The organism is Streptomyces sp. NPDC002701, assembly GCF_042889045.1.
Classification (GTDB): Bacteria; Actinomycetota; Actinomycetes; order Streptomycetales; family Streptomycetaceae; genus Streptomyces.
Genome location: NZ_JBIAQL010000011.1, coordinates 1 through 111319, shown reverse-complemented (window position 1 = coordinate 111319; position 111319 = coordinate 1). Strand labels below are relative to the sequence as shown.

Here is a 111319-nt window from a genome sequence, read left to right as displayed (position 1 = left end):
GTTCTTCGCGAAGAGCAGGTCGACGCCCGGGCCCGCGTCGAGAAGCACCGTCTCGTCGTTGACCTCCTTCACCGTCGCGTACATGCCACCGATCGTGCGGACGCCGGAGCCGGGCTGCATGTCGTTGCGCATCTGCGCAGCCGCTTGCTGCTTCTTCTTGGCCGACCGGGTCATCAGGAACATGGCCCCGATGAGCACGATGAACGGGAGGAGGGTCACGAGACTCACGGGTCGGAACTTCCTTCATTCGACCGCGATGGTGAGCGGCCTGATGGATGGGGGTGTGTACGTCGCCGACAAGGGCGGCATCGGCGGAGTCTAAGCGAGTCCGCCGTCAAGGAACAACGCTCAGCATGGCACCGGGGTTCCTGACCTCGCGAGCCCCCTCGCCGTCACGCCCCGAACAGGTCCTGTTGTCCGTTTCCACCGGTTGCCGACCGGGGTGGCGTGAGGCCGAGATGCGCCCACGCCGCCGGGGTCGCCACGCGTCCGCGGGGTGTACGGGCCAGCAGTCCCTCCCGTACGAGGAAGGGCTCGGCCACCTCCTCGACGGTCTCCCGCTCCTCCCCCACGGCCACGGCGAGCGTGGAGAGGCCGACGGGCCCGCCGCCGAAGAGCTTGAGCAGGGCTTCGAGGACGCCCCGGTCGAGGCGGTCGAGGCCGCGGCTGTCCACCTCGTACACGGCGAGGGCGGCCCTGGCGATGTCCTGCGTGATGACGCCGTCGGCCTTGACCTGGGCGTAGTCCCTGACACGGCGCAGCAGGCGGTTGGCGATACGGGGCGTGCCGCGGGAGCGGCCGGCGATCTCGGCGGCTCCCTCCGCGTCGATCTCCACGTCGAGCAGATGTGCGGAGCGGTGGATGACCCGCTCCAGTTCGGCGGGCTCGTAGAACTCCATGTGCGCGGTGAAGCCGAAGCGGTCGCGCAGCGGGGGCGGCAGCAGACCCGCGCGGGTGGTGGCGCCGACCAGTGTGAAGGGCGGCAGTTCGAGGGGGATGGCGGTGGCGCCGGGCCCCTTGCCGACGATCACGTCGACGCGGAAGTCCTCCATCGCCATGTAGAGCATCTCCTCGGCGGGCCGCGACATGCGGTGGATCTCGTCGAGGAAGAGGACCTCGCCCTCCTGGAGGGAGGAGAGGATCGCCGCGAGGTCGCCGGCGTGCTGGATGGCGGGGCCGCTGGTGATACGGATCGGGGCCTCCATCTCGGCGGCGATGATCATCGAGAGGGTGGTCTTGCCCAGGCCCGGCGCCCCGGAGAGCAGCACGTGGTCGGCGGTGGCACCCCGCGCGCGGGCGGCGCGCAGGACGAGGTCGAGCTGCTCGCGGACCTTCTCCTGACCGATGAACTCGCCGAGGTCCTTGGGGCGCAGGGCCGCCTCGACTGCCTGCTCCTCGCGGTCGGTGGACGCGCCGACGAGCCGCTCGGCGCCGCCGTCGTCGCTCGTGTCGTCCCAGTTCATTCGGTGTGCCTCGCGGGGTAGTGGGTCAGAATCAGGTTTTCACTGGAGGCCGCCCCGTCGGGGGCTCGCCCCGTCAAGGGGCGTGCCCCCTCAGGGGCGCGGGGAACTGCGCGACCAGCCACGACGCACCCGCAGACTCATCGGCGCACCCCTGGCAGGACTCAGCGCGCCCGGTTGAGCGTCTGCAGAGCCGCCTTCAGCAGGGGCCCGACCTGCGGAGCCGGACCGGCGGCCTCGGCCTGCGGCGTGACGGCGGCGACCGCCTCGTCGGCCTCCCGGGTCGCATACCCCAGCCCGATCAGCGCGGCGTGCAACTGCTCGCGCCACCCGGCGGCGACGGCCCTGCCGATGGCCGGCCCACCGGTGCCGAGCGGCTCCCCGAGCCGGTCCTTCAGCTCCAGGAGCAGCTTCTGTGCCCCCTTCTTGCCGATGCCGGCGACCGCGGTCAGGGCCTTCTCGTCGCCGGTGGACACCGCGCGGCGCAGCGCGTCGGGGCTGTGCACGGCGAGCATGGCCTGCGCCAGCCGCGGACCCACGCCGCTCGCGGTCTGCAGCAGCTCGAAGGTCTGGCGTTCGTCGTCGTCCGCGAAGCCGTACAGCGTCAGCGAGTCCTCCCGGACGACCAGGGAGGTGGCGAGCCGGGCCTCCTTGCCCATGCGCAGACCGGAGAGCGTGTCGGGCGTGCACTGGACGGCGATGCCGACACCGCCCACCTCGACCACCGCGGAGTCGGGGGCGAGGGCGGCGACCGGGCCGCTGACGAAGGCGATCATCGGGTGACCTTCCGGCTGGAGACCTGGGCCTGGCGGTGCGCGGCCTGTGCCTGCTGGAGGCGGTTCAGGGCCGGGGCGCGCCAGATGTGGCAGATGGCGAGGGCGAGGGCGTCGGCGGCGTCGGCGGGCCTGGGGGGCGCGTCGAGTCTGAGCAGCCGGGTGACCATGGCACCGACCTGGGCCTTGTCGGCGCGGCCGCTGCCGGTGACGGCGGCCTTGACCTCGCTGGGGGTGTGCAGGGCGACGGGGATGCCGCGCCGGGCGGCGCAGAGCATGGCGACGGCGCTGGCCTGGGCGGTGCCCATCACCGTACGGACGTTGTGCTGGCTGAACACCCGCTCGACGGCGACGAATTCGGGCCGGTGCTCGTCGAGCCACTGCTCGATGCCCCGCTCGACGGCGACGAGCCGCTGCCCCAACTCCTCGTCCGCGGACGTGCGGACGACACCGACGGCGACCATCGTGAGCGGCCGGCCCGCCACTCCTTCGACGACACCGACACCGCACCGGGTCAGCCCGGGGTCAACGCCCAGTACCCGCACCGGCCCTCCTTCGGTCTCCGCGGTGTTCGCGGCCAGCACTGGGAGTTCCCCCAGTTCGTGCAGGTTATCGGGTGCCACCGACAACGCGCTCCGGCGACTCCCCGACAGAGCGACGGGCCGACGGGGCGTGTCCCGTCGGCCCGTCGGCCCGTGCGATGTGCGGCTCGCGGCGGCGCTACGCGTCGACCTTCTCCATGACCTCGTCGCTGACGTCGAAGTTGGCGAAGACGTTCTGCACGTCGTCGCTGTCCTCCAGGGCGTCGATGAGCTTGAAGATCTTCTTGGCGCCCTCCTCGTCGAGCTCGACCTGCATGGTCGGGACGAAGTTGGCGTCGGCGGAGTCGTAGTCGATGCCGGCCTCCTGGAGCGCGGTGCGCACCGCGACCAGGTCGGTGGCCTCGGAGAGGACCTCGAAGGACTCACCGAGGTCGTTGACCTCCTCGGCGCCCGCGTCGAGCACGGCACCGAGGACGTCGTCCTCGGACAGCTCGCCCTTGGGGACGATGACGACGCCCTTGCGGTGGAAGAGGTACGAGACGGAGCCCGGGTCGGCCATGTTGCCGCCGTTGCGGGTCATGGCGACGCGGACGTCCGAGGCGGCGCGGTTGCGGTTGTCGGTGAGGCACTCGATGAGCACCGCGACGCCGCTCGGGCCGTACCCCTCGTACATGATCGTCTCGTAGTCGGCGCCACCGGCTTCGAGACCGCCGCCGCGCTTGATCGCGGAGTCGATGTTCTTGTTCGGAACCGAGGACTTCTTGGCCTTCTGCACGGCGTCGAACAGCGTCGGGTTGCCGTCCAGGTCGACGCCGCCCATGCGCGCCGCGACCTCGATGTTCTTGATCAGCTTCGCGAAGAGCTTGCCGCGCTTGGCGTCGATCACGGCCTTCTTGTGCTTCGTCGTAGCCCATTTAGAGTGGCCGGACATCTGCCTGTCTCCTTCGCGTAACCCATCCCGTACGAACCGCCCCGGACTTCACGACCCGGGGACCCCCAGATCCTACAAGGATCCCGCCGTCCGGTCCGCGCGGACCATGTCGACAAACAGGGCGTGCACGCGGTGGTCGCCGGTCAGTTCCGGGTGGAACGACGTGGCGAGCGCGTTGCCCTGGCGTACGGCGACGATGTGGCCGCCGTGCTCCGCCAGCACCTCCACCTCGGCACCCACCGACTCGACCCAGGGGGCGCGGATGAAGAGGCCCTCCACGGCATCGCCCCCGACACCCTTGACGTCGACCTGCGCCTCGAAGGATTCGTTCTGCCGTCCGAAGGCGTTGCGGCGCACGATCATGTCGATGCCGCCGATGGTCTCCTGGCCCGAGCGCGGGTCGAGGATCTTGTCGGCGAGCATGATCATGCCCGCGCAGGTGCCGTAGACGGGCAGGCCGGCCCGCACGCGCGCGCGAAGGGGTGCCATCAGGCCGAAGAGGACGGCCAGTTTGGAGATGGTGGTGGACTCGCCGCCTGGGACGACCAGGCCGTCGACCTCCGCGAGTTCCCCGGGGCGTCGCACCGGTCTGGCCACGGCGTCGGCGGCGGCCAGGGCGACGAGGTGCTCCCGTACGTCGCCCTGGAGGGCCAGGACTCCTATGACTGGTGTGTTCATCGGTGGCTACCAGCCGCGGTTGGCGTAGCGCTCGGCCTCGGGGAGGGTGTCGCAGTTGATGCCGACCATGGCCTCGCCCAGGTTGCGGGACGCGTCCGCGATGATCTTCGGGTCGTCGTAGAAGGTGGTGGCCTTGACGATGGCGGCGGCGCGCTTGGCCGGGTCGCCTGACTTGAAGATGCCGGAGCCGACGAAGACGCCCTCGGCGCCGAGCTGGCGCATCAGGGCGGCGTCGGCGGGGGTGGCCACACCGCCGGCGGAGAAGAGGACGACCGGGAGCTTGCCGAGCTCGGCGACCTCCTTGACGATCTCGTACGGGGCGCGCAGTTCCTTGGCGGCGGCGTACAGCTCGTTGTTGTCGTAGCCGCGCAGCCGGGCGATCTCGTTCTTGATCTGGCGCAGGTGGCGCACGGCCTCGACGACGTTGCCGGTGCCGGCCTCGCCCTTGGAGCGGATCATGGCGGCGCCCTCGGCCATCCGGCGCAGGGCCTCGCCCAGGTTGGTGGCACCGCAGACGAAGGGGGTCGTGAAGGCCCACTTGTCGGAGTGGTTGACCTCGTCGGCGGGGGTGAGGACCTCGGACTCGTCGATGTAGTCGACGCCGAGGGACTGCAGGACCTGGGCCTCGACGAAGTGTCCGATGCGCGACTTGGCCATCACGGGGATGGAGACGGCCTCGATGATGCCCTCGATCATGTCCGGGTCGGACATGCGCGCCACGCCGCCGTCCTTGCGGATGTCGGCCGGGACCCGCTCCAGGGCCATGACGGCGACGGCGCCCGCGTCCTCGGCGATCTTCGCCTGCTCGGGCGTGACGACGTCCATGATCACGCCGCCCTTGAGCTGTTCGGCCATGCCGCGCTTCACGCGCGCGGTGCCGGTGGCGGGGGTGTCGGCGGGCTGGGCGGGGTGCGGGAGCGTGCTGGACACGGGTTGACCTCACTCGGTGGAAGAGGGTTTCTGCAGACACCGAGGTAACGCCCGGGGACCAGGCCACAGCAAGGGCCAATGGACACGCGGTGGCTCATTTTCGCGACCGCCACGCACGTTCTCCCTGGTCAGGCCCCTGTCGGACCGGTCGCTCCGCCTCCCCCACACGGGCGCCGTACGGGCGCCGTACCAGGTGGCCTACGTCCCGGGGCGGTCCGCCAGTGCCGTCGGCGGCTCGTCGTCCATCTCGAAGGCGAGGGGGAACGGCGCGTGTCCGGCGAGCCGGAACCAGCGCACCGTGCGGTGGCGGCGCAGCGCGCGGGCGGCCCGTACGGCGTCGTTGTGGAAGCGGCGGGCCATCGGTACGCGGCGGACGGCCTGGGCCAGCTCGCGCGCCGCGTCCTCGCCGCCCGGGGCCGCCTGGACGGCCGCCACCTGCTCGGTCTCTCCGAAGACGGCCCGCAGCGCCTGACTGAGGTCGCTCTCGGCGACCTCCCGGTGGTCCTCCTCGGCCTGCCGGGCCGCGTGAGCCGCCTCGTAGAGCACCATCGACGCGGCCGGGTCGAGCACTCCGGAGGTGGCGAGTTCCTGTGCCACCGAGGCGCGCCGCAGCAGCTGTGCGTCGAGCGCCGCGCGCGCGGCGTCGATCCGCGCGTGCAGGCGGTCGAGCCGGCCGGCGGTCCAGCTCAGGTAGAGGCCGATCGCCACGAGGGCGACCACGATCCAGATCAGTGTGGAGGTCACGGGCGCACACGCTACCGGTGCGGCGGTCGGCGTTCGGTGGTGTGTGCCGGGTGCGGGCCGGTGGGGGCCGGTCGCGCAGTTCCCCGCGCCCCTGAAGGACGGGGCTTCGCCCCGGACCTTCAGGACCGCGGGGTGAAAAGCACGGCGCAGCCGGCTTTTCAGGGGCGCGGGGAAGTGCGCGACCAGCCCCCACGCACCCGCAGTCGAACCCCGCGCCCCCGGAGGGTCAGTCGCGGGCCAGGCCGAAGCGGGCCAGCAGACCCCCCGGCTCCGCCGGGTCGTCGGCGGCCGCCACCGCCGCCGCGCCGTCCGTGACCGTCTCGTACACCGACAGGATGTCCGCGCCGACCGTCGACCAGTCGAAGCGCCGCACGTGCGCGCTGCCCCGCTCCCGCAGTTCCGTGCGGCGCGCCGGATCGCCGAGGAGCCGTACCGCCGCGGAGGCCAGCGCGTCCGCGTCCTCGTTGGCGAACAGTTCGCCCGCCGCGCCCTGGTCGAGGACCTGGGCGAACGCGTCGAGGTCGGAGGCGAGCACCGGCGCCCCCGCCGACAGGGCCTCGACCAGGATGATCCCGAAGCTCTCGCCGCCGGTGTTGGGCGCGACGTACACGTCGACACTGCGCAGGAACCGCGCCTTGTCCTCGTCGCTGATCATGCCGAGGAACTCGACGCGCGGCCGCAGCTCGGCCGGCAGCTTCTCCACGGCCTCCTTCTCGTCGCCGCGCCCGGCGACCAGGAGCCGGGTGTCCGGCCGCTCGGCGAGGATCCTCGGCAGGGCCTTCATGAGGACCGGCAGTCCCTTGCGGGGCTCGTCGATACGGCCCACGAAGCCGATCGTGCCGCCCTGCCACCTCGGCTCGGGTTCGGCCTTGGCGAAGAAGTCGACGTCGACGCCGTTCGGGATGACCACGGCGTCACCACCGAGGTGCTCGACGAGCGTGCGCCGCGCGTACTCGCTGACCGCGATCCGCGCGCTGATCTTCTCCAGAGCGGGCTGCAGGATCGGGTACGCGGCGATCATCGCCCGGGACCGGGGGTTCGAGGTGTGGAAGGTGGCGACGATCGGCCCCTGCGCCGCCCAGCAGGCCAGCAGGCCGACGGAGGGCGTGCCCGGCTCGTGGATGTGGATCACGTCGAACGTGCCGTCGTGCAGCCAGCGGCGCACCCGCGCGGCCGACAGGAACCCGAAGTTGAGGCGCGCGACGGAGCCGTTGTACCGCACCGGTACGGCGCGGCCCGCCGAGACGACGTACGGCGGGAGCGGGGTCTCGTCGTCGGCCGGGGCCAGGACGGACACGTGGTGCCCGAGCGCGATGAGGTGCTCCGCGAGGTCGCGGATGTGGAACTGGACTCCCCCGGGAACGTCCCAGGAGTACGGGCAGACGATGCCGATCCTCACGACCGCTCCCCGGGCAGGACCGGTTCGTCCCGCGCTCCGGACGCCGGCTCCCCGCCGGGTGCCCCCGCGGCGCGCTCCGTGCCGGCCGATGCCGTGCGGGGTGCCTCCGCGCCCGGCCCCGGCCCGGGCTCCAGGTCAGCGAGCCACAGTCGTTGCAGCATGTGCCAGTCCTCCGGATGGTCGGCGATCCCCGTGGCGAAGGCATCGGCCAGCGCCTGCGTCATGACAGACGTCTTCTCGGCCCGGGTACCTGACTCGGGGACGTCGACGGGCGGATGGATCCGGCCCCGCATCACGGGCGTCTCGTCGTACCACAGTGTCACCGGCAGCAGCACCGCGCCTGTCTGCTGGGCGAGCAGCGCCGGGCCCGGGGGCATCCGGGTCGTGTCCCCGAAGAAGGTGACCTCGACCCCGGTGGCGGACAGGTCGCGCTCGGCGACCAGGCAGACCAGTCCGCCGCCGCGCAGCCGCCGGGCCAGCGTGCCGAACGCGGCGCCTCCGGTGTGCGGCACCACCTCCATGCCGAGTCCCTCGCGGTACGCCACGAACCGGTCGAACAGCTTCTCGGGCTTGAGGCGCTCGGCGACCGTCGTGAACGGGATGCCCAGCGCGGTGGTGGCCCAGGCGCCCGCGAGGTCCCAGTTCCCCAGGTGCGGCAGCGCGGCGACGACCCCCCTGCCCGACGCGAGCGCCTCGCGCAAGTGCTCCTGGCCTTCCGGTTCGAAGCCGTTCCTGATGCGCTCCTCGCTCCAGACGGGCAGCCGGAAGGACTCCATCCAGTAGCGCAGGTACGAGCGCATACCCGCGCGGGAGAGCTCCGTGAGCTGCTCCGGGGTCGCGTCGGGCAGCACGCGCGCGTAGTTCGCCTCCAGCCGCCGTACGCCCTTGCCGCGGCGCTTCCAGGCGATGTCGGCGATGGTCCGGCCGAGGCGCACCGCCACGGGCTCGGGGAGTCTCTTCACGGCTCCCCAGCCCGCCGCGTACGCCGCGTACGTCAGCCGGTCCCGCAGACCGCTCACGAGGTCGCCCCGCTGTTCCGCGAGGTGTTCCCGGACGTGTTCCCCGGTGTGTTCCCCGTCGTGTGCTCCGGCGGGACGGCCACTGCCGCGTCGGCCTCGGCGGACTCCCTGCGCACGGTGACGACGCGCTGGACCAGCGTGACGACACTGCCGACGGCGACGATCCACAGCGCGACGGGCAGCAGCACGTCGATGCCGGGCACACCGAAGGTCTTGTGGAAGCCCGCCAGACCGGCCGCGACCAGCGAGATCACCAGACGTTCGGCGCGCTCGACGAGGCCGTTGACGGCGACGGGCAGACCGATCGACTCGCCGCGCGCCTTGGTGTAGGACACCACCTGGCCGCTGGCCAGGCAGAAGATCGAGACGGCGCACAGGATGTTGTTGTCACCGCCGCCCGCGTACCAGAGGGCGAAGCCGCCGAAGATCGCGCTGTCGGCGACCCGGTCGAGCGTCGAGTCGAGGAAGGCGCCCCAGCGGCTGGAGCGGCCCAGCTGGCGCGCCATGTTGCCGTCGACCATGTCCGAGAACACGAAGAGGGTGATGACGATCGTGCCCCAGAAGAGCTCTCCTCGGGGGAAGAAGACCAGCGCGCCCGCCACCACTCCGGCCGTGCCGAGAATGGTGACCGTGTCGGGGCTCACCCCCCGGCGGATGAGAAACGCGGCGAACGGTGTGAGGACACGCGTGAAGAATGCACGCGCGTACTTGTTCAGCATGGCCTTCCCGAGGGTCGGTGGTGGCCGGGCGGCCCTTGCTGGCCACCGGCTGGCCCATCGTAGTCACGCGTGCGCGTGTGCGACGGCCGGGCACCCGCCCCCCGGGTCACGTCCTGGTGACATCCGGGCGACGGCACGATCGCGTCCGGTGTATGGACGCACCGTGACCCGAGTGCGAAGCTCGATGGCACCGCGGGCGTCATCGGAGCCGCCATACGCGGATCCGCAGACCCGCGCCCACAGTGACCTCACCGTGTACGGGAGGCAAGTCCATGGGCGACAAGGCGAACGCACACCCCGGAGCCGCCGGCAGGGCTACGGCGGCCGACCACCCCGCGTCCGTACGGAATGTGGTGCTGGTCGGCCACAGCGGATCGGGCAAGACGACCCTGGTGGAGGCTCTCGCGTTGACGGCGGGAGCGGTGAACAGGGCGGGCCGCGTGGAGGACGGCGGCACGATATCCGACTACGACGAGATCGAGCACCGGCAGCAGCGCTCGGTGCAGCTCTCCCTCGTACCGGTCGAATGGGACGGGTACAAGATCAATGTGCTGGACACTCCCGGATACGCCGATTTCGTCGGCGAGCTGAGGGCCGGTCTGCGGGCGGCGGACGCGGCCCTCTTCGTCGTCTCGGCCTCGGACGGCGTCGACGGCTCGACGCGCGTGGTGTGGGAGGAGTGCGCGGCGGTCGGCATGCCCCGGGCCATCGTGGTGACGCACCTGGAGTCGGCCCGGGCCGACTTCGACGAGATGACCCGGATCTGCGCGCGGGCCTTCGGCGCGGACGACCCCGACGCCGTACTGCCGCTGTACCTGCCGCTGCACGGCCCGCAGGGGCCCGACGGACACGCGGCGGTGACGGGGCTGATCGGACTGCTCTCGCAGCGGCTGTTCGACTACGCCTCCGGGGAGCGCAAGGAGTCCGAGCCGGGTCCGGAGCAGCTGCCGCTCATCGAGACGGCCCGCAACCGGCTCATCGAGGGGATCATCTCGGAGAGCGAGGACGAGACCCTCATGGACCGCTATCTCAGCGGCGAGGAGATCGACTTCGCGACGCTCGTGCAGGACCTGGAGCGGGCCGTCGCGCGCGGGGTCTTCCATCCGGTGCTGGCCGCCGCGCCCGCCGCCGAGGGCGCCCGGCAGGGACTGGGCACGGTGGAACTCCTCGAACTGATCACGGGCGGCTTCCCGACCCCGCTGGAGCGTGCGGCCCCGGCGGTCACCACCCCGGACGGCCGGGCCCGCGAGGTGAAGGCGTGCGATCCGGACGGGCCGCTGGTCGCCGAGGTCGTGAAGACCGCCTCCGACCCGTACGTCGGCCGGGTCTCGATGGTGCGGGTGTTCTCCGGGACGCTGCGCCCCGACGAGACGGTGCACGTCTCCGGGCACGGGCTCGCGGACCGCGGCCACGAGGGCCGCTCCCTCCACGAGGCGGACGAACGCATCGGCGCCCTCTCGGCTCCCTTCGGCAAGCAGCAGCGCGTCCTGACGCACGCGATCGCCGGTGACCTGGCCTGCGTCGCCAAGCTGAGCCGCGCCGAGACCGGCGACACGCTCTCCGCCAAGCACGACCCGCTCCTCATGGAGCCGTGGCAGATGCCCGACCCGCTGCTGCCGCTCGCCATCCAGGCGCACAGCAAGGCCGACGAGGACAAGCTCTCGCAGGGGCTGGGCCGGCTGGTCGCGGAGGACCCGACGATGCGCCTGGAGCAGAACCAGGACACCCACCAGGTCGTCCTGTGGTGCCTGGGCGAGGCCCACGCGGACGTCGCCCTGGACCGGCTGCGCAGCCGGTACGGCGTCCAGGTCGACGTCGTACCGCACAAGGTGTCCCTGCGGGAGACGTTCGCGGCGAAGTCGACGGGGCGCGGACGCCATGTGAAGCAGTCCGGCGGACACGGTCAGTACGCCATCTGCGAGATCGAGGTGGAACCGCTGCCCGGCGGCTCAGGCATCGAGTTCGTCGACAAGGTGGTCGGCGGGGCGGTGCCCCGGCAGTTCATCCCCTCCGTGGAGAAGGGGGTGCGGGCCCAGGCCGCCCGGGGGGTCGCCGCGGGCTATCCGCTCATCGACGTGCGGATCACGCTGCTGGACGGCAAGGCGCACTCCGTGGACTCCTCGGACGCGGCGTTCCAGACCGCCGGCGGGCTCGCCCTGCGGGAGGCCGCGGCGGACGCGCGGATCCATCTCCTGGAGCCGGTCGCCGAGGTGACGGTCCTGGTGGGCGACGAGTACGTGGGGCCGGTGATGAGCGATCTGTCGGGCCGGCGCGGGCGGGTCGTCGGCACCGAGCAGTCGGCCGGCGGCCGGACCCTCGTACGGGCGGAGGTGCCCGAGATCGAGATCGGGCGGTACGCGGTCGATCTGCGGTCCCTCTCGCACGGCACCGCCCGTTTCAGCCGCGCCTACGCCCGGCACGAGCCGATGCCACCGCAGTTGACCGACAGGATCCGCGAACAGGCGCAGGGCATTTCCTAGTTGGTTCCTCTTCCGGCCGGCGGACGGCGGTGGACGTCCGCCGACGGATGCCCCCTCCTGGCGATACCCTGGGCACCTGATCAAGACGATGACCTGATCAACAGGTGTGCGGGGCACGGAAGTCGGGAATGCCGCAGAGCGGGGCACGGCGGCGATGGGGGCGGCAATGGCGGACGAGGGATTCGATTTCAGGCCCGGGGCGCAGGTTCCGCTCTCGGGTTCCGCGGGACAGACGGCGGCGACGTTCGCGCTGGCCTCCGCGGCCTACCGGGACAGCCCGGTCGACGTGATCCTCGACGCCAACAGCGAATGGCACCAGTCGAAGGTCTCGCCGGGCCGCAGCTGGGCGTCGATCTTCAAGCCGAACCTGGGCGAGGCGTTCGCCCGGGCCGTGCAGCTGCGGATGCTGGGCGGCGGCCGCAGTCCGCTGATCCAGTCCTTCGGCACGGAGCCGCAGGTCGTCGTCGAGCACTGCCTCGCGGCGAACCGCATCCGCAAGGAGCGGGACAGCTGGCTCACGGCCGTGATGGTGCTGACCGGGCTGATCTTCCTGCCCGGCCTGCTCGTCTGGCTGCTGGTCTTCACGATCCGCAGGTCGGTCGCCAAGTCCGAGGACAAGCGGGCCGGCGCCCTCGCCACCACGATCCTGGTCGGGGTGGGCGCGCTGGCCGTCCTCTTCCTGGTCAAGATGCCGTTCACCGGTTTCTGGGCCTGGTATGCGCGCGCCGCGATCGTCGCGCCCGTCCTCGGCTGGGTCTGGGCGAAGCAGATCTGCGAGCGCACCGCCCATGACCTGCGGGAGCGCTGGAGCAGCCTGCTGGCCGGCGGCGGCATCGGCGCCAAGATCCCGGAGGCGGTGCCCGGCAGTCCCGGCGAGACGGCGGCCGAGCGGCTGCGCCAGGGCCTGGCCAGGCTCAGCGCCGAGCAGCAGTCGAACTCGGTCTTCTACGCGGGCCCCAAGGGCATACTCGGCATGGGCACGCGCTGGGGCAGCTGGCAGCTCGCCGAGGAGCTGGTGCCGGCCGATCCCACCAAGGAGATCCATCCGTTCCGCAGCTGGGACGTCATCCGGTCGATCCACGACCAGCTGCGCATGCTGGAGCGCGGTCCGCTCAACACCGGCGGCTTCCCGGCACCCTCGATAAGGCACTGGGTGGTCACACCGATCGGCGAGAACGCCGGGTCGGTGTCCCGTCCGGGCGGCACCGACGTGGATGCATACCAGGTCAAGCCGCACAAAATACAGGAGATCTGCAACAAGCAGCAGTTCGGCAGCGGTGACCGGCACTACCTCGGGGTGCAGTGGACGCTCTGGGACGGCCAGCTGGTCATCACCATGCTGATCACCGTGACCGTGCTGCACGAGACGCTGCGCATCGAGGTCACCGGCCATGCCCTGGGGCCCGTGCACTCCCTCTTCACCAGCGGGCCCGCCGCCAAGACGAAGACGGTCCCGAAGACCGTGCGGTTCTGGGAGACCAAGACGCAGAAGCTGCCGCTGGTCGACGCCGACGAGGTCGTACGGCTCGCGGTGCGCGCGCCCTTCACCTGGTACCCGCCGATCCTGGACTACCTCGGCGGCAAGCTGACCCTCCCGGAGCCGTTCGGCCTGCGGCACGCCTGGGCGTCCAAGCCCTGGCGGCACCGCTTCATGGCCGACGACGCCCTGCGCGCCGCGACCCCCGTGCTGCGTGTGGTGCACGCGGCCGCGATCCGCGTGCTGAAGGACAACGGCGTCGACACCGAGAAGTTCGGCAACCGCTCGTCGAACCTCAGCACGGCCGTCCAGGACGTCGCCCCCAGGAAGGCGGACCTCTACGACGCGTAGGTGTCCGTGCCGCGCGGACGTCCGCGCGGCACGGCCGCCGTGGTGTCCGGAACGCGGCGGACGCTCAGGACGCCGGCCATGCCTCGGCGAGCATCTTCCGGGTGTCCGCGAGGAGTTGCGGCAGCACCCGGGTGTGCCCGACCACCGGCATGAAGTTCGTGTCGCCGCCCCAGCGGGGCACGATGTGCTGGTGGAGGTGGGCGGCGATACCGGCGCCGGCGACCGCGCCCTGGTTCATGCCGATGTTGAAGCCCTGCGCGCCGGACGCGGTCCGCAGCGCCGTCATCGCCTGCTTGGTCAGCTCACCTAGTTCGAGGGTCTCCGGGTCGGTCAGACCGGTGTAGTCCGCGACGTGCCGGTAGGGCACGACCATCAGGTGCCCGCCGTTGTACGGGTACAGGTTGAGCACCGCGTAGACCTGCTCGCCGCGCTTGATGACGAGACCGTCCTCGTCGGATTTCGCCGGGATCGAGCAGAAGGGGCAGCCGTCGTCGGCCCCGGGACCGGTGGGCTTGTTCTCACCCTGGATGTACGCCATCCGGTGGGGCGTCCACAGGCGCTGGAACGCGTCCTGTGTGCCGACTCCGATCTGCTGCTCCGGCTCACTCGTCATGCCATGCAGCATATTGCTTCGCCCGTTCGCGGCGTGTCGGCGGGTACCGCGCGCGAGGGCTCCCGGCCAAGCTGAGGCGATGGACGACGACAGCCGCACGGCCCGCTGGGAGCGCCGCACCGAGATGCCGCTCGCCGTCACCTCGGTGCTCTTCCTCGCCGCGTACGCGGTCCGGGTCCTTTACCACGGGCTGCCGGAGCCGTGGCGGGACGTGTGCCTGGCGGTGACCCTCGGGGCCTGGACGGTGTTCGGGGCCGACTACGCCGTGCGGTGGCGGCTGAGCGGCCGGGGCGCCCGCTTCGTACGGACGCACTGGCTGGACACGGTCGTCCTGCTGCTGCCGCTCCTGCGTCCCCTGCGCGTCGTGAAGTTCCAGGAGGCCGTGCGGCGCCGGCACGGCAGGCCGCGGCTCGCGCTGCACGCCCGCGTGATCACGTACGCCGGCCTGTCGGTGGCCCTGCTCGGCTTCGCGGGTGCGCTCGCCGTCTACCAGCAGGAGCACGCGGCACCGGGCGCGACGATCCGTACCTTCGGCGACGCGGTGTGGTGGACCTGCGCGACGCTGGCGACCGTGGGGTACGGGGACGTGGCTCCCGTGACGGCGGCGGGGCGGCTGATCGCGGTGGCCCTGATGGCGGGCGGGCTCGCCCTGCTGGGGGCGGTGACGGGGTCGTTCTCGTCGTGGCTGCTCCAGGTCTTCGCGGACGAGGAGAGCGATGGGGGCGCCGGCCGGGGCGAACGGGAGAGGCCCCCGGGAGGCTGAGCCTCCCGGGGCCCGCGGGCAGGTGGGGAGCTGTCGGATCAGACCTGCGTCCGCTCCTCGACGACCTTCGCGATCTTCGCGATGGCCTCGTCGAGCGGGATGCCGTTCTCCTGGGAGCCGTCGCGGTAGCGGAAGGAGACGGCGCCGGCCGCCATGTCCTCGTCGCCGGCGATGACCATGAAGGGCACCTTCTGCTTCTGCGCGTTGCGGATCTTCTTCTGCATGCGGTCGGAGGACGAGTCGACCTCGACCCGCAGCCCCTTCTTCTTCGCCTCGGCGGCGAACGTCTGCAGATACTCCACGTGCGCGTCGCCGATCGGGATGCCGACCGCCTGGACGGGCGCCAGCCACGCCGGGAACGCGCCTGCGTAGTGCTCGAGGAGGACCGCGAAGAACCGCTCGATCGAGCCGAAGAGGGCACGGTGGATCATGACCGGCCGCTGCTTGGAGCCGTCGGGCCCGGTGTACTCCAGGTCGAAGCGCTCCGGCAGGTTGAAGTCGAGCTGCACGGTCGACATCTGCCAGGTCCGGCCGATCGCGTCCTTGGTCTGGACGGAGATCTTCGGGCCGTAGAAGGCGGCGCCGCCCGGGTCGGGGACGAGCGGGAGGCCCTGCTTCTCGGCCACCTGCCGCAGTGTCTCGGTGGCCTCCTCCCACACCTCGTCCGAGCCGACGAACTTCTCCGGGTCCTTGGTGGACAGTTCCAGGTAGAAGTCGGTCAGGCCGTAGTCACGCAGCAGGTTCAGGACGAAGGTGAGCGTCTTGTCGAGCTCCTCCGCCATCTGCTCCTTGGTGCAGTAGATGTGCGCGTCGTCCTGCGTGAAGCCGCGGGCGCGGGTCAGGCCGTGCACGACACCCGACTTCTCGTACCGGTACACGGTCCCGAACTCGAAGAGGCGCAGCGGCAGTTCGCGGTAGGACCGGCCGCGCGCGTCGAAGATCAGGTTGTGCATCGGGCAGTTCATGGGCTTGAGGTAGTAGTCCACGCCCTCGTCGAGCTGCATGGGCGGGTACATGCCGTCGGCGTACCAGTCCAGGTGGCCCGAGGTCTCGAAGAGCTTCCCCTTCGTGGCGTGCGGGGTGTAGACGAACTCGTAGCCCTCCTCCTCGTGCCGGCGGCGCGAGTAGTCCTCCATGACCCGGCGGACGACGCCGCCCTTGGGGTGGAAGACGGCGAGGCCGGAGCCGATCTGTTCGGGGATCGAGAAGAGGTCCAGTTCGCTGCCGAGCTTGCGGTGGTCGCGCTTCTCGGCCTCGGCGAGGAAGTCGAGGTGCGCCTTCAGCTCGTCCTTGGAGGGCCAGGCGGTGCCGTAGATGCGCTGGAGCATCGGGTTCTTCTCGCTGCCCCGCCAGTACGCGGCGGCGTTGCGCATCAGCTTGAACGCGGGGACGTTGCGGGTGGTGGGCAGGTGGGGACCGCGGCAGAGGTCCTTCCAGCACAGGTCGCCGGTCTTGGCGTCGAGGTTGTCGTAGATGGTGAGCTCGCCGGCGCCCACCTCGACGTCCGCGCCGTCGTCACTCGAAGCGGACCCCTTGAGGCCGATCAGCTCCAGCTTGTAGGGCTCGTCGGCGAGCTCCTCGCGGGCGGCCTCGTCGGTGACCACGCGGCGGGAGAAGCGCTGGCCGCGCTTCTGGATCTCCTGCATCTTCTTCTCGACGGCCTTGAGGTCCTCGGGCGTGAAGGGCCTGGCCACGTCGAAGTCGTAGTAGAAGCCGTCCTTGACCGGCGGGCCGATGCCCAGCTTGGCCTCGGGGAACAGTTCCTGCACGGCCTGCGCCATGACGTGCGCGGTGGAGTGGCGCAGGATGTTGAGGCCGTCCTCGGAGGAGATCTCGACGGGCTCGACCTCCTCGCCGTCCTTCACCTCGTACGCGAGGTCCTTCAGCTCGCCGGCCACGCGGGCCGCGACGACGGTGCGCTCGCCGGGGAAGAGTTCGGCCGCCGTAGTGCCCGTCGTCACCACGCGCTCTTCCCGCTCGGAATCGCGTTGGATGATCACACGGACGTCTGACACCGGACTCTCCTGACTGAAGGGGGGTAACACTCACGGCATCGCACTGCCATGCCTGCGGCGATCCTACCGAGCGCCGGGCACCCCTCGCGAAACAGCCGGTCTCAGTCCCCGCTGCACGCCTCCTCGAAGAAGTCGAGGTTCTCCTGCAGGGACTTCATCAGCCGGTCCCGCTCCGCCTCGTCGACCTGCACGGGCGCCACTCCGGACGCCCCGGTCAGCCGCCGGAATCCGCCGCGGCTCTCCAGCCGCCCGTGCACCCGCACCGGCAGTCCGACCAGATGGGCGTGCCCGGCGATGCGGTACGCCTCCTCGTCGAGGGTCATCCGCACGTGCGGCACCTCGGCCCCGGCGATCACCCGCAGCCGTACGGTGCCGTCGCCGCGCGGCCCGGACCTGCGCATCCGCACCACCGCTCCGGTGACGCGCACCGGCACGGACGGTTCCTCGCGCAGGTAGCGGGCCGCCGCCTCGCGGAGCGCGGGCAGGTCACCGGGTGAGAACTCGACGGGTTCCGCGGGCGTCGCACACCCCTCGGGGACCCCGGCCGCCGGCGCCCACTCGACGGCGATCCGGGCTCCTTCCGTCCCCCGGACCAGCGCCACGAGTGCTTCCGTGAGCTCATGGCTCACGCCTGCCTCGACCGCTCCGTCGAAGGCGTCCATGCCGCCGGTCGCGCGCTGGTAGTCGATCGCCTCACGGGCCGCGTACAGCGCCTGGTGGAGCCGGACGGCGAGCGGCCGGCCGGTGGCGACCGGCACGAAGGCGGTGAGCTGACGGCCTCCCGGGGCGGCTCCGACGAGGACGTTCTCCAGGGACGCGGCGGCGGCCCTGCGGTGGCGCGCGCCGTAGTAGCCGGCGCTCGCGCGGGCGGCGAGGGCGCCCGCGAGCAGCGTCTGCCGCGCCGCCGTGCGCAGCTGCTCCTCGACGGTCCACGGCGATGTGCCGACGGGGCCCGTCGGCACATCGCGCCACCAGCGGATCTCGTCGCTGGGCACGGCGAGACCGACCAGCACGTCACGGGCGGCGGGCGAGCCGCTGCGGAACAGCGCGACGAGGGCCTCCCCGAGGAGGTCCTCGCTGTCGGGGAACGCCCGGCTCTCCGGCACGAGCAGGCTGGTGCCGGCGCCGCCGGGCCCGGGCGGGGTCCAGCGGCCGTACCGTCCGGGCGCTCCGCCGCGACGCTGCCAGCCGTGCCGGTGGAGGAGCGCGCCGAGAACGGCCGGGTCCACCTGGTCGGGGCGCGGCGGCCGGTCCCACAGGTCGGGCGGCTCGACGGGGTGGGGCCTGACGGGGCGCAGTGGCTCGTCGATGGGGCGGTGCGTCACGGTCTGCCTCCCGTACCGACCCGCGTCATCATGTCGCAGAGCGCCCGGTCGTCGAAGATGCGCGAGGTCGGTATGCGCACGGTGGTCCTGCGCCGGCCGGTGATCCGGTGTCCGGCGAGGTTGATCCAGTAGCAGCAGTGCCGCAGGTCGAGGCCGTCGTGGCCGGCACGCAGCCAGTCGTCCTGTGACCTCGGCACGAGCATCACGACCAGTATTTTGTGCACCGAGACCGGGGACCGGGCCAGCTTCTCCAGGTGGGCGTTGTCGAGCGTGAAGGAGAAGGCGGTGCCCGAGGGGTTCGGCGGGATCTGGTACGTGCACTTGAGCTGCACCTTGATGGTGACTTCGTCGTCGACCGTGTGCCCGGGGGCGCTGTGGCTGACGTGCCAGTCGATGCCGTTGTCCGGAAAGGGCTGGGACAGGGAGCAGCCCGAGGCGGCCGCCACCGCGTGCAGATAACCGACCTGCAGTGTCTCCATGCATGCCGTGGTGGCCAGTGAGCCGCGATGGGGTGCCGTCCGTCGGGGCAGCAGCCCGCCCTGCTCGGGCTGCGCGAGCGCCATGTCCAACAGCCTTCCGAATCCGGTGAGTTCCCGCGACGGGTCGCTGATCTGCGAGGACCCGTATCTCTGTTGTCTCCTTCCGGCGTACGGCGCAAACAGCCCGGGTATCACAAAAAGGGCAGGGGACGGCGCGTCAACTGCCGAAGGTGAACGAGGAGTTGTGTGCGTATGACGTGCTGGTACGAGGGCCCTCTGACCGCGTTCGACACCGAGACGACCGGTGTCGACGTGGAGACCGACCGGATCGTGTCCGCCGCCGTCGTCGTCCAGGACGCTCCCGGCAGCCGCCCGCGCGTGCGCCGCTGGCTGGTGAATCCGGGAGTGCCGGTGCCCGAGGGCGCCACGGCGGTGCACGGGCTGACGGACGAACACCTGCGGCACAACGGCCGCTGGCCGTCGCCGGTGATGGACGAGATAGTCAGGGAGCTGGCCGAGCAGAGCGCGGCGGGACGGCCGCTCGTGGTGATGAACGCGCCCTTCGATCTGACGCTCCTGGACCGGGAGTTGCGCAGGCACCGGGCGTCCTCGCTGGACCACTGGTTCGAGGCCGTGCCGCTGCGCGTCCTGGACCCGCGGGTCCTGGACAAACACCTGGACCGCTACCGCAAGGGCCGCCGGACGCTCACGGATCTGTGCGCGCACTACGAGGTGGAGCTGCAGGAGGCCCACGACGCGGCGGCCGACGCGCTGGCGTCCCTGGAGGTCGTACGGGCGGTCGGGCGCCGTTTCGCGGTCAGGCTGGCGCGGCTCTCACCGGCCGAACTGCACACGCTGCAGGCCCTGTGGCACGCGGCGCAGGCCCGCGGCCTGCAGGCGTGGTTCGCCCGCAGCGGCGTCGAGGAGGCGGTCGATCCGGCCTGGCCGCTGCGGCCCGAGTTCCGGGCGGCGGCCTGAGCGGCACCCCGCGGAGGCCCCGCGGAGCAGGACGAGGCCATGCAAAAAGCCGGTCCGTCTGTGACGGACCGGCCTTTCCCGGTGGGCGATACTGGGTTCGAACCAGTGACCTCTTCGGTGTGAACGAAGCGCTCTCCCACTGAGCTAATCGCCCGGGAACGCACCGAACAATACAGGTCTCCGTGCGTTTCCTTCAAACCGCTTCACGGTGCCGCTTCACGGTTGCCCGCTTCCGGTCCCCCGAAGGTGCGCCGCCAGCCCGCGCCGCCCGGCCCGCATCATGAGCGCGTGGTTGGCGCGGAAGACGGGCCGTCCCGGCACGGCGAGCCGTCGCAGCAGGGGCTTGGTCACGTGGACCTCCTGGTCGTAGCGGGCGCGGGTACCGGCCCCCTCGGCGACGAGGGTCCATCGCGCCCAGCCGTCCACGTCACCGGTCATGGCGATCTCCAGGATCCCGGCCGCCCGGTCGCGGCGTACTTCCCGGGCGGTGAAGACCAGGTCGTAGGGCAGCACCGAGCGGATGCGGATCACCCCGCTGAGGTCGTCGACGGCCGTCACCTCGCGGACCTGCGGCCACCAGCGCGGATAGCTCTCGGCGTCGGCCAGCGCCCCGTAGACGACGTCGGGCGGCGCGGCGAGGCTCCACAGGCTGAGGAAGCGGTAGTGCGTCCAGTCCATACGCTTCATGATCCGAGTCTGCCCGCCCGCGGGAAACCCATGGCCCGGCGGGCGGACGGGCGGACATGAGTACGTCCTGAGTATCCGCGCTCATGTCCTGCGGGGTGACGCGGACCACAATCCGGGGTATGACGAACATTCCGCCACCGGCCGAGGAGCTGCGGATCCTCGACCACGAGCTGTGGCAACTGGACGCCCGCAGGGCCCAGTTGCTGGCCCGCCGGGTCTGGCTGCTCGATGTGCTCCGGTCGGCCGGGCCGCAGGCGGCCCCGGCCCGGGCCCAGGTCCCCGCGAGCCGGCCGTCCCCCGCGCCGCGCTCCCGCCGGCCGGAAGCCTCGGCCCCCGGCGTGCAGAACGCGCTGCTCGTCCTCGGCGGCGTCCTGCTGACCGTCGCGGCGATCGCGTTCACCCTGGTCAGCTGGGGGGACATGGGCATCGCCGGGCGGGCGACCGTCCTCGGCGCGGTCACCGCCGCCGCACTCGGCGCGCCCGTGCCGCTCCTGAAGCGCGGACTGCGCTCGACGGCGGAGTCGGTGGCGGGCCTCGGCCTCGCGCTGACGGTGCTCGACGCCTATGCCCTGCACGAGGTCGCCCTCCCCACGGTGGACGGCACCGGTTACGCGGCGGCCGCGTCGGCCCTTCTGGCCGCTCTGTGGACGGCGTACGGCCTCGGTCTCGGCGGCCTGCGTCTGCCGCTCCCGACGGCCGTGGCGGCGGCGCAGCTCCCGCTGCTCCTGTGGGTGGTGGCGGCCGGCGGAGGCGAGTACACGATCACGGCGGCGATGCTGGTGACGGCCGCGTTCGACACGGCCGTGGCCCTCAGGGTGTCCGTGCCGTCCGCACGGACCGTCGCCGTCGTCGGCGCGTACGGGGCGGGCGCCGCGGGCACCCTGGCGGCCGGTCTCCTCGTCTGGGACGCCACCGGTCCGAGCGCCGCCGCCCGTGCGGCGGCGCTCCTCGCCCTCGCCGCGGCGATCGCGCTGGGGGCCGCGCTGCGTGCCCCCGACGCGCGGGCCGCGCTCACTCTGGCGGCGGCCGGCGGTCTGATCGCCGTCGCCGCGGCGGGTGGTGTACTGCGCCCGGCCCTGCCCGGCGTGTGGACGGTCCCGGCCTGCCTGGCCTGCGGTATCGCACTGCTCGCGGTACGCGGCACCCGGCTGCCCCCGACCCTGCGCCGTGGCCTGTGCTGGTCCTCCGCGACGGTGCAGGCGCTGGCCGTGACCTGGAGCCTGCCCGCACTCGTACTGGCCCTGTTCGGCCCGGCCGGCTGGACCGCCCGCGTGTGGACGGGTGTGCCCTCGGACGCCCGCGACGCGGTGGCGGTCTCCGCACCCTGGCCGCCCGGCATGGAGTCGGCCCCGCTGGTGCTGATGGCGGTGGCGGTCGTCCTGGCCCTGGCGTTCCGCGGCGGCCCGCACCACTCCCTCGCTCTGAGCGCGGCGCTCGCCCTGGCCTGGGCGACGTCCCTCGTCGTGCCGGCGACCCTGCAACTCCCCTACTGGGCAGCACTGCTGTGGCACGGCGCGACCACGGTGGCCGCACTGACGGCAGCGGCGTACGCCCCCTCGGCGGGCAACCGCCTCACGACGGATGACCGCGTCTCGACGGGTGAGCGCCCCTCGACCGACGCCCGCCCCGCCTTCCTCCCCCTGACCGCGCTCGGTCTGTCCCTGCTCGGCTCGCTGCACCTGGCGGCCCTCTCCCTGGCGGCCGAAGCCGCCACCCTCAGCGTCCTGGCGAGCCTGACGGTCCTCTTCACGGCGGCCGCCGCCCGGTGGAAGCAGGAACTGTCCGGGGCGGTCTCGGCGGCCCCCGCCCTGGCGTACGCCACCGCGCTCGCGTGTGCCACGGGAGCGTCCCTCGACTGGCGGCCGCACCACACGGCCCTGCTGGTCCTGGTGGTGCCGGCCGCGGCCGCACTGCTGGCACCGAGGCTCGGCGACGCCACGCTGAAGGTGTCCGTCGAGATCACGGGAGCCGTGGCCGGCCTGCTGGCGATCGATCTGGCGTTCGCCGAGCCGCCCACGCTCGCCCTCGTCCTGGCCCTGTGCGGCGTGATCGCGGCGGGCACGGCCGTACGGGAGGACCGCAGGCGGGTCGGTTACGCGGCCGCCGCGCTGTTCGTGCTGGCCGCCTGGGTCCGGCTGGGCGCCTGGGAGGTCGGCTCCCCCGAGGCGTACACGCTGCCGGTGACCGTGCCCGCGCTGCTCGTCGGGTACCTCCGCAGGAGCCGTGACCCGGAGGCTTCGTCCTGGCTCGCGTACGGGCCCGGCCTCTCGGTGACCCTCGTACCGGGCCTCCTGGCGGTGTGGGGCGACGCGAACTGGCCGCGCCCCCTGCTCCTCGGCGCCGCGGCACTGGCCGTCACCCTCGCGGGCGTCCGGCACCGGCTGCGGGCCCCGCTGGTCCTGGGCGGCGGCACGCTGCTCGCGGTCGCACTCCACGAACTGGCCCCGTACCTCGCCCAGGCCATGGGCGCGGTCCCCCGCTGGGCCCCTCCGGCCCTGGCGGGCCTGCTCCTCCTGTCCCTGGGCGCCACCTACGAACAACGCCTACAGGACGCCCGCCGCCTCCGGGACACCCTGAACAAGATGCACTGACCCCGCGCCCCTCGGGGGCGCGGGGAACTGCGCGACAAGCCACAACGAACCCGCAGCCGCCCCACGCCCCAACCCTCCCACCCCCAACCGCGTCCCCCACCGGCGTCACGCCATCTTGTCGCCGATCAGGGCCAAATTCTGAATCGCCGCCAACCCGTACAACGCGGTCGTGTTGGTGGACACCCAGGCCGCCTCACTGCCCGCCACCAACCCCACCGGCCCCTCCACCTTCTTCGTGGACCAGTCCGTGGACTCCTTGTAGTCCCACGTGTCGGCACTGTTGTAGAACTGCCGCCACGCCCGCGCGGCCAGCGCGTCGTCGCCCAGGGCGACCGCCGCGTACGCGTCCTGCCGCGCGTGCCCCTGGAACAGCAGCAGGGACCCGAAGTCGGACCCGTAACGAGCCTTCTGCTCGGCCTTGGTCGCGTTGTAGTACCGGCAGTAGTTCAGCCACGCCTCCTTGAACGCCGGCATGTCGACCTGGTCGATCAGCTCGGCGTTCAGCTCCACCAGACCGAACATCGCCGACAGATGCGAGACCCCCACCACCGGGCTCGCCGCGACGGCGAACCTCCCGGTGTCCAGGTCGTACAGCGCACTGCCCTGGACGAACCCGTTCGGCTGCGCGGCGATGGTCTCCATCGTCGACAGCACCCGCGCCTTCGCCTTCTCCCACTTGGGTCCCCGCCGCTCCCACTCGGTGAGCCACGCGGACACGAGCCCGCTCCAGTCGGTGCCGAACCCGATCGAGAGCGCGTTGCGGTCCGGTTCGTACGGCTCGGTGCGGATCTTGCGGATCGGGTCGAGCACGAGGAACGTCTCGTCGGAGTCGACGTTGGCGTGCATGAGGTCCCCGACGCGTTCGTCGCCCGTGAGGAAGTAGTAGTACCGCCGGTACGTGGTGTTGGCGATGCGCTGCTGCTTGGCGCTGTCGGCATAGTGCTGGACTCCGTGCCGGGTCCCGAGGCCCGCCCACTTCCCCAGGTGGTAGACGTCGACCTCCCCGGTGTGCCGGGTCATGGCCTCCGCGAAGCGGAAGATGTCGGCGCGCCCCGACCGCATGTAGGCGAACCAGAGCCACAGGTCGGGCGACAGCTCGGAGTTGTCCCAGGCGTAGCCGCCGACGTCGTAGCACCACTGGTGCCGGCTCGGGTCGTACGTGTGCATGATGTCGCCGTAGTCCCAGAAGCCGTACCAACGGCGCATCTCCACCTGGTCCTTGTAGTAGGTGAAGAGGAAGTCGAGGTGGTCCTCGATCTTCGCCCTGGCGGCGGTGGACCGGTCCGGTTCGGAGAACAGCCGGCCGAAGACCCCCGCCTCGATCAGCTGCTTCGGCGGCGCGGCGAGCTGCGCGGGCGTGCGGACGGCGGCCACCTGCCTGGCCATCGCCTCGGCGCTCGGCGTCGACTCGTGGGCCCAGAAGACGAGTTCGCTGGTGCGGGCGATGCCGTAGGGCGTACCGAAGCCGGGTTCGTAGTCCTCGTAGGTGATGTTGAGGCCCTCCAGCTGTTCGGGGTAGGTGTCCTGGCCCATGCCGTCGTGGTAGAAGCGCAGGTCCATGGGTTGCGACTCGGGCGACCAGAGCCACAGGGTGACCTCGGCCTCGTCGGTCTGCGCGTCGCGGATGTCGAGCTGGGCGGGGAACTTCTCCCAGAAGTCCCGCAGTCCGAAGGCCAGCCCGCCGCTCGCGCCGCCGACGTAACCGAAGCCGCTCGCGCGTCGGCCACCGCCCGCACCGATCCAGCCGTGTCCCTTCTTCGTCCGCTTGCGGACCGTGAACCCGTCGGCGGAGAGCTGGGAGAGGGTGTAGTCGCCCCATTCGGGGATGTACTGCAGCCGGGTGGTCACCCGCTGGTCCCAGGTCGAGGGGTCGGGCAGCTTCCGCCCTTCGAACTGTGCCGTCCGCACGGCCGCGCCCGGGTCCCGGCGCAGACCGGTGATCCCCTTCACGGCTTCGCGCAGCAGACCGGTGCCCTCGCCGCCGATGCGGATGTGCCGGTCGTACGCGGCGTCGCGCATCGGCACCGTGAAGCGGACGCCGATGCCGCGGATGAAGTCACCACTGGCTCTGCCCGGTTCCTGGGTGCCGTCGAAGGTGATCGTGTGCACCATGCGGAAGGACTCGGCGCCCGCGTAGAAGTAGAGGCGGACCGAGAAGGGCAGCCAACTCCGGCTGCCCTTGCGGTGCTTGCCGTCGATGCGGACGACGGCGCGGACCGGCCCGTCCTGCTCGACCCCGGTCCGCGCGACGACGCTCTCGAAGCGCTCGTACTTCTCGGCGCCCTGGTCACCGTCCTCGATCTCGGGCTGGCGCAGCAGGACGAGCCGGCCGTCCCGGGCGATCTCCGTCGAGCCGCGCAGCACGGACTTCACGAGGGTGGAGCCGCTCCTGCCGATCTGCGCGGTGATGACACCGGTCGACACCGTGATGGAGCCGCCGCGCTGGTCGACGGTGACCTTCTTCGCGGGCGCGGCGGGCGTCCCGGTGCCGAGCGTGAGCTTCCCGCTGCCCGCTCCCGGCCCGACCGCGTGGGCGGTCCACTTCAGGGAGCCGTCCGGCCAGTAGCCGATCGGCCAGGACTGGACGGGCACGTCCTTGCCGTCGGCGTCGGTCAGCGCGAACGTCTGGTCCTTGTCGTACGCGCCCTTCGGCCACGGCACGCCCACGGTCGAGCCGGGCGTCTCGCCGAGGCCGCCGTCCTCCAGCCAGTCCAGGGTCACCGGGTCCGCGTCCGCCGCCGCGGCTCTCGGCGCGGCCTGCGCGTCCTGGGCGCCCAGGGCCCAGCTGAACTGGGATGCGGCTCCGGCGACGGCGGCGGCCTTGAGGAGGGATCTGCGAGGGATGGGGGACATGACTTTCCTTTCCTTGCGGAGTGGTCAGGGGCATGGCTCTCAGGGGCACTAATGTCAGGCGCATGACATAGGGCTGGACGGCTCGGGGGCGCCGTCCGTGGCCGGTGGCCGCCGGTCAGCGGCGTCGGCCGCGTTCCTCCACGGCGAGGGCCGCCGCCGCGACGGCCCCCAGGACGGGGACCGCCAGCGGCGGCACGAACCAGGCGGAGACGGCCACCACGGCCAGTCCGCCGACGAGCAGGAACGACCCCGCGGGGTCGAGGACGGTACGGCGTCCGGCGGCGCCGAGCAGGATCCGCCAGGAGGCGCCGGGCTCCCAGACCGCGGCCGCGCGCAGCCCGGCGACGGCCAGCCCGAGCAGCGCGAACAGGCCCACGGCCCCGACGGCCGGCCCGCCCGGGATCCCCGCGCGTACGGCCTGGACGTCCACCCACACCGCGAGGGCCGCGGCCCATCCGGCGAGTCCCGCGACCCATCCGCCGCGCACGGCCAGCCGGAAGTCCGCGGTGAACTCCCGCCAGCCGCCGCCCACATGGACCGTACGCCGCCGCAGGTGCCGCGACCCGGCGGCGAACGCGGCGGGATAGGTGACCACGGGCAGCGAGGCCACCGCGATCCACACCCCGGTGAGCAGACACTCGGCGAACAGTGCGAACCGCTCGGCGAAGGCGGACTCCCGCCCGGCGGCAACGGCCGTACGGGCTTTCGTGCGCGTCTGGGTCATGACCGGCTCAGCCCTTCAGACCGGAGGTCGCCATACCGTCGATCAGGTAGCGCTGGAAGGCGAGGAAGAACGCCAGCACGGGCAGCAGCGCCACCAGCGACATGGCGATCATGCCGCCGTAGTTGGCGACGCCCTCCTGGTCGCGGAACATCATCATGCCGAGGGAGACGGTGTACTTCCCGGGCTCGTTGAGGTAGATCAGCGGGCCCATGAAGTCGTTCCAGGCGTTGATGAACGTGAAGATGGCGCTGGTGATGAGGGCCGGCCGGCACAGCGGCAGCACGATCGACCAGTAGATCCGCAGATGACCGCAGCCGTCGAGCCGTGCCGCCTCGTCCAGTTCCTTCGGCAGGTTCCGCATGAACTGCACCATGAGGAAGACGAAGAACGCCTCGGTGGCCAGGTACTTGCCGATCAGCAGCGGCACGTACGTGTTGATCAGTTCCATCTTCTGGAACATCACGTACTGCGGGATGAGCAGCACGTGGTACGGCAGCAGCAGCGTGCCGATCATCAGCGAGAACATCAGGTTGCGCCCGGCGAACCGGATACGGGCGAACGCGTAGGCCGTCAGCGAGCAGGAGACGAGGATGCCGACGACGGAGCCGAGCGCGTAGAAGAGGGAGTTCTCGAAGAACGTGGCGATCGAGATGTCCGCGATGCCATCGGCCAGCCCCCTGAAGTTCTGGAGGATCGGGCTGGTCGGGAAGAGTTCGAGACTGCCGATGATCTCCCGGCTGGGTTTGAACGAGGCGCCGAGGACCCAGACGACGGGATAGAGGACCACCGCGAGGACGAGCAGGGCGCCGAGATGCCAGGCGAGCGACCCGGTGCCACCGCGTCCGCGGGCGGTGGGGGTCGTGGTGGTGCTCATCGGGCGGCCTCCTCGTAGTGCACCCATCGCCTCTGGGACCAGAAGAGGACCGCCGTCACCAGCGCCACGGCGAGCAGCAGCATCCAGGCCATCGCGGAGGCGAAGCCCATCTGCGCCTCCTTGAAGCCCTTCTGGTACAGGTAGCAGGTGTAGACGAGCGTGGAGTCGGCCGGCCCGCAGCTGGTGTTGGAGACGACGTACGCGGATCCGAAGATCTGGAACGAGTGGATGGTCTCCAGCAGCACGTTGAAGAAGACCACCGGGGAAATCATCGGCAGGGTGATGCTCCAGAACCGTCTGAACGGCCCCGCGCCGTCGACCTCGGCCGCCTCGTACAGTTCCCTGGGCACCTGCTTCAGCCCGGCCAGGAAGATGACCATCGGGGCGCCGAACTGCCAGACGGTCAGCGCCACCAGGCTGTAGAGCACCCAGTCCGGGTTTCCGACCCAGCCGCCGACGTCGAACCCGAGGAACGACTGTGTACGGTCCACGACGGCGTCGTCGGAGAACAGGGCCCGCCACACGAAGCCGACGGAGACGCTCGCGCCGATCAGTGACGGGGCGTAGAACGCGGCCCGGTAGAACGCCTGCCCGCGCCGGCTCTGCGCCAGCAGCAGGGCGACCCCCAGCGCGAGCAGCAGTTTCAGCGGGGTGCCGATGACGACGTACTTGGCCGTCACCTCCACCGACTTCTGCCACCGCGGATCGTCGAGCATCCGGGTGAAGTTGTCGAAGCCGATCCACTTCGGGGAGTTGAAGAGGTTGTAGTCGGTGAACGCGAAATAGAGCGACGCGGCCATCGGCCCCGCGGTCAGCAGCAGGAAGCCGGCGATCCACGGCGACATGAAGAGGTAGCCGGCGAGATTCTCCCGGCGGCCCCGCCGCCGTGCGGCGGCGGGGGGACCGGGACGCTGCTCCGCGGCATCCGGCGGAGAGTCCTTGACGAGCGTCGTCACGGCTGTTCCCATCAGGCGGCGAGGGCGGTCTTCGCCTCGGAGAAGAACTGCTTGACCGCGTCGGCGACCTTGGTCTTGCCCGTCGACATGTCACCGGCGATGCGCAGGAACGCGGCTTCCACGGTGTCGGCGCCCGCCGGGTGCGGGGTGATGGTCCCGAGCAGTCCGGCCTTGGCGACGTCCTCCTCGTACTTCGCGATCGCCTGGTTGGGGGCGTCGGCCGGCTTGTACGCGTCGAACTGCTCGGTGGTGGCGAGGATGCCGCGGTCGTAACCCATGATCTTGCCGACCTCGGGGTCGTGCACCATGAAGGAGATGAACTGGGCGACCTCCTTGGGGTGCTTGGTCCGTGCCGAGCCGCTCAGCATCAGCGAGCCGAGGTACTGGCCGGTCTCCTTGCCGTCGGTCGTCGGGATCGGCGCCAGCCCGTAGGTGCTGTCGCCCTCCGTGGTGTAGCGCACGGTGAAGTTGTCCCAGGTGAACTCGGAGGCTCCGTCACCCGAGGCCAGCGCCGACTTCGGTTTGAGCTGCTCGACCTTCTTCGGGTCGGTGACGATGCCGGCCTTCACGCGGTTGTAGCCGTCCTGCCACCACTCCGTCAGGTCGGCCTCGTCGAAGCCGAGTCCGTCCTCGGTGAAGAACGCCTTGCCGTTCTGCCGGAGATACAGGTCGTAGAGGTACATGATCCCGAAGTAGCCGGTGTCGCCCGCGACCTTCTGGGTGTCATGGATCTTCTTCAGCGCGGCGAAGTACTCGTCCCAGGTCCAGCCCTGCTCCGGCTTCACGCCGGCCGCCGCGAAGACCTTCTCGTCGATGACGAGCGACATGGTGTTGGAGCCGACGGGTACACCGAGCAGCTTTCCGTCGACCTCGCCGACCTTCTCGACGCCGGCGCGGAAGTTCTCGAGGTTCAGATTTCCCGCGTCCACTTGCGACTTGAGGTCGAGCAGAACGCTTCTCTTGTCGTACTTCCGCAGAAAGGCGACGGCGTTCTGGAATACGTCCGGTGGATTTCCGCCCGCGGCCTGGGTCTGGAACTTCTCCCAAAAGGCCACGTAATCCTGGAAGTCCGTCTTGACCTTGATCTTCGGGTACTTCTTCTCGAACAGCGCGATGGACTGGTTGATGCGCTTGGCGCGTTCCTCCGCACCCCACCAGGCGAAGCGGATCTCGACGGTTCCGTCGCCCGATCCGCCGCCGTCACCCCCGCATCCCGCGGTCGCGGCCAGCCCCACCGTCGTGAGCGACGCCCCGACCGCCTTGAGGACCGTCCGCCTCTCGACACTCCCGTTCATCCCCACAGTCGGGCCTCCTCGCGACGTCACCGTCCGCTGCCATGAATCGTTTCAAGTAAGCGCTTGCTGGCACAAGGTACGGAGGCCCTCAGCGGCCGTCAATGATTCGCACAGGAATTGATGTGAACGGGGTCGCTCGCGCGACGGCGTGAACTGGGGCGAATTGACAACGGAGTTGCACGGGGGTGCAGGTGGGAAGGGGTGGGTCGGGGGGTCGAACGGGATATTTGCCGGGGGGAGTTGGGGAGGGGGGAGGGCTGAAAGGAGGGGGCGGGGGTGAGTGCGGGGGTGGCGACCAGCGGGGGACGCGGGCGGCGACGGGACGCGGCCGCGATGGGCGGGTTGACGGTCGGCGACGGGCGGGCTGTCGCCGACGGGCGGGCACGCGGCGGGGGCCGGCGGGCACGCGGCCGGGAGCCAGCGGTCCGGCGGGGCAGCGGGCCGGCGACCGGCCACGGGCGGACACGCGGCCGAGGGCTGGCGGGACGGCGGATGGGCGGGCCAGCGGGCGGGTTAGGCGCCGGGCGGGCCGGTGACCGGGGACGGACGGACACGCGGCCGAGGCTGGCAGGACGGCGGAGGGTGGGCCAGCGGGCGGGTTAGGCGCCGGGCGGGCCGATGGTCGGCGACGGGCGGGCACGCGTGCCGGAGGGCCGGTGGGCTGGGCGTTCCGGCAGGACCGCGGGTGGACGGGCCAGTGGGCAGGCGAGACGGCGAGCGGGTGCGCGGCCGGGGGCCGGCGGTCCGGCAGGACGGCGGATGGGCAGAACAGCGAGCAGGCGAGACGGCAAGCGTGCACGCGGCCTGGACGGGCGGTCCGGCAGGCCGGTGGACCGGCGGCGGACGGGCCAGCAGGCAGGCGGGGCGCTCCTGGCAGTCCGGCTGGTGGGGCTGGGGGCGGAGCGCGGGGTTCAGGTGGGTCGTGGGCTGCAGGCAGAGTCACGAGGCACCGGGCTGCCCGCCAGAGCGGCAGCGCGACGGCGGCCACCAACCGGCACATGCCAACGAACCGGCGGACCCACTCATCCAGGGGCGCAGGGAACTGCGCACCCAGCCCACAACAACCGTCACAAACGAACGGCCTCACACCCCCACTCACCTGGGGGCGCGGGGAACTGCGCACCCAGCCCATGACGGCCGTCACAAACGAACGACCGGACACCCCCAGCCACCTATGGGCGCGGGGAACTGCGCGACCAGCCAGCACCGCCCGGCACACGCAAACAAACCCGCACACCCACGCACCCAGGGGCGCGGGGAACTGCGCACCCAGCCCATGACGGCCGTCACATGAGGACCGACCTCCAGAACGACAGAACAGGCGGTTGGTTCCACGGGAACCGTGGAACCAACCGCCTGCCGGCAAAGCAACGTGGGCGATACTGGGATCGAACCAGTGACCTCTTCGGTGTGAACGAAGCGCTCTCCCGCTGAGCTAATCGCCCGGGCGCACAAAGTAGATTACCCCATGTCAGGGCATGCTTCCGACCCGCCCCGACCCACCCAAGGACACCCGGAGCGCCCCTACTCCTTGATGTTCCACGGCATCTCGATGCCGAACTTCCAGACGTACACCCCGACCAGCACGGCGATGATCACCAGCCCGACGGTCGTCAGGATGATGTTGCGGCGCCGGACCTTCGGGTCGAGCGCCCGCTGTGTCGCCTCGGTGACTTTGCGTTTCGTCCAGCGGAGCACGAGCTGCGCCCAGACGAACTCGGTCGCCCAGATCGCCATACCGCCGAAGATCACCAGCCAGCCCGGTCCGGGCAGCGGCAGCATGATCACGCCGGCCACGACAACCGCGAGGCCCACGATGAACACGCCCACCTGCCAGCTGAGGTGCAGTACGCGGCGTGCCTTGATGAATTGCGGCGCACGGGATCCGAGCGCCTGCTCGCTCTTCGTCTCGTCGGTCGCCACGGCGACCTCCCGCGCTCGGTCACTCCCCGTATTCATACGGCCAAACCCTACCGGACGGAATCCGGTCACCGGAATGGTCGTAAGACGCGAACGGGGACTCGGCCGGATGAGGTACCTAAAGACACGCAAAACACTCAGAGGGGTTTACAACGACACCGTAGGTGGCATGTCGATTTCGCCGACGTGCGAATCCCCGAGCGCACACTGAGCGAAAGGCCCTGGCGCTTATGAACACCACGGTCAGCTGCGAGCTGCACCTGCGCCTCGTTGTGTCGAGCGAGTCCTCACTGCCTGTTCCCGCAGGACTGCGGTATGACACGGCCGATCCCTACGCCGTGCACGCCACCTTCCACACCGGAGCCGAGGAGACTGTCGAGTGGGTGTTCGCCCGCGACCTTCTCGCCGAGGGCCTGCACCGGCCCACCGGTACCGGCGACGTCCGAGTCTGGCCGTCCCGCAGTCACGGTCAGGGCGTCGTGTGCATCGCCCTGAGCTCTCCGGAGGGCGAAGCCCTGCTCGAGGCCCCGGCGCGGGCCCTGGAGTCCTTCCTCAAGCGAACCGACGCCGCCGTGCCCCCCGGCACGGAACACCGGCACTTCGATCTCGATACGGAGCTCTCACACATCCTGGCCGAAAGCTAGGACGGGACTCCGCACCAAGCCGCCCGGCGCCGTCCACTCGGGGAGACGGCTCGGGCTCAGACAACTGCATAGGGAGCACACGGGCGCCGTCCCCGCCGGCCAGGTGGGGGCGGCGCCCGTGCGTGTGCCTCCGGCGGTTTGGGGTGGGAGTGGGTGCGCCGTTCCCCGCGCCCCTCGGTAGGCGGGGGTGACCATCGTCGGCAGGTGACCATCGTTGTCCGCCGAGCGCGCCGTTCCCCGCGCCCCTGGGTGAGCGAGGGTGACCCTCGGCCGCACGTGACCGTCGTCGACCGCTGAGCGCGCCGTTCCCCGCGCCCCTGCGCGGCGGGAGGGGCCTGGGCGGATCCGGACGGTCCGGCGTGGAGCCGCTAGCATCGGCCTGCATCGGCGGGCGTCCGCCCGACCCCCAGGCCAGGGAGCGAAACGTGCTGATCACCCACGACACCCGGTGCGCCCTAGACACCGTGGTCGATCTGGTGAACACCGCACCGGAGGACGACACCACGGACGGACTCGCGAACCTTGCGGCGCTGCTCGACTTCGTACGAAGGCACGACATGAGCGATGTCGGGACCTTGTCCGAACTGGATCTCTCGGCGGTGCGAAGGATCCGAGGGCGGTTCGCCGCGGTCTTCGCGGCGCCCGACGCCCGGACCGCCGCAGCGCTCATCAACGAGCTGGTCGCCGCCGCGGGCACCACGCCGCGCCTCACGAACCACGACGGTTACGACTGGCACGTGCACTACTTCGCGCCCGGCGCGTCCGTCGCCGACCACCTCGCCGCGGACTGCGGCATGGCGCTGGCCTTCTTCGTGGTGGCCGGGGAGGAGGAGCGGCTGCGCCGCTGTGAGGCACCGGACTGCCGACGCGCCTTCGTCGACCTCTCCCGCAACCGCTCCCGTCGCTACTGCGACAGCCGCACCTGCGGAAACCGCCTCCACGTGGCGGCGTACCGGGCACGGCGCAAGGAAGCGGCGGGCTGACGGAGTCCTCGGCGGGTGGCGCCAGGGACTCCGCGTACGGCTCAGAGCAGCAGCAGATCGTGCAGCGAAGCCATGAGCAGCAGACAGCCGATCACCGCAAGGAAGATCATCAGCGGTGGCTGGGAAAGCGCGAAGAGACAACCCCGCCGCTCCTCGGGAGGAGCCGCGTTGTCGCTCTGGGTTGTATCCAGCATTACGCGGCGATGATGACCCAGCCGGGACTCCCGACGCGATCAACACGCCCGGATTGTGGGGGAGTTAGCCGGAATCCGTGACACAGCGTTCCAACATCTGGGATACACCGGCCCGCTGGGAGGGCGCCCGTCCTCGTCCGGCGCGGCGACCGGCCTCGGAAAGATCCTCAGGAAGATGAGGCGTGCCGCTGTTTCCTCATATTCCGTGCTTCTTGAGGATCGCCTCGATGTCGCTGAAGTCGTCCGCCGGACCCGCCTTGCGGGGCTTGGCCTCGGAGCGGCCCGCCGGGCGTGCGGCGGCCGGGCCCAGCGAGGGCGCCGAAGCCGCCGGGGCCACCGCCTCGCGCTGCGCGGCCCGGGCCGCCCTGCGCTCCTTGCGGGTCCCGCCCGTACGCCGCTCCACGGCGCGCGTGGTCATGAACAGCAGCCAGGCCGCCCCCAGCACGCCGAAGCCGGCCCAGGCGGTCGGGCTGAAGGCGGTCTCCGCCACCCATTCGACGGCCCCGGTCAGCACCAGGCCGAGCGGCACCAGCGCGTACGCCGCCAGGCGGGCCGCCGCGAGGAACCGCTTGCGGTACGCGGTGACCGCGGCGATGCCCAGCCCCGCCGCGGCGACGGCGGAACAGACGGTCTCGGCAATCATCCGGTCCTCCAGGCGGGGCGAGCGGGGTCGGGCAGGGGCACTTCGTCCCTTCCATCCTGCACCGCTCCCCGCCCGATATGCCATGGTCCGGGGAGACCTCAGGGACATATCCGGGTCGGGTCCTCCTGAGGTGCCGGTCCCACCCGGTCGCCCCGAGGTCCCGGTTGGGCCGCGAGGGCCCCGGCTGGGAGACTGGTCCCATGAGCGACTCCTCCCCCGTCCGCCCCGCCGTCCCCGTCCTGGACGTCTGGTGCGAACTGCAGTGCCCGGACTGCCGAAGCGCCCTCGACGACCTGCGCGCACTGCGCGCCCGCTACGGCGACCGGCTGGAACTGCGGCTGCGGCACTTCCCGCTCGAGAAGCACCGGCACGCGTTCGCCGCCGCGCAGGCCGCCGAGGAGGCCGCGGAACAGGGCACGGCGTGGCCGTACGTCGAGGCGGTGCTGGAGCGCGTACCGGAGCTGGACCGCGAGGGTGAGGCGCTCCTCCTCGACGTGGCCCGCGAACTCGGCCTCGACGTGGAGGAGTTCGACACGGCGCTCATCGACGGCCGGCACATCCTGATCGTCGACGCCGACCAGGCCGAGGGCAAGGCGATCGGCGTGACCGGCACACCGACGTACGTCATCGACGGTGAGCGCCTCGACGGCGGCAAGAGTCAGGAAGGGCTGCGCGAGCGCGTGGAGGAGATCGTGGACCGGCTGCTGGCCGCGCAGGAAGCCTGACGACACCCACGAGGTCCCCTCCCCCGGCGGCAGGCGGTCGCCGGGGCCGGTCCGGCCCCCACAGCGGGCTTCGCAGCGCGGACCTCGAAGCGGGCCCGCCGCGTCCGGCGGCAGGCCCGCGCGGCAGGTCGTCCGCTCCTACAGCAGGTCCTTGTAGAGGTGGTACGTGATCGTCTCGTAGCCGAGTGACTCGTACAGCCGCTCGGCCGGGGCGTTGCCGGCGAAGACGTTCAGGCGGACACCGGGGCGGCCTGCGGCGGCCGCCCGCGCCTCCGCGAACAGCATCAGCGAACGGCCGTGTCCCCTGCCCCGGAAGCTCTCGCCGGACTCGACCTTGTGGACGAAGGCCCAGCCGTCGCGGGTCCCCAGCCACAGCATGCCCACCGGTGTCCCCTCGTGCTCCAGGACACTGAACTCCGTACCCTCGCCGGCGGATCCGTCCGGCAGCGACGTGATGTGGTCCCGCTCGGACTTGGCGCGGGCCTCGGCCTCGGGCACCCCCCGGGCGATCCACTGCTGGGCGTAGTCCTCCTTGGACCGCGCCGCCCACGCCTGGAACTCGTCCTGCGTCATCGGCCGCGCCCGGCTGCCGGCGGGCAGTCCGGGCGCGGTGTCGCCGAGCCGCTTCTGCATGGTGCGGTTGCGCACCACGTAGCCGAGGGCCGTCGTCAGGCGCAGGGCCGCCGCCGCGTCGGCGGGTACCGACACCTCGATCCGCCGGCAGCCCCAGCCGCGTGCCACCTCCTCCGCGGCGAGCGCGGCCACGGTGCCCCGGCCACGCCCGCGGTCCGGCTCCTCGATGCCGAGGTCACGGATCCGGGCGACGGACGTCCCGAAGTCGGGGTGGGTGGCGAGGTGGACGACGCCCACGGGGCGGCTGTTCACGCACACCGTGTAGTGGCGTGACAGCGCCCCGTCAGAGGCGCGCTGAAGCGGCTCGGTCGGCCGCAGTGTGGTGGTCATCAGGGGTGTTGTACCCGCCCGGACGGGTTCGCGCCATCCGGTCCGGCCGACGGCCCGACGCGTGCGGTGCGACGGGCGGGCCCGGCCCCGCACGAGCCGTCTCAGGGATCGAGGTCGTCGCCCGCCCGCTCGTCGAAGATCCGCATGGCCTTCGCCGTCACCGGGCCCGGCGCCCCGGCGAGTTCACGGCCGTCGACGCGGTGCACGGCCTGTACGTCACGCAGCGTCGAGGTCAGGAAGACCTCCTCGGCGCGTTCCAGGACGTCGAACGGGAGGTCGGTCTCCCTGGCGCCGGTCCACTCGACGGTGAGGGCACGCGTGATGCCCGCGAGGCACCCGGAGGCGACGGGCGGGGTGTGGATCTCACCGTCCAGGACGACGAAGACGTTGGAGCCCGTGCCCTCGCAGAGCCGCCCGACGGTGTTGGCGAACAGGGCCTCGGATCCGCCCCGTTCGCGCGCGCGGGCGAGGGCGACGACGTTCTCGGCGTACGACGTGGTCTTGAGGCCCGTCAGCGCGCCGCGCTCGTTGCGGGTCCACGGCAGGGTGATCACGGCGGTGGAGTCGGGGCGGCGGCCGGTCTCCCCCAGTGCCACGAGCAGGGTCGGCCCGTGTTCCCCGCGGTCCGAGCCGAGCGGTCCCAGGCCACCGGTGTACGTGATGCGCAGGCGGCCGAGCGGCATCGGGTCGGCCGCCAGGACGGCCGCGCACGCCTCGCGCACCTCGTCGCGGTCGGGCTCGGGCAGTCCGAGACCGGCGGCCGAGCGCGCCAGCCGGTCCAGATGACGGGTGAGCGCGAACGGACGGCCGGAGACCGCCTTCACGGTCTCGAAGACGCCGTCGCCCACGGTCAGCCCGTGGTCGAGGACGGAGACACGGGCCGACCCGCTGTCCTGCAGTCCGCCGTCGAGCCAGATCTTCACTGAACCTCACCTCATGAGAACGTGCCGGGTTCCCGGCCGGACGTGCTGTCCCGGCCTGTCGTGTTCTCCCGGCCGGGGGTCCCGGGAGCGTCCGCCGGGGTCCCCCCACCCGTGTCGTACGCCCCTGGGTACTCCCCCGACGCTACAGCGAGCAGCCGGGCCGCCTTCAGCTCGGTCTCCTCCCACTCGCGCAGGGGGTCCGACCCCCAGGTGATGCCCGCGCCGGAGCCGAAGCGCAGCACTCCCTCGGTCCGATCGGACCAGAAGGTGCGGATGCCGACGGCGAGCTCTCCGGTGCCGCGGTCGGCGTCGACCCAGCCGATGCCGCCGCAGTACGGTCCCCGGGGCGCGGTCTCCAGGGCGTCGATGATCCGCAGGGCCCTGGACTTGGGGGCGCCGGTGACGGAGCCGGGCGGGAAGGTCGCGCCGAGCAGCTCCGGCCAGCCCACGCCGTGGCGCAGTTCACCGCGGACGGTGGAGACGAGGTGGACGAGACCCGGGTGCTTCTCGACGACGCACAGGTCGGGCACGGTCACGGTGCCGGTGGCGCACACCCGGCCCAGGTCGTTGCGCACCAGGTCCACGATCATCACGTTCTCGGCGTGGTCCTTGTCGAGCAGGTCGGCCTCGGTGCGTCCGGTGCCCTTGATCGGACCCGACTCGACGGTACGGCCGTCGCGGCGCAGGAAGAGCTCCGGGGAGGCGGTGGCGATCTCCACCCCGTGACCGGGCAGGCGAATCGTTCCGGCATAGGGGGCCGGGTTGCCGCGGGCCAGCAGGGCGGTCAGCGCGTCCACGTCGGCGTCGGGGGCGAGGGGCGCCGACAGGACGCGGCAGAGGTTCGCCTGGTACACCTCGCCGGCCGCGATGTGCTCACGTATCCGGCGGACACCCGCCAGGTACCCGGCGCGGTCGAGCGAGGACGTCCAGTCGCCGGCCGAGGGACCCCGCCACGCCCCCGGCACCGGCGCGGGGACGGTTTCGGGCCGTACGTCCGCGAAACGGGCGCAGACCACCCGCCCCTCGAAGTCGGCACTGACGGCCCAGAAGCCCCGGGAGTCCAGGGCCGCGGGGTCGTCGGTGACGTCGCGGAGGCCGGTCGCGACGAGACCGCCGAAGCGGGCGAGAGCTGGGAGGTCCTGCACGGTGATGAGTCTATGGTGGGTGACCTGCGGGTGCCCCGACCGTGTCCTGGAGCGGGCGTAACGCAGCACGCTGCGCAAACGCGTTTTTGTGCTGGCCCCGGTATCCGCTAGAGTTCAACACGTCGCCGGGTCGTGAGAGCGGGCCGGAAACGACAAGCGGACGTAGCTCAGTTGGTAGAGCGCAACCTTGCCAAGGTTGAGGTCGCCAGTTCGAACCTGGTCGTCCGCTCGCAGGAAGTGGGGATCGTCCCGACCCCCGCGCTCCTGGTGGAGTGGCCGAGAGGCGAGGCAACGGCCTGCAAAGCCGTCTACACGGGTTCAAATCCCGTCTCCACCTCCAAGGACGATTAGCTCAGCGGGAGAGCGCTTCCCTGACACGGAAGAGGTCACTGGTTCAATCCCAGTATCGTCCACTGGATCCGCCGGTACGATCGGCACGGTCCTGTCCCGCGCGATTAGCTCAGCGGGAGAGCGCTTCCCTGACACGGAAGAGGTCACTGGTTCAATCCCAGTATCGCGCACGCAGTACGCACCACCGGTGCCGTCAGGTACGCACCACCAGCAGGTCCACCCGCGCGATTAGCTCAGCGGGAGAGCGCTTCCCTGACACGGAAGAGGTCACTGGTTCAATCCCAGTATCGCGCACCAGCCGAAGCCCCCGGCCGTCTCGTACGGTCGGGGGCTTCGTCGTTCCTCGGGACCGTGCGGTCAGGAGGAGAAGAGCATGTGGCCGAAGCCCTTCTGACGCTGGTGACCGTAGTGACCGCCGTGACCACCGTGACCACCGTGACCGCCGTGACCACCGTGCTGCGGAGCGCCCCAGGCGGGTGCGGGTGCGGACGGGTATGCCTGCGGGCCGCCCGGGGGCGGCGGGGCGGGCTGCGACCACTGGCTCTCGAGCCGGGTCAGGGACTCCAGTTCGCCGTAGTCGAGGAAGATCCCGCGGCAACCACTGCACTGCTCGATCTGGACACCGTTGCGGTTGTACGTGTGCATCGGTGCGTGGCACTTCGGACACTGCATGCTCGGCTCAACTCCTCGCCCGTCGGTACTGCTTCCACCAGGACAGACTCTGCCCCGCTTCCGTCGGTTGCACCCTACGTCGCGCATCTTCCCGCCAACTCGGGCGCATGAGCGGCCATTCGGTCACACGCGTCGATCACGGACACCTCGACCTCGTCCAACGGGCGCTCCTGCGCGACCGACTTGGCGATCGCCAGGGCCGCGGTCTGCGCGGTGAGGGCGCGGGCGGGCACGTCCAGGGCCGGCCACGGGTCGCTGTCCGCGGGGACGGCCGGACCGCCGGCCCCGCGGTACGCGGTGAGGAAGCGGGTCCACTCCTCGGGCGCCAGGAGACCGCAGGCGAACCAGGCCGCGGGCCGGGCCAGGTCCCAGGCGGGGCTCCCCCGGCCCAGGTCGTCGATGTCGATGAGCAGCCAGTCACCGGCCGCCGCCCGTACCAGCTGGCCCAGGTGGAAGTCGCCGTGGCACAGCGTCCGGGTGCCCGGCATCGGCGCCTCGTCCCGCGCCCAGGCGGGCAGGACGGACCAGGCGCGCAGGACCGGCCCGGCCGCCGGGTGGGGGCCTGCCGCCCGCAGACGTGCGACGGCGCGGGCCGCCTTCGCCGGACCGCGCATGGACGGCAGGCCGGGCGGGAGGACGGAGTCCGGCGTGCGGTGGAGCCGGGCGAGGAGGGTCGCCGCCGCCTCCCAGGGAGCGGCGTCGGGGTCGTCACGGTCCACGGGGGTGCCGTAGGGCCAGTAGGTGACCGGCCGGGCGGCCGCTTCGACGGCTCCGGCCGCCTCCGGCGGCCCGAGCGGGGGCAGGAGGACGCCGTCGAGTGCGGGGTGCGCGGCGACGGCCAGGCGCGCCGCGAGGTGCGCGGGGTCGGTGCCGGCCGCGTGTGCCTTCGCCACCGTGCGGCCGTGCCGGACGACGGTCCCGTCGGGCCGGTCGGCCAGGACGGTGGTGTCGGTACCGCAGACGCAGGCGTCGGGCGCCGCCGGATGAGCGGCGGTCCGCACCTTGGCGCGCAGGGCGGGCAGCACGTCGGCGGTCACTCGGGTCCCCCTCGGGTCGTACGTATCCGTCCGGGGCGGGCCCGGCGGTCTCCCGGAGCGTACGCACACAGAGCAATGCGGGCGCAGCTCCCCAGCTGCGCCCGCATCTCTTGCCGTCCGCCGCACCCCCGTCCCCACGGGGTTTCATGGCCGGATGTCCCCGCCCGGACCGCTCTTCCGGGCCTGGGGCGCCGCTCAGCGCCCCAGCATCACGCCCACGGACGACGCCTGTGTGACCACTGCTTCCCAGCCGCCGAAGACGACCACGAGCAGGGTGGCCAGAGGGAGGACCATGGCCGTCGCCACCAGGGGGTGGCGTCGGCCGGACCGGCTGGGGCCGAACGCGGCGGTGTACGCCTTGCGTCCCTGCGTGCGGATCATGGTCCGCGGTGCCGTGTCCGCCATGGTCCCTCTCCTGACCGTTCTGTTGGAAAGCTTCTGTCCGTCTTGCAGCGGCGGGTGCCTGACCTCGGGGGACGAGTGCTGCACCCGCCGCTTGACAACAAATCTAGGCGTGAGGGGCCTGCGGGTCGTCATGCCCTCGTACCTATTGCCGGGCCTCCCGGAGGATGAGCGGTGACCTGCGGAGTACTCCCCTGGGTGGAGAAGAGGTCCTAGGTCTCAGGGGTTTCCCGGAGGGGACGTCCGGTCTGTTCCGAGCTGTCCTCCCTCGGGACCGGTTGCTCGACGAGCGCGAGCACCCTGGTGGCCATGAAGCGGGCCGTGCGGACGACTGATCCACTTCGGGTGACTTCGCTCACTTCGACCACTCCTCTGCGGACCGCCGTCTCCACCCTGCGACCCGCCCGACTGGCCACCACCTCGTACGTACGGGTCGTGTCCCCCGCGTCCACCACTATCTCCACGCGATCACCCTTCACGGGCCCAATCCCCCTTCTGCGACGGAAGGTTGAGGATCCGCGCAGCTCGACGCCCCGGGAGTCCCCCGTCCCCTGACCACCTTTCAAGTTTCCCACCCGGCACTGACAATCGGTCGGTCCGCGAGGGCGCGGCCTCTGCGCGCGCCCGGCCGCGGAAACGTAAGCTGTGGCTCGTCAAACGGACCGGGCAGCGGGGATGGACATGGCGATGATGCGCCTGAGGCGCGAGGACCCGCGTGTCGTCGGCTCGTTCAGGCTTCACCGACGGCTCGGCGCGGGCGGGATGGGCGTGGTCTATCTGGGCTCGGACCGGCGTGGCCAGCGGGTCGCGCTGAAGGTGATCCGGCCCGACCTCGCGGAGGACCAGGAGTTCAGGTCGCGCTTCGCGCGCGAGGTGTCGGCCGCGCGCCGGATCCGCGGCGGGTGCACCGCGCGGCTCGTCGCCGCGGACCTGGAAGCCGAACGGCCCTGGTTCGCGACGCAGTACGTTCCCGGCCCCTCGCTGCACGACAAGGTCACCGAGGAGGGTCCGCTCTTCGCGTCCGAGGTCGCGTCCGTCGGCGCCGCGCTCTCCGAGGGGCTCGTCGCCGTGCACGAGGCCGGGGTCGTCCACCGCGACCTGAAGCCGTCGAACATCCTGCTGTCCCCCAAGGGGCCGCGCATCATCGACTTCGGCATCGCCTGGGCGACGGGCGCCAGCACGCTCACGCACGTCGGAACGGCCGTGGGGTCGCCCGGCTTCCTGGCGCCGGAGCAGGTACGGGGCGCCGCCGTCACCCCGGCCACGGACGTGTTCGCGCTGGGCGCCACGCTGGCGTACGCCGCGACGCAGGACTCGCCCTTCGGACACGGCAGTTCCGAGGTGATGCTCTACCGGGTGGTGCACGAGGAGCCGCAGCTGCACGGCGTGCCCGACGCGCTGGCCCCGCTCGTGCGCGCCTGTCTGGCGAAGGATCCCGAGGAGCGTCCCAGCACGCTGCAGTTGTCGTTGCGGCTCAAGGAGATCGCGGCGCGGGAGGCGCACGGACTGGGTGACCCCCGGCCGCCCGCTCCCCGTGCGGCGGAGGCCGACCGGCCCACCGGGCGGATGGCCGACGGCTCCGCGGACCAGCGCACCCAGCGGCGTACGCAGGGCACTCCCCCGCCGCGCGGCAACGGCCCCTCGTCGCGCTCCGGGGCGCGCCCGGCCCCCTCGCGGGGTGGCTCGGCGCGCTCCGGCACCGGCAGCCGGACCGGGCAGACCACCGGCCGGACCGGGCAGTCCACCGGCCGCAACGGTCAGCCGGGCAGCCGGACCGGGCAGTCCGGCAGCCGGACCGGTCCGCCGCGCGGCGGGAACGGACGGCAGGGGCCGCGGACCACCGGGACCGGGCGGCGGCCGGCCAACCCCCGGCTGCTCAGGCAGCGGCTCTTCGTGTTCGTCGTGGTGACGCTGCTGGTGGCGCTGGCCATCGCGGCGGCGCAGGGGTGTCAGGGGCCTGCCCAAGGGCTTGAGCGTGTGGGCTCCGCCCGGGGGGTTGAGGGTGTGAGCTCGCCCGGGGCTGTGTGGCAGGAGCCGCCGTCTTCGCGGAGCGGGATCCAGCGGGGCGGGATGCCGCGGGGCGGGGAGCAGTAGAGACGCCGGGGGCGCCGGTCAGTCGTCTGCGGGTACGTCGGGGCTGGTCGCGCAGTTCCCCGCGCCCCTTTCGGGGCGCACGTTCGTCAGCGCTGCGGACCGCGCCCCTTTCGGGGCGCTGGTCGTCAGGTCTGGGGGCGGCCCGTTGCCACCGCGTAGAACGCGACCGCCGCGGCGGCTCCCACGTTCAGTGAGTCGACGCCGTGGGCCATCGGGATGCGGACCCATTCGTCGGCGGCCACCAGGGCCCGGGTGGACAGGCCGTCGCCCTCCGCGCCGAGCATCAGCGCGACGCGTTCCATCCGGTGCGGGGCCATCTCGTCGAGGGTCTTGGCCTTCTCGTCCGGGGTGAGCGCGAGGAGGCCGAAGCCCGCCTCGCGGACCGACTCCAGGCTTCTGGGCCAGGAGTCCAGGCGGGCGTACGGAACCGCGAAGACCGCGCCCATGGAGACCTTCACCGAACGGCGGTACAGGGGGTCCGCACAGTCCGGGGAGAGCAGCACCGCGTCCATGCCGAGGGCCGCCGCGGAGCGGAAGATCGCACCGATGTTGGTGTGGTCGTTGACCGACTCCATGACGACGACCCGGCGGGCCGTCCGCAGCAGTTCGTCGGGGGTCGGCAGCGGTTTGCGCTGCATGGAGGCGAGCGCACCGCGGTGCACGTGGTACCCGGTGACCTGTTCGGCGAGGTCCGGGCTGACCGCGTACACGGGTGCCGGGAGTTCGTCGATGACGTCGCGCATGACGTCCACCCACTTGGCGGAGAGCAGCATCGAGCGCATCTCGTAACCGGCGTCCTTGGCCCGCCGGATGACCTTCTCTCCCTCGGCGATGAACAGGCCCTCGGCGGGTTCGCGCCTGCGGCGCAGCTCGACGTCGGTCAGGCCCGTGTAGTCGCGCAGGCGCGGGTCGGCTGGGTCCTCGACGGTGATGAGATCGGCCACGGATCGATACTGCCTTGTCCTGGGTGCGGTGCCAACGGCTGGGAACAGGTTGGGTTACCCCGGGTTACCGGCGTTACCGGTATCGGGTCACGGGGATGTCGGGTTGCCGGTCACTCGGTCGTCTCGAACGAGCCGTCCGTGCCCACGGCCACGACCTCCCCGATGACGATGACCGCCGGGGGCCGCACCTCCTCGGCGCGCACGGTCGCGGCGACCGTCGCCAGGGTCGCGTCGACACGGCGCTGCGCCGCGGTCGTGCCTTCCTGGACGAGTGCCACGGGCGTGTTGGCCGCCTTGCCGTTGTCCATGAGCGTACGGGCGATGGCGCCGATCTTGTCCACGCCCATCAGGACGACCAGGGTGCCGCGGAGCTTGGCGAGCGCCGCCCAGTCGACGAGCGAGCGTTCGTCGTCGGGAGCCACATGGCCGCTCACGACGGTGAACTCGTGGGCCACCCCGCGGTGCGTGACCGGGATGCCGGCCGCGCCGGGGACCGAGATGGAGCTGGAGATGCCCGGGACGACCGTGCAGGAGATGCCCGCCTCGGCCAGCGCCTGGGCCTCCTCCATGCCGCGGCCGAAGACGAAGGGGTCGCCGCCCTTCAGACGGACCACCGACTTGCCCTGCTGGGCGTGCTCGATGAGCGCGTTGTTGATGGCCTCCTGGGCCATGAAGCGTCCGTACGGGATCTTCGCCGCGTCGATCACCTCGACGTGCGGCGGGAGTTCGGCGAGCAGGTCGCGGGGGCCGAGGCGGTCGGCGATGACCACGTCCGCCTCGGCGAGGAGACGGCGGCCGCGGACCGTGATCAGGTCCGGGTCGCCGGGGCCGCCGCCGACCAGTGCGACACCGGGTGTGCGGGTGCGGAAGTGGGGGGCCACGAGGGTGCCGTCGCGGAGCCCTTCGACCACCGCGTCGCGGACGGCCGCGGTGTGGCGGGGGTCGCGGCCCTCGGGGTCCGAGGTCAGGACGGCCACCGTGACGCCCTCGCTGTGCCCGGTCGCCGGGGTCCAGGCGGTGGCCGCGTCCGCGTCGTCCGCGCGGACGCACCACACCCGGTGCGCCTCCGCCTCGGCGGAGGCAGCGGTGTTCGCCGCGGCGTCGGAGGTGGCGATGAGGACGTACCAGGCTTCCGCGAGGTCGCCCGGCTCGTACGAGCGCCTCGTCCAGCTCAGTTCGCCCGCGTCCGCCATGGCCTCGACCGAGGGGGTGGCGGCCGGGGACACGAGGTGGATGTCCGCGCCCGCCGCGATGAGGGCAGGGAGGCGGCGCTGGGCGACCTGGCCCCCGCCGAGGACCACCACGCGGCGGCCGGAGAGGCGGAGACCTACGGGGTAGGCGGGGTGTGCGGCCATGGAGGTACGGCTCCTCATGCGGGTGATACGGGGCGTGCGGGGGCGCGCTGCTGCGCTGGAGCGGGCCTGACGTGCGGATTTCGGGGTGCGGGGTGGTGGCGGGCCGGGGTGCTGGGAAGTTCTTTCCCCGAGCCCGCACCTTCCCGAAACCGGGGCCGCGCCCCGGCCCCCCGAAGGTGCGGGTCCGTCGTCTACTTCTCGGTCACGCCCGCCGAGTCGAACGTGGCGACCTCGTGCATCGCACGTGCCGCGCTCTGGACCACCGGGAGGGCCAGCAGGGCGCCGGTGCCCTCGCCGAGCCGGAGGTCCAGGTCGACCAGGGGACGCAGGCCCAGTTTGTTCAGGGCGGCGACGTGGCCGGGCTCGGCGCTGCGATGGCCCGCGATGCAGGCCGCGAGGACCTCCGGGGCGATCGCCCGGGCCACCAGCGCGGCGGCGCCGGCGCTGACGCCGTCCAGGATGACCGGCGTGCGCAGGGAGGCGCCGCCGAGGAGGAGGCCCACCATGGCGGCGTGCTCCAGCCCGCCGACGGCCGCCAGCACGCCGATCGGGTCGGCCGGGTCCGGCTGGTGGAGTTCCAGGGCCCGGCGTACCACCTCGGTCTTGCGGGCCAGGGTCTCGTCGTTGATGCCGGTGCCGCGGCCCGTGACCTCGGCCGGGTCGCTGCCGGTGAAGACGGAGATCAGGGCGGCCGACGCGGTGGTGTTGGCGATGCCCATCTCCCCCGTGATCAGGGCCTTGTTCCCGGCCGCCACCAGGTCGCGGGCGGTCTCGATCCCCACCTCGACGGCCGCCCTGACCTCCTCGCGGGTCAGCGCGGGGCCGGTCGTCATGTCGGCCGTGCCCGCCCGGACCTTGCGGGGCAGCAGACCCGGGGTCGCGGGCAGGTCGGAGGCCACGCCCACGTCGACGACGCAGACCTCTGCGCCGACCTGGGTGGCGAAGGCGTTGCAGACCGCGCCGCCGCCGAGGATGTTGGCCACCATCTGGCCGGTGACCTCCTGCGGCCACGGCGTGACGCCCTGGGCGTGCACACCGTGGTCGCCCGCGAAGATCGCGACGGCTGCCGGTTCCGGGATCGGCGGCGGGCACATCCGGGAGAGGCCGGAGAGCTGCGCGGAGATGATCTCCAGCATGCCGAGGGCCCCGGCGGGCTTGGTCATGCGCTTCTGGCGCTCCCACGCCTCACCGAGCGCCTTGGCGTCCAGCGGACGGATGTTGGTGATGGTCTCGGCGAGCAGGTCGTGCGGCTCCTCACCCGGCAGGGCCCGGCGGCCGTACGTCTCCTCGTGGACGACCCAGGACAGCGGGCGGCGCTTGGACCAGCCCGCCTGCAGCAGCTCGGGCTCCTGCGGGAACTCGTCGACGTATCCGACGCAGAGATAGGCGACGACCTCCAGGTGCTCGGGCAGGCCGAGTTCGCGGACCATCTCCCGCTCGTCGAAGAAGCTGACCCAGCCCACGCCCAGGCCCTCGGCGCGCGCCGCGAGCCAGAGGTTCTCGACGGCGAGCGCGGAGGAGTAGGGGGCCATCTGCGGCTGGGTGTGGCGGCCCAGGGTGTGCCGACCGCCCCGGGTCGGGTCGGCGGTGACGACGATGTTCACCGGGGTGTCGAGGATGGCCTCGATCTTCAGTTCCTTGAACTGCTTCGCGCGGCCCTTGGGGAGCGACTTGGCGTACGCCTCGCGCTGGCGCGCGGCCAGTTCGTGCATCGAGCGCCGGGTCTCGGCCGAGCGGATGACGACGAAGTCCCAGGGCTGCGAGTGACCGACGGACGGCGCGGTGTGGGCCGCCTCCAGAACGCGCAGCAGCACGTCGTGCGGGATGGGGTCGCTGCGGAAGCCGTTGCGGATGTCGCGGCGTTCACGCATCACGCGCAGCACGGCCTCCCGCTCCGCGTCGTCGTAGCCGGGCGCGGCCGGGCCGGTGGACTCTCGTGTCTCCGCCACGGCGGCCGTGCTCTCTTCCTGCCCTGCGGCCGTGGTGCTACGGCTGTCCAGGTCCTCCGCCCGCTGTGCGACCAGAGGTTCCGGGCTCTCGTCCTCGGCGTCGTCCTCGACGGGTGCCTGCGACACGGGGGTCACCCCGGCCTCGGGGGCCGGCTCGGGCTCCCTGGGGGCGGGGAGCACGAGGACGGGCGGCTCCTCGGGCGCCACGCCGGACGCGTCGGCGGTCACGATGCCGGGCGCGATACCGGGTGCCGGTTCGGCGGCGGGCTGCTCGGCGGGCGGCGCGGACGCCGGGTCCACCGTCTCCGCGGCGGCCGGCTCGGGCTGCTCGTCCGGCTCCGCCCGCTCGTCGGGGAGAGGGGGCACCGCCATGCCGTGCGGCGGGGTGGGGGCGAGGTGCGGTGTGCCCGGGACCGTGCCCTCGACCGGTACGAACTGGCCGACGGGCGGCTCGGCCGCCGAGGGCTCTTCCTGGAGCGGCAGGTCCTGGAGGGGCGCGTCCGGCGACGGCTCGCCGTGGAGGGGCAGGTCCTGGAGCGGAGGCGCCTCGCCGTGGGACTCGTCCCCGAAGGCGTGCTCGGCGTGCACCGCGGGTGCCTCGGTCTGTCCGGCCGTGACGGGCGTCGCCGCCTGGGACCCGTCGTGGTCCCCCACGCTCTGTACTTCGCCCTCCGCGGGGGCGGCGGGCTCCGCGAGCAGCGGGGCCTCCGCGGCCTCCTGGAGCTGGCCGGCCTCCTCGACGACGGGCTCGGCCTCCACCGGATGCGGCTGCGGGTGGGGCTCCTGGACCCCTGTGTGCTGTCCTGGTCCGGCGACGAACGGGGCGCCCGTCTCCTGGACCTGCGGCTCCGCCGGGTACGCGGGCTGCGGGTCCGGCACCGGGAAACCGGGCTGCGAGGCGTCGTCGGCCCGCGGGACCTGGAATGCGTCGGGCGCGTGCTGCCCCGCCTCGTCCGCCGGATGGGCGAACCGGACGCCGGCGGGTGCGGCCGGGAACGGGGTGGGCTGCGGAACGTGCGCGAACTCCGGGGCCGCCTGGGCGAACTCGGCGCCCCGGCCGTCGTCCGGGGCCTGCGGGAAGAGCGAACCGTCGGCGAGCTGAGGGGCCTGAGCATAGTCCTGCACCAGTACCGCTGCCGGAACCTGGACACCTTCCGGAGCCTGATCACCTTCCAGGGCCTGAACACCTTCCGGGCCCTGGACCGCGTCCGGCACGTGCACCGCGTCCGGTACGTGGACAGCGTCCGGTACGTGGACAGCGTCCGCGGCCTGGTCGGCGGCCCCGCCCGGCGGCTGCTCGGGGTCCTGGACGGCGTCCGGCCGCGAAGGACCGTACGCGTCCTCCGGGGTCTGCACGGCCTCCGGAGCCTGGCCCGCCGTCTCGGCCGCGTCCACGACGGGCTGTCCGTGCGCGGCGTCGGGGAACCCGGCGAACCGGTCGGCGCCCGGGACGTCCTGCGGCTGCGGCTGCGGGACCCCGCCCGGCTGCTCCGTCATGGGCACCGCCGCCGGCGTCTCGGCGGACTCGTGTGCGGCGGCGGGGGCGTCCTCGCCTTCAGGGCCCCCGGCGAACGAACCGTCGCCCGCGTCGGGCGTCTGTGCGAGCGGCGCGGCTTCGGCGGCCGCCTGACCGCCCGCGTGCGCTTCCGCGCCCTCCGGGAAGACCGTTTCTGCACTCACGCCCCCGGAGGCGACCTGTGCCACCGGTGGTGCGACCTCCACCTGGGCCTGGGCAGGGGCTCCCCAGGGCACGGCACCCTGCAGCGCGATCTCGTCGCGCGGCACGTCGAGGTACTCGGGACCGGACGTGGGCGGACCGGCCTGCCGTCCCGGGGACGGGGCGGCCGGTGCTCCCGCCGGCCCCCGGTCGGCCAGCGAACGCACCGGGCTGCCCGCGCCGTCCGGGGTCGGCGGACCGAGGTGCAGCGGGCGACGGGCGACGGGCGGCTGCGGCGCGGGCGAGGACATCCGGACGGCGCTGAGGTCGACCGAACCGCTGTCGCGGCCCGACGTCTCGTGCGGACCGGGCTCGTGGACGGCCTCGACGACCGGCGCCGGGGCCGGCGGGGCCACTTCGTTGCCCCACGCCCCCTGGGCGCCCGGCAGCAGCAGCAGGTCTTCGTCTTCGGCGGTGGACTCGGAGAGGTAGGTGTACGCGCCGGGGGCGGGGACGCCCGGCTGCTCCACCATGCCTGCGTTCTCCGGCAGTCCCTCGCCCGGGACCTGGCCGGTGTCGGTCATGCGTACCCCTCGCCCATCGGTTTAGTGCTCCTACGACCTGCTCGTCCGGGCGGCGCACCGACCGCCCGTCATGAGAACGAGCACACGGGCCGGGCGGCACGAACGGCCGGTCGACAAAGCCATTAACTGGCATTGTCGCGGTCGGCCCGCCGCCGCGACAGGGTGATCCGTCACGGCCCGCTGTGGACTGCGCCACTTTGCGCGTCCTCCGGTTCTGCCGTACCACACGCACCTCAAAATGGGTGTGTTTTGCGGGCATTGACCGGCGGAATACCGGACAACCCGATTGCGGTACAACGGTCGGCCAGCCTACCGCGCGCGGTACGACTACAGGATCACAGGGCGCTGCCGGGCCGTGACCCGCCGGCGGCGGCCGTCGCACCTCAGCGGGACGATTCGCGCCGTTCCCGTTCTCCCGAGAGCAGGAAGGCGACGCTCCGTTCCTTCTCCGTCCAGGTGCGGGAGTCCAGCTCGACGGACTGCAGGAGGGCGCACTCGACCCGGTAGCCGTGCTCCGTCAGGTTCCTGCCGATGAGTTCGGCGGCGTCGCGGGTCGCGGCGTGCGTGACGATCCGCTCGGGGCGCCGGTCGGCCACGGCGGAGACGACCGCGGCGCCGCCGCCCCCGACGCGTACGACGTCGGGTTCGGGGAGGTTCTCCAGGATGTACGGCGCGCTGCCGTGCGTGATCTGGAGCTGGACGCCGAAGCGGCGGGCGGTGGCCGTCGTGCGGGCGCAGGCGTCCGGGTCGCGGTCGACGGCGATGACGGCGGCGCCGCAGCGCGCGGCCTCCGTGGCGAAGGCGCCGCTGCCGGACCCGATGTCCCAGACGAGGTCGCCGATCCGCGGACCCAGGCGGGCGAGTTGGGCGGCGCGCAGCACCTCGGTCTCGCCCTCGCCGAGCTCGTCGCCGTACACGTCGTCGGGGAGCGCCCAGCCGCGCGGGCCGGTGCCCGGGTCGCGGCCGGCGATCCAGCCGCCGTCCTCGGAGGACGTGACGGGGCCGCCCATGACGATGACGACGTTCGGGTCGCGCCAGGTGTGGTCGGCGACCTTGTCGGAGGTGAGGACCGAGACCCGCTCGCGTTCGGTGCCGAGTTCCTCGCAGATGACGAAGGTGCGGTGGACCCCGTCGAGGAGCAGACCCAGTTCGGCGGGGCCGGCGCCGGGTGAGGTGAGGACGGCGACCTTGGTGTGGGCCCGGCACACGTTCACCGCGCGTCGCAGGGTGCGCCGGTGTGCGACGACCACCTGTGCGTCGTCCCAGGGCATCCCGGCGCGGGCGAAGGCGGCGGCCACGGACGAGACGGCGGGGACGACCTCGACCTCCAGGCCGAACTCGGGGGCGCGCAGGGTGCGTACGACGCCGAAGAAGGCGGGGTCGCCGTCGGCGAGGACGACGGCCGTGCCGCGGTGGGCGGCGACGCGGCGGGCCGCGAGGGCGACGCTGCCGAGCCGGATGCGCTCGGCGTCCGGGGGCACCTCGGGGAGGAGCAGATGGTGTCCCGCGCCTGCCACCAGTGTGGCGGCGCCGAGAGCCGAGCGCGCCGCGTCGGTCAGCGGCGAGCCGTCCCAGCCGATCACCGTGACCCGGTCGGCCATCGTTGTCAGTCTCCTGGAGTCGTCGCAGGTCGTCAGGTGGGCGTGCGGCCGCCGGACAGGCGTGCGGAGCCCCGTGAGCGTACCCCGTGACGTCCGGGAGTGCGGGCGGGGGTCGGTGCCCCCTTGCGGTTCAGTTCCAGTCGGAGTATGAGGTGAAGCCGCCGGTGTCGGCGAGCTGCTCGGCGATGCCCTCGATGTCCTCGGTGAGCAGGCCCCACACGATGAAGTCGGTGCGCAGGTCTTCCCAGCGCCCGTCCTCCGTGCGGGTGCGCGCTATACAGGCACCGCGCAGGACGCCCTCGCTGATGCAGCCGATCTTCTGCGCGACCTGCTGGGCGGCGGTGTTGTCCGCCGCGGTGCGCAGTTCGAGACGCTCGAACTTCTGGTCGTTGAACAGCCATTGGGCGGTGGCGAGCGACGCCTCGGAGGCGTAGCCCTCGCCGCGCGCCCAGGGGGCGATGATGTACGAGAGCTCCGTGGAGCGGACATGCCAATCCGTGTTGCCCAGCTGGATGACGCCGACCAGGCGCTGGGTGAGGAACTCTATGACGGCGAGGTCGAGTCCGCGGCCCGAGGTGCGCGTCGAGGGCGCATGCCGGTCGATCCAGGCGCGGGCGGCGGACTCGGTGAAGGGCTGCGGTACGGAGGTCCAGGCGGCGACCTGCTCGTCGTTCATCATTTCGGTGAAGGCAGGAATGTCGTCGTCCTCGAGAGGGCGCAGCACCAACCGCTCCGTGTTCAGGGAGATGTCAGGGAAGGTGTTCGTCATGCGCCGCTCCGTAACCATCAGGGACCGTCGGGCCAGCTGAACTGCCCAGCATGCAGCATGAGGGCCCCGAACTGCACCACGGAGCCGGCTCCTTGTCGATGAGTCGACACCGTGACACAGCGGGAACGGCGTCGGCCGGAAGTGCCGGGCCCGAGGCCGGACGGCGTCAGCCGGAAGCGACCGGCAGCACCGATCCCTTGTACGTGTCCTGGATGAACGTCCGCACCTGGTCGGAGGTCAGGAGCTCGGCGAGCTTGCGCACCCGCGGGTCGTCCTCGTCGCCCCTTCTCACGGCGAGGAGGTTCGCGTACGGGTTGTTCTTCGCGGACTCCAGCAGGACGGCGTCGTCGGCGGGGCTGAGGCCCGCGTCCTGGGCGTAGTTGTTGTTGATGACCGCGACGGCCACGTCGTCCAGGGAGCGCGGCAGCTGCGCCGGTTCGAGCTCCTTGAACCTGAGGTTCTTCGGGTTCCTCGTGATGTCCGCCGGGGACGCGGTCGTGCCCGCGCCGTCCTTGAGCGTGATGACGCCCTCGGAGGCAAGCAGCTTCAGGGCGCGGCCCTCGTTGGTGGTGTCGTTGGGCACCGCGACGGTGGCCCCGTCGGGGAGGTCGGCGACGTCCTGGACCTTCTTGGAGTACACGCCCATGGGCGGCAGGTACACGTCCACGACCGGGACCAGGTCGGTGCCCTTGGACTCGTTGAAGTCGTCCAGGTAGGGCTCGTTCTGGTAGAGGTTCGCGTCGAGCGAGCCCTCCTGGAGCGCGGTGTTCGGCAGGACGTAGTCCGTGAACTCCTTGATCTCCAGGTCGAGCCCGTTCTTCGCGGCGAGGTCCTTCTCGATGTACGAGAGGACCTCGCCGGCCGGGACCGCGGTGGCGCCGACGATCAGCGCGCCGCCGTCACCTCCGCCGCCGGAGCCCTCGTCCTGCGCGCCGCAGGCGGTCAGGGCGAGGCCGAGGGCCAGTGCGGCGACGGCCGCGGAGGTGACGGGCTTACGCATCGTCGGTCTTCCTCAAGGTGTCGGAGCGGAGGGACGGCGGCGTCAGAACGACGCGATGACGGAACCGGCGTACTTGTCCTCGATGAACTTCTTGACCTCGGGGGAGGTCAGGAGCTTCGCGAGCTTCTTGACGCGCGGGTCGTCCTCGTTGCCCTCCTTGACGGCGAGGAAGTTGCCGTAGGGGTTGTTGTCCGCGGACTCCAGGACGAGGGCGTCGTCGGCGGGCTTGAGGTCGGACTCGATGGCGTAGTTGCCGTTGATCACCGCGGCGTCGACGTCGTCCAGGGAACGCGGGGTCTGGGCTGCCTCCAGCTCCTTGAACTTGAGGTTCTTCGGGTTCTTCGCGATGTCCTTCGGGGTCGCGTCGTTGCCCGCGCCGTCCTTCAGCTCGATGATCCCGTTGGCGTCGAGGAGCTTGAGCGCCCGTGCCTCGTTGACCGTGTCGTTCGGGACGGCGACCGTCGCGCCGCTCTTCAGCTCGTCGGCCTTCTCGATCTTGTTGGAGTAGAGGCCGAGGGGCTCCAGGTGCACCGTGACGACGGGCGCGATGTGGGTGCCGTTCTTCTTGTTGAAGTCGTCGAGGTACGGCTGGTTCTGGAAGTAGTTGGCGCCGACCGAGCCGTCCTCGGTCGCGGTGTTCGGCAGGACGTAGTCCGTGAACTCCTTGACCTGGAGGTCGAGTCCCGCGTCCTTGGCCAGGTTGTCCTTCACATAGGTGAGGATCTCGGCGTGGGGAACGGGGCTGGCGGCGACGATCAGCGGGCCGCCCGCGTCGGAGCCGGACCCGGAGTCCTTGTCCGAGCCGCAGGCCGTGAGGCCCAGGGTGAGGGCTCCGGTGGCGAGGACAGCAGTGGTGATCTTGGCGGTGTTACGCACGAAAAGTGCCTTTCCTGATGGGCTGGGCGACCCCGCGAAGGGTGGTGCGGGGACATCTGCGGGAGAGGTGGCCGTACGGGAGCGGCGCCCGGCTTGCCTAGGCGACCTTGCTGACGTCGGCCGGGGCGGCTTCGGCGGGGGAGTCCCCGGCAGCGGCGCCGTCGGACGCCCGGGAGCCGGAGTGCGCCGGGGCGCCGGTCTTCAGCAGCCTGAGCCGCGGGGCGGACCCCGACCCGCCGCCGCGCCGGTGCAGCCCCCGCGCGGCGTGGTCGCCGGCGAACTGGATGAGGGAGATGACCACGGCGAGGATGCCCACGGTGATCCACATCAGTTCGGTCTCGAAGCGCTGGTAGCCGTAGCGGATGGCGATGTCGCCGAGGCCGCCCGCGCCGACGGTGCCGGCCATCGCGGAGTAGCCGATGAGGGCGACGATCGTCGTGGTGGTGCTGGAGATCAGCGACGGGAGCGACTCGGGGACGAGCACCCGGCGGACGACCGTCCAGGTGTTGCCGCCCATCGCCTGCACGGCCTCGACGAGACCGCCGTCCACCTCGCGGACGGCCGTCTCGACCAGACGGGCGAAGAACGGGATCGCGCCGATCGCGAGCGGCACGATGGCGGCCTCACGGCCGATGGTGGTGCCGGTGATGGACCGGGTGAAGCCCATCAGCGCGACCATCAGGATGATGAACGGCATCGAGCGGGCGATGTTCACGACCTGCCCGATGACCTTGTTCAGCACGGTGTTCTGCAGCAGGCCGCCGCGGTCGGTGAGGACCAGCAGGATGCCCAGCGGCAGGCCGCCGACGACGGCGATGACCGTCGACCAGCCGACCATGTAGAGGGTGTCCCAACACGCCTGCTCCAGCAGCGGCTGCATCTCGGACCAGGTCACTTGGCACCTTCCTTCACCAGCAGGGACGCCTCGGCCGCCGCTCCGACGAGTTCGAGCTGCAGGCCCTGCTCGCGCAGGAAGCCGATAGGCACCACGTTGTCCTCGTAGCCCCCGGGCAGTTCGATGCGCATGCGGCCGACCTGCCTGCCCCCGACGGTGTCCATCGCGGCGCCGAGGATCGAGATGTCGATGTTGTACGTGCGGGATAGCTGCGAGATGACCGGCCGGCCCGCCGCGTCGCCGTGGAAGGTGATGTCGATGACCGTGCGGTCGTCGGCGAAGGCGTCGCCGCTCACCGGGAAGAGCGCGGCGGCCAGCTCGGAGCCGGGGGTGGCGAGCAGCTCGCTGACGGTGCCGGACTCGACGATCCGCCCGTTCTCCATGAGCGCGGCCGAGTCGCAGATGGTCTTGACGACGTCCATCTCGTGCGTGATGAGCAGGACGGTCAGGCCCAGCCGGCGGTTCAGGTCGCGCAGCAGGTGGAGGATCGAACGGGTCGTCTCGGGGTCCAGGGCGCTGGTCGCCTCGTCGGAGAGGAGCACCTTCGGATCTCCCGCCAGGGCACGGGCGATGCCGACGCGCTGCTTCTGGCCGCCGGAGAGCTGGGCGGGGTATGCCTTGGCCTTGTCGGTGAGACCGACCAGGTCGAGCAGTTCCAGCGCCCTGCTCGAACGCTCCCTGCCCGACTTCCCGAGGATCTCCAGCGGCAGTTCGACGTTCTCCTGGACCGTCCGCGAGGACAGCAGGTTGAAGTGCTGGAAGACCATGCCGATGCGGCTGCGCGCCTTCCGCAGCTCCTTGCCGGCACGCGGGCCGCGCCCGGCGAGGGCCGTGAGGTCCTGTCCGGCGACGGTCACGGTGCCGGCGGTGGGGCGCTCGAGGAGGTTCACGCAGCGGATGAGGGAGGACTTGCCGGCGCCGGACTGACCGATGACGCCGTACACCTCGCCTTCGCGGACGTGCAGATCGACGCCGTCCAGGGCGGTGACCTCACGGCCGCGTGAGCGGTAGACCTTGGTCAGGTCTGTTGTCGTGATCACTGGGGTTTCCGTCACTGTCGAGTGCGGGCGTGGGTGTGCGCCGGGCACGGGTGCATTCGGTCGAACGCGGCACGGTCGTTCACGCGGTGGCGTCGAGGGCCGGGCTTCGGCGAAACGGCGTGCGCGGGGCAGGCTCAGTCGCGTACGAACGGGGCGTACGGGCAGACGTGAGCGGACTCGCTTCGGGGCGCGAGGCAGGGGGTGGTGCGGGGGCCCTCTAGAAGGCGCACATTCGACACATACAGCGAGCACCGGGCGTCATGGTCGCCTCGGTCGCAAGGGTGCGGCTGCTCGTCGTGGTCATGAGGAAAGTAAAGCAGACGCGTACGCGGGACCGGGAACCGCTGTCCGCATGCCGGACAGCGGTGGACTGCGGTCAGCTCCTGACGGAGATCTCCACTCCCCCGTCGGCGACCAGCGCGGACACGGCCGACAGGTCCTCCACCACCACGTCCGCGGTCAGCTCGGCGGCCCGGTGGGTTGTGGTCAATGCCACGGTGGTCATGCCGGCCGCGCGACCTGCCTGCAGACCCGCGGGAGCGTCCTCGAAGACGACACAGCGGGCCGGGTCCACGCCGAGCCGCCGGGCCGCGAGCAGGAACGGCTCGGGGTCGGGTTTGCCGCGGGTGATGTCGTCGGCGGCGACCAGGTTCTTGGGGCGGATGCCGACCTCGCCCAGCCGGGCCTCGGCCAGCCGGCGGGTGGCGGAGGTGACGACGGCCCAGCGGTCGGCGGGCAGCGAGTCGAGCAGTGCCCGCGTCCCCGGCAGCAGGTGCACACCGCCCGCGACGTCCGCCACCTCCAGCTGCTCGATGCGTACGACGGCTTCCGGCACCCTGGCGGCGGGCAGCAGGTCGGCGGCTATCTCGGCGGCCGGGCGGCCGTGCAGCTCGACCCGGGCGAACTCCTCGGCGGTGATCCCGTACTCCCCGGCCCACCTGCTCCAGCACCGGTGCACCGACTCGAGGGACGAGACGAGCGTTCCGTCGTTGTCGAACAGCAGGGCTTCGGCTCGGATCTTCATGCCCTCGACCCTACGGGGCACTCCGGGGGCGAGGACGCCGGGCCTTTTGGCCCGTAATAGGGTCACGGCATGCTTGTTGCCCTGACGGTCGCGACCGCCGTCGCCGCGCTCGCGCTCGCCGCCTGGTGCGGCTGGGCCGCCTACCGGGACCAGCCGACCAAGGACTGGCACTTCATCGGTATGGCCGTGGTGACCCTGCTCGCCCTCGTCCAGCTCGTGGTCGGTGTGGTCCAGCTGGCCCGCGGCGAGAAGCCGGCGCAGGGCACGACGATCTTCGTGTCGTACCTCGTCGGCTCCTTCGCGTGCGTCCCGGCGGCGGGCTTCATGTCGCTGGCGGAGCGCACCCGCTGGGGTTCGATCACGGTCGCGGCGGGCGGTGTGGTGCTCGCGGTGCTGCAGGTACGGCTCTATGACATCTGGAGGGGCTGAGATGGCGGAGCCCGCTCAGGAACCGGTGCGGGAGCCCGTGCGGGAGCCCGCGTCCCCCGGCGGCCGGACACGGCTCGTCGCCGGTCCGGGCATGCTGCTGGTCTGGCTGTACGGCGTGATGGTCGTCGGCGCCGTGTCGCGCTCGGCCGTACAGATCGCCACCGAGTTCGACAAGGCGCCGCTCGCCTACTCGCTGTCGGCCGTGGCCGGCCTCGTGTACGGCTTCATCACCTACTCGCTCGTGCGGGGCGGCGAGCGGGCCCGCAGGGCGGCACTGGTGTGCTGCGCCGCCGAACTCGCGGGCGTCCTGACCGTCGGCACCTGGACCCTGGCCGACCCCGCCGCCTTCCCCGACGCCACGGTCTGGTCGGACTACGGAATGGGCTACCTGTTCATCCCGGTCCTGCTCCCGATCACAGCAATGTCCTGGCTCCGCACCCCCAGAACACCAGCCCTTTAGAGCCACAGCCCTGAGAACCGCAGTCCCGAGGGCCGCAATCTTTTAGGGGCGCGGGGAACGGCGCAATCTTTCAAGGGGCGCGAGGAACTGCGCGACCAGCCACAACGCGCCCCACAGACACCCACGCCACCCAGCGGAGCGCTACGCGCTGGCCACGAACGCCCCCGCCCGCACATCCTTGGCGAGCGTCACCAGACTGAGCCGCTCGTCCACCCGCTCCGTGGACACGGCCTCGTACCCGTGCTTCCGGTACAGCCGCAGATTGTGCTCACTGCGGTGCCCGGTGAAGAGCTGGAAGCTCTTCGCGCCGGCGTCCGCCGCGAGCCGCGACTCGATGGCGTCGAGAAGCCGCCCGCCCAGCCCGTGCCGCTGCATCCGCGGATGGACGATCAGTTTGTCGATACGGGCCGTGCCATCCGCCCCCACGGCACCCCGCACGGAGGCCACCACCTCGTTCCGGAGCCGGGCCACCAGGACCGTGCCCTCGGCCAGCTCCGCCTTGAGGGAGTCCAGCGGCTGGGTGAGCGGTTCGATGCTGTAGTCGCCGTACAGCTCGGCCTCGCTCTGGTAGCAGAGGAACTGCAGTTTGAGGATCTGTTCGGCGTCCTGTTCGGTCGCCGCCGAGATGGTCACGCTCATGCCCATGTGTGCATGCCTCCCGCTCACCTGTTCCGCCGGTTGTCCCTCACTCCTATCCCCGTGGTTCAGGCGCCGCAACCTCCGACGTCAGCATTCGGCGCAGACATCCCAGGCATCTGGAACGTTCCGGACCGAGACTTCCCTGTGAGATACCCAACTCCCGCGCGATCTCCCGGTAGGTGAGGTCCTGCGGGGACAGCAGAGCGGCCATGAGGCGCGGGCAGCGGCCCGGCAGCCGTCGTACGGCGGAGTGCAGGGCCCGGCGGCGGGCGGCACCGAGCGCGAGTTGTTCGGGGTCCGATCGGCTCTCGTCGGCGGGCTCGGACGCGTACGGCCGTTCGAAGCGCGCTGTCCGCCCGGCGCGCCGGGCCTCGAAGCGGACGGCTCCGCGCAGCCAGGCGGCGGGATCCGCGGGTGGCCCGTCCGTGCCGAGGCGCTCCAGGAGGCGCAGCCAGACGGCCTGCTCCAGGTCGCCGGACTCGGTTCCGGTGGCATATGCCTCGGCCGATGCCTCGGCGGCGAGCAGGGGGCGCAAGGTGTCAACCATCTCGTGGGTCATATGCGCCACGACGCGACCGCCCCGGCACGGGGTTGCCCGGGCGGCCGTCCGTCACCCCAACCGGGGTCGGCGGCACCGCTGTTGACGCGCGGTGCGCGGGCCGGTTCAGCCGTTGAGGAAGTCCTCACGGGCCAGGACGCCGGTGTCCGGGTTGTCGGTGAAGACCCCGTCGATACCGGTCGCGAAGTACGCCTTGAAGGCACCGAAGACGTCACCGTAGGCGTCCGCGTCGGTGCCCTTGCGGAAGTTCGCGGGCAGGAAGGGGTTCTCGTTGCGCATCGTGTACGGGTGCAGGATCAGGCCCACGGCGTGCGCGTCCCGGACCAGGGTGGTCGGCGTGGTGAGGTTGCCGCTCGCGTCCTGCGGGATGACGAGGTCGAGGGTCGGCCCGATGCCCTGCGCGTACGAGGCGATCCACTTCAGGCCGGCGGGCTTGACCAGGTCGGCGACCGTACGCGGGTCGCCCGTCTCCACGAAGTCCCAGGGGCGGGTGTTCGCGGCGGACAGGAGCACCACGAGCGGGTTGTCCACCAGCTTGTTCAGGCGCTGGACGCTGGTCGGCTCGAAGGACTGGAGGATGACGGGCGAGTTCTTCTTGTCCAGGCCGTGCCGGCGCAGCACCTTGGCGACCCGCTCCTCCAGGCCGAGGCCCAGCTTGCGGAAGTAGGTGGGGTGCTTGAGCTCGGGGTAGATCCAGACCTGCCTGCCGCGCTTCCTGCTCTGCTCGTCCCGCCAGCGCAGCACCTCCTCGAAGGTGGGGATCTCCCAGCGGCCGTCGTAGAGCGTGTTGTGCGGGCGGTTGGCCGGGATGCGCTCCTTGGCGCGGAGGGTCTTCAGCTCGGCGAGCGTGAAGTCCTCGGTGAACCATCCGGTGGTGGAGACCCCGTCGAGCAGCTTGGTCTTCTTGCGGTCGGCGAACTCGGCGTGCGCGGCGACGTCCGTCGTCCCGCCGATCTCGGGCTCGTGGCGGCACACGAGATGGCCGTCCTTGGTGGGCACCAGGTCGCCCGCCTCGACGACGTGCGCGCCCATGTCGAGGGCCAGCTGGTACGCGCCGAGCGTGTGCTCGGGGCGGTAGCCGCTGGCTCCGCGGTGCCCGACGATGGTCGGCCTGGGCAGGCTCCGGTAGTCGCCGCTTCCGTGCTTCTCGCCGGCTCTCGCCGTGGCCGGCAGTCCGAGGACCGCTCCGCCTGCGCCGAGCACCGCGGCTCCGAGCAGCGCGCGCCGGCCCGGGGTGGTCCCCGCCCGGCCCTCGTCGGGCCCTTGCGTCTCCTGCGTGCCGTGCGTGCTCATGAGCGCTCCTCCGCATACTGCCCTGCACCTGTCAAAGCGGGACTGATCGTAGGTGCGCCCGGGTGACGGGTGGGAGAGCTTGGACGGAACACGTGGGTGACGGTGGATGTCCGGCGGGTGGGCCGCTCCGGGACAGGTAGGGAAGTTTGCTGCTCTCCCGGGGGGAACTAGGCCCAAGAGGGCTAACACGTGCGGATTTCGTCACATCGTCCCGTGCGGTGACGGCCGCGTCACAGGGCGCCACCGCAGGTGAACGAGGGTCAACACTGCGTATCCACTCGGTGAACCCGATGTGCGAGATCCCGGCACCCGCGAGTATCGTCCTCACCTGCACAGACTCATAACTCACCCCTTGACACCGGAGGGCCCGTTGTCCCGCTTCGCGCTCATCAAGGCAGTGCTCGGACCGATCATGCGCCTGATGTTCCGCCCACGGGTGGAGGGTGCGGAGCACATCCCGGGCACGGGCCCGGTCATCCTCGCCGGCAACCATCTCACGTTCATCGACTCGATGATCATGCCGCTGTTCTGCGACCGTCAGGTCTTCTTCATCGGCAAGGACGAGTACGTCACCGGCAAGGGCTTCAAGGGACGGCTGATGGCCTGGTTCTTCACCGGCTGCGGCATGATCCCGGTCGACCGGGACGGCGGACGTGGCGGGGTCGCCGCGCTGATGACCGGGCGCCGGGTGCTGGAGGAGGGCAAGGTCTTCAGCATCTACCCCGAGGGCACCCGCTCCCCCGACGGCCGGCTGTACCGCGGCCGCACCGGTATCGCCCGGCTGGCGATGATGACGGGCGCGCCCGTCGTGCCGTTCGCCATCATCGGCACGGACAAGATCCAGCCCGGCGGCGCGGGTTTCCCCCGCCCCGGGAAGGTCACCGTGCGTTTCGGCGAGGCGATGGAGTTCTCGCGGTACGAGGGCATGGACCGTGACCGGTATGTGCTGCGGGCCGTGACGGACTCGGTGATGGCCGAGGTCATGCGGTTGTCCGGGCAGGAGTATGTGGACATGTACGCCACAAAGGCCAAGGAAGCGGCTTAGCTCTGCTGGTTTGGCGGGGCCGGAGCGGGGTTGTTTTTGGGTGCGGGTTCGTGGGGGCTGAGCGCGCCGTTCCCCGCGCCCCTGGAGACCTTCGGTCCCTGAGCGCCTGCGGGTTTGGCTTGCGGTGCGGGTCCGTCCGGGCTGGGCGCGCAGTTCCTCGCGCCCCCGGGAGACCTGCGGTCCCTGCGGGCCTGCGGCCCTGAAGGTCTGCGGGATTGGTTTCGCGTGCCGGTCCGTCCGGGCTGGGCGCGCCGTACCCCGCACCCCTGAGGGGCGGGGGGTGGGCGTCGTGGGTTCCGTGCGGGTGCCTTGGGGCTTGGCGCGCAGTTCCCCGCGCCCTTGAGGGGCGCGGGGCTACGGGTTCTCGGGAGTGGTTTCCAGGGTTTGGTGTCGTAGGAGTAGCCAGGCTGCGGCGGACGCTGTCAGGAGGACCGTCGCGCCCAGGCCCGCCGCCAGGGCGATGCCGTCGACGAAGGCCGTGCGGGCCGCGTCCAGGAGTGGCTCGGGGGTGGGCAGGGACGACGATGCCTCGACGGCTCCGCCCAGGGACTCGTGGGCCGCGTCGGCCACCTCCGGGGGCGTACCGGCCGGTGCCGTGAAGCCCGCGTAGACGCCCGTGACGATCGAGCCGAGCAGGGCGATCCCGAGGGCCGCCCCCAGCTCGTAGGCCGTCTCGGAGACCGCTGACGCGGCGCCCGCCTGTTCCTTGGGCACGCTGGAGAGGATCACGTCGGCGGTCACGGTGAAGGAGAAGCCCGCACCGACGCCGACGACCAGCAGGGCCGCGCCGAGGAGCGGGTAGCCGGTGGACTGGCTCAGCGCCGTCAGTGCGCCGAGGGCGATCCCGATCGCGGCGAGACCGCCCGCCACGACGGCCCGCACCGAGTACCGGCGCGCGAACGTTCCGGCGACCAGGCCGGCCGCCACCGCACCGGCCGCGGCCGGCAGTTCGGCGAGTCCGGCCTCCAACGGTCCTCGCCCCTGGACGAGTTGCAGGTACTGGGAGAGGAAGAAGACCACGCCCGACAGACCGAGGATGGTCAGCAGGTCGGCCAGCACCGCTCCGGAGAAGCCGCGGTTGCGGAACAGCCGCATGTTCAGCAGCGGGACGGGGAGCGTGAGCTGACGGCGTACGAAGCCGTACAGTGCGGCCGCGCCCAGCAGTGCCGCCGCGGCCGCCGTCAGGTTCGGGCCGTGCGTGGCCGCCTCCTTGATTCCGTACACGATGCCGATCATGCCGACCAGGGAGAGCACGACACTGGCGAGGTCCCAGGGACCGGGCTCGGGGTCACGGGACTCAGGCAGCAGCTTGGCGCCGACCAGGACGAGGACCGCCATCACGGGCAGGTTGATCAGGAAGACGGAACCCCACCAGAAGTGCTCCAGCAGGAACCCGCCGACGACGGGACCGACCGCCGTACCGGCCGAGGCGGTGGCACCCCAGATGCCGATGGCGAGGCTGCGTTCGCGCGGGTCGTGGAAGAGGTTGCGGATCAGCGCGAGGGTGGCGGGCATCAGCGTGGCACCCGCGACACCGAGCAGCGCCCGCGCCACGATCATCAGTTCGGGCGTGCTCGCGTAGGCGTTGAGCACGGAAGTGAGTCCGAACGCGACCGAGCCGATCAGCAGCAGCTTCTTGCGGCCGACGCGGTCACCGAGGCTGCCCATGGAGACCAGCAGGCCGGCGATGACGAACGAGTAGACGTCACCGATCCACAGGAGCTGGGTGCCGGACGGCTGCAGGTCCTCGCTGATGTAGGGGGTCGCGAGACCGAGGACGGTCGCGTCGACGGCCACCAGCAGCACGGCGAGGACGAGCACGGAGAGCGCGAGCCAACGGCCCGGTCGCTTCTCCGTCTCCGCCGCGAACGCCGGCCGCACCGTGCTGGTCATGATTCCTCTCTCCGTAGTGCGCCGCCGAGCAGCAGCTCGACGATCATGTACCGGAAGTCCTTCGCCGCCACCCGGCCCTCGCTCACGGCCCATGCCCCGGAGGCACAGAGCCCGTAGAGGGCCTCGGTGAGCCAGGCCGGCGTCAGGTCGATACGGAACTCGCCGCTCTCCTGGCCCCGCCGGAACAGCGCGGCGACGCGGGCGTCGATCCGGGCCCAGCCGGCGTTCTGCTCCGCACCCTCGAACAGCTGGTTCTCGGTGTAGAGGAAGGCGAGCAGCCCGGCGGCGCTCTCGAACTCGCGCACCAGACGGCGTACGGCCTCCTGGGCGGTGCCGTCGTCCGGGCGGGCCGCGTCCAGCGCGGCCTCGCACTCCTGGATGCCGAGCTCTTCGAGCGCCCGCACGAGGACATCGCGTCCGGCGAACTGCCGGTGCAGGGTCGCCCTGCTGATCCCGGCCGCCCTGGCGACCTCGTCCATGGTCGCGGTGGACTTCCGCGTCAGCAGGGCGGCGGCACTGCGCAGCACATGTTCACGATCGACAGCCATGAGGCAATCATAACCCAAGTGAGACATTGACGTCTCACACGGAACGCGTGAAGCTCACGGTCCCGGGAGTCTTCAGTGCCAGAGCGGCTGTCGGGGCGCCGGCAGCCGCCAGCCCCCGGGAGCCGTCAGTGCCAGGGGAGTTGTCCGCGCTTCACCCAGTACGCAGCCGGCTCCTCGGCCAGGGTGTCCAGCCGAGCGGCCTGCTCGTCGTCCAGGTCGATCACCGCCGCATGCAGGTTCGACGCGAGCTGGTCGGTGGTGGCCGCGCCGGACAGGACGACGCCCGCCCAGGGCCGGCGCAGGACGAAGGCGAGAGCGACCGCGTCGGCGCCGAGGCCCGCCTCCTCGGCGACGGCGCGTACGGCGGCCGGCGCGTGCGGGCCGGCGAGACGGCCGTTGGCCATGCCCTCCTTGATGATCACGGTGAGTCCGGCGTCGTGCGCCTCGGCGAGCGCGAGCCCGGCGGAGGTGTCCAGGACGTTGTACGTGGCCTGGACTGTCCGGAAGAGGGGCTCCGAGTCGACGGTCACGGCGAGCGCGGCACGGATCGCGTCGGCCTGGGCGGGACCGCTGGTCGAGAAGCCGACGGCCGTGCCGCGAGCCGCCGCCTCCGCCAGGGCGGCGTGCAGTTCCCTGTCGGTCAGGGCCGGGCTCTCGGGCGTCACCGAGTGGATCTGGTACAGGTCGAGCCGGTCACCGAGGAGCGCGGCGCTCTCGGCGCGCTGCCTCTCGTACGTGGCGAGGCCGTGGTCCTTGATCTCGTGCGCCTCGGCGTCGGTGCGCCAGTCGGCCGTGTAGGTGTAGCCCCACTTGCTGCCGACGACGATGTCGTCGATCTCGGGCCGGGCGCTCAGCCAGCCGGCGAGGAACTCCTCCGAGCGGCCGTACGAACGGGCGGCGTCGAAGTAGCGCACGCCCTGGGCGTAGGCGGCGTCGAGGAGTTCGTGGGTGCGGGCGCGCAGTGCCTCGACGCTGCGGTCCGCTCCGAGGTCGCGGTCGCGGCCGAGGTTGATGTAGCCGGGGCGGCCGATCGCGGCGAGGCCCAGGCCGAGGTGGCGGGTGGGGGTGGTGGCTGTCGCCAGTCGGGCGAAGGGCATCGCGGGTTCCGTTTCGGTCGGCTCCGGTGCGGCTGTCGGACCAACGTAACCCGATGATCGGCGGGAGCGCGGCCCGCGTGGTGCCGGTGCCGGTGCGGCTGCGGGTGCGTTGTGGCTTGTCGCGCAGTTCCCCGCGCCCCTGAAGGCGAAAAACCGGGGCGCATCCCCGCTTTTCAGGGGCGCGGGGAACTGCGCGAGCAACCACGACGCACCCGCAGCACACGACCGGCCGCTCCCAACCCTCCCTAGTCCGCGTTCTTCGCCGTCGCCCACGCGTGCTGCCTCGCCACGTCCGACTTCACCTCGGCGAGTTGTACGGCGACCGCGCTCGGCGCGGTACCCCCGCGGCCGTCGCGGGACGCGAGCGCGCCGGGCACGTTCAGCACGGACCGCACCTCGGGCGTGAGGTGGGCGGAGATTTTCGCGAACTGCTCGTCGGTGAGCCCGTCGAGCTCGACCCCGTCGGCCTCGGCCGCCTTCACGCACTCGCCCGCGACCTCGTGCGCGACCCGGAACGGCACCCCCTGCTTGACCAGCCACTCGGCGATGTCGGTGGCGAGCGAGAAGCCGGCCGGGGCCAGCTCCTCCATGCGCTCGCGGTGGACCGTCAGCGTGGCCATCATCCCGGTGAAGGCCGGCAGCAGGACCTCCAGCTGGTCGCAGGAGTCGAAGACCGGCTCCTTGTCCTCCTGGAGGTCGCGGTTGTAGGCGAGGGGCAGCGCCTTGAGCGTCGCCAGCAGACCGGTGAGGTTGCCGATCAGCCGTCCGCTCTTGCCGCGTGCCAGCTCCGCGATGTCCGGGTTCTTCTTCTGCGGCATGATCGACGAGCCGGTGGAGAAGGCGTCGTGGAGGGTGACGAAGGAGAACTCCTTCGTGTTCCAGATGATGACCTCCTCCGCGATCCGCGAGAGGTTGACGCCGATCATCGCGGTGATGAAGGCGAACTCGGCCGCGAAGTCACGGGAGGCCGTGCCGTCGATCGAGTTGCCGACGCTGCCGTGCTCGAAGCCGAGGTCCTTGGCGACCGACTCCGGGTCGAGGCCGAGGCTGCTGCCGGCGAGCGCGCCGGAGCCGTACGGCGACACGGCGGTCCGCTCGTCCCACTGCCGCAGGCGTTCGGCGTCCCGGGACAGGGACTGCGCGTGGGCCAGCACATGGTGGGCGAAGAGCACGGGCTGGGCGTGCTGGAGGTGGGTGCGGCCGGGCATCGCGACGTCCGGGTGCGCCTCGGCCAGGCCGATCAGCGCGTCCTGGAGTTCGGCGAGCAGGCCGCCGATGATCCGGGCGTGGTCGCGCAGGTACATCCGGAAGAGCGTGGCGACCTGGTCGTTGCGTGACCGGCCCGCGCGCAGTTTGCCGCCGAGGTCCGGGCCGAGCTGTTCCAGCAAGCCGCGCTCCAGGGCGGTGTGGACGTCCTCGTCGGCGACGGTGCCGACGAAGGAGCCGTCAGCGACGGCGGCCTCCAGCCGGTCGAGGCCCGCGAGCATACGGTCCAGCTCGTCGTCGTCGAGGAGGTGCGCCTTGTGCAGCACGCGCGCGTGGGCCCGCGATCCGGCGATGTCGTAGGGCGCCAGCCGCCAGTCGAAGTGGACGGACGCGGACAGCTTCGCCAGGGCCTCGGCGGGACCGTCGGCGAACCGGCCGCCCCAGAGCCGTACGTCACCGCTGTTGCTGCTCACTGGCTGCACTCCTCAGAACTGGTGGAAAGAGGGCGCCCCCGAAGGGGCGCGGGAAACTGCACGGTCCGCTCACGACGGCCCACCCGGGGCCGCCTGCCGAAGCTCGGCGCAGCACACTCACCGCTATGCATGATTATGCAAACCTTCGCATGATTCGTCAATCCAGAAGGTCCCGGCAACGAAATCCCACGTCCGTTGAACACGAGAAACCGCTTACCCGTATTCCATCCCGAACGCCGGCGCCGCGTCTGTACACCCACTCCTGACCCAAGTGAGGCACCCCCATGTCCAGGGCTCTTCCGAAGTACAACAAACGCCGCGTGGCGATCATCGGCGGCGCTGCGGCCGTGGCGTTGTCCGGGGCGGTGATCGCGGGCTCCGCCCTCGCCGGGGAGACGTCCGGCGGCAACGACGGCGGAGCGGCCGGGGCGGCCGCCTCGCCCGGCACGATCAGCTGCCCGGCGGTGGAAGGCAGCCTGCCCGCGATCCCCGCCTCCGCCCAGGCCGAGGTCACCAGCAACCTCGCCCAGCTCGACACCCAGATCGCCGAGGCCAACAAGCGACTCGTCGACACCGTCGGCCAGGGCGGCCCCAACTTCGTACAGAACGCCATCCTCGGCCCCCTGGAGGACAAGCGCGTCGCCGCACTCAACCGCATCGAGACCGCCATCGGCCGCGCCGCCGAAAAGCCCGAGGGCCTCGAAGCCCTCGCCCCCTGCACGCTCGACGCCGACGGCGCGGCCGAAGGGGGCGGCGAGGCAGGCGCGGAGCCGACCGGCGAGGCCACGGAGGGGGCCGGCGGTAACGCGGGCGACGCCGGGGACACCGGTAACGGGGCGGACGCCGGCGGAGAGGACGCGGGCGCCGTCGGCACGATCAGCTGCCCGGCGGTGGAGGGCAGCCTGCCCGCGATCCCCGCCTCCGCCCAGGCCGAGGTCACCAGCAACCTCGCCCAACTGGACACCCAGATCGCCGAGGCCAACAAGCGACTCGTCGACACCGTCGGCCAGGGCGGCCCCAACTTCGTACAGAACGCCATCCTCGGCCCCCTGGAGGACAAGCGCGTCGCCGCACTCAACCGCATCGAGACCGCCATCGGCCGCGCCGCCGAAAAGCCCGAGGGCCTCGAAGCCCTCGCCCCCTGCACGCTGAACAAGTAGCCCACTCCCCCCACGGGCGCCCCGCGCGCCGGCCGGGGCGAAACCCGGGACCCGTGCGCCAACCCGGCCACGGGTCCCGGCCCAAGGGTCTCCGCCCATGGCGCGGGGAGCGCAAATCCTTAGACAGGCGAAAGACTTGCGGCGATAATCGCTGACCATGGGAAAGACGTATGAGCGCATAGACGGCCGCCTGCGTACGTTCATCGAGGCGCAGCCCCTCTTCTTCACCGCGACCGCCCCCCTGTCGGGCGACGGCACGGTCAACCTCTCCCCCAAGGGACTGACCGGTTCCTTCGTCGTCCTCGACGATCTCACCGTCGCCTACCTGGACTTTGCAGGCAGCAACGCCGAGACCATCGCGCACCTGCGGGAGAACGGGCGGATCACCCTGATGTGGTGCGCCTTCCAGGGCCCGCCGAACATCGTCCGTGTCCACGGCCGGGGTGAACCGGTCTTCCGCGACGACCCGCGCTTCGGGGAACTCCTCGCCCGTTTCCCGGACATCGACCCGGTACCGCACGGCCTGCGGGCGATCATCGTGGTGCCGGCCGAACTCGTCCGCGACACCTGCGGCTACGCGGTGCCGTTCATGTCGTACGACGAGGACCGCGACCTGCACGCGAAGCGCTTCGCGCGCGAGGACGACGTCTCGCTGAACGCGTACTTCGAGAAGAAGGAGCATGTGCGGAGCAGCCTGGACGGCCTACCCGGGCTGCCGTTGCCGCTGCCGCCCCGTAGCGTCTGAGCATGCGCCCCGGAGCCGCCGTCCTCGCGTCCGTGTCCCTCCTCCTCCTGGCCGCCGGCCCGGCGCCCGCCGGCCGGTCCCCGCTGCCCGAGCGGATGGCCGACACGGGCGGCGGCACCCAGCTCCTCACCGCGCGGGCCGCCCGCACCTCCTCGACGACCGGCACGGTCACCTGGTGGAACCGCCGTGACGGGCGATGGCTGAAGGCAGGTTCCGCACCCGCGCGCTTCGGCGCCGGAGGGCTCGTCGAGGGCGGCTCCCGCGAGCAGGGCACGAACACCACGCCCACCGGTCTGTTCGACCTGCCGTACGCGTTCGGGATCGAACGGGCGCCCGCGGGGACGACCGTGCCGTACCGACCGGTGCGGCCGACCTCCTGGTGGTGCCAGGACAACGACTCCCGCTCCTACAACCGGTGGGTCGACCCCCGCCCGGCCGACTGCCGCGCCGCCGAGTCCGAGCACCTGATCACGTACGGGACGCAGTACGCGTACGCCCTCGTCATCGGTTTCAACTACGAGCGGCCGGTACGGAAGCGCGGTGCGGGGATCTTCCTGCACGTCGACGGGCCTGGTGCGACGGCCGGTTGCGTGTCCGTGCCCAGGGACGCGATGCGGCGCATCCTCGACTGGGCCGAGCCCGGCCGCACTCCGCACATCGCCATCGGGACGGACGGCGGGCCCACCGCCCTCACCCGGTACTGACCTGCGGGCGGCCCCGCCGGGGCGGTCCGCGCGGTCGCCGGTTACCGCGGGTCTCAGCAGTTCACGGCTTCCCCGGCGGCCCGTTGAACACACGGCCGCCCAGGGACGTACCAGTGGGCCGAGGGGTCACTCCCCTTCCCAGCGTCCCCACGGAGGAACCGTGAGCACCATCGCCGGCGGTCGCGCCGCGCGGCGCCAGACGATGCGCCGTATCCGCCCTCGCCGCTCCCCCGCGATCCTGTTGCTGATCGCCGTCTGGGCGGGCGCGGCGGGAGTCGTCTGGCTGTGGTGGAGCAACACGCCGGCCATCGCGGACGACAAGGGCCGCATCCTCAACGCGGGCCGCATCACCGGTCTGCTCGCCGGCTACCTGATGGCCCTGGTGGTCCTGCAGATGGCCCGGGTACCCGCGCTGGAGCGCCGGGTCGGCTCGGACCGGGTCGCCCGCTGGCACGCCATGAGCGGCCGCTACATGCTCTGTCTCACCCTCGCCCACATCGGACTGACGATGTACGGCTACGCCCTCCAGGCGAACACCGGGGTCGTCCAGCAGACCGTCGACTCCGTCAAGACCCTGCCCGACATGGGCAAGGCGGCGATCGGCACGGGCCTGCTGCTGTTCATCGGGCTGATCTCGGTGGGCGGGCTGCGCAGGAGGATCCCGTACGACACCTGGTACCACATCCACCTGCTCACGTACGTCGCCGTGTACCTGTCGTTCTGGCACCAGCTGTCCACGGGCAACGACTTCGCCGTGGAGCCGGCCGCGACGACGGCCTGGTACGCGCTGTACGGGACGGTCACCGCGCTGGTGCTCTGGTACCGGGTGATCACGCCGGTCCGGCTGAACCTGCGCCACCGGATGCGGGTCGAGGAGGTCGTCGAAGAGGCGCCCGGCATCGTCTCCGTGCTGATCAGCGGGAAGCGGCTGCACCGTATCGGTGCCGAGCCCGGCCAGTTCTTCCGCTGGCGGTTCATGGCGCCGGGCATGCGGCTCAGCTCGCACCCGTACTCCCTGTCGGCCGCGCCGCGCCCGGGTCTGCTGCGGATCACCGTGAAGGCGCTGGGCGACCACAGCACCGCGCTGAAGGGGCTGAAGCGGGGCACGCGGGTGTGGGCCGAGGGCCCGTACGGGGCGCTGACCGCCTCCCGGCGCAGCCGCGGCAAGGTGCTGCTGATGGCCGGCGGCGTGGGCATCACCCCGATGCGGGCGCTGTTCGAGACGCTGCCCGCGGAGCGCGGCGACCTCACCCTGCTGTACCGGGCCAACAGCACCCAGGACCTGGCGCTGTGGGACGAGTTGTCGGCCATCGCCGACGAGCGCGGCGCCCGGCTGATGTACGCGGTGAACAGCCCCGACGGGGAGCGTCCCGACATCAACCCGGACACGCTGCGCCAGAAACTGCCCGACATCGACGAGCACGACGTCTTCCTGTGCGGACCGCCCGGCTTCGCCGAGGGCGCGTACACCGCACTGCGCGGCGCCGGCGTGCCCGCCCGCCGCATCCACCACGAGTCCTTCGAGCTGTGAGGAACGGGAGTCCGGACCGATGAAGAAGAGTCATCCCCTGCGCCGCATCGTGCTGGCCGGTGCCGCCACGGTGTCCGGGATCGTCCTGCTGCTGTCGCTGAAGCCCTCGTCGGACCCGGCGGCGGCGTCCGCCGACGGCGCGCCACAGGGGCAGCAGTCCGTCGCCCCTCAGGGGCCGGGAGGCGCGCAGGCCGCCGCAGGCGCGCAGGCCCAGATGCTCACCGGTGACGTCGTCAAGACCGAATACGGCAACGTCCAGGTACAGATCACCGTGGCGGGCGGGAAGATCACGTCGGCCGCCGCCCTGCAGTCCCCGACCGGCGGGCGCAGCACCGAGGTCAGCACCGACGCGGTGCCCAAGCTGAACAGGGCGGCGGTCACGGTCGGCAGCGCCGACATCGACGCCGTCTCCGGCGCCACCTACACCAGCGGCGGCTACAAAAAGTCGCTGCAGTCGGCCCTCGACAAGGCGGGCGCGGCGGGCGGCGGCTCGGCGGAGGCGGGCGGCACCGGCGGCGGGACGGGCGGCAGCGGCTCGGGCGACGCGAGCGGGTCGGGGGCGGGCGCCGCCCAGGCGAAGACCGTCACCGGCAAGGCCGTCACGACCGAGTACGGGCCCGTGCAGGTACGGGTCACCGTGAGCGGCGGGAAGGTCACCAAGGCGGAGGCGGTGCAGCAGCCCAAGGGCGGTCGCAGCGACCAGATCAACGGTGACGCGGTGCCGAAGCTGAACGCGGCGGCGGTCGCGGCGGGCAGCGCCGACATCGACGCCGTCTCCGGCGCCACCTACACCAGCGGCGGCTACAAGGAGTCCCTGCAGTCGGCCCTGGACCAGGCCGGTGGCTGAACCCCCCGAGCCGGCCGAACCCACTGAACCCGCCGCGTCCGCCGAGGCGCTGCCGGCGGTGCGGCACGCGGAGGAGGTGATGGGCACGGTCTTCTCCTTCGACGTACGCGGTGGGGAACCCGAGGCGGTGCGCACCGCGTTGGCGGAGGCCGTCGCGCAACTCCACGTGGTGGACCGCGTGTTCAGCACCTACCGGGAGGACAGCCAGATCACCCGGCTGGCGCGCGGCCTGCTGACCGTGGACGAGTGCGACCCGGAGGTCGCCGAGGTGCTCGAACTGTGCGCCGAGGCCGAGCGGTCGAGCGACGGCTGGTTCAGTGCGACGTACGCGGGTGCCTTCGACCCGACCGGCATCGTGAAGGGCTGGTCCGTCGAACGCGCCGCCCGGCGGCTCGTCGCGGCGGGCGTGTCCGGGGTGAGCGTGAACGGCGGCGGCGACGTGCAGATGTACGGCGTACCGGGGCCGCACCGGCCCTGGCGGGTCGGCGTGGCCGACCCGTTGCGCCCGGGTTCGCTGGCCGCCGTGGTCTCCGCGGCGGGGGTCGACCGGCTGGCCGTGGCCACGTCGGGCTCCGCCGAGCGCGGCACGCACATCATGGATCCCCGCACGGGTCACTCCGCGGTCACCGACCTGGTCGCGGTGACCGTGGTCGGGCCCCGCATCCTGTGGGCGGACGCCTGGGCGACGGCGGCCTTCGCGATGGGGTCCCGGCAGGCCCTGGCCTGGCTGGAGTCCCTCCCGGACACGGAGGCGCTGCTCATCACGGCGGGGGACGAGGTCCGCTGCACGGGGGGTCTGGCCGACCGGCTGGGCTGAGCGGGTGCCCTTCGCGGGGCGGCCCGTGGTCGACTGCGCGACCAGCCCCCACCGGCCCGCGCCCGGGGACGGACCCCGCGCGCCCCCTCAGTGGTGGCTCTGGGCCAGCCGCAGCAGGTGGTCCGCCAGTGCCTGGCCCCCGGAGGGATCCCGGCTGATCAGCATCAGCGTGTCGTCCCCGGCGATGGTCCCCAGCACATCCCGCAGCTCCGCCTGGTCGATGGCGGACGCGAGGAACTGCGCGGCCCCCGGCGGGGTACGCAGGACCACCAGGTTCGCGGACGCCTCCGCGGAGATCAGCAGCTCCGCGGAGAGCCGCCGCATCCGCTCCTCCTTCGCCGACTCCCCCAGCGGAGCGCGCGGCGTCCGGAAACCCCCCTCGCTCGGCACCGCGTAGATCAGGTCGCCGTCGTTGTTGCGGATCTTCACCGCGTTCAGCTCGTCCAGGTCCCGGGAGAGCGTCGCCTGGGTGACGTTCAGCCCGTCGTCGGCGAGGAGCTTCGCCAACTGGCTCTGTGAGCGGACCGGCTGCCGGTTGAGGATGTCCACGATCCGGCGGTGGCGTGCGGTGCGGGTCTGTGGAACGGCGGGTCCCGCGTGGTCGTGATCCTGCGCCTGACTCATCGTCGTCTCATTTCCCGGTCATTCCCCGGTTCGTCCGTCCCCGTCGGTCACCGCGTCGAGAACGCCGCGGAAGGCCCGGAGAAACGTGTCCACCTCGTCCTCGGCGATGTTCAGCGGCGGCATCAGCCGTACGACATCGGGGGCGGGCGCGTTCACCAGGAGGCCGGCGTCCTGAGCCGCCTGTTGCACGCGGGGCGCGAGTGGCTCGGTGAGCACGATACCCAGGAGGAGGCCCGCGCCCCGGACATGGTCGACCAGCGGGTGACCGAGGGACTCGATGCCGTCGCGGAGCTTCTCGCCGGACCGCTTCACGTTCTCCAGCAGGCCCTCGGCCTCGATCGTGTCGAGGACGGCGAGGCCCGCGGCACAGGCGACCGGGTTGCCGCCGAACGTGGTGCCGTGGTGCCCGGGCTGCAGGAACTGCGCCGCGCGCCCGAAGGCGACGGTCGCGCCCAGCGGCAGTCCGCCGCCGAGGCCCTTGGCGAGCGTGACGACGTCGGGCAGGACTCCCTCGTGCGCCTGGTACTCGAACCAGTGCCCGGTCCGCCCCACCCCGGTCTGCACCTCGTCCAGGACGAGGAGGCTGCCGGTGGCGGCTGTGATGGCCCGGGCCGCCTTGAGGTAGCCGGGGGGCGGCACGACCACGCCGTTCTCCCCCTGGATCGGCTCGATGACGACGAGCGCGGTGTCCTCGGTGACGGCCGCCGCCAGCGCCTGCGGGTCCCCGTACGGTACGTGGGTGACGTCGCCCGGCAGGGGCAGGAACGGGTCCCGCTTGCCGGGCTGGCCGGTGAGGGCCAGCGCGCCCATGGTGCGGCCGTGGAAGCCGCCGTCGGTCGCGACCATGTGCGGCCGGCCGGTCAGGCGGCCGATCTTGAAGGCGCCCTCGTTGGCCTCGGCCCCCGAGTTGCAGAAGTAGACGCGGCCGTCCCGCCCGAAGAGCTGGAGGAGCCGCTCGGCGAGCGCGACGGGCGGCTCGGCGACGAACAGGTTGGACACGTGGCCGAGGGAGGCGATCTGCCGGCTCACGGCCTCGACGATCGCCGGGTGGGCGTGGCCGAGGGCGTTCACCGCGATCCCGCCGACGAAGTCGAGGTACTGCGTGCCGTCGGCGTCCCAGAGCTTCGTGCCGGCGCCGCGGACGAGGGGCAGCCGGGGGGTGCCGTAGTTGTCCATCAGCGCGCCCTGCCAGCGCCGGGTGAGTTCTTCGTTGGCGGTCATGCGTCCCCCTCCGCATCGGGCACGACCATCGTGCCGATGCCCTCGTCGGTGAAGATCTCCAGCAGGATCGAGTGCTGGACCCGGCCGTCGATCACGCGGGCGGTGTTCACCCCGTTGCGCACGGCGTACAGACAGCCCTGCATCTTCGGCACCATGCCGCTGGCCAGCTCGGGCAGCAGTTTCTCCAGCTCCCTGGCGGTGAGCCGGCTGATGACCTCGTCGGAGTGGGGCCAGTCCTCGTAGAGGCCCTCGACGTCGGTGAGGACCATCAGTGTCTCGGCACCCAGCGCCGCAGCGAGTGCCGCAGCCGCCGTATCAGCATTGACGTTGTAGACATGTCCGTCGTCCTGGCTACGGGCGATCGAGGAGACGACCGGGATCCGGCCGTCGGCGAGCAGTGCCTCGATCGCGCCCGTGTCGATCGCGGTGATCTCGCCCACCCGGCCGATGTCGACGAGTTCCCCGTCGATCTGCGGCTGGTGCTTGACGGCGGTGATGGTGTGCGCGTCCTCGCCGGTGAGTCCCACCGCGAGCGGACCGTGCTGGTTGAGCAGCCCGACGAGTTCACGCTGGACCTGTCCGGCGAGCACCATGCGTACGACGTCCATGGCGTCCTCGGTGGTGACCCGCAGACCCGCCTTGAACTCGCTGACGATGCCGTGCCGGTCCAGGGCCGCGCTGATCTGCGGGCCGCCGCCGTGCACGACGACGGGTTTGAGGCCGGCCTGGCGCAGGAACACGACGTCCTGCGCGAACGCGGCCTTCAGGTCCTCGTCGACCATGGCGTTGCCGCCGAACTTGATGACGACCGTCTTTCCGTTGTGCCGGGTCAGCCAGGGCAGCGCCTCGATGAGGATCTGGGCCTTGGGCAGTGCGGTGTGCTTGCGCGTGGTGCTCGTGGTGCTCATGACGAATAGGCACTGTTCTCGTGTACGTAGTCCGCGGTGAGGTCGTTGGTCCAGATCGTGGCGGTCTCCTCGCCGGCGGCGAGGTCGGCGACGATGTGGACCTCCCGGTAGCGCATGTCGACCGTGTCGCGGTCCTCGCCGACGGAGCCGTTCTTGCAGACCCAGACGCCGTTGATGGCGACGTTGAGCCGGTCGGGCTCGAAGGCGGCGGACGTCGTGCCGATGGCGGAGAGCACCCGGCCCCAGTTGGGGTCCTCACCGTGGATGGCGCACTTCAGGAGGTTGTTGCGGGCGATGGAACGGCCGACCTCGACGGCGTCGTCCTCGCTCGCCGCGTTCACCACCTCGACCTTGATGTCCTTCCCGGCTCCCTCGGCGTCCCGGATCAGCTGCTGGCCGAGGTCGTCGCAGACGGACCGTACGGCCTCGGCGAACTCCGCGTACTCCGGGGTGATCCCCGAGGCGCCGGACGCGAGCAGCAGCACGGTGTCGTTCGTCGACATGCAGCCGTCGGAGTCGACCCGGTCGAAGGTGACCTTCGTGGCCGCCCGCAGCGCCCTGTCCAGTTCGTCGCTGTCGACGTCGGCGTCCGTGGTGAGGACGACCAGCATGGTGGCGAGGCCGGGGGCGAGCATGCCCGCGCCCTTGGCCATGCCTCCGACGGTCCAGCCGTTCCGCTGCGCGACCGAGGTCTTGTGGACGCTGTCGGTGGTCTTGATGGCGATGGCGGCCTTCTCGCCGCCGTGCTCGGACAGGGCCGCCGCGGCCTGCTCGACGCCCGGCAGGAGCTTGTCCATCGGGAGCAGGATGCCGATGAGTCCGGTGGAGGCGACGGCGACGTCACCCGCGTTGCGGCCGAGCACCTCCGCCACCTTCTCGGCGGTGGCGTGGGTGTCCTGGAAGCCCTTGGGTCCCGTACAGGCGTTGGCGCCACCGGAGTTGAGGATGACGGCGGAGAGCCGGCCGCCCTTGAGGACCTGCTCGGACCAGAGCACGGGCGCGGCCTTGACGCGGTTGGAGGTGAAGACGCCCGCGGCGGCGAGGCGGGGCCCGTCGTTGACCACGAGGGCCAGGTCCGGGTTGCCGTTCTCCTTGATCCCGGCGGCGATGCCGGCCGCCGTGAACCCCTGTGCTGCCGTGACACTCACGGTGCGACTCCGATCGTGGAAAGCCCGGTGCCCTCGTCGAGCCCGAGGGCGATGTTCATGCTCTGGACGGCACCGCCGGCGGTGCCCTTGGTGAGGTTGTCGATGGCGCTGATCGCGATGATGCGCCCCGCGGCCCCGTCGTACGCGACCTGCACCTGAACGGCGTTGGAACCGTGGACGGACGCGGTCGCCGGCCACTGCCCCTCGGGCAGCAGGTGCACGAACGGCTCGTCGGCGTACGCCTTCTCGTAGGCGGCCCGCACGGACTCCGCGGTGGTGCCCGGCTTCGCCCTGGCGCTGCAGGTGGCGAGGATGCCGCGGGACATCGGGGCGAGGGTCGGGGTGAAGGAGACGGTGACGGGCCCGCCCGCGACCGCGCCGAGGTTCTGGATCATCTCGGGGGTGTGCCGGTGCCCGCCGCCGACACCGTACGGGGACATGGACCCCATGACCTCGCTGCCGAGCAGGTGGGGTTTGAGGGCCTTGCCGGCGCCGGACGTCCCGGACGCGGCGACGACGACGGCCTCGTTCTCGGCGAGGCCGGCCGTGTAGGCGGGGACGAGCGCCAGCGTGACGGCGGTCGGATAGCAGCCGGGCACCGCGATGCGCCTGGACCCCTCCAGCGCGGCGCGCGCACCCGGCAGTTCGGGGAGGCCGTAGGGCCAGGTCCCGGCGTGCGCGGAGCCGTAGAAGCGCTCCCAGTCGGCCGGGTCCTTGAGGCGGAAGTCGGCGCCCATGTCGACGACGAGGACGTCCGGTCCGAGCCGTTCCGCGACGGCGGCGGACTGCCCGTGGGGCAGCGCGAGGAAGACGACGTCGTGTCCCGCGAGGATCTCGGGCGTGGTCTCCTCCAGCACGCGGTCGGCCAGCGGCAGCAGATGCGGCTGCAGGGCGCCGAGCCGCTGCCCGGCGTTGGAGTTGCCGGTCAGGGCGCCGATCTCGACCTCGGGGTGCGCCAGGAGCAGACGCAGCAGTTCCCCGCCCGCGTATCCGCTCGCTCCGGCCACTGCCGCACGTACCGCCATGGGACCCTCCTCTTGGATGGCATGACTATACGTTTCATTGCACGTTTATGCAATCTTCCGCGATTGCCGAGGAGGGGATCGCGCGGCAGTCGGTCGCTCGTCCTGTCTCTACCCGCACCGCCCGCGGGTTCATGCGGTGGACGCGGCAGGACCGGCCGGAAACGGGCGGGGCCCGGTGTACTGCTGACCGGACAGGGCCGCCGGGTGGTCCGCGCCGTCCGCGCGGCCCGGACCCGTTCCGGGGTCCGGGCCGCACGTCCGGTCATCCCTTCTTGATGCGCAGGAACGTCACCGAGTTCGCCGGGAAGGTGTACGTGAACTTCTTCGCGACCGCGGAGAACGTGGACGTGACCGGCGCGACGGCCGTGTCCGTCTCGGTGTTCACGGCGTCGGGAGCGGCCGCGAGCGTGGTCACCTCGGCCCTCGGCCGCACCTTCGCGCCGCCGAGGTCGATCGCCGTGCGGGCCTCCGCCGCCTGGGCGTTGACCACCTTGACGATCAGGTCGCCGGTCCGCGCGTCCTCGGTGACGACCTGCCGGAACGGCTCGGCCGGCTTGTCGTCGGTGAAGCTGCCCCACTCCTGGCCGTCGAGGAAGAGGGTGACCTGCCGGCCGCGCACCTTGATGTCGATGTCGTAGGCACGGCCCGTCTCGATGGACCCGGCCTTGGAGAGCAGTGTCGACTTGCCGCCGTCCACGGCCTGCTCGACGGCGGACTGGGTGTTGTTCCAGCCGCCCAGGTTCCACCAGTAGTAGTTGCCGGTGTCCTTGACGCCGAAGGCGACGAGGAAGCCCTCCTTGCCGGCCTTCTTGGTGGCCTTCACGTGCAGGTCGTAGTCGTGCCAGGCCGGGTCGCCCGCGGAGACCATGGTGTTCTCGGCGGCCTCGTCGCTCTGTACGTACTGCCCGTCCTGGACGCTCCAGCTGCCGCCGCCCGTGTGGGTCCACCGCGAGGCGTCACCGGAGAAGTCGTCGGCGAACAGGGGCGTGCCGTCCGCGCCGGTCACCCGCACGTCGTCGTAGGCGGCGCCGGTCGCCCAGGTCGACAGGCCGACCGCGCCCGCGATGGGGCCGCTCACCGACGGGGTGGCGGTCGCGCTCGACGGGACCACCCGGTCGCCGACGTTGCGCATGAAGAGCTTCTGGACCTCGTAGTTGGCGGAGTTCCAGGACGCGTGGTTGTTGAACCAGATCAGGTCGGGGCGCCACTGCACGTAGTCCTCGTTGGCGAGCAGCGGAGCGTACGAGGCGAGCTTCACGATGTCCGCGTTGCGTTCGAGACCGGTCATGAACGCGGCTTCGGAGAGGGCGTTCCGGAAGGTGTTGCCCTGCGAGGCGTACTCGCCCAGGAAGACCTTCGGGCCGTTCCTGTCGTACGAGTCGTAGCGGTCGTTGTTCTGCAGGAACCACTGCGGGCTGTTGTAGTAGTGCTCGTCGACCATGTCGACGTCCGCTTCGCGGTTGAGCCTCCAGGCCGTGTCGAACGTCGCACCGGCGTCGTCGGGGCCGGAGTTGGAGATGACGGTGACGTCCGGGTGCTTCGCCCCGATCGCCGTGCGGAACCGCTTGAAGCGCTCCAGGAACTCGTTCGGCAGGTTCTCCTCGTTGCCGACCGCGAGGTGGGTGAGGCGGAAGGGCTTCGGGTGGCCCATCCTCGCCCGCTTCGCGCCCCACTCGCTGGTCACCGGTCCGTTGGCGAACTCGATGAGGTCGAGGGTGTCCTGGATGTGGCGCTTCAGGAGCGCGTCGTCGTCGACGGCCTGGTTCTGGCCGCAGCCGGTGACGAGGGCGGGCACCACGGGCAGCGGCATGGCGCCGATGTCCTCGGAGAACTGGAAGTACTCGTAGTAGCCGAGGCCGTAACTCTGGTTGTAGCCCCAGAAGTTGGCGTTCGTCGCACGCTGCTCGACGGGGCCGATGGTGTCCTTCCACTGGTACGCCCGGCGCCGCTCCCAGCCGGACGCCTCGTCGTACCCCTCCATGCTGCCGGTGTTGACCAGGCAGCCGCCCGGGAAGCGGACGAACGCCGGATCCAGGGCCGCGATCCTCCGCGCGAGGTCCGTGCGCAGGCCGTGGCCCTTGTACGTGTCGCGCGGGATGAGCGAGATCATGTCGAGCGCGGCCGGGCCGTCCGCGGCCACCGTGAGCCGGCCCCCGGCGCTGGTGCGGGTGGCGGTGAGGCGTGCCGTGTACTTGGTCCAGCCGCCGCGGGCGGTGACGCGACGGGCCTCGGCCAGTGCGCCGTCGGCGTCCCGCAGGGTCACCGTGAGGGCGGACGCCCCCTCGGCGCGGGCCCACACCGAGAAGTCGTAGACCTTGCCCCTCTCCACCGCGATCCCGGTGTTGTAGCCGGAATTGGTGACGGACGAGCCGCCGTCCAGAGCCAGATAGGTGCGGTTGCGGGCGTTCAGCCGGCCGGCGTCGTCCACGGTCCGCGCGGTGCCGGTGGCGGCCCAGGAGGTAAGGGGTGTGTACGAGGCGTGGTCGGCCTGCGTGTACTCGAAGGACCGGTTCTGCACGAGTTCCGCGTACAGGCCGCCGTCCGCGGCCCGGTTGATGTCCTCGAAGAAGACGCCGTACATCGTGTCGTCGATCCTCGCGCCCGCGGTCTTCGGGTCGACGGTGATCGCGTAGTCGGTCGCCGCGTCCTCGGCGACGGCGGGCGCGGGGGCGGCGGGGGCGGCGGTCACCGGGGCCGGGACCAGGAAGGAGGCGGCCAGCAGCGTGGCGGCCGTGAGGGACAGTCTCCAGCGGGTGCGGGTGCGGGCATGTGACATGGATCCTCCGCGGCTCCGAGAGGCGGACAGCATGTTCGAGATATCGCACGCTGATCAGTACGTCGAACGGCAAGATAGGGAGGAGGCAGAAGCGCGTCAATGGGCTGGACAGGAGAGGCCGCGGTGACGGAGGGGATGGCCGGATTGCGGCCGGTGGAGGATGTCCTGGCCTATCTCGCGGGGCGCTGGCGCGTGCGGCGCTCGGTACGGGACCTCGCGAGCGGGGACACCGGGACCTTCAGCGGGACGACGATGTTCGAGCGGCTGGAGGGCGACGGCCGCGGCCCCTCGGACGGGCTGCTCCACCACGAGTCCGGCACCTTCGAGTGGCGGGGCGTGGCCCGGCCCGCCGAGCGCACCCTGCGGTTCCTGCCGGGCGACGGCCCCGGACGGGCCGACGTCCGGTTCGCCGACGGCCGCCCCTTCCACGACCTGGACCTGACCTCCGGGCGGTACGTCGCCGACCATCCGTGCGCGGCGGACGTCTACCGGGGCGAGTTCACCGTGTACTCCTCGGACCGCTGGCGGACGGTGTGGCGGGTCGGCGGCCCCGCCAAGGACCTGCTCCTCACGACGGACTACACGCGCACCTGACCGCGGTGGTCACCTGACCGCGGTGGTCACGGGCCTAGATCCACTCGTACCGGGCGTCGAACCGCAGGTTCCAGCGGCCGCCCCAGCCGATGAGGGTGGCCGTCGACAGCGGACGGACGTCGAAGTTCCAGTACGTCGAGGGGTGCGACCGCAGGGCGTGGACCAGGGCGGCGCGTACCACCGCGGGTTCCGCCACGGCGACGATCCGGCCGCCGTCGTCGGCGGGGCGGGTGTCGAGCCAGCCGCCCACGCGCCGGATGAACTCCGCCAGCGGCTCCCCGCCGTGGGCCGCGGAGTACGGGTCGGCGAGCCAGGCGTCCACGGCCTCGGGCTCACGGGCCATCGCCTCGCCGAGGGTCAGACCCCGCCAGCGGCCCATGTCGCAGTCCCGCAGAGCCGGCTGGACCAGCGGCGCGAGCCCCAGTCCGTCACCGGTGGCCCGGCTGCGCGGCGTGGGCGAGCAGTACCGCAGCTCGGCCGCCGCCAGCGGGACCAGGGCGTGGGCGACGCGCTGCACCTCGCCCCAGCCCGCCTGGTCGAGCGGCCGGTCGTCGTCGAAGCGCTCGGCGAGCAACGAAGAACCACGGGCGGCGGCGACCAGCGTGACCCGAACATGCATGCGGCGATCGTGGGCGCCGGAGCTGCGCAGGTCAAGAGCCGATCGGCAGCGCTCACCGAATACTCACGGGACGGTCCGGCCGGGACGGTCAGGATGCCGTGGCCGCACCGGTTTCGACGCATGCCGTACGCAGTCTGCGTACCCCCTCGGTGATCTCCGCGGTGCCCGCGACCGCCGCGAAGCTGAGCCGCAGGTGCGCCGCCGGTGGCTCCGCGCTGAAGTAGGGGCGGCCCGGGGTGACGGCCACACCCGCACGCAGGGCGGCGGAGAGGAGGGCCGGCTCGTCCGTGCCGTCGGGCAGGCGCACCCACAGCTGATAGCCGCCGGAGGGGACGTGGGACAGGGCCAGTTCGGGCAGGCTCAGCCGCAGCGCGGCGGCCATCGCCTCACGCCGGCCGCGCAGTTCGGCGGAGAGGGCGCGCAGATGACGCGGCCAGGCGGGCGAGCCCACGAGTTCCAGGGCGGCCTCCTGGAGCGGCCGCGGCACGAAGAAGGTGTCGACGACCTGGATCGCCCGCAGCCGTTCCAGGACGGGCCCGCGGGCGGCCAGCGCGCTCACCCGGAAGCTCGGCGAGGTCGCCTTGGTCAGCGAGCAGACGTGCACGACGACTCCGTCGGGGTCCTCGGCGAGCAGCGGCCGCGGCAGCGGTCCCGCGTCCTCGTGCACGAGCTTGCGTACGAAGTCGTCCTCGACGACGAACGCGCCCGCCTCCCGGGCGATCCGCAGCACCTCGCCCCGGCGCTCCGGGGCCAGCACCGCGCCGGTCGGGTTCTGGAACAGCGGCTGGCAGACGAAGACCCGGGCCCCGGTGGCCCGGAAGGCGTCGGCGAGCAGCGCCGGGCGCACCCCGTCCCGGTCCACGGGCACGGGCACGGGCCGCAGTCCGGCCGCGCGGGCGATCGCCAGCATGCCGGGGTACGTGGGCGACTCGACGAGGACCGGGGCGCCGGGCGGGGCGAGGGCGCGCAGCGCGGTGGTCAGCCCGGACTGACCGCCGGCCGTGATCAGTACCTCGGCGGCGGTGATGGCGCCGCCGATGCCCCGCGCGAACCACTCGCGCAGCTCGGGGAGTCCGTCCATCGGCGGGCGGCCCCAGGCGCCCGGTCGGCGGCCCGCGCGGGAGAGCGCCGCGGCCATGGCCCGTTCCGGCTGGAGCGAGGGGTGCAGATAGCCGCCGTTGAACTCGATGACGCCCGGCGGCGGGGCGGCCAGCGAGACGAGTACGCCCGAGGCGTCCACCGTGCGGGGGACGAGTTCGGACGCGGCGTCCGCGCTGAGCGCGACCTCCTGCCAGGAGGTGTCGCCGACGGCGGGCCCGGCGTCGCGCGGCCCGGCCCGGAAGGCGCCCGCCCCGGGCCGGGTGACCACCAGCCCCTCGGCGGAGAGCTGGGCCAGCGCCCGGGACACGGTCACCGGGCTCACCCGGAACCGCTCGACGAGCGCCCGGCTGGACGGCAGCTTTCCACCCGGAGAGTAGCGGTCAAGCTCGTCCCGCAGCCTGCCGGCCAGATCACCCACACTGGTACGCTCATGCATGAGAGCAGAGAATAGCGCTACTGCGCGTACGTCGATAGCGGTGCCCGCCAGGGTGACCTCGCCGCGAGATGGGTCCCTAAGGCGGCTGCCGGCCCTCGGCGAGGGCTTCGCCCAGCCGGGCCCCCGGGGCGGGACCCTGCTCGCCGCGCTCGGCGTCGTCGCCTTCTCCCTCACCTTTCCCGCCACCGCGTGGGGCCTGGAGGGCTTCGGCCCCTGGTCCCTGGTGGCGGTCCGCAGCGTCCTGGCCGCGGTCGTCGCGGGCGGCTGTCTGCTGGCCCTGCGCGTGCCGCCCCCCGGCCGGCGGCACTGGACGGGACTCGCCGTCGTCGCCGCCGGAGTGGTGCTCGGCTTCCCGATGCTCACCACCCTCGCCCTGGAGACGTCGACCACCGCGCACGCCGCGGTCGTCGTCGGACTGCTGCCCCTGACGACCGCCCTGTTCTCGGCCCTGCGCGTCGGCACCCGCCCCTCCCGCACCTTCTGGGTGGCGGCGTGCGCGGGCGCCGCCGTGGTGATCGCGTTCACCGTGCAGCAGAGCGGCGGCGCCCTGAGCAGCGCGGACGCCTACCTCTTCGGAGCGCTGCTGGTGTGTGCGGCGGGCTACACGGAGGGCGGCCGGCTGGCCCGGGTGATGCCGGGCTGGCAGGTCATCGGCTGGGCGCTGGTCCTGTGTCTGCCGCTCACCGTGCCCGTGGCCGCCCTCGCCCTGTCGTACGAGCCCGTGGAGCTGACCGCGCACAGTGTGACCGGACTGCTGTGGGTCGCGGTCGGCTCGCAGTTCGCCGGCCTGGTCGTCTGGTACCGCGGCATGGCCGCCATCGGCATCCCGAAGGCCAGCCAGCTGCAGCTGGCGCAACCGCTGCTCACCCTGGTGTGGTCGGTGCTGCTGCTGGGCGAGCGGCTGACCGTGGCGGCCCCGCTGACGGCCGCCGCCGTACTCGTCTGCATCACCGTCACCCAACGGGCCCGGAGCTGACCGGCGGGGACGGACCGGTCCCAACGCACGCCACCCGCCGTAGACTTGTCGTCACGAATCGCTACTCCCGTGCGGAACGAGGAGGCCCTACCGATGCAGGCAACCGTAGGCGACCATCTGCTGGTGCACGGCAGGGTCGTCGGGCAGCACGACCGGGTCGCGGAAGTCATCGAGGTGCTCGGACAGCGGGGAAGCCCTCCCTACCGGGTCCGCTTCGAGGACGGCCACGAGACCCTGATGTCGCCCGGACCCGACTGTGTGGTCCAGCACCGTCAGGACGGCCCCCGATAGGTCAGCGGGCGGACTCCGCCGGCTGCTGGTAGTGGTCGGCGACCACCCTCGCCATGGCCCCGATCCGGTCGGCGGCCACTTCCTTGGCCGAGAAGAACACATGCCCGAGCACCTCCGGATGGTTCTTGGCGAGGGTGAGGTGCTTCGACAGCTCCGCCGGGTCCTGCCAGGCCGCGGGCTGCGCCGGGTCGCCGGCCTTGTAGAGCGCCTCGCCCACGTACAGACCGGTGCCGCTGCCGCTCGCGACCGCGGCCCACCAGGGGACGAGCTTGGCGTAGTCGGCGGCGGCGAAGCCGATGTTCCAGTACAGCTGCGGGCAGATGTAGTCGATCCAGTTCTCCCGGACCCACTTGCGGGTGTCCGCGTGCAGGTCGTCGTACGTCTGGACGCCACCCCGGGTGTCCGAGCCCAGCGGGTCGGTCGCCGCGTTGCGCCACACCCCGAAGGGGCTGATCCCGAACTTCGCGCCGGGCCGGACCTGCTTGATGCGGGCGGCCGTCTCCCGCACCAGCCGGTCGATGTTGTCGCGCCGCCACGCCGCCCGGTCGGGGAACTGCCCGCCGTGCGCGGCGTACGCGGCGTCGTCGTCGAACGCCTGCCCCGCGACCGGGTACGGGTAGAAGTAGTCGTCCCAGTGCACGGCGTCGACGGCGTACTTCTGCACCGCGTCGAGCATCGCGTCCTGGACGAACGCGCGGACGTCGGGCAGCCCGGGGTTGTAGTAGAGCTTCCCGCCGTAGGGCACGATCCAGTCGGGATGGGTGCGGGCCGGGTGCGAGGCGACGAGCCTCGACGGGTCGGTGTGGTTGGCGACGCGGTACGGGTTGAACCAGGCGTGCAGTTCCAGCCCGCGCGCGTGCGCCTCCTCCACGGCGGTGCCGAGCGGGTCCCAGCCGGGGTCCTTGCCCTGCGTCCCCGTCAGGTACTGCGCCCAGGGTTCGTGGGGCGAGGGCCACAGGGCGTCGGCCGTGGGCCGCACCTGGAAGATCACGGCGTTCAGCCGGCGCTCCACCGCCGTGTCGAGGTGGGCGAGCAGTTCGGCGCGCTGCCGGTCCGCGGTCAGGCCGGGCTTCGAGGGCCAGTCGCGGTTCGCCACGGTCGCCAGCCACATACCGCGCAGCGCGCCGGCGGGCGCCCGGCGCCGGCCGGGGCCGCTCCCCCTCGCGGCACCGCCTCCGCCGCCCGTGGACGTCTGCGCCGCCACCGCCAGTCCCGCCGTGACGAGTCCCGACAGTCCGGCCGCCGCGGCCGCCGCGAATCCCCGTCGTGACATACGCCCCATGTCACACACCCTTCACTCAGTGGGTCCGCCCGGTCACGGACCGTTCACCCCGCACAGCATGCCCGACCCGGCCCGTCGATCGGGGACAGATCCGGAGTAACGTGCGTGGCGCGGCGGAGCCGGCCACCGGACACCCGCCCGCCCCGTGACAGTGAGAGTGAAAGGGACGATGTGACCGACATCGAACGCGTCGGAGTGGTGGGCTGCGGCCAGATGGGAGCGGGCATCGCCGAGGTGTGCGCCCGCGCCGGTCTGGATGTGAAGGTCGCCGAGACCACTGGTGAGGCGTTGGAGATTGGCCGGACCCGGCTCTACAACTCGCTCTCCAAGGCCGCCGAGCGCGGCAAGATCTCCGAGGAGGAGCGGGACGCCACGCAGGAGCGGCTCTCCTTCACGACCGATCTCGGCGAGTTCTCCGACCGCGACCTGGTGATCGAGGCGGTCGTCGAGAACGAGCAGGTGAAGACGGAGATCTTCCAGGTGCTCGACCAGGTGGTGCTCCGGCAGGACGCGATCCTCGCCTCGAACACCTCCTCCATCCCGCTGGTCAAGCTCGCCGTCGCCACCTCCCGCCCCGACCAGGTCATCGGCATCCACTTCTTCAACCCGGCGCCGGTGCAGAAGCTCGTCGAGCTGATCCCGGCCCTCACCACGTCCGAGGGCACCATCAGCCGGGCGCAGTCCCTGGTCGAGAAGATCCTCGGCAAGCACGCGATCCGCGCGCAGGACCGGTCGGGCTTCGTGGTCAACGCGCTGCTGATCCCGTACCTCCTCTCCGCGATCCGGATGTTCGAGTCCGGCATGGCGAGCCGCGAGGACATCGACAACGGCATGGAGCTCGGGTGCGCCCACCCGATGGGGCCGCTCAAGCTGTCCGACCTGATCGGGCTCGACACGGTCGCGTCGGTCGCGTACTCGATGTACGAGGAGTACAAGGAGCCGCTGTACGCCGCTCCGCCGCTGCTCCAGCGGATGGTCGACGCGGGCCGGCTGGGACGGAAGTCGGGGTCGGGCTTCTACACGTACGCGTAGGCTTCGCCGTTCTTCGCGCGGCGTCCGGTGGTGCGCCGGCCGCGGCCGCGTCGTGACCGGTCGCGCGGTTCCCCCCGCGCCCCTGACAGGGCACTTCCGTACGGGCCCGGCTCTCTTTCGAGGGCCGGGCCCGCCGCGTTCACACGACGTGTGCGGCGCGGGCCCGCATATGCCCCTCGCACACGCTCCCCACGCCACCACCAGCGGGGTTGACTTTGCGTGTGCATGAAAGGGATGTACGACTACGGAAAGGAGCGGACACGTGACCGCCGACCCCGAGCGTCCCGTGGTCCATGGAGAAGTCGCGGAGTTACGCCGTCGCCTCGACGTGGCGCATGCCACCGTCGAGGGCGGGATGACTCTGCTCAGTCATCGCGCCGAACAGACCGCCAAGGAGCTCAATGACCTGAGCACTCGGGTCATCGCTCTCGAACACACCCGCTGGCCGCTGCGCGCGGTCGCGGTCGTCACGGCAGTGGGCGCGCTGGCCGTGGCGGTCTGGCAGGCTCTGGGCCGTTAGGCCCATGGACGCGGTGGGGGGATCAGGGCAAGGCGTCCTGCCCGAGCCTCAGATGATGCATGAGGAGCAGCGCGGCTGCCATGTTGGCGGCCGGGACCTCACCGCGGGCGACCATGTCGGGGACGAGCTTGAGATGAACCCATTCCCGACGGTCCGACTCGAAGTCGTCCACGGGATGCCCGATGTAGGCGCCCTGGTCGGCCCAGTAGACGTGGTGCCGGGCGTCGGTGAGCCCGTTCGAGGGCTCGACGCTCATCAGATGGCGCAGGGGTCCCGGCCGCCAGCCGGTCTCTTCCTCCAGTTCGCGGGCCGCCGCGACGGCGATGTCCTCGCCGTCCTCGACGACGCCCGCGGGAAGCTCCCATCCCCAGCTGTCGGTGATGAAGCGGTGCCTCCACAGGAGGAGCACCTCGTTCGCCTCGTTCACGACAGTGGCCACGGCGACGGGCCGCAGCCTGATCAGGAAGTGGTCGAGATGCCGGCCGTCCGGTAACGCGACATCCGCGAGATTGACGCTGAACCAGCGGTTTGCGTACACAATTTGTTCGTTCTGTTTCGTCCACTGCACTTTTCTGCCACCTTCCGCCGAGTAGATGGCAATATCGCAGCAGGAGCGTCCGCTCAGCAGGAGCACGGCGGACCGCTCGCGGCGCACACGCAGCGCGGCGGTAGGCGCGGGTCACCCGCCCCGGAGGGCTCGCGGACCCCCGGAAGCGGTCGGGACGGCGTCGCGCGAGGCACTCCGGCCCTTCGCCCGGGAGTTCCCCACGCGCTCGTTCTTTCCTGCGGCCGGTCAGGTCCTAGAGCGGTACGCGCAGCGCTCCGTCGATGAGTTCGGCGGCCTCGGAGGTGCCCGCGCACCCGCTCGCCACCAGGTGTTCGCGCACCGCCCGCAGTCTGTCGCGCAGCCGCTGGGACTCCATCCCCCGCGCCCGTTCCGCCATCTCGACCGCGGAGACCACCGCTCTGTCCGCGTTCCCCTGACGCAGTTCGATATGGCTGAGCATGGCGAGCCGGTGCACCCTGCCCCGGTCGTGCGCCGGGTTGTCCACGGCCGCCGCCGCGTGCTCCCGCGCGGCGGCCAGGTCACCGAGGCTCAACAGCGCCTCCGCCACCTGCACGTTGACCAGGCCCGGCTGGACATAGCCGGTCTCGTCCGGTTCGTGTCCCCGCCGGATGCGGTCGGCGGCCTGCTCGGCACGCCGGATGCAGGACAGCGCGCTGCTGCCGTCGCCGAGGTGCGCGTACGCCTTGGCCTGCATCGCGGAGAGGTCCGACGCGAGCGCCGGAGTGATGTGGCGCCCCGCGGCGCGCAGCGCGGCCTCGGCGAAGGCCACGGCCTGCCGGTGCTCCCGCATGAACAGCGCCTGGTTGACCAGCAGCGCGATGACATAGGCGCCGAGTCCCCGGTCCCCGCTGGCCTTCGCGAGTCTGAGCGCCTGGTGGAAGTAACGCTGGGCGAGCCCGTGCGCGTCGGAGTCGTACGCGCAGATGCCGGCGATGGCCACCAGGCCGCCGGTGGCGCGGTGGAGCTGACGGCCGGTGGCGTCGGTGTAGCTGCCCCTGAGGAGCGGAGCGGTCTCGGAGTTGAGGAAACCGACGATGCGGGTACGGGTCGCGATGCCCCCCGCCTTGCGGTACATCTGCTCGTAGTGGGCACGGGCCGCGCGCAGCATCTCGATGTCGGACATGCGGACGCGCTGCCGGCCGCCGCGTGAGACGTCCACGTCCTCCGGCGGGTTCTCCCACTCCCACACGGGCATCACGGCGGGTGTGCCGGTGACCGCGGGGGCGCCCAGGATGTGCGGACGCTGCTGTTCGTCGGAGCGCCACAGGGCGGTGGCGCGCTCGACGAAGCCGGAGAGCGTCGTGCCGTGCGGGGTGGCCGGCTCACCGGGCACGCCGAGGCCGATGTCGTCGAGCGTGACGGGCCGTTGCAGCCGGGCGGCGAGGACCTCGCAGATCAGGTCGGGCACCTGGCCGCGGGGGCGCTGGCCCTTCAACCACCGTGCCACGGCGGTGTGTTCGTAGCGGAGCGCCAGACCGCGTATCCGTCCCGCCTGGTTCACGTGGGCGGCGAGTCCCGCGTGCGAGATCCCGGCCTCGTCGAGGACCGCGTCGAGCAGAGTGTTGGGCTGCATGCCTGCCATCCGGTGGCTCGGAGCCGACGGTGCTTTCAACCTAGCGCCTCTCCCTTCACACGGGGTGTGAACGGAGTGCCCGGATCCGGGCAGTGCGCGCGCTGTCGCGGAGAGTGGTGGACCGATTGACTGAGATGCCTCGCAAGAGGCCGGCCGGGCCGCCGGCTCCCCCTCGTACAGTGCGGCGACCCGGGCTCACGCCGTCCGCCCAGCCGCCTGCCCGACACTCCGTGGCGGGGCGGACGGCTCCGCCACGGGCGTCCCGCCCTTCAGGACCTGGCGGACCTAGCGGTGCGCCACCGGCTCGGTCTGCGGGATGGGGACCTGTGCCCGGTCGTTGCTCAGGACCAGGAGGGCCACGTCGTCGGCCGGGCGGCCGCCCGCGTGGCGCAGCAGCCGGGTGAAGACCGTGCCCAGTACGGCCTGTGGTGAGGCCGGCCGGGTGCCGGTGGCCTCGGTCAGGGCCGCGGCCAGCGGAAAGAAGCGGCCCGCTCCGTCCCGGGCGTCCTCGACCCCGTCGGTGTGCAGGAACAGCGCCTCCCCGGGCAGCAGACGCCCGCAGTGCACGACGGGCAGTTCGGCGGGGAGGGGGAAGGGCCCGAGCGGAGGCAGCGGCTCACCGAACCCGAGGTGCTCGACGCGTCCTCGTACCTTTGCCGGCTCCTCGTCGGCGCGCAGCAAGTACGGCCAGGGGTGACCGCAGTTCAGGGCGCGCATCCCGCCGTCACGGCCGATCTCCAGCAGCAGCACGGTGACGAACTCCTCGGCGACCGGGCCGTCGTGGCCCGGCGCGGACGAGGAGTGCTCGGCTTTCGCCCGCTCCGCGAGGTGCCGGGCCATGGCCCGTTCCAGTTTCCGCAGGACGCCCGGGAGTTCGGGTTCGTCGTGGACGGCCTCACGGAAACTGCCGAGTACGGCGGCGACGGTCCCGATGGCGGCCAGCCCGTGCCCGCGGACATCGCCCATCACGACCCGGACGCCGTGCTCGGTACCGATGACCTCGTACAGGTCGCCTCCGACACCGGCCCCGCGGTCGGCGGAGAACTGGGCGGCCGCGAGGCTCAGCCCGTCGATGCGCGATGGCAGCGGACGCAGGAGGACGCCCTGGGCGGCTCCCGCGACCCGCCCGATCTGCCGCAGTTCCCGCAGCAGTCCCCGCCTGACGTGCAGCACCAGCCCCGTGCCGACGGCGAAGAAGACGGCGCAGGTGGCGATCCGCGCGCCGAGCCCGTTCTGCTGGGCGAGCGGGCAGGCCAGCTTGTACGTGATCGCCACCGCTCCCCAGGCGGTGGGCAACCCGAGCACGCACAGGCGCCGTACCCGATGCCACCCCCGGTCGAGGCGGCGGGCCTCGGCACGGCCGAGCCGACGGCGGCCCCGGGCCCTGACTCGACGGAGCGACCCAACCTTCGTACGGATCATGCCGACGGCCCCCCTAGGCCCTGTGCAGCGCAGCCACCGGCCGGTTCGGCCGCGTCGATTCTGCCGACCACACACCACCCCCACCCCACCCCACACCCACTTCTCACCCAAATGAGTGAACTGCCCGATTCCCAGGGGGTGGAGAACGGCGCAATCTTTCGCCTTCAGGGGCGCAGGGAACGGCGCGCTCCTTTAGGGGCGCGGGGAACGGCGCAGTCTTTCGTCTTTGGGGGCGCGGGGAACGGCGCAATCTTTTCGCCTCTAGGGGCGCGGGGAACGGCGCAGTCTTTTAGGGGCGCGGGGAACTGCGCGCTCAGCCAGGACCCACCCGCACCCGACCGACAACGCGCAGCCCCCGCCCCCCCCAGGCCGCAGAGGGGGGCTACCCCCGAAGAACGGCCCCCGTCCGCTCCCCCGCAAGCCCCACCGCCGCATCCCGCGCAGCGGACGCCTCATCCACGGTCAACGTCCGGTCGGCCGCCCGGAACCGCAACGCGTAAGCGAGCGACTTCCGCCCCTCACCGAGCTGCTCCCCCTCATACACGTCGAACAGCCGCACGGCCTCCAGCAGTTCACCCGCCCCTTCCCGCAACGCCGCCTCGACCTCGGCCGCCGGCACGTCCCGCCCGACGACCAGCGCGACATCCTGCGTGGCGACGGGGAACGTGGAGATCCGCGGAGCGGCGAGCGCCCCGGCCCCCGCCCGCTCCAGCAGATCGAGCTCGATCTCCATGGCACAGCTGCGCTCGGGCAGGTGCAGCGCCTTGATGACCCGCGGGTGCAGCTCACCGGCGTGCCCGACGAGCGTCTCCTCGCCGTCCACCACGACGTACAGCGCGGCGCACCGCCCCGGGTGCCAGGGAGCGTGCCGGTCCCCGCGCACGGTCAGTTCGACCCCGGCCTCGCGGGCGACGGTACGGGCGGCCTCGACGGCGTCCGCCCAGTCGGCCGGACGGCCCCTGCCCCACCAGCCGGCCTGCTCGCGGGCGCCCGCGAGGACGACGGCGGCGCGGCGCGGCTGACGCGGCAGCGCGGCGTCGATCCCGGCGATCTCCTCGGCGGTGGGCCGCCGGTCGACGGACAGCCGCGCGGCCTTCCCCTCCTCACCGGTCGGCCGGAAGACCAGGCCGGTCTCGAAGAGCGCCAGGTCGTGCGAGCCGCGCCCGTCGTTGCGCCGCAGCGCGCCGAGGAGCCCCGGCAGCAGCGTCGTGCGCATGGCGGGCTCTTCGTCGGAGAGCGGGTTGACCAGCGTGACCACCGTGCGGCGCGGGTCGTCCGCCTCCAGGCCCAGCTGGTCCAGCACCTCGGTGCCGATGAACGGGTAGTTCAGCGCCTCCACGTACCCGGCGCCGGCCAGCGCGCGGCCGACCCGGCGGTGCAGCCGCTGCCGGTCGGTGAGGCCGAGCCCCGCGGGCGGCTCGGGCAGCGTCGAGGGCAGGTTCTCGTACCCCTCAAGACGGATGACCTCTTCGGCCAGGTCGTTCGGGTCGGTGAGGTCGGGGCGCCACGACGGGACCGTGACGATCAGCTCGTCCTGGCCGTAGACGTCGCAGCCGACCTCCTGGAGACGGCGTACGACGGTCTCGCGGCCGTAGTCGACACCCGCGACCCTGTCCGGGTGGTTCGCCGGGATGGTGATGGTGTGCGGTGCGGACGGTGAGCTGATCTGCGTGACACCGGCGTCGGCGGTACCGCCCGCGAGAAGCACCAGCAGGTCGACCGTGCGCTGGGCGGCGGCGGCCGCGGCCTCCGGGTCGACGCCCCGCTCGAAGCGCTTGGACGCCTCGGAGGCCAGCTTGTGCCGGCGGGCCGCGCGGGCGATGGAGACCGGGTCGAAGTGCGCGGCCTCGACGACGACCTCGGTGGTGGTGCCCTCGGTGTCGTCGATCTCGGTGTCGGCGCCGCCCATGACGCCGGCCAGGCCGATGGGCCCGCGGTCGTCGGTGATCACCAGGTCCTCGGCGTCCAGCGTGCGCTTGGCGCCGTCGAGAGTGGTGAGCTGCTCGCCCGGCTCGGCCCGGCGCACACCGATCGTGCCCTGGATCCGGGAGCGGTCGTACGCGTGCAGGGGCTGCCCCAGCTCCAGCATCACGTAGTTGGTGATGTCGACGGCCAGCGAGATCGGGCGCATGCCGGCCTTCTGCAGGCGGCGCCGCAGCCAGATCGGGGAGCGGGCCTCGGGCGACAGCCCGGTGACGGTGCGCGCGGTGAAGCGGTCGCAGCCCAGCGGGTCGGCGATCCGCACCGGGTGCCCGAACGCGTTCGGGCCCGGCACGTCGAGCAGCGCCGGGTCGCGCAGCGGCAGCCCGTACGCGGTGGCGGTCTCGCGGGCGACGCCGCGCATCGACAGGGCGTAGCCGCGGTCGGGCGTGACGGCGATGTCGAGGACCTCGTCGACGAGTTCCAGCAGCTCGATCGCGTCCGTGCCCACCTCGTGCTCGGGCGGCAGCACGATGATGCCCCCGGAGCCGTCGTCGCCCATGCCCAGCTCGTCGCCGGAGCAGATCATGCCGTGCGAGGTCTTGCCGTACGTCTTGCGGGCGGCGATCGCGAAGTCACCGGGCAGCACGGCGCCGGGCAGCACCACGACGACCTTGTCGCCGACGGCGAAGTTGCGGGCGCCGCAGACGATCTCCTGCGGCTCGCCGGTCCCGTTGGCCTGACCGACGTCGACGGTGCAGAAGCGGATGGGCTTCTTGAAGCCCTCCAGCTCCTCGATGGTCAGCACCCGGCCGACGACGAGCGGCCCCTTGAGGTCGGCGCCGAGCTGCTCGACCCGCTCGACCTCCAGGCCGGCGGAGACGAGCCTGGCCTGCACGTCGCGGCCGGTCTCGGTGGCGGGGAGGTCGACGTACTCCCGCAGCCAGGAAAGCGGGACCCGCATCAGATCTCCATCCCGAACGGCCGGGTGAACCGGACGTCACCCTCGACCATGTCTCGCATGTCTTCGACGTTGTGGCGGAACATCAGCATCCGCTCGATGCCGAACCCGAAGGCGAATCCGCTGTACTTCTCGGGGTCCACTCCGCAGGCGGTGAGCACCCGGGGGTTGACCATGCCGCAGCCGCCGAGCTCGATCCAGCCCTCGCTGGAGCAGGTGCGGCAGGGGCGGTCGGGGTTGCCGACGGACTCGCCCCGGCAGACGTAACAGAGCATGTCCATCTCGGCGGACGGCTCGGTGAACGGGAAGAAGTTCGGCCGCAGCCGGGTCTTCATGCCGTCGCCGAAGAGCGAGCGGACCATGTGGTCCAGGGTGCCCTTCAGGTCGGCCATGGTCAGGCCCTCGTCGATGGCGAGGAGCTCGATCTGGTGGAAGACCGGGGTGTGCGTGGCGTCCAGCTCGTCCGTGCGGTACACGCGGCCGGGGCACACGATGTAGACGGGCGGCTCGCGGTCGAGCATGGCGCGGGCCTGCACCGGCGAGGTGTGCGTGCGCAGCACCACGCCGGACTCGCCGTCGGTGTCCCGGGCGCCGGAGCCACCGGCCGCCGCGCCCTTCGCACCCCGTACGAAGAAGGTGTCCTGCATCTGCCGGGCCGGGTGGTCCGGGCCGAAGTTCAGGGCGTCGAAGTTGAACCACTCCGCCTCGACCTCGGGGCCCTCGGCGATCTCGTACCCCATGGACACGAAGACGTCCGCGACCCGCTCCATCATGGTGGTCAGCGGGTGCCGGGCGCCGGCCGGTACACGGTCGTACGGCAGCGTGACGTCCACGGCCTCCTCGACCAGCACCCGGGCGTCCCGCTCGGCCTCCAGTTCGGTCTGACGGCCGGCGAGGGCCTTGTTCACCGCGCCGCGGGCCTGGCCGACGAGCTTGCCGGCGGCGGCCTTGGCGTGCGGCGGCAGGGCGCCGATCTCGCGGTTGGCGAGGGCCAGCGGCGAGGCGCCGCCGGTGTGGGCGACCTTGGCCTCCTGGAGCGTGTCGAGGTCACCGGCGGCGGCGAAGGCGGCGAGCGCCTCGTCCCGCATGCGCTCGATCTCTTCCGGTTTCAGTGCCTCGACCTCAACAGGGTCGTACGACTTGTTCGGTGCCGACATCTCTTCCCGTGCTTCCGATTGGTTGGCCAACGGTCCCCGTCGCGACCGGCGGGACGCCCTGTCCCGAATGAGGGGACGCAAAAGTGCCAGAAGCCGATTCTAACGGGGGTGAGGTGTGCGAATGCGCCCGTGGGGGGCCGCTCGGCGGTTACAGCAGATACGCCGGGGTGCCCACGGGCAGCGTAAATCGGAACTGCGCGCCGCCCTCGGGGGCGCGGCCGACCGTGATGGTGCCGCCGTGGGCTTCGACGATGCCCTTGACGATGTACAGCCCGAGGCCGGTGCCGCCGCGCTTGCTGCCCCGCCAGAAGCGGGTGAAGACGCGGTTCATGGACTCCTCCGGGATGCCGGGGCCCTCGTCGCTCACCGTGACCGACGTGCAGGCGTCCTCCCCCTCACGGGGCGACGGCGCGGGCTCTACGTCGATGGTGACGGTTCCCTCGCCGTGCCGCACCGCATTTTCCAGCAGGTTGCTGAGCACCTGGTCGACCTTGTCGGGGTCGGCCCACAGGGCGGGCAGCGGCTGCCCGATGCGCAGCAGGAACCGGTCGGCGGACTGCCCGGAGGCGACGTACGCCTGGATGTGGCGGCCGACGGCGGCGCCGATGTCGACGGGCTGGCGGCGTACCTCCAGGCGTCCGGAGTCGATGCGGGAGATGTCGAGGAGTTCGGCGATCAGCCGCGTGACGCGGTTGGCGTCGGCGTCGACCGTCGACAGCATCAGCTTCTTCTGGTCGTCGGTGAAGCGCTCCCACTTGGCGAGGAGCGTGGCGGTGAAACCCTTCACGGAGGTGAGCGGCGAGCGCAGCTCGTGGGCGACGGTGGCGATCAGCTCGGCGTGGCTGCGCTCGGTGCGCCGGCGGGCCTCGGTGTCGCGGAGCGAGACGACGACGCGGCGGACCGGGCCGGCGGGCCGCACCCGTGTGTACCGCGCCGAGACCAGGACCTCCCGGCCGCCCGGCAGCAGCAGGTTGCGCTCGGGCTGTCCGTTGCGGATCGCGAGACCGCCGTACGGGTCGGTCAGCTGCCACCACCGGCGGCCTTCGAGATCCTCCAGCGGCAGGGCCCGGTCGAGCGGCCGGCCGAGGGCGTCGGCGGCGGGGGTGGCGGTGATGCGGGCGGCGGCGGCGTTGAAGCAGATCACCCGGCCGCGTTCGTCGGCGACGACCAGGCCGTCGGGGAGGTCGTCGGGGTCGATGCCGAGCTCTCCGCGGTCCGCGGGATCAGCGTGCCCGGACGCGGGAGCGCTCCGCACGTCGTGTGCCCGCAGCGCGCTCTGCGCGCCGCTCGTGCCGACCCTCATCCCCGTACCCCACCTCTCGTCCGGCATCCGGGGGCAACCTCCCTGCTCGAGCGCAGCCGAGAGCTTGGGGGTGGATCCCCGAGCCCGTCACCCTACTAGCCATGAGTGACGGAACGGACCCCCTCAGGAACCGGCCCGGCGGGCACGCTGCGCGCGAGCCGACGCGTAGAGACATACGGCGGCGGCCGTCGCGAGGTTCAGGCTCTCGGCCCTGCCGTGAATGGGTACGCGCACGACGGCGTCCGCCAGCGCACGCGTCTCGTCCGGGAGCCCCCACGCCTCGTTGCCGAACACCCAGGCGGTCGGCCCGCCCATGGTGCCCTTGTCGAGCTCGTCGTCCAGGTCGTCCTCGCCTGCGCCGTCGGCGGCGAGGATGCGCACGCCGGCGTCCCGCAGCCCTCGCACCGCCTGCTCCACGGGTACGCCGACCGCCACGGGCAGGTGGAACAGCGAACCGACCGACGCCCGTACGGACTTGGGGTTGTAGAGGTCGACGGAGGCGTCGGTGAGGACGACGGCGTCGGCTCCGGCGGCGTCGGCGCACCGCAGCACGGTGCCCGCGTTCCCGGGGTCGCGCACATGCGCCAGTACGGCGACCAGCGTGGGCCGCGCCTCGACGATCCGCTCGAACGGGGTGTCGAGGAACCGGCAGATCCCGACGAGTCCCTGCGGGGTGACGGTCGTCGAGATGTCCGCGATCACGTCGTCGGCGGCGAGGTGCACGCGGGCCCCGGCGTCGCGGGCCTCCCCCACGATGTCGGCGTACCGCTCCGCGGCGTCGACGGTGGCGAACAGTTCGACGAGCGCGGGCCGGTCCCCGGTCCGGTGTGCGGCGGCCTCCCGCACGGCCTGCGGGCCCTCGGCGAGGAAGAGCCGCTCCTTGCCCCGGAAACTCCGCCGGGCGAGCCGCCGCGCGGCGGAGACCCGCTGGGAGCGGGGAGAGATCAGCTCGGGGCCGGTGGGCATGACGTCACCTTCGGTTCACGGGGCGGGGAGGAGAAAACGCGTGTGGGCCCGCAGCCGAAAAGGCTAGCGGGCCCACACACAGGATCCAGCCGAGGCCGGCGCCGGCGTCACGCAGCCTTGGGCGCGTTGACGTCCGACGGCAGGGCCTTCTGCGCGACCTCGACGAGCGCGGCGAACGCGTTGGCGTCGTTGACGGCCAGCTCCGCGAGGATCTTGCGGTCCACCTCGATGTTGGCGGCCTTCAGACCCTGGATGAGGCGGTTGTACGTCATGCCGTTCTGGCGGGCCGCAGCGTTGATGCGCTGGATCCACAGCTGACGGAAGTCACCCTTGCGCTTCTTGCGGTCGTTGTAGTTGTAGACCAGCGAGTGGGTGACCTGCTCCTTGGCCTTGCGGTACAGGCGCGAACGCTGACCGCGGTAGCCGGAGGCCGCCTCGAGGATCGCCCGGCGCTTCTTGTGGGCGTTGACTGCCCGCTTGACGCGTGCCACTTTTTAACTCCTTGTAGCGGGACCGTGGGTGTCGTCACACGGTCCGAAATCGATGGGGTCCCGGTCCTGGCGTACGGCGCCGAGGCGCCGGTACGTCACTTGCCGAGAAGCTTCTTGATCTTCTTGGCGTCGCCCGGGGCCATCTCGGCGTTGCCGGTGAGGCGGCGCGTCAGGCGCGACGACTTGTGCTCGAGCAGGTGGCGCTTGCCGGCACGCTCGCGGAGCACCTTGCCGGAGCCGGTGATCTTGAAGCGCTTGCTGGCACCGCTGTGCGACTTGTTCTTCGGCATAGCGCCGTTCTCTCCTCGTCAGTGGCGCTCCTGTGCCCGGTCGTGAGACCGGGCACAACGGAACGTCATATGTATCGGTCGACGTCCCCGGACTCGCGTCCGGAAACCCCCTGGGCTCGCGCCCCGGGATCAGGCTTCGGCGGATGCCTCGGCCGGAGCCTCGGTCTCGACGTCGGCATCCGCGGCTTCCGCGTCGGGGATGTCGTCGTCCGCGTGGTTCTGCGACTTGCCCGGGTTGGCCTTCGCCTCCGCCTTGCGAGCCGCCTGGGCCTCGCGGGCCTCGGCCATCGCCTCGGTCTTCTTCTTGTGCGGGCCGAGAACCATGATCATGTTTCGGCCGTCCTGCTTCGGGTTCGACTCGACGAACCCGAGGTCCTCGACGTCCGAGGCGAGCCGCTGCAGCAGTCGGTAGCCGAGTTCCGGCCGGGACTGCTCGCGACCACGGAACATGATCGTGATCTTGACCTTGTCGCCCTGCTTGAGGAACCGGACGACGTGACCCTTCTTGGTGTCATAGTCGTGCGGGTCGATCTTCGGCCGGAGCTTCATCTCCTTGATGACCGTGTGCGCCTGGTTCTTGCGCGCCTCACGGGCCTTCATGGCCGACTCGTACTTGAACTTCCCGTAGTCCATGAGCTTGCAGACCGGCGGACGCGCGGTCGCGGCCACCTCGACCAGGTCGAGGTCGTACTCCTGTGCGAGCTCCAGGGCCTTGGCAAGCGGGACAATCCCGACCTGCTCGCCGCTGGGACCGACAAGTCGTACCTCGGGAACGCGAATCCGGTCGTTGATGCGGGGCTCGGCGCTGATGGATCCTCCTCGGATAGCACCACACGGCTGTCTGGCAGACAGCTCGCGTACGTCTTCTCACTGGACCAACCGCCGCGGCACATGAAAAATGCCCCGGACGGGACACAGGCGGTGGCTCCAAGGATGACCGGAGCACCGCCGCGTCGACCGCGGGGCGCATATCCAGCGGCTCCATCGTCCGTACGGAACGATGGTGGCCGCCTGACCGGGTGACCCGCCGTCCCGGAGGATGGTCGGGTGGGAGATCGGAGCCTCCACTTGCGGGCCGGGCACAGGAGTGTCCGGCCGGTCGTTACACAAGGTTAGCAGCTCCCCCGGGGTGGCGCTAACCGGTGTGCGTGCCCGCCCTCCGGGGGCCCGCCCGCTCCCGCGGGCGGGGGCGGCCGGTCCGGGGCCTATCGTGTGGGGCATGAGTGACACCCCTCCTGAGTCCCCCGGTTTCGACGACATGACCCGCGACATCGCCGAGGTCCCCGCGGTCGAGGTCCTGGTCACGGTCGCCGTCAACCTGATGAGCGCCGCCGCCGTGAAGCTCGGCCTGACCGAGGAGGGCGACAAGTACAAGGACCTCGACGAGGCGCGCAAGCTGGTCCACGCGCTGGCCGGGCTGCTCGACGCGAGCGCCACCGAGATCAGCTCCTTCCACGCGGCCCCGCTGCGGGACGGCCTGAAGTCGCTGCAGCTGGCGTTCCGTGAGGCGTCACTCGTCGCGGACGAGCCGGGCCAGGGCCCGGGCGAGAAGTACACGGGCCCGGTCTTCGGCTGAGCCCCCCTCTTCGGGCTTCCGGCTTCCGGCTTCCGGCTTCCGGGGCGGTCTACCGGCGTGCGTACAGGGGCTCGCCCGGTGGCGTCACGCCGGTCGGCAGCAGGGCCAGGTCGAGGCCGCGCACCAGGCGGGCCCTCAGCGTCTCGTCGGCCGCGAGCCGCCGGGCGACGGCCTGGGCGGTCCCGGCCGGTTCGGCGGACGGGTCCAGGACGAGGGCGAGCGTGCCGTCGGCCTGCCCGGGGCCCAGGTGGGCGCGGAGCACCAGGGGCTCGGCGGCCACCGCGGCGCGTACCGCGGCGACCACCGCGGGATCGGCCAGCGGGTCCGTCGTCGTACGCCCCTCGGCGAGCGCCAGCAGGGCCGGGCCGGTCAGCTCGTACGCGACCGGTCCCGCCAGGTCGAGCACGACCGTGTCGGCCTTCTCGTGCGCGGCGGCCTGCAGGGCCTGGTGCAGGGGTACGGCGACGGGCCGGGCCGCCGGATCCCAGCGGGCCAGTGACTCGGTGGAGGTGAAGGCGGGCAGCGCGGTGCGGCCGCCGGCCTTGAGGGTGGGGACGGCCATGTCGCTGCTCTTCTCCCGTCGCAGCCCGTTCTCGTCCTCCTCCGCCTCTCCCAGCACGGCGACGACGGGAACGAGGAGCCGCGCGTCCTTGAGCGCCGCCAGGACGGGGCCGTGCGCGGACCGGTCCTCGGCCCAGGCCGCGAGCGCCGCGCTCAGCCGGGGGTCGGCGGAGCCGTCGTCGTCGGAGAAACCGGGGTCGGGGATGTTCTTGTTCGCCACGGACACCGACCCTATCGGTGTTCCGAAACCGGTCGTCCACAGGTCTCAGGGGTTTCTCAGCGATCCCTGAGACGCTTCTCACCCGCCGCCGAAGGGGCGCACAGCGGCGTGACCGAGGCTCGCGGCATGGTCCCCCGAAGAGTCGCCGGGCGCAGCGGCCGTCCGTCCCGCGCCAGGCCGCTCGGGCACGTGGCGGTCGTCTCCCTCGTGCTCCTGGCCGCGACCGCCTCGGGGACGGTCCACGTGACGGCCGGGCGCACGACGCGGGTGACCTCGTATCCTCCTCGTCGTCACCCGGCACGACGGCGATCACGGAGGCGACGGTGGGGACCACGGCTGCTCCGACTCCCGCTCCCGCGGCGGACGGCGACGCGCTGCTCGCGGAGGCGATGGGCGACGTCGCCGTCGAGGCCGGGGCGCGGGTGTCGGTGGCGGTGCTGGACGTGGAGTCCGGCCGGAGCGCGGTGTACGGGGACGGGGCGTTCGACACCGCGAGCATCGTCAAGGTCGCCATCCTGGCCGCGCTGCTGTTGCAGGCCCAGGACGCGGGGCGCGGGCTCACCGCTCAGGAGGAGGCGTACGCCGCCGCGATGGTCCGCGACAGTGACAACGCGTCAGCCTCCGCGCTGTGGACGGCGATCGGCCGGGCGGAGGGACTGGAAGAGGCCGGTGAACGCCTCGGGCTCGTCGCCACCGAGGGCGGGGACGGGCCGCTGTGGGGGCTGACCCGGACCACGGCGGCCGACCAACTCACCCTGCTGGGACAGGTCTTCGGAGACGACTCGGCACTCGACGCGGACGCGCGGGACTACCTGCGAGGGCTGATGGGCGGCATCGCCGAGGGGCAGGACTGGGGTGTGTCGGCCGCCGGGTCGTCCGGATCCGCCCTGAAGAACGGGTGGTTGCCGCGGAGCGCGACCGGGCTGTGGGACATCAACAGCATCGGGCGGGTGGTCGTGGACGGACGCGCGTATCTGATCGCGGTGCTGTCCGACGGCAACTCCGGCAAGGACCGGGGGATCGCGATGGTGGAGGCGGCTGCCAAGGCCGCCGTGTCCGTCTTCGCGACCGCCTGACGCGCGCCACGGGCCCGGTCGGGACAGGGCGGGGCGGGCAACGGAGCCGGGCTCAGGGGGCGTCGGTGTGGCGGGGGCGTCTGCTGCCCCGCCAGAGGATGACCGCCACGACGATCAGCACTCCGCCCGCGCTGCCTGCCAGGGGGCCGGCCCAGGCGGTGGAGGGCCCGTCGTCCTCGGCGGTGTCCGGGCCGTCGCCGAAGTACTTGTCGGAGTGGGCCGCCGCGGCCAGGCCGTCCGGCTTCAGGCCCGCCGCCGCCTTGATGGCTGCCGCGGGATCCACGAAGCCGGCTCCCCGGGAGTCGTCGCGGCCGCCGGCGGGCGCGTTGCGGGCCGTCTCCTCCAGGAGTTCCTTGATCTGTGCCGGGGACAGCCCGGGGTGGGCCGCCTTGACGAGGGCGACGGCGCCGGACACGAAGGCCGAGGCCGCGCTGGTGCCCCAGCCCTCGTAGTACTTCCGGTCGGGGTCGGCGATGACGACGTCGACGCCGGGGGCGCTGACCGTGGCGTACCAGCGGCGGGTGGAGAACGAGGCGCGGGTGCCGTAGCGGTCGACGGCGGTCACGGCGATCACGCCCGGGTAGGCCGCCGGGTACGAGATGTGGTCGCCCCGCTCGCCGCCGTTGCCGGCCGAGGCGACCACGGCGGCGCCCTTCTTCAGGGCGTACTGGACGGCGGCGTCCTCGGACGCCTCCGGGTGGGCGGACTTGGAGTCGTCGCCGAGGGAGAGGTTGATGACGTCGGCGCCGTGGTCGGCGGCCCACCGGATGCCTTCGGCGAGGGCGTTGCCCCGGGTGTTGCGGGCCTTGCCACGGGCCGAGTCCCCGTCCTCCAGGATCACGCGGACGGGGAGGATCTTCGCTTCCGGGGCGATGCCCATGACGCCGTCGGCGTTGCCCGCGCCGTGTCCGTGGCCCGCGATGATGCCGGCCATCGCCGTGCCGTGCCTGGCCCAGGGCCGGTCGCCGCGTCCGGCGCCGAAACCGACCATGTCCTTGCCGGTCAGGACGTTGCCCGCCAGGTCGGGGTGCTCGTCGTCGACGCCCGTGTCGAGGACGGCGACGGTGATGCCGCCGCCCTTGGTCGTCTGCCACGCCTCCGTGGTGTGCATCGCGTCCAGGGCCCACTGCTTCGCGCGGATGCCGTCGGCGTGCGCGGCCGTGGACGGGAGGAGGGCCAGCCCGGCGGCCAGGACGGCGACCAGGGCACCCCTTCCGCGCGGGGCCCTGCGGATGCCGTGGGGGCCTCCACGGTTTCCGTGGGGCGCCTTGCGGGTCATGACGGCTTCTCCGTGGCCGAGTCGACGGTCCCGCGCAGGCTTCGCTCGACGCGGTCGGCGAGGCCCTGCGCGTCGTGGCCGAGGCCGGCCTGGGCGGTGGGCGTGGTGGCGTCGGCCTTCATCGCGTCCTCGGCGGGCTGCGGTTCGGTGACGGTGCGGCCGTCGGCGAAGCCGGAGACCGCGTAGGCGACGACCGGGGCATCGGTCAGGACCGACAGCGTCCAGGACGCGCGCTGGCCGTCGCCGAAGCCGGCGGAGACCGTGCCCTTCGCGGCGTACGGGCGGGGCATCAGGTCGCGGCGGCTGTCGAGCCCCTGCGTCTCGAACCGGCGGCGCAGAGCACCCATGGCGGCGGCGTCGGCCTTGGTGAACAGCAGGCCGACCGTGGTGACATGGCTGCGGGTCGCGTCCGTGTAGGTGGCGCGCAGGAGGCGGAGGCAGCCGGCGGGGGCGAGTGCCTTCTGCAGCAGCGGGTCGAAGGCGCCCTCGCAGCCGCTGTCGGGGGCCACGGCGACACGGGTCCAGGTACGGTCGGCGCCGCCGGGGCCCGCGCCCTCGCCCTTGACCGTGGGCGGGAAGAGCTCGTCGACGGGGACGCTGTGCCACAGGTCGCCGGCCGCCGTGAACGCGTCCCGCTGCCCGGACCCGTCCGAGCTGTCCCCGGTGAGCCAACTCCCGGTCACGGCACCGCCGATGAGGCCGAGCCCCAGCACCACGCAGGCCGTGGCGGCCGCCACGGCGCCCCGCCGGCGAGGGCCCGCCGGACGCGTGTGCGCGGTGTCGTCGTCGTACGTGTCCGGGGGCGCGAGGGACACGAAGGGCCGGTGCGGCACCTCGTGCGGAGACCGGGGGACGTGCCGGGCGGGGCCGGGGAAGGGCACACCCGTGAAGGACTCTCCACCGGTGAAGGACTCGCCGCCGGTGAACGGCTCTCCGGTGAACGACTCGCCCGGACCGGGCACGGGCCTGGTGGACACGGGCCCGCCGGACGGCGGTGTGCTCGGCGCCGGAGGCGGGCCGGCGGGGGCGGGCCGGAGCCGGGTCGTGTTCTCCGGCGGGGCCTCGCCGGGGGCTGCGGTACGCCGCGCGAAGGGGTGCGGGGTGCCCGGGCGGGACGCCGGAGGCGGACTCACGGGACGGTGCCCGGCACGCGACTCGGCCGGCGCGAAGGGCGGCGGGGCGGTGTGCCGTCGGGTCGCGCCGGGTCCGGGCGGCGGGGTGACCCGCTGTTCCCCGGTGTGCGTCCGGGGTGCCGGGGTGTCGGGTCGCGGTGGGGCGAAAGGGCGCGGGGGCAGGCCCGTGCCGGAGGGGGTTCGGGGCTCGGTGGCGGGGTGGGGCGGGGCCTGCCCGTCGGCGCCGTTCGGCACGGGGCGGGGCTCGGTGGCGGGACGCGGCGGGGCGTCGCGCCGGTCGGCCCCCGGAGCACGGGGCCCGTCCGCCGGACGCTGCGGGGAGTCACTCCGATGCGCACGTCCGGCGTCCGGTCCTGACGCCGGTCCGGTGGCCGGGCGCGGCGGGACGTTCGTCCACTCGGCGCCTCCCATGGGGGCGCGCGGTCGCGTCGTCGGGCGGGGCGGGGAGACGTCCTGGACGGCCCGTCCCGCGTCCGCCTCCGGCCCGGTGCCCGGACGCGGCGTGACACCCGCCCACTCGGCGGCGCCGAGGGGAGCGCTCGGTCGGGTCGCGGGGCGCGGCGGGACGCGCGTCCCGCCGGGCGGCGTGTCCGGGAAGCGGGCCGAGGCCGGTGGCGGCGGATGCGTCTCGGAGGTCTGTCGTTCCCCGCCGGTGGGGCGCAGGTCGGGGAAGCGCGGTGCGCCGGACGAGAAGGTGTCCGCAGGGCCGGCTCCGGTGCTTGCGTCGGACGCGCGCGGTCGCGGCGGTGTGCCGGCGGGACGCGGCCCGAACCAGTCGCCCCCGGCGGGTTCCGCGGCCTCGCGGTCCGTGTCCGGTCGCGGGCCGGTGTCCTCGGCCCCCTCCGACGGCTGTCGTCCGCTCTCCGTCACGGGCGGCCCCGGTGGTGTCGACGGGCGTGGAGGGATGGAGGCGCGGCGCGCTTCCGTGCTCATGCACCCCCCGTTTCCTCGACCCGGACGTCCGGCTCGCCGAAGGAACCCCTCCGGATCCGTTCCCCGCTTGCGTGCGCGTCACTCTACGGGTTGACACCCCGCGCGGGGGAACCAGTCCGCGGGCCCGGGGCATCTGCCCGGAACGTCCCCCTACCCTGCGGTGATCCGGTCTGGCAGGCTTCGCACATGACAGCCCGTGCCGCAGACCGGGCCCGCTACGACCGGGCCACCGCTCATCTGGACGCCCCCGTCGCGATCGTGGACCTCGACGCGTTCGACGCCAACGCGGACGATCTCGTACGGAGGGCCGGGGGCAAGCCCGTACGCGTGGCGAGCAAGTCGGTGCGGTGCCGGGCCCTGCTGGAGCGGGTGCTCGCCCGGGAGGGTTTCGCCGGGCTGATGTCCTACACGCTCGCGGAGTCGCTGTGGCTGGCACGCTCCGGCTTCGACGACGTACTGCTCGCCTATCCGTCCGCCGACCGGGCGGGGTACGCGGAGCTCACCGGCGATCCCAAGCTGGCCGCCGCCGTGACCGTCATGATCGACGACCCGGCCCAGCTGCGGCTGATCGACGACGGCAGGGACGGCGGGCGCGAAGAGGTGCGCGTCTGCCTGGAGTTGGACACCTCGCTGAGGATGCTGGGCGGCCGGATCCGGGTCGGCGCCCTGCGCTCGCCGCTGCGCTCCGCCGCCCAGGTCGCCGAGATGGCGCGCACGATCGCCCGCCGGCCCGGGTTCCGGCTCGTGGGGATCATGGCGTACGAGGGACACATCGCCGGCGTGGGTGACGACCTGCGGGGGCGCCCGCTGCGGTCGCGCGCGATCCGGCTGATGCAGGCCACGGCCCGCAGGGAGCTGGCGCGGCGCCGGGCGGAGGTCGTGCGGGCCGTCCGTGCCGTCGCGCCGGACCTGGAGTTCGTCAACGGCGGCGGCACGGGCAGTGTCCAGCACACGGCCGCCGAGGACGCGGTGACCGAGATCGCGGCCGGGTCGGGTCTGTACGTGCCGCGGCTCTTCGACAACTACACGTCGTTCAGCGGGCGTCCGGCCGCGCTGTTCGCCCAGCCCGTCGTGCGCCGGCCGGGCGTCGGCGTGGTGACCGTCCTCGGCGGCGGCCATCCGGCGTCGGGCGCCCCGGGCCCCGACCGGCTGCCCGTGCCGTACCTCCCGGAGGGGCTGCGGTACGACTCCCAGGAGGGCGCCGGTGAGGTGCAGACGCCGCTGCTCGGCTCGCCCGCGGACGATCTGCTGATCGGCGACAAGGTGTGGTTCCGGCACGCGAAGGCCGGGGAGCTGTGCGAGCGGTTCGACACGCTGCACCTGGTGGCGGGCGACACCGTGACGGCGTCGGTGCCCACGTACCGCGGCGAGGGCCACACCTTCCTGTAGGCCCCGGCCCGCCCGCGGTGCGGTGCTACCGCGAGGGGCCGATGCTGCTGCCCACGCCGCCGCCCGTGTCGGCGTCGCCGACCGGCCGGATTCCCTCGGTGATCCGGTCCATGTCGGCGAGCGGCGGCCCGTCCTCGCCCGCGTCGAAGACGTACCGCACCATGACCAGTGACTCCGAGCCGACGCTGGAGGGGAACGCCATCGACTGCACGTAACCGCCCGGTCCGGCCTCCGTCCGTACGCGCCAGCGCACGAAGTACCCGGTGCGCCCCGCGACCGCCACCGGCCCCTGCTCGACCAGTCGGTGGGACGTGATGCCGTGGAAGGGGCGCTGCTCGACCCTGTTGCGGTCGTACGCCAGGTCGGCGGCTTCGGAGATGTCGCCCTTGGCGAGGGCCTCGGGGGACTTCTCGTCGTTCGCGGTGACCGTGCGGGAGCTGACCGTGCCGTGGCGGCAGAGCCCGTCGTCGCCCGGGCAGTCGTACGTCCCCGGTGTGGTCATCACGACGTCGGTGTCGGAGACGTTCTCGGGTCTGGCCCAGCCGTCGAGGAGCGGCAGGGTGATGCCGTTGAGCTCGTCCACGACGACGCCGGGGTCGGCCTCGGACGGTTCCGGTGCGGACTCCGGGGACGGGGACGACGCGCTCGCCGGGGCCGTGGGCGTCGGCGCGGTTCGCGCCCCGGGGTCGCCGTCGCCGTCGTCCCCGCTCAGGACGACGGCGCCGGTCACGATGGCGGCGACGAGGACGGTCGCCGCGGTGGTGAGGGCGACCGCCTTGGCGCGTCCGGTCGGTCCGTCGCCCACGGGCACCGGCACCGTCGGCGGCGCCTCGGGGTACCTGCGGTGCTCGGTCCAGGCGGTCCCGTCCCACCAGCGCTCCGTGTGCGGGGCGGAGGGGTCCCGGTACCAGCCGGGCGGGGTCGTCATGCTCATCCCGGCACTCTAGGCGCCGCCCGGCACCGCCACACAGGTCACCTCCGGACAGGTCCGGGGCCGGTTCCGGAGCCCGGTTCTAGAGCGGGGTGACGTACGCGCCCGAGATCCCGCCGTCCACCAGGAAGTCCGTGGCGTTCACGAACGACGAGTCGTCGCTGGCGAGGAAGGCGACCGCGGCGGCGATCTCGTCGGCCTCCGCGAACCGCCCGAGCGGGATGTGCACGAGGCGGCGCGCGGCCCGCTCCGGATCCGTGGCGAACAGTTGCTGGAGGAGGGGTGTGTTGACCGGTCCGGGGCACAGGGCGTTGACCCGGATGCCCTCGCGGGCGAACTGCACGCCCAGCTCACGGGACATGGCCAGCACACCGCCCTTGGACGCGGTGTACGAGATCTGCGAGGTCGCGGCGCCCATCCGGGCCACGAAGGAGGCGGTGTTGATGATCGACCCCCTGCCCTGGCGGCGCATGTAGGGGATCGCGGCCTTGCAGCACAGGTAGACGGACGTCAGGTTGACCTCCTGGACGCGTTTCCACGCCTCGAGACCGGTCTCCAGGATCGAGTCGTCGTCGGGTGGCGATATGCCCGCGTTGTTGAAGGCGATGTCGACGGATCCGTAGGTGTCGTACGCGGTCCTGAAGAGCGCCTCGACCTGTTCGGGGTCGGTGACGTCGGCCCTGACGAAGATCCCGCCGGTCTCGTCCGCGGCGGCCTTGCCGCGGGTCTCGTCGACGTCGCCGCAGACGACGTGTGCGCCTTCGGAGGCGAGCCGGCGGGCGCTGGCGAGGCCGATGCCGCTGCCGGCTCCCGTGATGACGGCGGTACGGCCGACCAGGCGGCGGCAGACGACGGCGTCGTCGGTCGATGAGGTCACTGTGCGGGGCCCTCCGTACTGATGAAGACGTTCTTGGTCTCGGTGAAGGCGGCCAGTGCGTCGGGCCCGAGTTCGCGGCCGACACCGGACTGCTTGAAGCCGCCGAAGGGGGTCCAGTAGCGGACGCTGGAGTGGGAGTTGACGGAGAGGTTCCCGGCGCGTACGGCACTCGACACCCGCAGGGCGCGGCCCACGTCGCGGGTCCAGATCGAGCCGGAGAGGCCGTAGTCGGTGGCGTTGGCGAGGCGGACCGCGTCGGCCTCGTCCTCGAAGGGGAGGACGACGGCGACCGGCCCGAAGACCTCCTCGACGGCCACGCGCGCGTGGGGCCCGACCCCGGTCAGGACGGTGGGCGGGAACCAGAAGCCGGGGCCTTCGGGGGCCGCGCCCCTGATGCCCGCCAGGTCGTCGGTGACGTACGACCGTACGCGGTCCAGCTGGGCCCGGGAGATCAGCGGGCCCATGGCGGTCTTCTCGTCGGCCGGGTCGCCGACGACGACGGACTCGACGGCGGGGGCGAGGAGTTCGAGGAAGCGGTCGTACACCGGACGCTGGACGAGGATGCGGGTGCGGGCGCAGCAGTCCTGGCCGGAGTTGTCGAGGAAGGACATGGGGGTGGCGGCGGCCGCGGTCTCGAGGTCGGCGTCGGCGAAGACGATGTTGGGGCTCTTGCCGCCGAGTTCGAGGGTGACGTGCTTGAGGAGCGCCGCCCCCTTGGCCGACACCTGTCTGCCGACGGCCGTCGACCCCGTGAAGACGATCTTCGCGACGCCGGGGTGTTCGACCAGCGCGTTCCCGGTGACGGCCCCCGCGCCGGGCAGGACCTGGAAGAGGTGCTCGGGGAGCCCTGCCTCCAGTGCCAGAGCGGCCAGCCGCAGTGCCGTCAGCGGGGTCGTCTCGGCCGGCTTCAGGATGACGGCGTTGCCGGCCGCGAGCGCGGGGGCCGTGCCCCAGGCCGCGATCGGCATCGGGAAGTTCCAGGGCGCGATGACACCGACCACGCCCAGCGGTTCGAGGATCGTGACGTCGAGGCCGCCCGGTACGGGGATCTGGTGTCCGGTGAGCCGCTCCACTCCCCCGGCCGCGTAGTCGAGCAGATCACGGACGTTGCCCGCCTCCCAGCGGGCGTTCCCGATGGTGTGCCCGGCCTCGCGAACCTCCATCTGGGCGAGTTCCTCGCGGTGTTCGTCGACGACGACGGCGAACCGGCGCAGCAGCCGGGCGCGCTCCCCGGGGGCGAGGGCGGCCCAGCCGGTCTGCGCCTTCGCGGCCCGTGCGACAGCGGCGTCGACGTCCGCCGGACCGGTCCCCCGGACGGTGGCGACGACCTCTTCGGTGGCCGGGTTGAGCACGAGGACCTCGTGTCCTCCGGGCTCCTCGGACCGGGCGGGGGTGTGCGACAACGAAGGACCTCTCACATGCGTTCGAAGGAGCGGCGGAGCTCCCAGTCGGTCACCGCGGCGTCGAAGGCGTCCAGTTCGACGCGCGCCATGTTGCGGTAGTGCGCGACCACCTCGTCACCGAAGGCGGACCGGGCGATGGGACTGTTCTCCCAGACCTCGGCGGCCTCGCGCAGGGTGGTGGGCACGTGCTCGTACCCGGCGGTGTAGGCGTTTCCCGTGCACGCCTCGGGCAGGTCCAGCTTCTGCTCGATGCCGTGCAGGCCGGCGGCGACCAGGCCGGCGACCGCCAGGTGCGGGTTGACGTCCCCGCCGGGCAGCCGGTTCTCGAAGCGCAGCGAGCGGCCGTGGCCGACGACGCGCAGCGCACAGGTCCGGTTGTCGCGGCCCCAGGCGACGGCGGTCGGCGCGAACGAGCCCGGCTGGAACCTCTTGTACGAGTTGATGTTGGGCGCGTACAGCAGGGAGAAGTCCCGCAGCGCGGCGAGCTGCCCGGCGAGGAAGTGCCGCATCACCGGGGACATGCCGGCCTCCCCGTCACCGGCCATCACACTCGTGCCGTCGGTGTCGGCGAGCGAGAGGTGGATGTGGCAGGAGTTGCCCTCACGTTCGTTGTACTTGGCCATGAAGGTGAGCGAGACGCCCTCCTGGGAGGCGATCTCCTTGGCGCCGGTCTTGTAGATGGCGTGCTGGTCACAGGTGACCAGGGCGTCGTCGTACTTGAACACGATCTCGTGCTGCCCGGGGTTGCACTCCCCCTTGGCGGACTCGACGGTCAGCCCGGCCGCCGCCATCTCGTTGCGGATCCTGCGCAGCAGCGGCTCGATACGTCCGGTCCCGAGCACGGAGTAGTCGATGTTGTACTGGTTGGCGGGCGTGAGCCCCCGGTAGCCGCTGTCCCACGCCTGTTCGTACGTGTCCTTGAAGACGATGAACTCCAGCTCGGTGCCGACCCGGGCGGTGAGGCCGTGCTCGGCGAGGCGCTCCAGCTGGCGCCGCAGGATCTGGCGGGGCGCGGCCACGACGGGCGAGCCGTTCTCCCAGGCGAGGTCGGCCACGAGCATGGCCGTGCCGGCGTTCCACGGCACCCGGCGCAGGGTGCTCACATCCGGGTGCATGGCGAAGTCGCCGTAGCCACGCTCCCAGGACGACATCTCGTACCCGTCGACCGTGTTCATGTCGGTGTCGACCGCGAGGAGGTAGTTGCAGCCCTCCGTGCCGTGCTGCAGGACCTCGTCGAGGAAGAAGCGGGCGGCGAACCGCTTGCCCTGGAGGCGGCCCTGCATGTCCGGGAAGGCCAGGACGACCGTGTCGATCTCGCCGCTCGCGACGAGGGCGTGCAGTTCCTCGACGCTGAGAGGTGGTGTGCGGTCCGCCACGGGAAAAGCCTCCTTCGGTCAGCCCAGAGCCATAAGGTATGGCCGGGAACCATTGCTTGGGAAGGGGGCGCGGCCAGATGTCGCAGCCGGACCCGCACGGCCCGGACGCCCGGCCGGCACCGGCCGTCGCCGGCGACCGGCTGGCCCCTGTCCTGCGGCCGGTGCGCGCGGGCAACGGCTTCGAGGAGGCCCTGGAGCAGATCCTCCAGGTCGTACGGCTCGGTCTGGTCCCGGCAGGCGAACGCCTGCCCGCGGAGCGGGAGTTGGCGGAACGGCTGGGGATCAGCCGCGTCACGCTGCGCGAGGTCCTGAAGGTCCTCCAGGACCAGGGGCTCGTCGAGTCCCGGCGCGGCCGGTACGGCGGCACGTTCGTACGGGCCCGGTCCGGGGCGGCCGGCGAGGCCGAACTGCGCCGGCGCGTCGAGATCGAGCGGGTCGACATCGAGGACGTCCTGCGCTTCCGGGAGGTGCTGGAGGTCGGCGCGGCCGAACTGTGCGCGGCCCACGGCCTCTCCACCGGGCAGGCCGGACTGCTGCGCACGGCGCTGGCCCGCACGCAGGACGCCCCGCTGGCGGAATACCGGCGCCTCGACACCCTTCTCCACCTGACCCTCGCCGAGCTGTGCGGTTCGCCGACCCTCGCCGCCCGGTACGCGGCCGTCCGCTCGACCGTGAACGACCTCCTCGACTGCATCCCCCTCCTCGTACGCAACCTGGAACACTCGCAGCGCCAGCACACGGCACTGGTCGAGGCGGTGCTGGCCGGGGACGCGGAGGGGGCGCGCGAGGCGATGCGGGAGCACTGCGCGGGTACGGCGGCGCTGCTGCGCGGCTTCCTGACCTAAAGGTCTGCGGGCGGTCCAATGAACAGACGAGAAACAGGAACCGAGGATGACGAACAGACCGCTGATAGGTGTCAGTACGTACCTGGAGACCGCACGGTGGGGCGTGTGGGAGCTGGAGGCCGCGCTGCTGCCGGCCGGCTATCCGCGGCTGGTCCAGGCGGCGGGGGGCTCGGCCGTGATGCTGCCGCCGGACGACCCGGCGTACGCCGCCGGGGTCGTCGCCCGCCTCGACGGTCTGGTGATCGCGGGGGGCCCGGACGTGGACCCGTCCCGGTACGGGGCCGAACGCGATCCGCGCTGCGGGCCCGAGGCGCGGGCCCGGGACAGCTGGGAACTCGCCCTCATCGAGGCCGCGATGGCCTCCGGGACGCCGCTGCTCGGTATCTGCCGGGGGATGCAGCTGCTGAACGTCGCGCTCGGGGGGACGCTCGTGCAGCACATCGACGGGCACGCCGAGACGGTGGGGGTCTTCGGGCGGCATGCGGTGAAGCCGGTGCCGGGGTCGCTGTACGCGGGGCTGGTCGACGAGGAGGTGTCCGTGCCGACGTACCACCACCAGGCGGTGGACCGGCTGGGAGCGGGGCTCGTGGGGAGCGCGTACGCGGCGGACGGCACGGTGGAGGCCATCGAACTGGCCGGTCCCGGGTGGGTGCTGGGGGTTCAGTGGCATCCCGAGATGGGCGCGGACCTGTGCGTGATGCGGGGTCTGACGGCAGCCGCGACCCGCCGTCTTGGCTCGCGCCCCCCTGATCGGACCCGCGCCTGACCGCGCAGTTCCCCGCGCCCCTGAGCCGCCCCTGAGGAAGCGGGGTTTCGGACCGTTGCCGACCACCGGCCGCCGTGGGTTGCTCGCGCCGTTCCCCGCGCCCCTGAGGAAGTGGGCGGCTCGGACCGTTGTCGGGCGCCGGCCGTCGTCGGTTGCTCGCGCCGTTCCCCGCGCCCCTTACGGGGCGGTCCGGTGGTGAGGGGGTGGGGTGGGATGTGTGGTCGCAGCGTACGACGACTCCCACCCGCCTTCCGGCAG

At 72.1% G+C, this 111319-nt stretch carries 101 protein-coding genes, 7 tRNA genes and 1 pseudogene (1 of these 109 cut by a window edge); 33 read left to right on the top strand and 76 right to left on the bottom strand.

The window, feature by feature from the left end:
• The 11 genes from yajC to pgsA all read right to left on the bottom strand — a co-directional run.
• Positions 1 to 228 carry the beginning of a preprotein translocase subunit YajC gene (gene yajC / locus ACFYXC_RS26645; RefSeq protein ID WP_388918204.1) on the bottom strand. The gene continues 291 nt to the left of window position 1, outside the view, so the window shows 228 of its 519 coding nt (coding positions 1-228); its start codon is at positions 226 to 228; its stop codon lies beyond the left edge, outside the window.
• A gap of 164 nt (positions 229 to 392) precedes the next feature.
• Positions 393 to 1463 (bottom strand): Holliday junction branch migration DNA helicase RuvB, encoded by a 1071-nt coding sequence (gene ruvB / locus ACFYXC_RS26640; protein ID WP_388918201.1) that lies wholly within the window; start codon positions 1461 to 1463, stop codon positions 393 to 395.
• A 161-nt stretch (positions 1464 to 1624) separates the two neighbouring features.
• The gene (gene ruvA / locus ACFYXC_RS26635) at positions 1625 to 2236 is read right to left on the bottom strand and encodes a Holliday junction branch migration protein RuvA (RefSeq protein WP_389554323.1); all 612 of its coding nucleotides are present in this window, start codon (positions 2234 to 2236) and stop codon (positions 1625 to 1627) included.
• Complete coding sequence (gene ruvC, locus ACFYXC_RS26630; protein WP_388918541.1) at positions 2233 to 2778, bottom strand: crossover junction endodeoxyribonuclease RuvC; 546 nt, start codon at positions 2776 to 2778, stop codon at positions 2233 to 2235. Before ruvC ends, ruvA begins: the two co-directional genes overlap by 4 nt.
• A gap of 175 nt (positions 2779 to 2953) precedes the next feature.
• Complete coding sequence (locus ACFYXC_RS26625) at positions 2954 to 3706, bottom strand: YebC/PmpR family DNA-binding transcriptional regulator (RefSeq protein WP_388918196.1); 753 nt, start codon at positions 3704 to 3706, stop codon at positions 2954 to 2956.
• Between the two features lie 72 nt (positions 3707 to 3778).
• Positions 3779 to 4384, bottom strand: a complete 606-nt coding sequence (gene pdxT / locus ACFYXC_RS26620) for a pyridoxal 5'-phosphate synthase glutaminase subunit PdxT (protein ID WP_389554322.1) — start codon at positions 4382 to 4384, stop codon at positions 3779 to 3781.
• Between the two features lie 6 nt (positions 4385 to 4390).
• Positions 4391 to 5239, bottom strand: coding sequence for a pyridoxal 5'-phosphate synthase lyase subunit PdxS (gene pdxS, locus ACFYXC_RS26615; RefSeq protein WP_389554415.1), 849 nt, complete (start codon positions 5237 to 5239; stop codon positions 4391 to 4393).
• A 273-nt stretch (positions 5240 to 5512) separates the two neighbouring features.
• A complete protein-coding gene (locus ACFYXC_RS26610; protein ID WP_388918191.1) occupies positions 5513 to 6058 on the bottom strand; it encodes a hypothetical protein in 546 nt (181 codons plus the stop codon).
• A 226-nt stretch (positions 6059 to 6284) separates the two neighbouring features.
• A complete protein-coding gene (locus ACFYXC_RS26605; RefSeq protein ID WP_388918188.1) occupies positions 6285 to 7457 on the bottom strand; it encodes a glycosyltransferase family 4 protein in 1173 nt (390 codons plus the stop codon).
• Positions 7454 to 8476 carry a phosphatidylinositol mannoside acyltransferase gene (locus ACFYXC_RS26600; RefSeq protein ID WP_389554321.1) on the bottom strand — a complete coding sequence of 341 codons (1023 nt, stop codon included), beginning with the start codon at positions 8474 to 8476 and terminating at the stop codon, positions 7454 to 7456. Before ACFYXC_RS26600 ends, ACFYXC_RS26605 begins: the two co-directional genes overlap by 4 nt.
• Entirely contained in the window at positions 8473 to 9195 is a 723-nt protein-coding gene (pgsA, locus tag ACFYXC_RS26595; RefSeq protein ID WP_389554320.1) for a phosphatidylinositol phosphate synthase, read from the bottom strand. Before pgsA ends, ACFYXC_RS26600 begins: the two co-directional genes overlap by 4 nt.
• Positions 9196 to 9467: 272 nt before the next feature.
• Between pgsA and ACFYXC_RS26590 the strand changes: the two genes are divergently transcribed.
• Together ACFYXC_RS26590 and ACFYXC_RS26585 are read left to right on the top strand one after the other, a co-directional pair.
• Positions 9468 to 11675, top strand: a complete 2208-nt coding sequence (locus tag ACFYXC_RS26590) for an elongation factor G-like protein EF-G2 (protein WP_389554319.1) — start codon at positions 9468 to 9470, stop codon at positions 11673 to 11675.
• Positions 11676 to 11841: 166 nt separating this feature from the next.
• Positions 11842 to 13503 (top strand): hypothetical protein, encoded by a 1662-nt coding sequence (locus ACFYXC_RS26585; RefSeq protein ID WP_388918179.1) that lies wholly within the window; start codon positions 11842 to 11844, stop codon positions 13501 to 13503.
• Between the two features lie 64 nt (positions 13504 to 13567).
• Here ACFYXC_RS26585 and ACFYXC_RS26580 read toward each other — a convergent pair whose 3' ends face one another.
• Positions 13568 to 14128, bottom strand: a complete 561-nt coding sequence (locus tag ACFYXC_RS26580) for an HIT family protein (RefSeq protein ID WP_388918176.1) — start codon at positions 14126 to 14128, stop codon at positions 13568 to 13570.
• Positions 14129 to 14195: 67 nt separating this feature from the next.
• Here ACFYXC_RS26580 and ACFYXC_RS26575 point away from each other — a divergent pair, with 67 nt between their 5' ends.
• Positions 14196 to 14879, top strand: coding sequence for a potassium channel family protein (locus ACFYXC_RS26575; RefSeq protein WP_389554318.1), 684 nt, complete (start codon positions 14196 to 14198; stop codon positions 14877 to 14879).
• 38 nt (positions 14880 to 14917) lie between these two features.
• On the opposite strand, the gene thrS is transcribed toward ACFYXC_RS26575, so the two are convergent.
• The 3 genes from thrS to ACFYXC_RS26560 all read right to left on the bottom strand — a co-directional run bounded on the left by thrS (position 14918) and on the right by ACFYXC_RS26560 (position 18782).
• Complete coding sequence (gene thrS, locus ACFYXC_RS26570) at positions 14918 to 16894, bottom strand: threonine--tRNA ligase (RefSeq protein WP_389554317.1); 1977 nt, start codon at positions 16892 to 16894, stop codon at positions 14918 to 14920.
• A 101-nt stretch (positions 16895 to 16995) separates the two neighbouring features.
• Positions 16996 to 18219 (bottom strand): hypothetical protein, encoded by a 1224-nt coding sequence (locus ACFYXC_RS26565; RefSeq protein ID WP_389554316.1) that lies wholly within the window; start codon positions 18217 to 18219, stop codon positions 16996 to 16998.
• Positions 18216 to 18782 carry a DUF4365 domain-containing protein gene (locus ACFYXC_RS26560; RefSeq protein WP_389554315.1) on the bottom strand — a complete coding sequence of 189 codons (567 nt, stop codon included), beginning with the start codon at positions 18780 to 18782 and terminating at the stop codon, positions 18216 to 18218. Before ACFYXC_RS26560 ends, ACFYXC_RS26565 begins: the two co-directional genes overlap by 4 nt.
• Positions 18783 to 18950: 168 nt before the next feature.
• Between ACFYXC_RS26560 and ACFYXC_RS26555 the strand changes: the two genes are divergently transcribed.
• Positions 18951 to 19676, top strand: coding sequence for a 3'-5' exonuclease (locus ACFYXC_RS26555; protein ID WP_389554314.1), 726 nt, complete (start codon positions 18951 to 18953; stop codon positions 19674 to 19676).
• A gap of 82 nt (positions 19677 to 19758) precedes the next feature.
• Here the strand turns inward: ACFYXC_RS26555 and ACFYXC_RS26550 are convergent.
• A tRNA-Val gene (locus ACFYXC_RS26550) sits at positions 19759 to 19830 on the bottom strand.
• 62 nt (positions 19831 to 19892) lie between these two features.
• The gene (locus ACFYXC_RS26545) at positions 19893 to 20354 is read right to left on the bottom strand and encodes an SRPBCC family protein (protein ID WP_389554413.1); all 462 of its coding nucleotides are present in this window, start codon (positions 20352 to 20354) and stop codon (positions 19893 to 19895) included.
• 128 nt (positions 20355 to 20482) lie between these two features.
• Between ACFYXC_RS26545 and ACFYXC_RS26540 the strand changes: the two genes are divergently transcribed.
• Positions 20483 to 22954, top strand: a complete 2472-nt coding sequence (locus ACFYXC_RS26540) for an SCO7613 C-terminal domain-containing membrane protein (protein WP_389554313.1) — start codon at positions 20483 to 20485, stop codon at positions 22952 to 22954.
• Positions 22955 to 23059: 105 nt separating this feature from the next.
• Here the strand turns inward: ACFYXC_RS26540 and ACFYXC_RS26535 are convergent, their stop codons facing one another.
• From ACFYXC_RS26535 to ACFYXC_RS26505, 7 genes are all read right to left on the bottom strand, one after another.
• Positions 23060 to 25807 (bottom strand): Tat pathway signal sequence domain protein, encoded by a 2748-nt coding sequence (locus ACFYXC_RS26535; protein ID WP_389554312.1) that lies wholly within the window; start codon positions 25805 to 25807, stop codon positions 23060 to 23062.
• A gap of 115 nt (positions 25808 to 25922) precedes the next feature.
• Positions 25923 to 26531 (bottom strand): hypothetical protein, encoded by a 609-nt coding sequence (locus ACFYXC_RS26530; RefSeq protein ID WP_389554311.1) that lies wholly within the window; start codon positions 26529 to 26531, stop codon positions 25923 to 25925.
• Between the two features lie 7 nt (positions 26532 to 26538).
• Positions 26539 to 27405: a carbohydrate ABC transporter permease gene (locus ACFYXC_RS26525; RefSeq protein WP_389554310.1), complete on the bottom strand. Its 867-nt coding sequence runs from the start codon at positions 27403 to 27405 to the stop codon at positions 26539 to 26541.
• Positions 27402 to 28373, bottom strand: coding sequence for a carbohydrate ABC transporter permease (locus ACFYXC_RS26520; RefSeq protein WP_389554309.1), 972 nt, complete (start codon positions 28371 to 28373; stop codon positions 27402 to 27404). Before ACFYXC_RS26520 ends, ACFYXC_RS26525 begins: the two co-directional genes overlap by 4 nt.
• Positions 28373 to 29656: an ABC transporter substrate-binding protein gene (locus ACFYXC_RS26515; RefSeq protein WP_389554308.1), complete on the bottom strand. Its 1284-nt coding sequence runs from the start codon at positions 29654 to 29656 to the stop codon at positions 28373 to 28375. Before ACFYXC_RS26515 ends, ACFYXC_RS26520 begins: the two co-directional genes overlap by 1 nt.
• 1373 nt (positions 29657 to 31029) lie before the next feature.
• Positions 31030 to 31101: transfer RNA gene (locus ACFYXC_RS26510), tRNA-Val, on the bottom strand.
• Positions 31102 to 31180: 79 nt separating this feature from the next.
• A complete protein-coding gene (locus ACFYXC_RS26505; protein WP_388918139.1) occupies positions 31181 to 31615 on the bottom strand; it encodes a TIGR02611 family protein in 435 nt (144 codons plus the stop codon).
• 191 nt (positions 31616 to 31806) lie between these two features.
• On the opposite strand from ACFYXC_RS26505, the gene ACFYXC_RS26500 reads away from it, so the two are divergent.
• Complete coding sequence (locus tag ACFYXC_RS26500; RefSeq protein ID WP_003959770.1) at positions 31807 to 32220, top strand: SsgA family sporulation/cell division regulator; 414 nt, start codon at positions 31807 to 31809, stop codon at positions 32218 to 32220.
• A 425-nt stretch (positions 32221 to 32645) separates the two neighbouring features.
• Positions 32646 to 33203, top strand: a complete 558-nt coding sequence (locus ACFYXC_RS26495; protein ID WP_388918136.1) for a CGNR zinc finger domain-containing protein — start codon at positions 32646 to 32648, stop codon at positions 33201 to 33203.
• 41 nt (positions 33204 to 33244) lie between these two features.
• Here ACFYXC_RS26495 and ACFYXC_RS26490 read toward each other — a convergent pair whose 3' ends face one another.
• Together ACFYXC_RS26490 and ACFYXC_RS26485 are read right to left on the bottom strand one after the other, a co-directional pair.
• Entirely contained in the window at positions 33245 to 33397 is a 153-nt protein-coding gene (locus tag ACFYXC_RS26490) for a hypothetical protein (RefSeq protein WP_389554307.1), read from the bottom strand.
• A gap of 196 nt (positions 33398 to 33593) precedes the next feature.
• On the bottom strand, positions 33594 to 34040 hold the full coding sequence (locus ACFYXC_RS26485; protein WP_389554306.1) for a hypothetical protein: 447 nt from the start codon (positions 34038 to 34040) through the stop codon (positions 33594 to 33596).
• 200 nt (positions 34041 to 34240) lie between these two features.
• Between ACFYXC_RS26485 and ACFYXC_RS26480 the strand changes: the two genes are divergently transcribed.
• Positions 34241 to 34765, top strand: coding sequence for a DsbA family protein (locus tag ACFYXC_RS26480; RefSeq protein WP_388918131.1), 525 nt, complete (start codon positions 34241 to 34243; stop codon positions 34763 to 34765).
• A gap of 138 nt (positions 34766 to 34903) precedes the next feature.
• On the opposite strand, the gene ACFYXC_RS26475 is transcribed toward ACFYXC_RS26480, so the two are convergent.
• The 3 genes from ACFYXC_RS26475 to ACFYXC_RS26465 form a co-directional block, all read right to left on the bottom strand.
• Positions 34904 to 35728, bottom strand: a complete 825-nt coding sequence (locus tag ACFYXC_RS26475; RefSeq protein ID WP_388918128.1) for a GNAT family N-acetyltransferase — start codon at positions 35726 to 35728, stop codon at positions 34904 to 34906.
• Between the two features lie 101 nt (positions 35729 to 35829).
• Positions 35830 to 36651, bottom strand: a complete 822-nt coding sequence (locus ACFYXC_RS26470; RefSeq protein ID WP_389554305.1) for an aminotransferase class IV — start codon at positions 36649 to 36651, stop codon at positions 35830 to 35832.
• An 11-nt stretch (positions 36652 to 36662) separates the two neighbouring features.
• Entirely contained in the window at positions 36663 to 37796 is a 1134-nt protein-coding gene (locus ACFYXC_RS26465) for a chorismate-binding protein (protein WP_389554304.1), read from the bottom strand.
• A 156-nt stretch (positions 37797 to 37952) separates the two neighbouring features.
• On the opposite strand from ACFYXC_RS26465, the gene ACFYXC_RS26460 reads away from it, so the two are divergent.
• From ACFYXC_RS26460 to ACFYXC_RS26440, 5 genes are all read left to right on the top strand, one after another.
• Positions 37953 to 38025: transfer RNA gene (locus ACFYXC_RS26460), tRNA-Gly, on the top strand.
• Positions 38026 to 38062: 37 nt separating this feature from the next.
• Positions 38063 to 38136, top strand: a tRNA-Cys gene (locus tag ACFYXC_RS26455).
• A 1-nt stretch (position 38137) separates the two neighbouring features.
• A tRNA-Val gene (locus tag ACFYXC_RS26450) sits at positions 38138 to 38209 on the top strand.
• Between the two features lie 36 nt (positions 38210 to 38245).
• Positions 38246 to 38317, top strand: a tRNA-Val gene (locus tag ACFYXC_RS26445).
• Between the two features lie 52 nt (positions 38318 to 38369).
• Positions 38370 to 38444 (top strand) — tRNA-Val (locus ACFYXC_RS26440).
• Between the two features lie 60 nt (positions 38445 to 38504).
• On the opposite strand, the gene ACFYXC_RS26435 is transcribed toward ACFYXC_RS26440, so the two are convergent.
• The 4 genes from ACFYXC_RS26435 to ACFYXC_RS26420 all read right to left on the bottom strand — a co-directional run bounded on the left by ACFYXC_RS26435 (position 38505) and on the right by ACFYXC_RS26420 (position 40737).
• Entirely contained in the window at positions 38505 to 38819 is a 315-nt protein-coding gene (locus ACFYXC_RS26435; protein ID WP_389554303.1) for a zf-TFIIB domain-containing protein, read from the bottom strand.
• Between the two features lie 74 nt (positions 38820 to 38893).
• The gene (locus ACFYXC_RS26430; protein ID WP_389554302.1) at positions 38894 to 39856 is read right to left on the bottom strand and encodes a phosphotransferase; all 963 of its coding nucleotides are present in this window, start codon (positions 39854 to 39856) and stop codon (positions 38894 to 38896) included.
• Positions 39857 to 40051: 195 nt separating this feature from the next.
• On the bottom strand, positions 40052 to 40261 hold the full coding sequence (locus ACFYXC_RS26425) for a hypothetical protein (protein WP_388918113.1): 210 nt from the start codon (positions 40259 to 40261) through the stop codon (positions 40052 to 40054).
• A 209-nt stretch (positions 40262 to 40470) separates the two neighbouring features.
• Positions 40471 to 40737 (bottom strand): hypothetical protein, encoded by a 267-nt coding sequence (locus ACFYXC_RS26420; RefSeq protein ID WP_055511046.1) that lies wholly within the window; start codon positions 40735 to 40737, stop codon positions 40471 to 40473.
• A 196-nt stretch (positions 40738 to 40933) separates the two neighbouring features.
• On the opposite strand from ACFYXC_RS26420, the gene ACFYXC_RS26415 reads away from it, so the two are divergent.
• Positions 40934 to 42352: a protein kinase gene (locus ACFYXC_RS26415; protein ID WP_389554412.1), complete on the top strand. Its 1419-nt coding sequence runs from the start codon at positions 40934 to 40936 to the stop codon at positions 42350 to 42352.
• 125 nt (positions 42353 to 42477) lie between these two features.
• Here ACFYXC_RS26415 and ACFYXC_RS26410 read toward each other — a convergent pair whose 3' ends face one another.
• The 10 genes from ACFYXC_RS26410 to ACFYXC_RS26365 form a co-directional block, all read right to left on the bottom strand.
• Positions 42478 to 43296 carry a TrmH family RNA methyltransferase gene (locus ACFYXC_RS26410; RefSeq protein WP_388918110.1) on the bottom strand — a complete coding sequence of 273 codons (819 nt, stop codon included), beginning with the start codon at positions 43294 to 43296 and terminating at the stop codon, positions 42478 to 42480.
• Positions 43297 to 43406: 110 nt separating this feature from the next.
• Positions 43407 to 44651, bottom strand: coding sequence for a uroporphyrinogen-III C-methyltransferase (gene cobA / locus ACFYXC_RS26405; RefSeq protein WP_389554301.1), 1245 nt, complete (start codon positions 44649 to 44651; stop codon positions 43407 to 43409).
• 191 nt (positions 44652 to 44842) lie between these two features.
• On the bottom strand, positions 44843 to 48841 hold the full coding sequence (gene cobT / locus ACFYXC_RS26400) for a nicotinate-nucleotide--dimethylbenzimidazole phosphoribosyltransferase (RefSeq protein ID WP_389554300.1): 3999 nt from the start codon (positions 48839 to 48841) through the stop codon (positions 44843 to 44845).
• Between the two features lie 383 nt (positions 48842 to 49224).
• Positions 49225 to 50442 carry a precorrin-6y C5,15-methyltransferase (decarboxylating) subunit CbiE gene (gene cbiE / locus ACFYXC_RS26395; protein WP_388918100.1) on the bottom strand — a complete coding sequence of 406 codons (1218 nt, stop codon included), beginning with the start codon at positions 50440 to 50442 and terminating at the stop codon, positions 49225 to 49227.
• Between the two features lie 130 nt (positions 50443 to 50572).
• Positions 50573 to 51211, bottom strand: coding sequence for a GNAT family N-acetyltransferase (locus ACFYXC_RS26390; RefSeq protein WP_388918097.1), 639 nt, complete (start codon positions 51209 to 51211; stop codon positions 50573 to 50575).
• 166 nt (positions 51212 to 51377) lie between these two features.
• On the bottom strand, positions 51378 to 52211 hold the full coding sequence (locus ACFYXC_RS26385; RefSeq protein WP_389554299.1) for a MetQ/NlpA family ABC transporter substrate-binding protein: 834 nt from the start codon (positions 52209 to 52211) through the stop codon (positions 51378 to 51380).
• Positions 52212 to 52253: 42 nt separating this feature from the next.
• Positions 52254 to 53087 carry a MetQ/NlpA family ABC transporter substrate-binding protein gene (locus tag ACFYXC_RS26380; protein WP_389554298.1) on the bottom strand — a complete coding sequence of 278 codons (834 nt, stop codon included), beginning with the start codon at positions 53085 to 53087 and terminating at the stop codon, positions 52254 to 52256.
• 97 nt (positions 53088 to 53184) lie between these two features.
• Positions 53185 to 53982, bottom strand: a complete 798-nt coding sequence (locus tag ACFYXC_RS26375) for a methionine ABC transporter permease (protein ID WP_388918089.1) — start codon at positions 53980 to 53982, stop codon at positions 53185 to 53187.
• A complete protein-coding gene (locus tag ACFYXC_RS26370; protein ID WP_389554297.1) occupies positions 53979 to 55022 on the bottom strand; it encodes a methionine ABC transporter ATP-binding protein in 1044 nt (347 codons plus the stop codon). Before ACFYXC_RS26370 ends, ACFYXC_RS26375 begins: the two co-directional genes overlap by 4 nt.
• Positions 55023 to 55398: 376 nt before the next feature.
• Positions 55399 to 56046, bottom strand: a complete 648-nt coding sequence (locus ACFYXC_RS26365) for an HAD family hydrolase (RefSeq protein WP_389554296.1) — start codon at positions 56044 to 56046, stop codon at positions 55399 to 55401.
• A 69-nt stretch (positions 56047 to 56115) separates the two neighbouring features.
• On the opposite strand from ACFYXC_RS26365, the gene ACFYXC_RS26360 reads away from it, so the two are divergent.
• Positions 56116 to 56475 carry a hypothetical protein gene (locus ACFYXC_RS26360; protein ID WP_388918078.1) on the top strand — a complete coding sequence of 120 codons (360 nt, stop codon included), beginning with the start codon at positions 56116 to 56118 and terminating at the stop codon, positions 56473 to 56475.
• Position 56476: 1 nt separating this feature from the next.
• Positions 56477 to 56935 (top strand): hypothetical protein, encoded by a 459-nt coding sequence (locus tag ACFYXC_RS26355; RefSeq protein WP_389554295.1) that lies wholly within the window; start codon positions 56477 to 56479, stop codon positions 56933 to 56935.
• A 141-nt stretch (positions 56936 to 57076) separates the two neighbouring features.
• Here the strand turns inward: ACFYXC_RS26355 and ACFYXC_RS26350 are convergent, their stop codons facing one another.
• From ACFYXC_RS26350 to ACFYXC_RS26340, 3 genes are all read right to left on the bottom strand, one after another.
• Positions 57077 to 57580 (bottom strand): GNAT family N-acetyltransferase, encoded by a 504-nt coding sequence (locus tag ACFYXC_RS26350; RefSeq protein WP_388918072.1) that lies wholly within the window; start codon positions 57578 to 57580, stop codon positions 57077 to 57079.
• Between the two features lie 46 nt (positions 57581 to 57626).
• Positions 57627 to 58133 (bottom strand): RNA polymerase sigma factor, encoded by a 507-nt coding sequence (locus ACFYXC_RS26345; RefSeq protein ID WP_389554294.1) that lies wholly within the window; start codon positions 58131 to 58133, stop codon positions 57627 to 57629.
• A 105-nt stretch (positions 58134 to 58238) separates the two neighbouring features.
• Positions 58239 to 59426 (bottom strand): glycerophosphodiester phosphodiesterase, encoded by a 1188-nt coding sequence (locus ACFYXC_RS26340; RefSeq protein ID WP_389554293.1) that lies wholly within the window; start codon positions 59424 to 59426, stop codon positions 58239 to 58241.
• A 352-nt stretch (positions 59427 to 59778) separates the two neighbouring features.
• Here ACFYXC_RS26340 and ACFYXC_RS26335 point away from each other — a divergent pair, with 352 nt between their 5' ends.
• The gene (locus ACFYXC_RS26335) at positions 59779 to 60471 is read left to right on the top strand and encodes a lysophospholipid acyltransferase family protein (protein ID WP_389554292.1); all 693 of its coding nucleotides are present in this window, start codon (positions 59779 to 59781) and stop codon (positions 60469 to 60471) included.
• 354 nt (positions 60472 to 60825) lie between these two features.
• On the opposite strand, the gene ACFYXC_RS26330 is transcribed toward ACFYXC_RS26335, so the two are convergent.
• The 4 genes from ACFYXC_RS26330 to argH all read right to left on the bottom strand — a co-directional run bounded on the left by ACFYXC_RS26330 (position 60826) and on the right by argH (position 65688).
• Positions 60826 to 62364, bottom strand: coding sequence for an MFS transporter (locus ACFYXC_RS26330; RefSeq protein WP_389554291.1), 1539 nt, complete (start codon positions 62362 to 62364; stop codon positions 60826 to 60828).
• Positions 62361 to 62912, bottom strand: a complete 552-nt coding sequence (locus ACFYXC_RS26325; RefSeq protein ID WP_389554290.1) for a TetR/AcrR family transcriptional regulator — start codon at positions 62910 to 62912, stop codon at positions 62361 to 62363. The genes ACFYXC_RS26330 and ACFYXC_RS26325 overlap by 4 nt, the downstream gene beginning before the upstream one ends.
• Before the next feature lie 125 nt (positions 62913 to 63037).
• Positions 63038 to 64009: an aldo/keto reductase gene (locus tag ACFYXC_RS26320; protein ID WP_389554289.1), complete on the bottom strand. Its 972-nt coding sequence runs from the start codon at positions 64007 to 64009 to the stop codon at positions 63038 to 63040.
• Positions 64010 to 64254: 245 nt separating this feature from the next.
• The gene (gene argH / locus ACFYXC_RS26315; RefSeq protein ID WP_388918031.1) at positions 64255 to 65688 is read right to left on the bottom strand and encodes an argininosuccinate lyase; all 1434 of its coding nucleotides are present in this window, start codon (positions 65686 to 65688) and stop codon (positions 64255 to 64257) included.
• A gap of 284 nt (positions 65689 to 65972) precedes the next feature.
• On the opposite strand from argH, the gene ACFYXC_RS26310 reads away from it, so the two are divergent.
• The 6 genes from ACFYXC_RS26310 (at position 65973) to ACFYXC_RS26285 (ending at position 71492) form a co-directional block, all read left to right on the top strand.
• Complete coding sequence (locus tag ACFYXC_RS26310) at positions 65973 to 66848, top strand: hypothetical protein (RefSeq protein WP_389554288.1); 876 nt, start codon at positions 65973 to 65975, stop codon at positions 66846 to 66848.
• A gap of 157 nt (positions 66849 to 67005) precedes the next feature.
• Positions 67006 to 67593 (top strand): pyridoxamine 5'-phosphate oxidase family protein, encoded by a 588-nt coding sequence (locus ACFYXC_RS26305; RefSeq protein ID WP_389554287.1) that lies wholly within the window; start codon positions 67006 to 67008, stop codon positions 67591 to 67593.
• 2 nt (positions 67594 to 67595) lie between these two features.
• Positions 67596 to 68297: a L,D-transpeptidase gene (locus ACFYXC_RS26300; protein WP_389554286.1), complete on the top strand. Its 702-nt coding sequence runs from the start codon at positions 67596 to 67598 to the stop codon at positions 68295 to 68297.
• 202 nt (positions 68298 to 68499) lie between these two features.
• Positions 68500 to 69828 (top strand): ferric reductase-like transmembrane domain-containing protein, encoded by a 1329-nt coding sequence (locus ACFYXC_RS26295; protein WP_389554410.1) that lies wholly within the window; start codon positions 68500 to 68502, stop codon positions 69826 to 69828.
• A 19-nt stretch (positions 69829 to 69847) separates the two neighbouring features.
• Positions 69848 to 70675: an FMN-binding protein gene (locus ACFYXC_RS26290; protein WP_389554285.1), complete on the top strand. Its 828-nt coding sequence runs from the start codon at positions 69848 to 69850 to the stop codon at positions 70673 to 70675.
• A 79-nt stretch (positions 70676 to 70754) separates the two neighbouring features.
• Positions 70755 to 71492, top strand: coding sequence for an FAD:protein FMN transferase (locus ACFYXC_RS26285; RefSeq protein WP_389554408.1), 738 nt, complete (start codon positions 70755 to 70757; stop codon positions 71490 to 71492).
• Between the two features lie 87 nt (positions 71493 to 71579).
• Here ACFYXC_RS26285 and ACFYXC_RS26280 read toward each other — a convergent pair whose 3' ends face one another.
• The 6 genes from ACFYXC_RS26280 to ACFYXC_RS26255 form a co-directional block, all read right to left on the bottom strand.
• A complete protein-coding gene (locus tag ACFYXC_RS26280; protein ID WP_388918019.1) occupies positions 71580 to 72116 on the bottom strand; it encodes an arginine repressor in 537 nt (178 codons plus the stop codon).
• An 18-nt stretch (positions 72117 to 72134) separates the two neighbouring features.
• On the bottom strand, positions 72135 to 73337 hold the full coding sequence (locus ACFYXC_RS26275; RefSeq protein ID WP_389554284.1) for an acetylornithine transaminase: 1203 nt from the start codon (positions 73335 to 73337) through the stop codon (positions 72135 to 72137).
• Positions 73334 to 74245 carry an acetylglutamate kinase gene (argB, locus tag ACFYXC_RS26270; RefSeq protein WP_388918013.1) on the bottom strand — a complete coding sequence of 304 codons (912 nt, stop codon included), beginning with the start codon at positions 74243 to 74245 and terminating at the stop codon, positions 73334 to 73336. Before argB ends, ACFYXC_RS26275 begins: the two co-directional genes overlap by 4 nt.
• Positions 74242 to 75393 (bottom strand): bifunctional glutamate N-acetyltransferase/amino-acid acetyltransferase ArgJ, encoded by a 1152-nt coding sequence (gene argJ, locus ACFYXC_RS26265; protein ID WP_388918010.1) that lies wholly within the window; start codon positions 75391 to 75393, stop codon positions 74242 to 74244. The genes argB and argJ overlap by 4 nt, the downstream gene beginning before the upstream one ends.
• The gene (argC, locus tag ACFYXC_RS26260; protein WP_388918007.1) at positions 75390 to 76418 is read right to left on the bottom strand and encodes an N-acetyl-gamma-glutamyl-phosphate reductase; all 1029 of its coding nucleotides are present in this window, start codon (positions 76416 to 76418) and stop codon (positions 75390 to 75392) included. Before argC ends, argJ begins: the two co-directional genes overlap by 4 nt.
• A gap of 262 nt (positions 76419 to 76680) precedes the next feature.
• The gene (locus tag ACFYXC_RS26255; protein ID WP_389554283.1) at positions 76681 to 79194 is read right to left on the bottom strand and encodes an alpha-L-arabinofuranosidase C-terminal domain-containing protein; all 2514 of its coding nucleotides are present in this window, start codon (positions 79192 to 79194) and stop codon (positions 76681 to 76683) included.
• Positions 79195 to 79293: 99 nt separating this feature from the next.
• On the opposite strand from ACFYXC_RS26255, the gene ACFYXC_RS26250 reads away from it, so the two are divergent.
• A complete protein-coding gene (locus ACFYXC_RS26250; RefSeq protein WP_389554282.1) occupies positions 79294 to 79788 on the top strand; it encodes a DUF6314 family protein in 495 nt (164 codons plus the stop codon).
• A gap of 34 nt (positions 79789 to 79822) precedes the next feature.
• On the opposite strand, the gene ACFYXC_RS26245 is transcribed toward ACFYXC_RS26250, so the two are convergent.
• Positions 79823 to 80407 (bottom strand): histidine phosphatase family protein, encoded by a 585-nt coding sequence (locus ACFYXC_RS26245; RefSeq protein ID WP_388913612.1) that lies wholly within the window; start codon positions 80405 to 80407, stop codon positions 79823 to 79825.
• Between the two features lie 88 nt (positions 80408 to 80495).
• On the bottom strand, positions 80496 to 81944 hold the full coding sequence (locus tag ACFYXC_RS26240) for a PLP-dependent aminotransferase family protein (RefSeq protein WP_389554281.1): 1449 nt from the start codon (positions 81942 to 81944) through the stop codon (positions 80496 to 80498).
• Between ACFYXC_RS26240 and ACFYXC_RS26235 the strand changes: the two genes are divergently transcribed.
• Together ACFYXC_RS26235 and ACFYXC_RS26230 are read left to right on the top strand one after the other, a co-directional pair.
• A complete protein-coding gene (locus ACFYXC_RS26235; protein ID WP_389554280.1) occupies positions 81943 to 82920 on the top strand; it encodes a DMT family transporter in 978 nt (325 codons plus the stop codon). The genes ACFYXC_RS26240 and ACFYXC_RS26235 overlap by 2 nt on opposite strands.
• Positions 82921 to 83013: 93 nt before the next feature.
• Complete coding sequence (locus tag ACFYXC_RS26230; protein ID WP_388913621.1) at positions 83014 to 83211, top strand: DUF1918 domain-containing protein; 198 nt, start codon at positions 83014 to 83016, stop codon at positions 83209 to 83211.
• Position 83212: 1 nt separating this feature from the next.
• Here the strand turns inward: ACFYXC_RS26230 and ACFYXC_RS26225 are convergent, their stop codons facing one another.
• On the bottom strand, positions 83213 to 84484 hold the full coding sequence (locus tag ACFYXC_RS26225) for a glycoside hydrolase family 10 protein (protein ID WP_389554279.1): 1272 nt from the start codon (positions 84482 to 84484) through the stop codon (positions 83213 to 83215).
• A gap of 180 nt (positions 84485 to 84664) precedes the next feature.
• Between ACFYXC_RS26225 and ACFYXC_RS26220 the strand changes: the two genes are divergently transcribed.
• Positions 84665 to 85525 carry a 3-hydroxybutyryl-CoA dehydrogenase gene (locus ACFYXC_RS26220; RefSeq protein WP_388913627.1) on the top strand — a complete coding sequence of 287 codons (861 nt, stop codon included), beginning with the start codon at positions 84665 to 84667 and terminating at the stop codon, positions 85523 to 85525.
• A gap of 262 nt (positions 85526 to 85787) precedes the next feature.
• A complete protein-coding gene (locus ACFYXC_RS26215) occupies positions 85788 to 86045 on the top strand; it encodes a hypothetical protein (protein WP_388913630.1) in 258 nt (85 codons plus the stop codon).
• A gap of 22 nt (positions 86046 to 86067) precedes the next feature.
• Here the strand turns inward: ACFYXC_RS26215 and ACFYXC_RS26210 are convergent, their stop codons facing one another.
• The 10 genes and pseudogenes from ACFYXC_RS26210 to infC form a co-directional block, all read right to left on the bottom strand.
• On the bottom strand, positions 86068 to 86613 hold the full coding sequence (locus ACFYXC_RS26210) for an NUDIX hydrolase (protein ID WP_388913632.1): 546 nt from the start codon (positions 86611 to 86613) through the stop codon (positions 86068 to 86070).
• A gap of 232 nt (positions 86614 to 86845) precedes the next feature.
• Positions 86846 to 88186, bottom strand: coding sequence for a transcriptional regulator (locus ACFYXC_RS26205; protein WP_388913634.1), 1341 nt, complete (start codon positions 88184 to 88186; stop codon positions 86846 to 86848).
• Positions 88187 to 88471: 285 nt separating this feature from the next.
• Positions 88472 to 89608, bottom strand: coding sequence for a PP2C family protein-serine/threonine phosphatase (locus ACFYXC_RS26200; RefSeq protein ID WP_389554278.1), 1137 nt, complete (start codon positions 89606 to 89608; stop codon positions 88472 to 88474).
• 382 nt (positions 89609 to 89990) lie between these two features.
• Positions 89991 to 92492: a phenylalanine--tRNA ligase subunit beta gene (gene pheT, locus ACFYXC_RS26195; protein ID WP_389554277.1), complete on the bottom strand. Its 2502-nt coding sequence runs from the start codon at positions 92490 to 92492 to the stop codon at positions 89991 to 89993.
• Complete coding sequence (gene pheS, locus ACFYXC_RS26190) at positions 92492 to 93646, bottom strand: phenylalanine--tRNA ligase subunit alpha (protein ID WP_389554276.1); 1155 nt, start codon at positions 93644 to 93646, stop codon at positions 92492 to 92494. Before pheS ends, pheT begins: the two co-directional genes overlap by 1 nt.
• A 148-nt stretch (positions 93647 to 93794) precedes the next feature.
• Positions 93795 to 94949 carry an ATP-binding protein gene (locus ACFYXC_RS26185; RefSeq protein ID WP_389554275.1) on the bottom strand — a complete coding sequence of 385 codons (1155 nt, stop codon included), beginning with the start codon at positions 94947 to 94949 and terminating at the stop codon, positions 93795 to 93797.
• 123 nt (positions 94950 to 95072) lie between these two features.
• On the bottom strand, positions 95073 to 95915 hold the full coding sequence (locus ACFYXC_RS26180; RefSeq protein ID WP_389554274.1) for a TrmH family RNA methyltransferase: 843 nt from the start codon (positions 95913 to 95915) through the stop codon (positions 95073 to 95075).
• A gap of 107 nt (positions 95916 to 96022) precedes the next feature.
• Positions 96023 to 96406: a 50S ribosomal protein L20 gene (gene rplT, locus ACFYXC_RS26175; protein WP_003970214.1), complete on the bottom strand. Its 384-nt coding sequence runs from the start codon at positions 96404 to 96406 to the stop codon at positions 96023 to 96025.
• A gap of 95 nt (positions 96407 to 96501) precedes the next feature.
• Entirely contained in the window at positions 96502 to 96696 is a 195-nt protein-coding gene (gene rpmI / locus ACFYXC_RS26170; protein ID WP_003947156.1) for a 50S ribosomal protein L35, read from the bottom strand.
• A 129-nt stretch (positions 96697 to 96825) separates the two neighbouring features.
• Positions 96826 to 97531, bottom strand: a pseudogene (gene infC / locus ACFYXC_RS26165) (translation initiation factor IF-3).
• 384 nt (positions 97532 to 97915) lie between these two features.
• Here infC and ACFYXC_RS26160 point away from each other — a divergent pair.
• Positions 97916 to 98272, top strand: coding sequence for a DUF1844 domain-containing protein (locus ACFYXC_RS26160; protein WP_388913653.1), 357 nt, complete (start codon positions 97916 to 97918; stop codon positions 98270 to 98272).
• 49 nt (positions 98273 to 98321) lie between these two features.
• Here the strand turns inward: ACFYXC_RS26160 and ACFYXC_RS26155 are convergent, their stop codons facing one another.
• Positions 98322 to 99053 carry an SseB family protein gene (locus ACFYXC_RS26155; protein ID WP_389554273.1) on the bottom strand — a complete coding sequence of 244 codons (732 nt, stop codon included), beginning with the start codon at positions 99051 to 99053 and terminating at the stop codon, positions 98322 to 98324.
• Between the two features lie 323 nt (positions 99054 to 99376).
• Between ACFYXC_RS26155 and ACFYXC_RS26150 the strand changes: the two genes are divergently transcribed.
• On the top strand, positions 99377 to 100129 hold the full coding sequence (locus ACFYXC_RS26150; RefSeq protein WP_389554272.1) for a serine hydrolase: 753 nt from the start codon (positions 99377 to 99379) through the stop codon (positions 100127 to 100129).
• A 52-nt stretch (positions 100130 to 100181) separates the two neighbouring features.
• Here ACFYXC_RS26150 and mycP read toward each other — a convergent pair whose 3' ends face one another.
• Together mycP and ACFYXC_RS26140 are read right to left on the bottom strand one after the other, a co-directional pair.
• Positions 100182 to 101408, bottom strand: a complete 1227-nt coding sequence (gene mycP, locus ACFYXC_RS26145) for a type VII secretion-associated serine protease mycosin (RefSeq protein ID WP_389554271.1) — start codon at positions 101406 to 101408, stop codon at positions 100182 to 100184.
• A complete protein-coding gene (locus tag ACFYXC_RS26140; RefSeq protein ID WP_389554270.1) occupies positions 101405 to 103474 on the bottom strand; it encodes a hypothetical protein in 2070 nt (689 codons plus the stop codon). Before ACFYXC_RS26140 ends, mycP begins: the two co-directional genes overlap by 4 nt.
• A gap of 186 nt (positions 103475 to 103660) precedes the next feature.
• On the opposite strand from ACFYXC_RS26140, the gene ACFYXC_RS26135 reads away from it, so the two are divergent.
• The gene (locus tag ACFYXC_RS26135; RefSeq protein ID WP_389554269.1) at positions 103661 to 104863 is read left to right on the top strand and encodes an amino acid deaminase/aldolase; all 1203 of its coding nucleotides are present in this window, start codon (positions 103661 to 103663) and stop codon (positions 104861 to 104863) included.
• A 25-nt stretch (positions 104864 to 104888) separates the two neighbouring features.
• Here the strand turns inward: ACFYXC_RS26135 and ACFYXC_RS26130 are convergent, their stop codons facing one another.
• From ACFYXC_RS26130 to ACFYXC_RS26115, 4 genes are all read right to left on the bottom strand, one after another.
• Complete coding sequence (locus tag ACFYXC_RS26130) at positions 104889 to 105791, bottom strand: DUF2510 domain-containing protein (protein ID WP_389554407.1); 903 nt, start codon at positions 105789 to 105791, stop codon at positions 104889 to 104891.
• Positions 105792 to 105876: 85 nt separating this feature from the next.
• Positions 105877 to 106671, bottom strand: coding sequence for a 3-oxoacyl-ACP reductase (locus ACFYXC_RS26125; protein ID WP_389554268.1), 795 nt, complete (start codon positions 106669 to 106671; stop codon positions 105877 to 105879).
• Positions 106668 to 108074 (bottom strand): aldehyde dehydrogenase family protein, encoded by a 1407-nt coding sequence (locus ACFYXC_RS26120; protein ID WP_389554267.1) that lies wholly within the window; start codon positions 108072 to 108074, stop codon positions 106668 to 106670. Before ACFYXC_RS26120 ends, ACFYXC_RS26125 begins: the two co-directional genes overlap by 4 nt.
• 11 nt (positions 108075 to 108085) lie before the next feature.
• Positions 108086 to 109450, bottom strand: coding sequence for a glutamine synthetase family protein (locus ACFYXC_RS26115; RefSeq protein WP_389554266.1), 1365 nt, complete (start codon positions 109448 to 109450; stop codon positions 108086 to 108088).
• A gap of 77 nt (positions 109451 to 109527) precedes the next feature.
• On the opposite strand from ACFYXC_RS26115, the gene ACFYXC_RS26110 reads away from it, so the two are divergent.
• Both ACFYXC_RS26110 and ACFYXC_RS26105 read left to right on the top strand, forming a co-directional pair.
• Positions 109528 to 110295 (top strand): FadR/GntR family transcriptional regulator, encoded by a 768-nt coding sequence (locus tag ACFYXC_RS26110; protein WP_388913677.1) that lies wholly within the window; start codon positions 109528 to 109530, stop codon positions 110293 to 110295.
• Between the two features lie 46 nt (positions 110296 to 110341).
• Positions 110342 to 111061 carry a gamma-glutamyl-gamma-aminobutyrate hydrolase family protein gene (locus tag ACFYXC_RS26105; RefSeq protein ID WP_389554265.1) on the top strand — a complete coding sequence of 240 codons (720 nt, stop codon included), beginning with the start codon at positions 110342 to 110344 and terminating at the stop codon, positions 111059 to 111061.
• The last annotated feature ends 258 nt before the right edge of the window (positions 111062 to 111319 follow it).

What these genes read in the sequence shown, in the direction of transcription:
- ACFYXC_RS26310 (WP_389554288.1), top strand. Translation starts at nt 65,973, where the DNA reads ATGTCCAGGGCTCTTCCGAAGTACAACAAACGCCGCGTGGCGATCATC.
- ACFYXC_RS26350 (WP_388918072.1), bottom strand. Translation starts at nt 57,580, where the DNA reads ATGGGCATGAGCGTGACCATCTCGGCGGCGACCGAACAGGACGCCGAA.
- ACFYXC_RS26625 (WP_388918196.1), bottom strand. Translation starts at nt 3,706, where the DNA reads ATGTCCGGCCACTCTAAATGGGCTACGACGAAGCACAAGAAGGCCGTG.
- ACFYXC_RS26290 (WP_389554285.1), top strand. Translation starts at nt 69,848, where the DNA reads ATGAAGAAGAGTCATCCCCTGCGCCGCATCGTGCTGGCCGGTGCCGCC.
- ACFYXC_RS26390 (WP_388918097.1), bottom strand. Translation starts at nt 51,211, where the DNA reads ATGACGAACACCTTCCCTGACATCTCCCTGAACACGGAGCGGTTGGTG.
- ACFYXC_RS26300 (WP_389554286.1), top strand. Translation starts at nt 67,596, where the DNA reads ATGCGCCCCGGAGCCGCCGTCCTCGCGTCCGTGTCCCTCCTCCTCCTG.
- ACFYXC_RS26590 (WP_389554319.1), top strand. Translation starts at nt 9,468, where the DNA reads ATGGGCGACAAGGCGAACGCACACCCCGGAGCCGCCGGCAGGGCTACG.
- ACFYXC_RS26135 (WP_389554269.1), top strand. Translation starts at nt 103,661, where the DNA reads ATGACAGCCCGTGCCGCAGACCGGGCCCGCTACGACCGGGCCACCGCT.
- ACFYXC_RS26475 (WP_388918128.1), bottom strand. Translation starts at nt 35,728, where the DNA reads ATGACCACCACACTGCGGCCGACCGAGCCGCTTCAGCGCGCCTCTGAC.
- ACFYXC_RS26295 (WP_389554410.1), top strand. Translation starts at nt 68,500, where the DNA reads ATGCGCCGTATCCGCCCTCGCCGCTCCCCCGCGATCCTGTTGCTGATC.
- pheT (WP_389554277.1), bottom strand. Translation starts at nt 92,492, where the DNA reads ATGCGGGTCCCGCTTTCCTGGCTGCGGGAGTACGTCGACCTCCCCGCC.
- ACFYXC_RS26275 (WP_389554284.1), bottom strand. Translation starts at nt 73,337, where the DNA reads ATGACCGCCAACGAAGAACTCACCCGGCGCTGGCAGGGCGCGCTGATG.
- ACFYXC_RS26280 (WP_388918019.1), bottom strand. Translation starts at nt 72,116, where the DNA reads ATGAGTCAGGCGCAGGATCACGACCACGCGGGACCCGCCGTTCCACAG.
- ACFYXC_RS26340 (WP_389554293.1), bottom strand. Translation starts at nt 59,426, where the DNA reads ATGAGCACGCACGGCACGCAGGAGACGCAAGGGCCCGACGAGGGCCGG.
- ACFYXC_RS26200 (WP_389554278.1), bottom strand. Translation starts at nt 89,608, where the DNA reads ATGATCCGTACGAAGGTTGGGTCGCTCCGTCGAGTCAGGGCCCGGGGC.
- ACFYXC_RS26560 (WP_389554315.1), bottom strand. Translation starts at nt 18,782, where the DNA reads ATGGCGCTCGCGCAGCCCGAGCAGGGCGGGCTGCTGCCCCGACGGACG.
- ACFYXC_RS26355 (WP_389554295.1), top strand. Translation starts at nt 56,477, where the DNA reads ATGGCGGAGCCCGCTCAGGAACCGGTGCGGGAGCCCGTGCGGGAGCCC.
- ACFYXC_RS26545 (WP_389554413.1), bottom strand. Translation starts at nt 20,354, where the DNA reads ATGGACTGGACGCACTACCGCTTCCTCAGCCTGTGGAGCCTCGCCGCG.
- ACFYXC_RS26285 (WP_389554408.1), top strand. Translation starts at nt 70,755, where the DNA reads ATGGGCACGGTCTTCTCCTTCGACGTACGCGGTGGGGAACCCGAGGCG.
- ACFYXC_RS26180 (WP_389554274.1), bottom strand. Translation starts at nt 95,915, where the DNA reads ATGCCCACCGGCCCCGAGCTGATCTCTCCCCGCTCCCAGCGGGTCTCC.
- pdxS (WP_389554415.1), bottom strand. Translation starts at nt 5,239, where the DNA reads ATGGCCGAACAGCTCAAGGGCGGCGTGATCATGGACGTCGTCACGCCC.
- ACFYXC_RS26575 (WP_389554318.1), top strand. Translation starts at nt 14,196, where the DNA reads ATGGACGACGACAGCCGCACGGCCCGCTGGGAGCGCCGCACCGAGATG.
- cobA (WP_389554301.1), bottom strand. Translation starts at nt 44,651, where the DNA reads ATGGCCGCACACCCCGCCTACCCCGTAGGTCTCCGCCTCTCCGGCCGC.
- pdxT (WP_389554322.1), bottom strand. Translation starts at nt 4,384, where the DNA reads ATGAACACACCAGTCATAGGAGTCCTGGCCCTCCAGGGCGACGTACGG.
- ACFYXC_RS26525 (WP_389554310.1), bottom strand. Translation starts at nt 27,405, where the DNA reads ATGAGCACCACCACGACCCCCACCGCCCGCGGACGCGGTGGCACCGGG.
- ACFYXC_RS26320 (WP_389554289.1), bottom strand. Translation starts at nt 64,009, where the DNA reads ATGCCCTTCGCCCGACTGGCGACAGCCACCACCCCCACCCGCCACCTC.
- pgsA (WP_389554320.1), bottom strand. Translation starts at nt 9,195, where the DNA reads ATGCTGAACAAGTACGCGCGTGCATTCTTCACGCGTGTCCTCACACCG.
- ruvB (WP_388918201.1), bottom strand. Translation starts at nt 1,463, where the DNA reads ATGAACTGGGACGACACGAGCGACGACGGCGGCGCCGAGCGGCTCGTC.
- cobT (WP_389554300.1), bottom strand. Translation starts at nt 48,841, where the DNA reads ATGACCGACACCGGCCAGGTCCCGGGCGAGGGACTGCCGGAGAACGCA.
- ACFYXC_RS26385 (WP_389554299.1), bottom strand. Translation starts at nt 52,211, where the DNA reads ATGCGTAAGCCCGTCACCTCCGCGGCCGTCGCCGCACTGGCCCTCGGC.
- ACFYXC_RS26205 (WP_388913634.1), bottom strand. Translation starts at nt 88,186, where the DNA reads ATGCAGCCCAACACTCTGCTCGACGCGGTCCTCGACGAGGCCGGGATC.
- ACFYXC_RS26225 (WP_389554279.1), bottom strand. Translation starts at nt 84,484, where the DNA reads ATGTCACGACGGGGATTCGCGGCGGCCGCGGCGGCCGGACTGTCGGGA.
- argC (WP_388918007.1), bottom strand. Translation starts at nt 76,418, where the DNA reads ATGGCGGTACGTGCGGCAGTGGCCGGAGCGAGCGGATACGCGGGCGGG.
- ACFYXC_RS26415 (WP_389554412.1), top strand. Translation starts at nt 40,934, where the DNA reads ATGGACATGGCGATGATGCGCCTGAGGCGCGAGGACCCGCGTGTCGTC.
- ACFYXC_RS26535 (WP_389554312.1), bottom strand. Translation starts at nt 25,807, where the DNA reads ATGTCCCCCATCCCTCGCAGATCCCTCCTCAAGGCCGCCGCCGTCGCC.
- pheS (WP_389554276.1), bottom strand. Translation starts at nt 93,646, where the DNA reads ATGTCGGCACCGAACAAGTCGTACGACCCTGTTGAGGTCGAGGCACTG.
- ACFYXC_RS26520 (WP_389554309.1), bottom strand. Translation starts at nt 28,373, where the DNA reads ATGGGAACAGCCGTGACGACGCTCGTCAAGGACTCTCCGCCGGATGCC.
- ACFYXC_RS26365 (WP_389554296.1), bottom strand. Translation starts at nt 56,046, where the DNA reads ATGAAGATCCGAGCCGAAGCCCTGCTGTTCGACAACGACGGAACGCTC.
- ACFYXC_RS26305 (WP_389554287.1), top strand. Translation starts at nt 67,006, where the DNA reads ATGGGAAAGACGTATGAGCGCATAGACGGCCGCCTGCGTACGTTCATC.
- ACFYXC_RS26160 (WP_388913653.1), top strand. Translation starts at nt 97,916, where the DNA reads ATGAGTGACACCCCTCCTGAGTCCCCCGGTTTCGACGACATGACCCGC.
- ACFYXC_RS26425 (WP_388918113.1), bottom strand. Translation starts at nt 40,261, where the DNA reads ATGGCGGACACGGCACCGCGGACCATGATCCGCACGCAGGGACGCAAG.
- rpmI (WP_003947156.1), bottom strand. Translation starts at nt 96,696, where the DNA reads ATGCCGAAGAACAAGTCGCACAGCGGTGCCAGCAAGCGCTTCAAGATC.
- ACFYXC_RS26530 (WP_389554311.1), bottom strand. Translation starts at nt 26,531, where the DNA reads ATGACCCAGACGCGCACGAAAGCCCGTACGGCCGTTGCCGCCGGGCGG.
- ACFYXC_RS26245 (WP_388913612.1), bottom strand. Translation starts at nt 80,407, where the DNA reads ATGCATGTTCGGGTCACGCTGGTCGCCGCCGCCCGTGGTTCTTCGTTG.
- ACFYXC_RS26360 (WP_388918078.1), top strand. Translation starts at nt 56,116, where the DNA reads ATGCTTGTTGCCCTGACGGTCGCGACCGCCGTCGCCGCGCTCGCGCTC.
- ACFYXC_RS26505 (WP_388918139.1), bottom strand. Translation starts at nt 31,615, where the DNA reads ATGAATACGGGGAGTGACCGAGCGCGGGAGGTCGCCGTGGCGACCGAC.
- ruvA (WP_389554323.1), bottom strand. Translation starts at nt 2,236, where the DNA reads ATGATCGCCTTCGTCAGCGGCCCGGTCGCCGCCCTCGCCCCCGACTCC.
- ACFYXC_RS26240 (WP_389554281.1), bottom strand. Translation starts at nt 81,944, where the DNA reads ATGCATGAGCGTACCAGTGTGGGTGATCTGGCCGGCAGGCTGCGGGAC.
- ACFYXC_RS26485 (WP_389554306.1), bottom strand. Translation starts at nt 34,040, where the DNA reads ATGATTGCCGAGACCGTCTGTTCCGCCGTCGCCGCGGCGGGGCTGGGC.
- ACFYXC_RS26490 (WP_389554307.1), bottom strand. Translation starts at nt 33,397, where the DNA reads ATGCTGGATACAACCCAGAGCGACAACGCGGCTCCTCCCGAGGAGCGG.
- ACFYXC_RS26330 (WP_389554291.1), bottom strand. Translation starts at nt 62,364, where the DNA reads ATGACCAGCACGGTGCGGCCGGCGTTCGCGGCGGAGACGGAGAAGCGA.
- ACFYXC_RS26540 (WP_389554313.1), top strand. Translation starts at nt 20,483, where the DNA reads ATGACGAACATTCCGCCACCGGCCGAGGAGCTGCGGATCCTCGACCAC.
- ACFYXC_RS26105 (WP_389554265.1), top strand. Translation starts at nt 110,342, where the DNA reads ATGACGAACAGACCGCTGATAGGTGTCAGTACGTACCTGGAGACCGCA.
- ACFYXC_RS26480 (WP_388918131.1), top strand. Translation starts at nt 34,241, where the DNA reads ATGAGCGACTCCTCCCCCGTCCGCCCCGCCGTCCCCGTCCTGGACGTC.
- mycP (WP_389554271.1), bottom strand. Translation starts at nt 101,408, where the DNA reads ATGACCCGCAAGGCGCCCCACGGAAACCGTGGAGGCCCCCACGGCATC.
- ACFYXC_RS26255 (WP_389554283.1), bottom strand. Translation starts at nt 79,194, where the DNA reads ATGTCACATGCCCGCACCCGCACCCGCTGGAGACTGTCCCTCACGGCC.
- ACFYXC_RS26235 (WP_389554280.1), top strand. Translation starts at nt 81,943, where the DNA reads ATGAGAGCAGAGAATAGCGCTACTGCGCGTACGTCGATAGCGGTGCCC.
- ACFYXC_RS26250 (WP_389554282.1), top strand. Translation starts at nt 79,294, where the DNA reads ATGGGCTGGACAGGAGAGGCCGCGGTGACGGAGGGGATGGCCGGATTG.
- ACFYXC_RS26585 (WP_388918179.1), top strand. Translation starts at nt 11,842, where the DNA reads ATGGCGGACGAGGGATTCGATTTCAGGCCCGGGGCGCAGGTTCCGCTC.
- ACFYXC_RS26500 (WP_003959770.1), top strand. Translation starts at nt 31,807, where the DNA reads ATGAACACCACGGTCAGCTGCGAGCTGCACCTGCGCCTCGTTGTGTCG.
- ACFYXC_RS26515 (WP_389554308.1), bottom strand. Translation starts at nt 29,656, where the DNA reads ATGAACGGGAGTGTCGAGAGGCGGACGGTCCTCAAGGCGGTCGGGGCG.
- ACFYXC_RS26345 (WP_389554294.1), bottom strand. Translation starts at nt 58,133, where the DNA reads ATGACCCACGAGATGGTTGACACCTTGCGCCCCCTGCTCGCCGCCGAG.
- ACFYXC_RS26130 (WP_389554407.1), bottom strand. Translation starts at nt 105,791, where the DNA reads ATGACGACCCCGCCCGGCTGGTACCGGGACCCCTCCGCCCCGCACACG.
- ACFYXC_RS26325 (WP_389554290.1), bottom strand. Translation starts at nt 62,912, where the DNA reads ATGGCTGTCGATCGTGAACATGTGCTGCGCAGTGCCGCCGCCCTGCTG.
- ACFYXC_RS26555 (WP_389554314.1), top strand. Translation starts at nt 18,951, where the DNA reads ATGACGTGCTGGTACGAGGGCCCTCTGACCGCGTTCGACACCGAGACG.
- cbiE (WP_388918100.1), bottom strand. Translation starts at nt 50,442, where the DNA reads ATGGCCGACCGGGTCACGGTGATCGGCTGGGACGGCTCGCCGCTGACC.
- ACFYXC_RS26110 (WP_388913677.1), top strand. Translation starts at nt 109,528, where the DNA reads ATGTCGCAGCCGGACCCGCACGGCCCGGACGCCCGGCCGGCACCGGCC.
- ACFYXC_RS26435 (WP_389554303.1), bottom strand. Translation starts at nt 38,819, where the DNA reads ATGCAGTGTCCGAAGTGCCACGCACCGATGCACACGTACAACCGCAAC.
- ACFYXC_RS26140 (WP_389554270.1), bottom strand. Translation starts at nt 103,474, where the DNA reads ATGAGCACGGAAGCGCGCCGCGCCTCCATCCCTCCACGCCCGTCGACA.
- ACFYXC_RS26185 (WP_389554275.1), bottom strand. Translation starts at nt 94,949, where the DNA reads ATGAGGGTCGGCACGAGCGGCGCGCAGAGCGCGCTGCGGGCACACGAC.
- argB (WP_388918013.1), bottom strand. Translation starts at nt 74,245, where the DNA reads ATGAGCACCACGAGCACCACGCGCAAGCACACCGCACTGCCCAAGGCC.
- ACFYXC_RS26580 (WP_388918176.1), bottom strand. Translation starts at nt 14,128, where the DNA reads ATGCTGCATGGCATGACGAGTGAGCCGGAGCAGCAGATCGGAGTCGGC.
- ACFYXC_RS26230 (WP_388913621.1), top strand. Translation starts at nt 83,014, where the DNA reads ATGCAGGCAACCGTAGGCGACCATCTGCTGGTGCACGGCAGGGTCGTC.